Source organism: Amycolatopsis sp. NPDC114505, assembly GCF_055633615.1.
Genome location: NZ_JBVKDV010000002.1, coordinates 2,327,378 through 2,420,086, shown reverse-complemented (window position 1 = coordinate 2,420,086; position 92,709 = coordinate 2,327,378). Strand labels below are relative to the sequence as shown.

General features: G+C 72.6%; 99 protein-coding genes and 1 pseudogene (1 of these 100 running past the window's edge). 31 read left to right on the top strand and 69 right to left on the bottom strand.

Annotated elements, in window-relative coordinates; genetic code table 11:
- Positions 1-473: 473 nt before the first annotated feature.
- On the top strand, positions 474-1,193 hold the full coding sequence (locus ACZ7OU_RS29335) for a type 1 glutamine amidotransferase domain-containing protein (protein WP_470257616.1): 720 nt from the start codon (positions 474-476) through the stop codon (positions 1,191-1,193).
- A 77-nt stretch (positions 1,194-1,270) separates the two neighbouring features.
- On the opposite strand, the pseudogene ACZ7OU_RS29330 reads toward ACZ7OU_RS29335, so the two are convergent.
- Positions 1,271-1,396, bottom strand: a pseudogene (locus tag ACZ7OU_RS29330) (IS256 family transposase); the annotation flags it as partial.
- Positions 1,397-1,431: 35 nt separating this feature from the next.
- Between ACZ7OU_RS29330 and ACZ7OU_RS29325 the strand changes: the two are divergent.
- Together ACZ7OU_RS29325 and ACZ7OU_RS29320 are read left to right on the top strand one after the other, a co-directional pair.
- Complete coding sequence (locus ACZ7OU_RS29325) at positions 1,432-1,656, top strand: hypothetical protein (RefSeq protein WP_470257615.1); 225 nt, start codon at positions 1,432-1,434, stop codon at positions 1,654-1,656.
- A gap of 160 nt (positions 1,657-1,816) precedes the next feature.
- On the top strand, positions 1,817-2,746 hold the full coding sequence (locus ACZ7OU_RS29320; protein ID WP_470257614.1) for a DMT family transporter: 930 nt from the start codon (positions 1,817-1,819) through the stop codon (positions 2,744-2,746).
- Positions 2,747-2,769: 23 nt separating this feature from the next.
- Here ACZ7OU_RS29320 and ACZ7OU_RS29315 read toward each other — a convergent pair whose 3' ends face one another.
- Positions 2,770-3,393, bottom strand: a complete 624-nt coding sequence (locus tag ACZ7OU_RS29315; protein ID WP_470257613.1) for a TetR/AcrR family transcriptional regulator — start codon at positions 3,391-3,393, stop codon at positions 2,770-2,772.
- 65 nt (positions 3,394-3,458) lie between these two features.
- Here ACZ7OU_RS29315 and ACZ7OU_RS29310 point away from each other — a divergent pair, with 65 nt between their 5' ends.
- Complete coding sequence (locus tag ACZ7OU_RS29310) at positions 3,459-4,976, top strand: FAD-dependent monooxygenase (protein ID WP_470257612.1); 1,518 nt, start codon at positions 3,459-3,461, stop codon at positions 4,974-4,976.
- Positions 4,977-5,018: 42 nt separating this feature from the next.
- On the opposite strand, the gene ACZ7OU_RS29305 is transcribed toward ACZ7OU_RS29310, so the two are convergent.
- A complete protein-coding gene (locus tag ACZ7OU_RS29305) occupies positions 5,019-6,035 on the bottom strand; it encodes a hypothetical protein (RefSeq protein ID WP_470257611.1) in 1,017 nt (338 codons plus the stop codon).
- Between the two features lie 123 nt (positions 6,036-6,158).
- Between ACZ7OU_RS29305 and pip the strand changes: the two genes are divergently transcribed.
- Entirely contained in the window at positions 6,159-7,085 is a 927-nt protein-coding gene (gene pip, locus ACZ7OU_RS29300) for a prolyl aminopeptidase (RefSeq protein ID WP_470257610.1), read from the top strand.
- Here pip and dmpG read toward each other — a convergent pair.
- From dmpG to ACZ7OU_RS29285, 3 genes are read right to left on the bottom strand one after another with little or no spacing between them, the layout of a single operon-like run.
- Positions 7,082-8,107, bottom strand: a complete 1,026-nt coding sequence (gene dmpG / locus ACZ7OU_RS29295; RefSeq protein WP_470257609.1) for a 4-hydroxy-2-oxovalerate aldolase — start codon at positions 8,105-8,107, stop codon at positions 7,082-7,084. The genes pip and dmpG overlap by 4 nt on opposite strands.
- Positions 8,104-9,003 carry an acetaldehyde dehydrogenase (acetylating) gene (locus tag ACZ7OU_RS29290; protein WP_470236851.1) on the bottom strand — a complete coding sequence of 300 codons (900 nt, stop codon included), beginning with the start codon at positions 9,001-9,003 and terminating at the stop codon, positions 8,104-8,106. Before ACZ7OU_RS29290 ends, dmpG begins: the two co-directional genes overlap by 4 nt.
- The gene (locus ACZ7OU_RS29285) at positions 8,991-9,335 is read right to left on the bottom strand and encodes a hypothetical protein (RefSeq protein WP_470257608.1); all 345 of its coding nucleotides are present in this window, start codon (positions 9,333-9,335) and stop codon (positions 8,991-8,993) included. Before ACZ7OU_RS29285 ends, ACZ7OU_RS29290 begins: the two co-directional genes overlap by 13 nt.
- Before the next feature lie 217 nt (positions 9,336-9,552).
- On the opposite strand from ACZ7OU_RS29285, the gene ACZ7OU_RS29280 reads away from it, so the two are divergent.
- On the top strand, positions 9,553-9,768 hold the full coding sequence (locus ACZ7OU_RS29280; protein ID WP_470236853.1) for a hypothetical protein: 216 nt from the start codon (positions 9,553-9,555) through the stop codon (positions 9,766-9,768).
- Positions 9,769-9,770: 2 nt separating this feature from the next.
- On the opposite strand, the gene ACZ7OU_RS29275 is transcribed toward ACZ7OU_RS29280, so the two are convergent.
- The 3 genes from ACZ7OU_RS29275 to tuf form a co-directional block, all read right to left on the bottom strand.
- Positions 9,771-10,145 carry a hypothetical protein gene (locus ACZ7OU_RS29275; RefSeq protein ID WP_470257607.1) on the bottom strand — a complete coding sequence of 125 codons (375 nt, stop codon included), beginning with the start codon at positions 10,143-10,145 and terminating at the stop codon, positions 9,771-9,773.
- A 457-nt stretch (positions 10,146-10,602) separates the two neighbouring features.
- Positions 10,603-12,093, bottom strand: a complete 1,491-nt coding sequence (locus tag ACZ7OU_RS29270; protein WP_470257669.1) for a rhamnogalacturonidase — start codon at positions 12,091-12,093, stop codon at positions 10,603-10,605.
- A gap of 197 nt (positions 12,094-12,290) precedes the next feature.
- The gene (tuf, locus tag ACZ7OU_RS29265) at positions 12,291-13,478 is read right to left on the bottom strand and encodes an elongation factor Tu (RefSeq protein WP_470257606.1); all 1,188 of its coding nucleotides are present in this window, start codon (positions 13,476-13,478) and stop codon (positions 12,291-12,293) included.
- A gap of 321 nt (positions 13,479-13,799) precedes the next feature.
- Here tuf and ACZ7OU_RS29260 point away from each other — a divergent pair, with 321 nt between their 5' ends.
- Positions 13,800-14,492, top strand: a complete 693-nt coding sequence (locus ACZ7OU_RS29260; RefSeq protein WP_470257605.1) for a hypothetical protein — start codon at positions 13,800-13,802, stop codon at positions 14,490-14,492.
- A 218-nt stretch (positions 14,493-14,710) separates the two neighbouring features.
- Here ACZ7OU_RS29260 and ACZ7OU_RS29255 read toward each other — a convergent pair whose 3' ends face one another.
- The gene (locus ACZ7OU_RS29255; RefSeq protein ID WP_470257604.1) at positions 14,711-14,917 is read right to left on the bottom strand and encodes a hypothetical protein; all 207 of its coding nucleotides are present in this window, start codon (positions 14,915-14,917) and stop codon (positions 14,711-14,713) included.
- Between the two features lie 223 nt (positions 14,918-15,140).
- Between ACZ7OU_RS29255 and ACZ7OU_RS29250 the strand changes: the two genes are divergently transcribed.
- The gene (locus tag ACZ7OU_RS29250; RefSeq protein WP_470257603.1) at positions 15,141-16,130 is read left to right on the top strand and encodes a sigma-70 family RNA polymerase sigma factor; all 990 of its coding nucleotides are present in this window, start codon (positions 15,141-15,143) and stop codon (positions 16,128-16,130) included.
- On the opposite strand, the gene sigJ is transcribed toward ACZ7OU_RS29250, so the two are convergent.
- Positions 16,127-16,987 (bottom strand): RNA polymerase sigma factor SigJ, encoded by an 861-nt coding sequence (gene sigJ, locus ACZ7OU_RS29245; protein ID WP_470236859.1) that lies wholly within the window; start codon positions 16,985-16,987, stop codon positions 16,127-16,129. The genes ACZ7OU_RS29250 and sigJ overlap by 4 nt on opposite strands.
- A gap of 100 nt (positions 16,988-17,087) precedes the next feature.
- Here sigJ and ACZ7OU_RS29240 point away from each other — a divergent pair, with 100 nt between their 5' ends.
- Together ACZ7OU_RS29240 and ACZ7OU_RS29235 are read left to right on the top strand one after the other, a co-directional pair.
- Positions 17,088-17,717, top strand: coding sequence for an LUD domain-containing protein (locus ACZ7OU_RS29240; protein WP_470257602.1), 630 nt, complete (start codon positions 17,088-17,090; stop codon positions 17,715-17,717).
- 41 nt (positions 17,718-17,758) lie between these two features.
- On the top strand, positions 17,759-18,370 hold the full coding sequence (locus ACZ7OU_RS29235) for a hypothetical protein (protein WP_470236861.1): 612 nt from the start codon (positions 17,759-17,761) through the stop codon (positions 18,368-18,370).
- Here the strand turns inward: ACZ7OU_RS29235 and ACZ7OU_RS29230 are convergent.
- Positions 18,315-18,899, bottom strand: coding sequence for a helix-turn-helix domain-containing protein (locus tag ACZ7OU_RS29230; RefSeq protein WP_470236862.1), 585 nt, complete (start codon positions 18,897-18,899; stop codon positions 18,315-18,317). The genes ACZ7OU_RS29235 and ACZ7OU_RS29230 overlap by 56 nt on opposite strands.
- Positions 18,900-18,976: 77 nt before the next feature.
- On the opposite strand from ACZ7OU_RS29230, the gene ACZ7OU_RS29225 reads away from it, so the two are divergent.
- The 3 genes from ACZ7OU_RS29225 (at position 18,977) to ACZ7OU_RS29215 (ending at position 21,168) form a co-directional block, all read left to right on the top strand.
- Entirely contained in the window at positions 18,977-19,912 is a 936-nt protein-coding gene (locus ACZ7OU_RS29225) for an NAD(P)/FAD-dependent oxidoreductase (protein WP_470257601.1), read from the top strand.
- A 72-nt stretch (positions 19,913-19,984) separates the two neighbouring features.
- Positions 19,985-20,440 carry a group II truncated hemoglobin gene (locus tag ACZ7OU_RS29220; RefSeq protein WP_470257600.1) on the top strand — a complete coding sequence of 152 codons (456 nt, stop codon included), beginning with the start codon at positions 19,985-19,987 and terminating at the stop codon, positions 20,438-20,440.
- A gap of 161 nt (positions 20,441-20,601) precedes the next feature.
- Complete coding sequence (locus tag ACZ7OU_RS29215) at positions 20,602-21,168, top strand: TIGR03086 family metal-binding protein (RefSeq protein WP_470257599.1); 567 nt, start codon at positions 20,602-20,604, stop codon at positions 21,166-21,168.
- On the opposite strand, the gene ACZ7OU_RS29210 is transcribed toward ACZ7OU_RS29215, so the two are convergent.
- Together ACZ7OU_RS29210 and ACZ7OU_RS29205 are read right to left on the bottom strand one after the other, a co-directional pair.
- Positions 21,140-22,045 carry an NAD-dependent protein deacetylase gene (locus ACZ7OU_RS29210; RefSeq protein ID WP_470257598.1) on the bottom strand — a complete coding sequence of 302 codons (906 nt, stop codon included), beginning with the start codon at positions 22,043-22,045 and terminating at the stop codon, positions 21,140-21,142. The genes ACZ7OU_RS29215 and ACZ7OU_RS29210 overlap by 29 nt on opposite strands.
- A gap of 60 nt (positions 22,046-22,105) precedes the next feature.
- Complete coding sequence (locus tag ACZ7OU_RS29205; RefSeq protein WP_470257597.1) at positions 22,106-22,990, bottom strand: bifunctional helix-turn-helix transcriptional regulator/GNAT family N-acetyltransferase; 885 nt, start codon at positions 22,988-22,990, stop codon at positions 22,106-22,108.
- Positions 22,991-23,054: 64 nt separating this feature from the next.
- Here ACZ7OU_RS29205 and ACZ7OU_RS29200 point away from each other — a divergent pair, with 64 nt between their 5' ends.
- Positions 23,055-24,509 carry a serine/threonine-protein kinase gene (locus ACZ7OU_RS29200; protein ID WP_470257596.1) on the top strand — a complete coding sequence of 485 codons (1,455 nt, stop codon included), beginning with the start codon at positions 23,055-23,057 and terminating at the stop codon, positions 24,507-24,509.
- On the opposite strand, the gene ACZ7OU_RS29195 is transcribed toward ACZ7OU_RS29200, so the two are convergent.
- Positions 24,499-25,416, bottom strand: a complete 918-nt coding sequence (locus ACZ7OU_RS29195) for a DUF3800 domain-containing protein (RefSeq protein ID WP_470236869.1) — start codon at positions 25,414-25,416, stop codon at positions 24,499-24,501. The two genes, ACZ7OU_RS29200 and ACZ7OU_RS29195, sit on opposite strands and share 11 nt — an antisense overlap.
- 138 nt (positions 25,417-25,554) lie before the next feature.
- Between ACZ7OU_RS29195 and ACZ7OU_RS29190 the strand changes: the two genes are divergently transcribed.
- Positions 25,555-27,078 carry a hypothetical protein gene (locus ACZ7OU_RS29190; protein ID WP_470257595.1) on the top strand — a complete coding sequence of 508 codons (1,524 nt, stop codon included), beginning with the start codon at positions 25,555-25,557 and terminating at the stop codon, positions 27,076-27,078.
- Here ACZ7OU_RS29190 and ACZ7OU_RS29185 read toward each other — a convergent pair.
- Genes ACZ7OU_RS29185 through ACZ7OU_RS29175 form a run of 3 tightly spaced genes read right to left on the bottom strand, consistent with a single transcriptional unit; the run spans position 27,075 to position 28,751 of the window.
- Entirely contained in the window at positions 27,075-27,506 is a 432-nt protein-coding gene (locus ACZ7OU_RS29185) for a Rieske (2Fe-2S) protein (RefSeq protein WP_470257594.1), read from the bottom strand. The two genes, ACZ7OU_RS29190 and ACZ7OU_RS29185, sit on opposite strands and share 4 nt — an antisense overlap.
- A 13-nt stretch (positions 27,507-27,519) precedes the next feature.
- Positions 27,520-28,065, bottom strand: a complete 546-nt coding sequence (locus tag ACZ7OU_RS29180) for a DUF6529 family protein (RefSeq protein WP_470257593.1) — start codon at positions 28,063-28,065, stop codon at positions 27,520-27,522.
- Positions 28,065-28,751: a hypothetical protein gene (locus ACZ7OU_RS29175; protein WP_470257592.1), complete on the bottom strand. Its 687-nt coding sequence runs from the start codon at positions 28,749-28,751 to the stop codon at positions 28,065-28,067. Before ACZ7OU_RS29175 ends, ACZ7OU_RS29180 begins: the two co-directional genes overlap by 1 nt.
- A 134-nt stretch (positions 28,752-28,885) precedes the next feature.
- Between ACZ7OU_RS29175 and ACZ7OU_RS29170 the strand changes: the two genes are divergently transcribed.
- Positions 28,886-29,908 carry an alpha/beta hydrolase gene (locus ACZ7OU_RS29170; RefSeq protein WP_470257591.1) on the top strand — a complete coding sequence of 341 codons (1,023 nt, stop codon included), beginning with the start codon at positions 28,886-28,888 and terminating at the stop codon, positions 29,906-29,908.
- A 3-nt stretch (positions 29,909-29,911) separates the two neighbouring features.
- On the opposite strand, the gene ACZ7OU_RS29165 is transcribed toward ACZ7OU_RS29170, so the two are convergent.
- Entirely contained in the window at positions 29,912-30,034 is a 123-nt protein-coding gene (locus ACZ7OU_RS29165) for a hypothetical protein (protein WP_470257590.1), read from the bottom strand.
- Between the two features lie 156 nt (positions 30,035-30,190).
- On the opposite strand from ACZ7OU_RS29165, the gene ACZ7OU_RS29160 reads away from it, so the two are divergent.
- Complete coding sequence (locus ACZ7OU_RS29160) at positions 30,191-31,045, top strand: alpha/beta fold hydrolase (protein ID WP_470257589.1); 855 nt, start codon at positions 30,191-30,193, stop codon at positions 31,043-31,045.
- On the opposite strand, the gene ACZ7OU_RS29155 is transcribed toward ACZ7OU_RS29160, so the two are convergent.
- From ACZ7OU_RS29155 to ACZ7OU_RS29110, 10 genes are all read right to left on the bottom strand, one after another.
- Positions 31,003-31,344, bottom strand: a complete 342-nt coding sequence (locus tag ACZ7OU_RS29155) for a DoxX family protein (RefSeq protein WP_470236876.1) — start codon at positions 31,342-31,344, stop codon at positions 31,003-31,005. The genes ACZ7OU_RS29160 and ACZ7OU_RS29155 overlap by 43 nt on opposite strands.
- A 94-nt stretch (positions 31,345-31,438) precedes the next feature.
- Positions 31,439-31,903, bottom strand: a complete 465-nt coding sequence (locus ACZ7OU_RS29150; protein WP_470257588.1) for a GNAT family N-acetyltransferase — start codon at positions 31,901-31,903, stop codon at positions 31,439-31,441.
- On the bottom strand, positions 31,900-32,883 hold the full coding sequence (gene ligD / locus ACZ7OU_RS29145) for a non-homologous end-joining DNA ligase (RefSeq protein ID WP_470257587.1): 984 nt from the start codon (positions 32,881-32,883) through the stop codon (positions 31,900-31,902). Before ligD (ACZ7OU_RS29145) ends, ACZ7OU_RS29150 begins: the two co-directional genes overlap by 4 nt.
- Positions 32,884-32,915: 32 nt before the next feature.
- Entirely contained in the window at positions 32,916-33,335 is a 420-nt protein-coding gene (locus ACZ7OU_RS29140; RefSeq protein WP_470236879.1) for a DUF6292 family protein, read from the bottom strand.
- A 57-nt stretch (positions 33,336-33,392) separates the two neighbouring features.
- Positions 33,393-33,797, bottom strand: a complete 405-nt coding sequence (locus ACZ7OU_RS29135) for an STAS domain-containing protein (RefSeq protein ID WP_470257586.1) — start codon at positions 33,795-33,797, stop codon at positions 33,393-33,395.
- A 238-nt stretch (positions 33,798-34,035) separates the two neighbouring features.
- Positions 34,036-34,956 (bottom strand): non-homologous end-joining DNA ligase, encoded by a 921-nt coding sequence (gene ligD / locus ACZ7OU_RS29130; protein ID WP_470257585.1) that lies wholly within the window; start codon positions 34,954-34,956, stop codon positions 34,036-34,038.
- A gap of 43 nt (positions 34,957-34,999) precedes the next feature.
- Complete coding sequence (locus tag ACZ7OU_RS29125; protein ID WP_470257584.1) at positions 35,000-35,416, bottom strand: VOC family protein; 417 nt, start codon at positions 35,414-35,416, stop codon at positions 35,000-35,002.
- A 57-nt stretch (positions 35,417-35,473) separates the two neighbouring features.
- Complete coding sequence (locus ACZ7OU_RS29120; RefSeq protein ID WP_470257668.1) at positions 35,474-35,833, bottom strand: helix-turn-helix transcriptional regulator; 360 nt, start codon at positions 35,831-35,833, stop codon at positions 35,474-35,476.
- Between the two features lie 56 nt (positions 35,834-35,889).
- Positions 35,890-36,951, bottom strand: coding sequence for a hypothetical protein (locus ACZ7OU_RS29115; RefSeq protein ID WP_470257583.1), 1,062 nt, complete (start codon positions 36,949-36,951; stop codon positions 35,890-35,892).
- Between the two features lie 53 nt (positions 36,952-37,004).
- A complete protein-coding gene (locus tag ACZ7OU_RS29110; protein WP_470257582.1) occupies positions 37,005-37,622 on the bottom strand; it encodes a TetR/AcrR family transcriptional regulator in 618 nt (205 codons plus the stop codon).
- 122 nt (positions 37,623-37,744) lie between these two features.
- Between ACZ7OU_RS29110 and ACZ7OU_RS29105 the strand changes: the two genes are divergently transcribed.
- Positions 37,745-38,473: an SDR family NAD(P)-dependent oxidoreductase gene (locus tag ACZ7OU_RS29105; protein WP_470257580.1), complete on the top strand. Its 729-nt coding sequence runs from the start codon at positions 37,745-37,747 to the stop codon at positions 38,471-38,473.
- Here the strand turns inward: ACZ7OU_RS29105 and ACZ7OU_RS29100 are convergent.
- The 20 genes from ACZ7OU_RS29100 to ACZ7OU_RS29005 form a co-directional block, all read right to left on the bottom strand.
- The gene (locus tag ACZ7OU_RS29100; protein WP_470257579.1) at positions 38,470-39,480 is read right to left on the bottom strand and encodes an MBL fold metallo-hydrolase; all 1,011 of its coding nucleotides are present in this window, start codon (positions 39,478-39,480) and stop codon (positions 38,470-38,472) included. The two genes, ACZ7OU_RS29105 and ACZ7OU_RS29100, sit on opposite strands and share 4 nt — an antisense overlap.
- Positions 39,477-40,943: a class I adenylate-forming enzyme family protein gene (locus tag ACZ7OU_RS29095; RefSeq protein WP_470257578.1), complete on the bottom strand. Its 1,467-nt coding sequence runs from the start codon at positions 40,941-40,943 to the stop codon at positions 39,477-39,479. Before ACZ7OU_RS29095 ends, ACZ7OU_RS29100 begins: the two co-directional genes overlap by 4 nt.
- On the bottom strand, positions 40,940-41,260 hold the full coding sequence (locus ACZ7OU_RS29090) for an EthD family reductase (protein WP_470257577.1): 321 nt from the start codon (positions 41,258-41,260) through the stop codon (positions 40,940-40,942). The genes ACZ7OU_RS29095 and ACZ7OU_RS29090 overlap by 4 nt, the downstream gene beginning before the upstream one ends.
- The gene (locus ACZ7OU_RS29085) at positions 41,253-41,630 is read right to left on the bottom strand and encodes a nuclear transport factor 2 family protein (RefSeq protein ID WP_470236889.1); all 378 of its coding nucleotides are present in this window, start codon (positions 41,628-41,630) and stop codon (positions 41,253-41,255) included. The genes ACZ7OU_RS29090 and ACZ7OU_RS29085 overlap by 8 nt, the downstream gene beginning before the upstream one ends.
- The gene (locus ACZ7OU_RS29080; RefSeq protein WP_470257576.1) at positions 41,623-42,885 is read right to left on the bottom strand and encodes an FAD-binding protein; all 1,263 of its coding nucleotides are present in this window, start codon (positions 42,883-42,885) and stop codon (positions 41,623-41,625) included. The genes ACZ7OU_RS29085 and ACZ7OU_RS29080 overlap by 8 nt, the downstream gene beginning before the upstream one ends.
- Positions 42,882-43,238: a nuclear transport factor 2-like protein gene (locus ACZ7OU_RS29075; RefSeq protein ID WP_470236891.1), complete on the bottom strand. Its 357-nt coding sequence runs from the start codon at positions 43,236-43,238 to the stop codon at positions 42,882-42,884. Before ACZ7OU_RS29075 ends, ACZ7OU_RS29080 begins: the two co-directional genes overlap by 4 nt.
- A 21-nt stretch (positions 43,239-43,259) precedes the next feature.
- On the bottom strand, positions 43,260-44,447 hold the full coding sequence (locus tag ACZ7OU_RS29070; RefSeq protein WP_470236892.1) for an ABC transporter substrate-binding protein: 1,188 nt from the start codon (positions 44,445-44,447) through the stop codon (positions 43,260-43,262).
- Between the two features lie 136 nt (positions 44,448-44,583).
- On the bottom strand, positions 44,584-45,210 hold the full coding sequence (locus ACZ7OU_RS29065; RefSeq protein ID WP_470236893.1) for a TetR/AcrR family transcriptional regulator: 627 nt from the start codon (positions 45,208-45,210) through the stop codon (positions 44,584-44,586).
- Between the two features lie 447 nt (positions 45,211-45,657).
- On the bottom strand, positions 45,658-46,374 hold the full coding sequence (locus tag ACZ7OU_RS29060) for an SDR family NAD(P)-dependent oxidoreductase (protein ID WP_470257575.1): 717 nt from the start codon (positions 46,372-46,374) through the stop codon (positions 45,658-45,660).
- Positions 46,374-47,144 (bottom strand): SDR family oxidoreductase, encoded by a 771-nt coding sequence (locus ACZ7OU_RS29055; protein ID WP_470257574.1) that lies wholly within the window; start codon positions 47,142-47,144, stop codon positions 46,374-46,376. The genes ACZ7OU_RS29060 and ACZ7OU_RS29055 overlap by 1 nt, the downstream gene beginning before the upstream one ends.
- Positions 47,141-48,352, bottom strand: a complete 1,212-nt coding sequence (locus tag ACZ7OU_RS29050) for an acyl-CoA dehydrogenase family protein (RefSeq protein WP_470236896.1) — start codon at positions 48,350-48,352, stop codon at positions 47,141-47,143. Before ACZ7OU_RS29050 ends, ACZ7OU_RS29055 begins: the two co-directional genes overlap by 4 nt.
- A gap of 2 nt (positions 48,353-48,354) precedes the next feature.
- Complete coding sequence (locus ACZ7OU_RS29045) at positions 48,355-49,248, bottom strand: phosphotransferase family protein (protein WP_470257573.1); 894 nt, start codon at positions 49,246-49,248, stop codon at positions 48,355-48,357.
- Positions 49,245-50,429 carry an acyl-CoA dehydrogenase family protein gene (locus ACZ7OU_RS29040; protein ID WP_470257572.1) on the bottom strand — a complete coding sequence of 395 codons (1,185 nt, stop codon included), beginning with the start codon at positions 50,427-50,429 and terminating at the stop codon, positions 49,245-49,247. The genes ACZ7OU_RS29045 and ACZ7OU_RS29040 overlap by 4 nt, the downstream gene beginning before the upstream one ends.
- The gene (locus ACZ7OU_RS29035) at positions 50,426-51,559 is read right to left on the bottom strand and encodes a thiolase family protein (protein ID WP_470257571.1); all 1,134 of its coding nucleotides are present in this window, start codon (positions 51,557-51,559) and stop codon (positions 50,426-50,428) included. Before ACZ7OU_RS29035 ends, ACZ7OU_RS29040 begins: the two co-directional genes overlap by 4 nt.
- A complete protein-coding gene (locus ACZ7OU_RS29030; protein ID WP_470257570.1) occupies positions 51,556-51,822 on the bottom strand; it encodes a Zn-ribbon domain-containing OB-fold protein in 267 nt (88 codons plus the stop codon). The genes ACZ7OU_RS29035 and ACZ7OU_RS29030 overlap by 4 nt, the downstream gene beginning before the upstream one ends.
- A 3-nt stretch (positions 51,823-51,825) precedes the next feature.
- The gene (locus tag ACZ7OU_RS29025; protein WP_470236901.1) at positions 51,826-52,614 is read right to left on the bottom strand and encodes an enoyl-CoA hydratase/isomerase family protein; all 789 of its coding nucleotides are present in this window, start codon (positions 52,612-52,614) and stop codon (positions 51,826-51,828) included.
- Between the two features lie 77 nt (positions 52,615-52,691).
- Entirely contained in the window at positions 52,692-53,684 is a 993-nt protein-coding gene (locus ACZ7OU_RS29020) for an acyl-CoA dehydrogenase family protein (RefSeq protein ID WP_470257569.1), read from the bottom strand.
- Complete coding sequence (locus ACZ7OU_RS29015) at positions 53,684-56,191, bottom strand: branched-chain amino acid ABC transporter ATP-binding protein/permease (protein ID WP_470257568.1); 2,508 nt, start codon at positions 56,189-56,191, stop codon at positions 53,684-53,686. Before ACZ7OU_RS29015 ends, ACZ7OU_RS29020 begins: the two co-directional genes overlap by 1 nt.
- Positions 56,192-56,199: 8 nt before the next feature.
- Positions 56,200-57,069 carry a branched-chain amino acid ABC transporter permease gene (locus ACZ7OU_RS29010; protein WP_470236903.1) on the bottom strand — a complete coding sequence of 290 codons (870 nt, stop codon included), beginning with the start codon at positions 57,067-57,069 and terminating at the stop codon, positions 56,200-56,202.
- Between the two features lie 76 nt (positions 57,070-57,145).
- The gene (locus tag ACZ7OU_RS29005) at positions 57,146-57,898 is read right to left on the bottom strand and encodes an SDR family NAD(P)-dependent oxidoreductase (RefSeq protein ID WP_470257567.1); all 753 of its coding nucleotides are present in this window, start codon (positions 57,896-57,898) and stop codon (positions 57,146-57,148) included.
- Positions 57,899-57,958: 60 nt separating this feature from the next.
- Between ACZ7OU_RS29005 and ACZ7OU_RS29000 the strand changes: the two genes are divergently transcribed.
- On the top strand, positions 57,959-58,993 hold the full coding sequence (locus ACZ7OU_RS29000; protein ID WP_470257566.1) for an NAD(P)-dependent alcohol dehydrogenase: 1,035 nt from the start codon (positions 57,959-57,961) through the stop codon (positions 58,991-58,993).
- A 28-nt stretch (positions 58,994-59,021) separates the two neighbouring features.
- Here ACZ7OU_RS29000 and ACZ7OU_RS28995 read toward each other — a convergent pair whose 3' ends face one another.
- Positions 59,022-59,162 (bottom strand): hypothetical protein, encoded by a 141-nt coding sequence (locus ACZ7OU_RS28995; RefSeq protein ID WP_470257565.1) that lies wholly within the window; start codon positions 59,160-59,162, stop codon positions 59,022-59,024.
- A gap of 101 nt (positions 59,163-59,263) precedes the next feature.
- Positions 59,264-59,659 carry an anti-sigma factor antagonist gene (locus ACZ7OU_RS28990; protein ID WP_470236907.1) on the bottom strand — a complete coding sequence of 132 codons (396 nt, stop codon included), beginning with the start codon at positions 59,657-59,659 and terminating at the stop codon, positions 59,264-59,266.
- A gap of 234 nt (positions 59,660-59,893) precedes the next feature.
- Between ACZ7OU_RS28990 and ACZ7OU_RS28985 the strand changes: the two genes are divergently transcribed.
- Positions 59,894-60,781: a PfkB family carbohydrate kinase gene (locus ACZ7OU_RS28985; protein WP_470257564.1), complete on the top strand. Its 888-nt coding sequence runs from the start codon at positions 59,894-59,896 to the stop codon at positions 60,779-60,781.
- Between the two features lie 11 nt (positions 60,782-60,792).
- On the opposite strand, the gene ACZ7OU_RS28980 is transcribed toward ACZ7OU_RS28985, so the two are convergent.
- The 3 genes from ACZ7OU_RS28980 to ACZ7OU_RS28970 all read right to left on the bottom strand — a co-directional run bounded on the left by ACZ7OU_RS28980 (position 60,793) and on the right by ACZ7OU_RS28970 (position 63,043).
- Entirely contained in the window at positions 60,793-60,969 is a 177-nt protein-coding gene (locus tag ACZ7OU_RS28980; RefSeq protein WP_470257563.1) for a hypothetical protein, read from the bottom strand.
- Positions 60,969-61,157: a hypothetical protein gene (locus tag ACZ7OU_RS28975; RefSeq protein WP_470236910.1), complete on the bottom strand. Its 189-nt coding sequence runs from the start codon at positions 61,155-61,157 to the stop codon at positions 60,969-60,971. The genes ACZ7OU_RS28980 and ACZ7OU_RS28975 overlap by 1 nt, the downstream gene beginning before the upstream one ends.
- Before the next feature lie 311 nt (positions 61,158-61,468).
- Positions 61,469-63,043 (bottom strand): glycoside hydrolase family 13 protein, encoded by a 1,575-nt coding sequence (locus ACZ7OU_RS28970; RefSeq protein WP_470257562.1) that lies wholly within the window; start codon positions 63,041-63,043, stop codon positions 61,469-61,471.
- Positions 63,044-63,069: 26 nt separating this feature from the next.
- On the opposite strand from ACZ7OU_RS28970, the gene ACZ7OU_RS28965 reads away from it, so the two are divergent.
- Positions 63,070-63,879, top strand: a complete 810-nt coding sequence (locus ACZ7OU_RS28965; protein WP_470257561.1) for a class I SAM-dependent methyltransferase — start codon at positions 63,070-63,072, stop codon at positions 63,877-63,879.
- Between the two features lie 18 nt (positions 63,880-63,897).
- On the opposite strand, the gene ACZ7OU_RS28960 is transcribed toward ACZ7OU_RS28965, so the two are convergent.
- The 8 genes from ACZ7OU_RS28960 to ACZ7OU_RS28925 are packed head-to-tail and all read right to left on the bottom strand — an operon-like array spanning position 63,898 to position 72,151.
- Positions 63,898-64,287: a hypothetical protein gene (locus ACZ7OU_RS28960; protein ID WP_470257560.1), complete on the bottom strand. Its 390-nt coding sequence runs from the start codon at positions 64,285-64,287 to the stop codon at positions 63,898-63,900.
- 8 nt (positions 64,288-64,295) lie between these two features.
- Positions 64,296-67,517 (bottom strand): WXG100 family type VII secretion target, encoded by a 3,222-nt coding sequence (locus ACZ7OU_RS28955; protein ID WP_470257559.1) that lies wholly within the window; start codon positions 67,515-67,517, stop codon positions 64,296-64,298.
- A complete protein-coding gene (locus tag ACZ7OU_RS28950) occupies positions 67,517-67,834 on the bottom strand; it encodes a hypothetical protein (RefSeq protein WP_470236915.1) in 318 nt (105 codons plus the stop codon). Before ACZ7OU_RS28950 ends, ACZ7OU_RS28955 begins: the two co-directional genes overlap by 1 nt.
- A gap of 1 nt (position 67,835) precedes the next feature.
- Positions 67,836-68,105 (bottom strand): acyl carrier protein, encoded by a 270-nt coding sequence (locus ACZ7OU_RS28945; protein WP_470236916.1) that lies wholly within the window; start codon positions 68,103-68,105, stop codon positions 67,836-67,838.
- The gene (locus ACZ7OU_RS28940) at positions 68,086-69,732 is read right to left on the bottom strand and encodes a fatty acyl-AMP ligase (protein ID WP_470257558.1); all 1,647 of its coding nucleotides are present in this window, start codon (positions 69,730-69,732) and stop codon (positions 68,086-68,088) included. Before ACZ7OU_RS28940 ends, ACZ7OU_RS28945 begins: the two co-directional genes overlap by 20 nt.
- 10 nt (positions 69,733-69,742) lie before the next feature.
- Entirely contained in the window at positions 69,743-70,339 is a 597-nt protein-coding gene (locus tag ACZ7OU_RS28935; protein WP_470257557.1) for a cysteine hydrolase family protein, read from the bottom strand.
- The gene (locus ACZ7OU_RS28930) at positions 70,332-71,711 is read right to left on the bottom strand and encodes an MFS transporter (protein WP_470257556.1); all 1,380 of its coding nucleotides are present in this window, start codon (positions 71,709-71,711) and stop codon (positions 70,332-70,334) included. The genes ACZ7OU_RS28935 and ACZ7OU_RS28930 overlap by 8 nt, the downstream gene beginning before the upstream one ends.
- Positions 71,708-72,151, bottom strand: coding sequence for a MarR family winged helix-turn-helix transcriptional regulator (locus ACZ7OU_RS28925; RefSeq protein WP_470257555.1), 444 nt, complete (start codon positions 72,149-72,151; stop codon positions 71,708-71,710). Before ACZ7OU_RS28925 ends, ACZ7OU_RS28930 begins: the two co-directional genes overlap by 4 nt.
- A gap of 78 nt (positions 72,152-72,229) precedes the next feature.
- On the opposite strand from ACZ7OU_RS28925, the gene ACZ7OU_RS28920 reads away from it, so the two are divergent.
- Entirely contained in the window at positions 72,230-72,694 is a 465-nt protein-coding gene (locus ACZ7OU_RS28920; protein ID WP_470257554.1) for a DUF2087 domain-containing protein, read from the top strand.
- On the opposite strand, the gene ACZ7OU_RS28915 is transcribed toward ACZ7OU_RS28920, so the two are convergent.
- Together ACZ7OU_RS28915 and ACZ7OU_RS28910 are read right to left on the bottom strand one after the other, a co-directional pair.
- Entirely contained in the window at positions 72,658-73,626 is a 969-nt protein-coding gene (locus ACZ7OU_RS28915; RefSeq protein WP_470257553.1) for a sigma-70 family RNA polymerase sigma factor, read from the bottom strand. The two genes, ACZ7OU_RS28920 and ACZ7OU_RS28915, sit on opposite strands and share 37 nt — an antisense overlap.
- Positions 73,627-73,664: 38 nt before the next feature.
- Complete coding sequence (locus ACZ7OU_RS28910; protein ID WP_470236923.1) at positions 73,665-74,180, bottom strand: bifunctional nuclease family protein; 516 nt, start codon at positions 74,178-74,180, stop codon at positions 73,665-73,667.
- Between the two features lie 171 nt (positions 74,181-74,351).
- On the opposite strand from ACZ7OU_RS28910, the gene ACZ7OU_RS28905 reads away from it, so the two are divergent.
- Positions 74,352-74,822 (top strand): SRPBCC family protein, encoded by a 471-nt coding sequence (locus tag ACZ7OU_RS28905; RefSeq protein WP_470257552.1) that lies wholly within the window; start codon positions 74,352-74,354, stop codon positions 74,820-74,822.
- A 108-nt stretch (positions 74,823-74,930) separates the two neighbouring features.
- Positions 74,931-76,364: an MFS transporter gene (locus tag ACZ7OU_RS28900; RefSeq protein ID WP_470257551.1), complete on the top strand. Its 1,434-nt coding sequence runs from the start codon at positions 74,931-74,933 to the stop codon at positions 76,362-76,364.
- Here ACZ7OU_RS28900 and pdxR read toward each other — a convergent pair.
- Positions 76,292-77,701 carry a MocR-like pyridoxine biosynthesis transcription factor PdxR gene (gene pdxR / locus ACZ7OU_RS28895; RefSeq protein WP_470257550.1) on the bottom strand — a complete coding sequence of 470 codons (1,410 nt, stop codon included), beginning with the start codon at positions 77,699-77,701 and terminating at the stop codon, positions 76,292-76,294. The genes ACZ7OU_RS28900 and pdxR overlap by 73 nt on opposite strands.
- An 81-nt stretch (positions 77,702-77,782) precedes the next feature.
- Between pdxR and ACZ7OU_RS28890 the strand changes: the two genes are divergently transcribed.
- A complete protein-coding gene (locus ACZ7OU_RS28890; RefSeq protein WP_470257549.1) occupies positions 77,783-79,006 on the top strand; it encodes an MFS transporter in 1,224 nt (407 codons plus the stop codon).
- A 270-nt stretch (positions 79,007-79,276) separates the two neighbouring features.
- On the opposite strand, the gene ACZ7OU_RS28885 is transcribed toward ACZ7OU_RS28890, so the two are convergent.
- Positions 79,277-80,746, bottom strand: a complete 1,470-nt coding sequence (locus ACZ7OU_RS28885) for an AAA-type ATPase lid domain-containing protein (RefSeq protein WP_470236928.1) — start codon at positions 80,744-80,746, stop codon at positions 79,277-79,279.
- 162 nt (positions 80,747-80,908) lie between these two features.
- Between ACZ7OU_RS28885 and ACZ7OU_RS28880 the strand changes: the two genes are divergently transcribed.
- The 3 genes from ACZ7OU_RS28880 to ACZ7OU_RS28870 are packed head-to-tail and all read left to right on the top strand — an operon-like array spanning position 80,909 to position 83,635.
- On the top strand, positions 80,909-81,922 hold the full coding sequence (locus ACZ7OU_RS28880) for an amidohydrolase family protein (RefSeq protein ID WP_470257548.1): 1,014 nt from the start codon (positions 80,909-80,911) through the stop codon (positions 81,920-81,922).
- Between the two features lies 1 nt (position 81,923).
- Entirely contained in the window at positions 81,924-82,613 is a 690-nt protein-coding gene (locus ACZ7OU_RS28875) for an iron-sulfur cluster assembly protein (protein WP_470257547.1), read from the top strand.
- Complete coding sequence (locus ACZ7OU_RS28870) at positions 82,610-83,635, top strand: NAD(P)-dependent alcohol dehydrogenase (RefSeq protein ID WP_470257546.1); 1,026 nt, start codon at positions 82,610-82,612, stop codon at positions 83,633-83,635. Before ACZ7OU_RS28875 ends, ACZ7OU_RS28870 begins: the two co-directional genes overlap by 4 nt.
- 171 nt (positions 83,636-83,806) lie before the next feature.
- Here ACZ7OU_RS28870 and ACZ7OU_RS28865 read toward each other — a convergent pair whose 3' ends face one another.
- Positions 83,807-84,595, bottom strand: a complete 789-nt coding sequence (locus ACZ7OU_RS28865; RefSeq protein ID WP_470257545.1) for a hypothetical protein — start codon at positions 84,593-84,595, stop codon at positions 83,807-83,809.
- 176 nt (positions 84,596-84,771) lie between these two features.
- On the opposite strand from ACZ7OU_RS28865, the gene ACZ7OU_RS28860 reads away from it, so the two are divergent.
- On the top strand, positions 84,772-85,224 hold the full coding sequence (locus tag ACZ7OU_RS28860; protein WP_470257544.1) for a hypothetical protein: 453 nt from the start codon (positions 84,772-84,774) through the stop codon (positions 85,222-85,224).
- A 28-nt stretch (positions 85,225-85,252) separates the two neighbouring features.
- Here ACZ7OU_RS28860 and ACZ7OU_RS28855 read toward each other — a convergent pair whose 3' ends face one another.
- Positions 85,253-86,773: a CehA/McbA family metallohydrolase gene (locus ACZ7OU_RS28855; protein WP_470257543.1), complete on the bottom strand. Its 1,521-nt coding sequence runs from the start codon at positions 86,771-86,773 to the stop codon at positions 85,253-85,255.
- Positions 86,774-86,859: 86 nt separating this feature from the next.
- Positions 86,860-87,186, bottom strand: a complete 327-nt coding sequence (locus tag ACZ7OU_RS28850) for a hypothetical protein (protein WP_470257542.1) — start codon at positions 87,184-87,186, stop codon at positions 86,860-86,862.
- 114 nt (positions 87,187-87,300) lie between these two features.
- On the opposite strand from ACZ7OU_RS28850, the gene ACZ7OU_RS28845 reads away from it, so the two are divergent.
- Both ACZ7OU_RS28845 and ACZ7OU_RS28840 read left to right on the top strand, forming a co-directional pair.
- The gene (locus tag ACZ7OU_RS28845) at positions 87,301-87,540 is read left to right on the top strand and encodes a hypothetical protein (RefSeq protein WP_470257541.1); all 240 of its coding nucleotides are present in this window, start codon (positions 87,301-87,303) and stop codon (positions 87,538-87,540) included.
- Positions 87,541-87,814: 274 nt separating this feature from the next.
- Positions 87,815-92,709, top strand: partial view of an ATP-binding protein gene (locus ACZ7OU_RS28840; RefSeq protein WP_470257540.1) — the 5' portion only. 571 nt of this gene lie beyond the right edge of the window; 4,895 of the gene's 5,466 nt are visible here — the first part of the coding sequence; it begins with the start codon at positions 87,815-87,817; the stop codon falls past the right edge of the window.

Sequence of the window (92,709 nt, the reverse complement as noted above, 5' to 3'; positions counted from 1 at the left end):
GCCGACAACCACCCCATCACCGACTAAAACCCCACCCTCTTGGCGCCGCGGCCGGCCACCACCCGCCGCGGCGCCACACCACACCCACCAGCACCACCAACACCTGGGCGCTGAGCTGCCTACGGATCGGCCCATGGCGCCGGTGTGTCCGAAAGGGACATATGGCGTGATCGAGCCGGCGGGCGAGAAGAGTTGCCGAAATCGGCCGGTCCTGCCGTCGCTTGTCTGCTGTTGGGTCAGCGCCCCCGGCCGTCGTCGCGGTAGAAGACCAGGTCGGCTTCGGGTAGCGCGCTGCTTGCTCCCGGGCCTTCGGGATGCCGCGCAGTTCGATGCGCAGCGGTCCCAGCCGTCGCAGGCGGACCAGGTCCGTGACCGGCTCGGTCGTCGTGAGAACCAGCGGCGTGCTCACCGTACGGGTCCCGAAGGTGGACGCCGCCAAGCCCAACAAGATCAAGATCACCGGTGGCTGACCGATGACCCGAATCCTGGTGGTGCTCTCCGGCAGCGACCACTGGACGCTCAAGGACGGTACCCGGCACCCCACCGGTTACTGGGCCGAGGATTTCGTCGTGCCGCACAACGGGTTCCGCGCCCAGGGTGTCGAGGTGGTCGTCGCCACCCCGGGCGGGGTGGCGACGACGGTGGACCGGAGGAGCCTGGACCCGGAGATGGCGGGCGGCGAGAGGAAAGCCACCGCGTTCCGCGACTACCTCGACGCGATCGCCACCGAACTGGCCCAGCCCATGGTGCTGCAGCACGCGATCGGGCACGTCGCCGACTACGACGCCATCTACATCCCCGGCGGGCACGGGCCGATGGAGGATCTGGCCGGCTTCCAGCCGCTCGGCGAGCTCCTCGTCCAGTTCTTCGACACGGGCCGCGTCGTCACGGCGGTCTGCCACGGTCCGGCGGCACTGCTCTCGGCCAACCGGCGCGACGGCGACTGGCTGTTCGAGGGCAGGCGAATGACGGGGTACACCAACGAGGAGGAGCGCTTGGTCGGCCTCGCCGACCGCGCGCCGTGGCTGCTGGAGGACCGGCTGCGGGAGCGGGGCGCGGACTTCAAGACGGGCGCGCCGTGGGAGCCGCACGTCGTGGTGGACGCCAACCTGCTCACCGGCCAGAACCCGGCGTCGTCCCAGGCGGCCGCCGACTGGACGCTGCGTGAATTGCGCGTACACAACGCACTGTGAGACAGCGCCCAGTTCCGAACGGGTTTGCCAAACGAGTGGTGTTCCTCGGGTGAGGGGAACTGCTTGCGTCCGGCCGCCAGGCGGCCGTCGAAGGCGATCTCGAACGCGTTCAACGCGGGTTTCCAGCGCATGGTCCAGCGTTCGCGTCCGGTGCCGGTCGGGTCCAGGCTCATGATCGCCATGTAGACGCACTTGAGCGCGGCTCAGGTTCAGGTGATGGGGCTGGAGCCGTTGCACGATGTCGCTGGTCGGCGGGGATTGCCGACAGCAATCCGGCACGGCCTCGACAAGCACAGTCATCGGCAGAGCGATGCCGGACTTCTCCGCTCACCACGACAACCCGAACGCGGCCAACGTGGGTAACCACCCCAGCACCCATGGTGACAACACCGGCGACGGCAACCTGCTGACCAGCAACGGAATCCCGAACCTCGCCCTGCCTGTTCCGAGTGCCTCCGGGTAGGGAAAACTCCACCCTCACGGTGAGGTCGTCTCCAGGACCGGTTGGGGTGCCACCCACATCGTGTGCGGCGCGACAGCCGGACAGACTTGGCCCAGATGACCGACTTTCAACCCCGCCCCAGGGACGGTGGCCGGTTGCGGCGCGTATCGGAGGGTTCCGGATGAACATCATCGGGATCGCGTTTGCCATGGCAGGCGCCGTGTTCGCCGCGCTGGCCGCGCACATGCAGCACCGGGCGGTGCACACGACGATGCGGGACGCCGACGATGGGCCGACGCTCCGACTTCGTTCGTTCAGCCGGTTGCTGTGCCAGTCCGGCTGGCTGCTCGGCCTGCTCGTGATGATCGTCGGCGGGACCCTGCACGCGGTGGCGCTCGGCCTCGCGCCGGTCATCGTGGTGCAGCCGGTCGGTGTGCTCGCGGTCGGTGCGACCGCGCTGTTCGCTGCCAGGGCCGGCGGGCCGAAGCTCACCGGACGCGGCTGGCTGGCGGTTGGTGCGATCGCGGCAGGTGTGGCCGGTTTCGTGGCGATCGCGGCGAACAACACCACACCGACCGAGGTGAGCGGTTCCGCCGGCCTCCAAGCCGGCAAACTCGTCGCCGCCGGCGTGGTCGGCATGACCCTGCTCGCCATGACTACGAAGGGCCGGGCGCGCGGCCTCGCGTTCGCCACCGCCGCGGCCACGGCCTACGGGCTGGTCTCGGTGCTGACCAGGGCGGTGCTACAACAGGCTCAGCACGGCGGTCCGCTCTCCACCCTGATCGTTTCCGCGATCGCCATCCTGCTCGCCCTCCTCCTCGGCGCCTGGCTGGTGCAGCAGGCCTATGCCAGCGCACCACCACACACGGTCATGGCATGCATCACCGTGGTGGACCCGATCGTCGCCGTGGCGATCGGGGTCGGGCTGCTCGGCGAAGCGAGCTCGATCAGCGGATGGGTCGCTGTGTCCGGGCTGCTCTGTGCACTCCTCGCCATCGGCGGCGTGCTGGCACTAGCCCGGTTCACCGACCATCACGGCGAGAACGTCCAGCCGCTCTCGGTCCCCGATTCGACCAAGCGACCAGCGCCGGAACCCGTTCGCGCGGGGTGAACCCAGGGTGAGCCCGGCCGGGGTCAGCCCGGGAAGTCGCCCACCCCGTGTTCCACCAGGTCGAACGCCCGGTCGATCACCGCGACCTGCTCCCGCCGGACGACGTCGGCGTCGTCGCCGGCCACGATCCGGCCCATGGCGTACGAAAACACCGTCGTGACCGCCGTGGTCAGCAACCCCGCCACCATCCGGGACCGGAACGCGTCCCCCGTCTCCGAGACGAACACCTCCGCGAACGCGTCCGCGATCTCCCGCTCCTGCTCGTACCACCGGGCCGTCAGCGCCGGGCTCGACGTCAGCACCCACCAGAACCCGGGGCCTCCGGCGATGGCCCCGGACAGCGGATGGCCGGCCGCGAGAAGCGAGTGCTGGTACGCGCGCAGGGCAGCGCACGCCGACACCCCTTCCGGCCGGTCGCGGACCACCGAAGTCAGCTCCGCCAGGCGATCCGCGTGCCGGTCCAGGAAGAGATCCTCCTTGCGCGGGAAGTAGTTGAACACCGTCATCTTCGACACGCCCGCCGCCTCGGCGATCTCCGCCACCGTCACCTCCTCGAAGCCGCGCTGGATGAACAGGCCCGAGGCCACGTTCGAAATCAGCTGGCGCGTGGCCCGCTTCTTCCGCTCGCGCAGTCCGTGATCCGCCATGAGCCGAGAGTATAGACCGGACACAAAGTTTGACTCGGTAAAAGTTTCCCGGCATCATCGGTGACATGAACTGGGATGTGGTGATCTCCGGGGGCGGACCGGTCGGATTGATGCTGGCCTGCGAACTCCGGCTCAAGAACGTGGACGTGCTCGTCGTCGAGCGGCTCGCCGAGCCGGATCAGACGATCAAGGCCGGGTCGGTCAACCTGACGACCGGCGAGGCTTTCTACCGCCGTGGCCTGCTGCCCGCGGTGGAAGCGGTGGTGCAGCAGAACTTCGCCAAGATCCAGGAGTTCCTGAAATCGCGGGGCGGGGGCGGGCCGAAGCCGGCGATCCCCGTCGGGCACTTCGCCGGGATCATGGTCGCCTCCCACGGCGTCCACTTCGACGATCCCGCTTTCCGGGACGTCGGGCCGGCGGCGAACGTCGTCGTCATCCAGCAGCAGGCCGTCGAGGCGATCCTCGCCGAACGCGCCGCCGAGCTGGGGGTCGAGGTCCGGCGAGGCGTCGAGGTGACCGGGTTCGACGCCGAGGACGACGGCGTGACAGTGCGGCTCAGCGACCAGACCGAGGTACGCGGCAGCTGGCTCGTCGGGGCCGACGGCGGTCGCAGCTTCGTCCGGAAGCACGCCGGGTTCGAGTTCCCCGGCACGGATCCCGCCGTCACCGGACGGCAGGCCCTCACCGAGATCACCGGGACCGAAACCCTGCCCGGCGGCTGGCAGCACGGCAACGGCGGGCTCTACGTCCACGGCCCGATGCCCGGCCGGATCCTCACCGTCGAGTTCGACGGGCCGCCCGCCGACCGCGACACCCCGGTCACCGCGCAGGAGCTGGAAGACAGCTTCCGGCGCGTCTCCGGCGCCGACGTCCGGATCACCGCGGTCCACAGCGCGACGCGCTTCACCGACAACGCGCGGCAGGCGACCACCTACCGCCAGGGCCGCGTGCTCCTGGCGGGCGACGCCGCGCACGTCCACTCCCCCTTCGGCGGGCAGGGACTCAACCTCGGCATCGGCGACGCCGTCAACCTCGGCTGGAAGCTCGCCGCGACCATCCACGGCTGGGCGCCCGACGGCCTCCTCGACACCTACACGACCGAACGCCACCCGATCGGCGAGTGGGTCCTCGAGTGGACGCGGGCGCAGGTCGCGCTGATGCGCAGCGACGTCCGGACCAAGGCGCTGCGCCAGGTCGTCACCGATCTGCTGCTCACCGACGACGGCGCGACGTACCTGGCCAAGAAGCTCTCCGGCGTCCTGCACCGGTACCCGATCGAGGGCGAGCACGACCTCACCGGCCGCGGCGCGCCCGACTTCGCCTTCGCCGACGGCACCCGGCTCGGCGAGCACCTCCAGGACGGCCGGGCGCTCCTGCTCGACCTCGCCGACAACGCCGGACTACGTGAGACGGCGAGCGGCTGGGCCGGCCGCGTCACCACGCTGACCGCCAAGTGCGACAGCGAGCCGTCACTCACCGGCGTGCTGATCCGGCCGGACGGGCACATCGCCTGGGCCGGTGACGACGGCGCGACGACCGGACTGGACGCCGCGCTGCGCCGGTGGTTCGGGGAACCCGCCTGACAAAGAGGGGCGCGCCGGGTTTCCGGCGCGCCCCTCTTCGGGTCAGTAAGCGACCGCGAAGGCGTGGCTCATCGCGTCGTTGTGTGTCGAGGTCGAGCCGGCCGCGTCCGGCAGGCCGCTCGCCGCCATCTGCACGGCGCCCGTCGACCCGCTCAGCCAGTCCGTCTTCACGTAGAAGTTGAACTTCGGCACGCAGCCGTTGCCCGTCGCCGCGGCGAAGTGCGTGTTGAGCGGGACCACCATGTGGTGGACGTCGCGGCGGACGACCGCCGTCACGCTCGCGGAAGAGTCCGTCTTGCAGAGCGTGCCGTCGGCCTTCCACTGGTTGACGTACAGCGTCACCCGCGCGGTCATGCTGTTCACCGGGCAGTCGTAGTTCGCCGGTTCCGGGTAGCAGGCCATGAGCTCCTGGTCGCCGAACACGCTGAGCCCGGTCACCGGCGCCGTCTCGAAGATCTCGGTCCCCGGCTCGCGCACCGTCTTGTCCGTGGAGTTCAGCGCGATGACGCGCCCGGTCGGCGTGTCGCCGTCGTCGGCCTGCGGCGGCGTACCGGCCGTCGTGTTCGCGACGCTGGTGTCCGCGAACTTCAGCTCGCCGCTCGCCAGCCGCACGGTCGAGGTGCCCAGGCCGAGGTTCGCGCTGCGCAGGTACGTCGTGCAGGTGACCGTGCCGGCCGCGCCGGGGTGCACGAGGAACCGGGTCGTGACGCCGATGTCCCGCAACGACGCCGGAGCGTCGGCGCTCGCGATCAGGACGTTCTGGCCGAGCACCTCGTTCTTCGTCCAGCCGCTCGTGCTCGAGCAGCGGACCTCGTTGTCGATCAGCGTCGTGTTCGACGCGTTGTTCGCCCGCAGCGTCGAGTAGACGTACGCGGTCTGGGTCGCGGTCATGGACAGCTGGACCGAGCCGAGCGCCGCGACGTACTGGGTCTCGTGCGGCGAGGTCACCGTGCGCGGGGTGAACGTCACCGACGTCGCCGCCTGCGCCGCCCCAGCGGTGCCGAGCAGCCCCGCGAACGTGGCCGCGCAGGCCACGGCGGCGAAGATCCTGCGTTTCATCGAAATCCCCTCGGAAGTTGTGGGTGCGGTCCGGCATGATCACCGGCCTGGACCGAGTCTGGCGGGCTTCCGGCGCGGCCGGACCGGTCTGTTCCGGACATTGACCGAAGGTGGACACGCGCGATGCCCGAGATGTTCCCGTTGACCGAGCCCGACGCCCACGGCCTGCTCGACGTCGGCGACGGGCACCGGATCTTCTGGGAGACCAGCGGAAATCCGGCCGGCAAGCCCGCGGTCGTGCTGCACGGCGGGCCGGGTCAGGGCAGCGCGCCGGGCATGCGGCGGATGTTCGACCCCGCTCGCTACCGGGTGGTGCTGCTCGACCAGCGCGGCTGCGGCCGGAGCGTGCCGCACGCGACGACGTCGGTGCGCGACAACACCACCGACCACCTGGTGGCCGATCTGGAGAAGCTGCGTGAGCACCTCGGCATCGAGCGCTGGATGGTGACCGGCGGCTCGTGGGGCACGACCCTGGCGCTGGTGTACGCCGAACGTTTCCCCGAACGAGTGACGGAACTCGTGGTGAGCGCGATCAGCACCACGCGCCGTTCGGAGATCGACTGGCTCTACCGCGGGGTGGGCCGGTTCTTCCCGGAAGAGTGGGCGCGCTTCACCCTCGGCACCGACGACGACGTCGCCGCGTACGCGCGGCTGATGGCCGACCCCGACCCGGCGGTCCGCGACCGGGCGGCGGCCGCGTGGTGGCGGTGGGAGAACGTGGTGCTGTCGCTCGAGCCCGGCGCTCCCCCGGTCCGCGACGAGCCGGTGGACGACGCGACGCTCGCGTTCGTCACGCTCACTACGCACTACTACGCGAACGCCGGTTGGCTGCAGGAAGGCGCCGTGATCCGCGATGCGGGCCGGCTCGCCGGCATCCCGGGCGTGCTGATCCACGGGCGGCTCGACCTCAGCTGCCCGGTGACGACCGCGTACGAGCTGGCCGAGGCCTGGCCGGGCGCCGAACTGCTCGTCGACGACCATGCCGGGCACCGGTCCAGCGACGTCAAGCGCGACTGGAAGCTCGCGGCGCTGGACCGGTTCGCGGGTTAGCCTTCCGCCGCCAGCGTCACCGCGACGTCGATGATCATGTCCTCCTGGCCGCCGACCAGCGCGAGTTCGCCGCAGCGGCGCAGGATCGCCTGCGCCGGGACGCCGTAGCGCTCCGCCGCGCGCTCGGCGTGCAGCAGGAAGCTCGAGTACACCCCGGCCCAGCCCTGCACGATCGCGTTGCGGTCCATCTTCGGCCAGCGGTTCAGGTACGGGCGGACGACCTCCTCCGCGCCGTCGAGCAGGGCGCCGACGTCGAGGCCGGTGTCGATGCCCAGGCGGTCGAACACCGCAGCGAGAACCTCCGTCGGCGAGTTGCCGGCGCCCGCGCCGAGCGCGCAGAGCGACCCGTCGATGTAGCGCACCCCGGCTTCGTACGCCAGGACGGAGTTCGCGACGCCGAGGCTCAGGTTCTGGTGGCCGTGGTAGCCGACCCACGCCGTGTCGCCGACCTCGGCGACCAGCGCCTCGAACCGGTCACGGGCTTCGTGCATCAGCAGCGCGCCGGCCGAGTCCGTCACGTATGCCGCCTGGCAGCCCGCGTCGACCATGATTCGCGCCTGCTTCGCGAGGTCCTCCGGCGGTGTCCGGTGCGCCATCATGAGGAACCCGGCGGTTTCCATGCCGAGTTCGCGCGCCAGCCCGAAGTGCTGCGGCGAGACGTCCGCCTCGGTGCAGTGCGTCGCCACCCGCACCATCTCCGCGCCCGCGTCGAAGGCGCGCTGGAGGTCTTCCGCGGTGCCGATGCCCGGCACGAGCAGCACGGCGACCTTCGCCTGCTTCGCCTCCTCGCGGGCCGCGGCGATCAGCTTGAGCTCGTCGACGGCGGAGAAGCCGTAGGTGAACGACGAGCCGCCGAGGCCGTCACCGTGGGTCACTTCGATCACCTCGACGCCGGCGCGGTCGAGCGCGCGCACGGTGTCGCGCACCTGCTGCTCGGTGAAGCGGTGGGCCATCGCGTGGCTGCCGTCGCGCAGCGTCGTGTCGACGATCCGGACGTCGTGCTTCAGTTCAGGGCGGCTCATGCCGTCACCTCCTGCTTCGCGCGGGCCATGAGCTCGCCGACGCGGGCGGCCGCGGCGGTCATGATGTCGAGGTTCCCGGCGTACTCCGGCAGGTAGTCGCCGTTGCCGCGGACCTCCAGGAAGATCCCGACCCGCGCGTGGCCGTCCCACTCCTCGCGCGCGTCGTCGAACTGCGGATCGGCGCGCAGCGAGTACCCGGGGACGTACTTGCGGACCTCGTCGACCATCTCGTGGACCGACTCGGCGATCGCGTCGCGGTCGGCGTCGAGCCCGATCGCGCAGAAGACGGTGTCCCGCATGATCATCGGCGGCTCGACCGGGTTCAGGATGATGATCGCCTTGCCGCGCCCGGCGCCGCCGATCTCGGCGACCGCCTGCGACGTCGTGCGCGTGAACTCGTCGATGTTGGCGCGCGTGCCCGGGCCCGCGCCGCGCGAGGCGACCGACGCGACGATCTCCGCGTACGGCACCGGCGTCACGCGGGAAACCGCGTGCACCATGGGGATCGTGGCCTGACCGCCGCAGGTGATCATGGAGACGTTCGGCGCGTCGAGGTGCGCGCCGAGGTTCACCGGCGGGCACACCATCGGGCCGAGGTGCGCGGGGGTCAGGTCGATCGCCTGGATGCCGGCGGCCTCGTAGAGCGGAGCGTTGGCCGCGTGCGCCTTGGCCGACGTCGCCTCGAACACGAGGTCCGGCAGGGGATCCTGGCGCAACAGCCAGTCGACGCCCTCGGCGGACGCCGCGATCCCCTGCGCGCGGGCGCGTTCGAGCCCGTCGGACTCGACCACGCCGACCACGTAACCGACTTCGATGTTTTCGCTGTGTCGCAGCTTCGCCAGCAGATCGGTGCCGATGTTGCCGGGGCCGACGATCGCCGCCTTCACGGGAGCCATGTCTCCGACGGTCGCACCGCGGCTCGTTTCGCGGACAGTCTCGCGTTCCGGTCAGTGGAACGTCGGTCGCGCACGACCACGGCGGCGACTCCCCCGGCGGTCATGACGGCCGGCACCGAGGCGGCGTCCACCACGAACCACCACTGGGAGCGGACCGGTTCCGCGCCGTAGGCCACGCCCCAGCGGATGACGTCCCGGAGCAGCGGGGTGACGTAGGTGTAGGTGCCGAAGTGGGCGAGGAAGGTGACAGTCAGTCCACTTCGGACTCTTGAGTCGCCGATAGAGCCGCCCGGTGACCACGGCGACGACCGGCGCGGCGACGGCGGCGACAATGCCGGGGACGGTCGTGGTCCACCCGGCGGTGCCGTCGGAGACCCCGACGGTCAGCGCGGCGACGGCACCTTGGTGCTCATGAAGGTCAAGTAGACCGACGGCGGCGGGCGAGCGCCGGCAGGATCGCGACGGCTCGGGGTCACGTCGGATTCCCGCCGGTTTGATCGACTCGCGTTCGGGGCAGATCCGTGGAGAGATCCCGACGGAGGAGGTCCGATGACCGAGCGGCGTTGGCACGTCATCCCGAGCACGGCCCCGCTGTGCTGGCTGAACCTGGGGGTGGGGGCAGTCCTACTGCTGTCGAGCATCCTGACGCTGGCGAGAACGGACGCGCCGGCCCCGGTGCTGTCGGTGATCGCCGCGGTGGCGGCGGTGGCGTTGATCGTCCTGGCGACGGTGGGGCTGGCGCGCCCTGGACTCCGCGGCCGCTGAGGTCAGTGACGTTGGCAGCGCTGGTTCTCGATGTCCCAGGTTCCGCCGCTGTCCAGGCAGTCCGTGAACTCTCGTTGCCCGTCGACCCAGGCCTTGTGTCCGGCGCACACGTCGTACCTCGCTTCGTCGCCGTCCCGACACTGGTAGCCGAACTGGGGCGGCTTCCGGGTCGGCGTCTTGCGAACTGACGACTTCTTGGTGGCGGTCGGAGCGGGAGCGGGCGTTCTCACGCTGGAGGTCGGCGGCAGGGTGACGGTCACGACGGGCGTCGGCTCGATGGTGAGCACCGTTTCGGTGGTGATGGGCTGAGCCGGGGCACGCTCCGGCGACGGCGAAGCGCCACACGCCGCCGTCGCCGCGCCGGCAGCCAGCGCCACTCCGCACAACCACGTCTTCATCGGCACGCCTTCGACGACTCGGAGCCCGGACCGTCGTTCAGTCGGCGAGCACGCGGCGACGGTTACAGCGATCGCACCACTGTCGCCGGATCGCAACGTGGGAGCCAGCCGAAGTCAGCGCGGGCGTCGGCGGGGTGGTCGTGTGGCGGGTCGTCGGCTTCTTCGCCGTCGTCGTCGGTGGGTGGGCCCTCGTCCGCGTGGTTGCCCGGATCGTCGTGATCGCAGGGGATTCCATCGTGGACGGTCGTGGCTGCACCACCCGCCCGCTCCCCGATCCGCCGCCCGCGCACGCCGCCGCTACCACGCCCGCGCTCACGACCAGGCCGCACCACCACATCCTCACCGGCCGGACGCTGGCAGCGTGGCGCGCGCGAAACCGGCGGAACGACAAAACCGGCCGGGCCCCGCGGCGGCGGCGGGGCCCGGCCGGCCGGCTCTACAGCTCCTGGTGGTCCGCGTGCTCCACCCGGGCCGCCTCCAGCGGGCGGCCGTCGCTCACCCGGAAGTCGTCCACGCCGTCCAGGACGAAGGTCGGGGTTCCCGCCACCTTGTCCGCGCGGCAATGATGGACGTCGAGATCTGCTACGTCACGCACGACGAACGCCGGGCGCGTGTCGGATGCTCCGAATCGGACGTCCACATTGTCCAGACTGATCCCCCGTGCGTGGCGGATGAAGAACCCGTACGCCGGCAGCGTGCCGAACATCGACGGCTCCGGGTAAGCGGTTTCCAGCTCCGGTGGGTTCTGGACCGCGTCGCCCGGAGTCAGGCCGCCCGCCAGGTGGTGACGGACGTTGCTCACCTTCACGTCCTCGATCGGGTGGCCCGGGATGCCCGCGATGCACGACGGGTAGCGCGGATCCGCGTCGAACGTCGTCACGTCGCTGATGCTCACCCGGCGCAGGAACCCGACCGCACTGCCCGCCGGGCCGCGCATGCGCGCGCCCAGCCTCAGGAACAGGGGCATCTGGACCTTGCGCATCGTCAGGTTGCTGATCGTCACGTCCTCCAGCCACCCGCCGTCGACCGTCTCCAGGGCCAGGCCGCGGCAGTACTCGAAGACCACGTTGGAGATCGCGATGTTGCGGAACCCGCCGTTGGCCTCCGTGCCGAACTTGACCCGGCCGGTGCGCCCGTACGACGACGTCTTGTACGTGCCGTCGACCAGGGTGCCGAGGTCGTAACCGCTGACGAAACAGTTGTCGATCGTCACGTTTTCCGTGTCCCGCACCTGGTTCAGCGCGTACGAGCTCTTCAGCACGATCGCGTCGTCGTTCGGCGAGTTCACCGTCGTGTTCGCGATCCGGACGTTCTTGCAGCAGTCGATGTTGATGCCGTCGCGGTTGGTGTCGATCACCAGCCCGTCGATGCGGAAGTTGTCGACGCCGGTCGGCAGGATGCCGAAGTGCCCGCCGTTGACGATCGTGATGTCGCGGATCGCGACGTTGCGGCACAGCTTCAGCGCGATCGCCTTGTTGCCGTTGAGCGGCGCGGACTCGGCGCTGCCGCCGGCGACGAGACCCTTGCCGTCGATCTTGCCCGGCCCCTCGATGGTGACGTTCTCCAGGTTCTCGCCCCAGATCAAGCTGTTGTGCCAGTGGCTGTGCCCGAAGTCCTGGTACGGGTTGCCCGCGCCCGGCTCGGCCGGGTCGTAGCCCTTGCCGCCCGCCGGCGCGGCCGCGAGGATCGTCGCGTTCGCCGCCAGGTACAGCGCCACGTTGCTCTTGAGGTGGATCGAATAGCTCGCATACGTTCCCGCCGGGAAGTACACCGTCCCACCGCGGGCCGCGGCCGCGTCGATCGCGCGGTTGATCGCGGCGGTGTCGATCGCGCGCCCGTCGCCCTTCGCGCCGAACTTCGTGACGTCGAAGAACCGGCCCGGCGTACTGTCCTCCGCCGCGCCGGCCGGAGATCCGATGAATGGCAGTGCGGCGCCGGCCGCCGCTCCCCAGGTGACCGCACGACGACGGCTGAACGCTTCACCCACGAAAGCTCCCTTTCCTAGCAACGACGGAAACACCACGCGGTGTTTCCGACGGCGGATCGGGAATGCGCGAGTTCAGGCTAGGAGCAAATGATCGGATGAGTCAAGCGCGGCCCCCGCCGAAGCAGGGGCCGCGCCCTTCAGTCCAGCACCTCGGTGACGGTGCCCGCGGCCACCGTCAGCCGGCCTTCGCGCATCGCGAACCCGAGACCCGGGCTCATCGCGACCGGCTGGCCGAGCTCCACCGTCAGCGAAGCCGCCTCACCCGGCCGGACCGCCGTGACGCCCTCGGCGAGGGCGACCACCCCGACGACGTCGCTGGTGCGGAAGTGGAACTGCGGCCGGTAGTTCGCCGCGAACGGCGTCCGCCTGCCACCCTCGGCGGCCGACAGCACGTGGACGTCCGCGCGGAACCGCGTGTGCGGCCGGACGCTGCCCGGCAGGCAGACGACCTGCCCGCGCCGGACCTCGCCGCGCTTCACCCCGCGCAGCAGCACCGCGGCGTTGTCACCCGCCTCGGCGCGCTCCATCGGCTTGCCGAACGTCTCGAGCCCGGTGGCCACGCTCGCGACGGCCGGACCGAGCCCGATCACCTCGACCGCGTCACCGACGCCGAGGACGCCCTGCTCCACCGCGCCGGTCACGACGGTGCCGCGGCCGGTGATGGTCAGGACGTTCTCGATCGGCATGAGGAACGGCAGGTCGAGCCGCCGCGGCGGGATCGGCACGTGCTCGTCGACGGCCTCGAGGAGGTCGAGGATCCGCTGCGTCCACAGCGGGTCGCCGTCGAGCGCGCGCAGCCCCGACACGCGGACGACCGGCACGGCGTCGCCCTCGAACCCGTACCGGGTCAGCAGCTCGCGGACCTCGAGCTCGACCAGGTCGAGCAGGTCCTCGTCGTCGGCCAGGTCGGCCTTGTTGAGCGCGACCACGAGGTGCTCGACGCCGATCCGGCGCGCCAGCACGACGTGCTCGCGCGTCTGCGGCATCGCGCCGTCCTGCGCCGAGACCACGAGCACCGCGCCGTCCAGCTGGGCCGCTCCGGTGATCATGTTCTTGACGTAGTCGGCGTGGCCCGGCATGTCGACGTGCGCGTAGTGCCGGGTCGGCGTCTCGTACTCGACGTGCGCGATGTTGATCGTGATGCCGCGCTCGATCTCCTCCGGCGCGCGGTCGATGCGGTCGAAGGCGACGTACTGGTTGGCGCCGCCGCGCTCGGCCAGCACCTTGGTGATGGCGGCGGTGAGGGTGGTCTTGCCGTGGTCGACGTGGCCCATCGTGCCGATGTTGAGGTGCGGCTTGGTGCGCACGTACTGCTGCTTGGTCATGGGATTTCCCTGTGCTGAGAACGGAATGCGCGCGAAACCGGGTGAGCGCGTCGACCCTCCCCCGGCGGTTCCGCGCCTGTGCCAGGGGAATCGGGGAAGGGTCAGCTTCGAGCGCCGCTGGACCGGGCCGAAAGCGGCCGTGCCGAAAGGGCGCTCGGCAGGGACGAGCCTGCGAGCGTCGCGCTATCGGACACGGGGAACATGATCCGGAGGGTGTCACGAGAAAGGTCGTGGTGTCACCCGGTTTACGCGGGCGCCGTAACAGCGGCGTCGCCGGTGCCGACTCTGGGTGCTGCCACCGGGCCGATTTGGAGCGACGTCATGGACCATAGGGAACTCGCCGAGGCGACCGTCGTCGCCATCGCCGACCATTTCTGCGCGGCCCGCTCAGGAGTGCTGTTTTCGGAGCACGCATCGCGGACGGTGGGAGAGATCGTCGCGGTGGTCAGGTCGGCTTGCGGTATCGACACGCCCGTCATTGGGGACCTGCGGCGGAATCCGGGCAATAGCGACGTCCGCCACCACGCGGCGGCATTGCTGACGCGGACGCTCGACGACGATGAGCGCCTCGCCCCGGCGCTCGGCAAGGCACTCGGCAAGGCACTCGGCCGGAGCGAACCCGCCGAGGTTCCGGCCGCCGACGCCCCGGCCGCCAGCGTTCCGATGCGGGACACCGCTCCGATCGCCTGGACCCACCGCTACACGCCAGCTCCGGAGCGCGATACCGATCGCACGCTCATCCGGCTCGGTGCCGGGCTGCTGGTCATCGGCCTGGCCATCGGGGTGTTCTTCGTCGTCCAGATCCTGGCGGCACCGATCACAGCAGAATCGACATGCGAAGATTACCTGCGGATGTCGACTCAAGACCGGGCCGAAGCCGTCATCCAGGTCGGCTTGGACCTGCACGTCCGGGACGCGGGCAACCCCCTCATGCGGCTCTCGGTCGACTACGCCTGCGGGATCTCCCCCCAAACGACACTCGGCGCCGTTCTGAGCCGGCCGCGAGGCTACTGAATACGGCCAGCTCGCTGCCGCATCAGGAGCGCCGCCATGCGGTACTCGCACGGCTCGTCGGCGCGATTCGCGTACAAATACGTTGCGCCAGAGCTAAAGTAGGTCGAGTCATACGCCGCCCGAATGTACTCAGCCGAACTGCCGGCCAGCCACAGCGTGCCCGACTCCACCGCGGCGAACTCGTGTAAACCCGCCGCGTGCGCGGGAAATCACCGGCGTCACAGCGAGCAGGCAAAGTCGTCCCAATCCCACGAGGTTGACCCCACCATGACGGGCGTCAGTGCCGTGCGGTGCCAGCCGCCCGCCGTGGCGACGTGGTCGTGCCTCTCCGCGCGCCGGACGATCACCTCGTCCGCTCCCATGCCGGCCAGCAGGTACGACAACGACCACTCCAGACTGTCGGCGATGCGGGACAGCACCATCACCGTCGGAGTCTGCTGGACGAGCTGCTCGAGCGGTGCGCCGCCGTGGGTGCCCGGCAGACAATCGCCATCGTCGTCTCCGGCAGCCCCGCGTCGCAAAGGTGCGCCGCGCGGCCAGGTTCACCGACGCTGGGGGCTGCGGCACGTTGGGTTCAAGCACGGCCGGTGGTTCGACACTCTTCTGATTCAACCCGGACTCGGCTGAGGCGTCGGGCAGGATGCGGGCATGGACACCGAAGCCGACCTCCTCGAAGCGGCCCGGCGCGACGACCGCGGCGCGTTCGACCGGCTCGTGCGGCCCTACCAAAGCGAGCTGCGCGCCCACTGCTACCGGCTGCTCGGTGCCCTGCACGACGCGGAAGACGCGCTGCAGGAGGCGCTGCTCGGCGCGTGGCGCGGGCTGGCCGGGTTCGAGGGACGCAGCTCGGTGCGCGCGTGGCTCTACCGGATCGCCACGAACGCCTGCCTCCGGCTGATCAAGCAGCGGCCCCGACGCCTGATGCCGCGTGACCACCACCCGGCGGCGAACCCCGGCGACGCGCTCGACGGCCCGGTCGACGGCGAGGCGTTCGTCGAGCCCTACCCCGAGGACGACTGGGACCCGCAGCGCCGCTTCGAGCTGCGCGAGAGCGTCGAGCTCGCCTTCGTCGCCGCGTTGCAGTACCTGCCCGGCACCCAGCGGGCCGTGCTGATCCTGCGAGACGTGCTCGCGTTCTCGGCCGCGGAAGTCGCCGAAGCGCTCGACACGTCCGTCGCCTCGGTGAACAGCGCGCTGCAACGGGCCCGCAAGACCCTCGAGCAGCGGACGCCGTCGCGGAGCCAGCAGGCGACGTTGCGCAGCCTGGGCGAGGACGCGGAACGCGCGCTGGTGGCGGACTTCGTCGCGGCCTGGGAACGCGCCGACGTCCCGGCGCTGCTCGACCTGCTCGCCGAGGACGCCCGCTTCACGATGCCGCCGCTGCCCGCGTGGTTCGACGGCCGCGACGACGTCGCCCGCTTCCTGGCCGGCAGCGTGTTCGCCACGCCGTGGCGGCTGGTGTCGATCCGAGCCGGCGGCCAGCTCGCGTTCGCGTGCTACCAGCGTCACCCCGACGGCGTGTTCCGCATCGGCTGCGTGAACGTCCTGACGCTGCGCGGCGACCGGATCGTCGAGATCATCGGCTTCCTCGACCCGGCGATGTACGCGGGCTTCGACCTGCCGGCGGAGCTCCCCTAGTCCGTCCAGCGACGGAGCTTCTCGGGGTTGCGGACGACCCAGATGTGCTTGATCCGGTCGCCGGCGACGTCGAACGCGAACACCGTCACGATCACGCCGTCCTGCCGCGCGACCAGCCCGGGCCGGCCGTTGACCGTGCGTTCCACGAAGGCCATGGTGGCGGGCTTGCGGCCGGCCAGCTCGATCCAGGCGTGCGCGATCCGCTCGCCGCCCTCGATGGGGTGCGGGAAGGCGATGGCGAGGCCGCCGCCGTCGGCGGTCGCGGTGGCGCCGGGGTCGAGCAGGCCGATCAGGGCGTCGATGTCCTTGGCTTCCCACGCCCGTTTGAACTCCCGGACGATCCCCGCCTGCCGGGCCGGCGGCGTCGCGGGATCGTGCGACGCGCGGATCCGGCGCCGGGCCGAGGAGGCCAGCTGGCGGCACGCGGCCGGCGTGCGGCCGACGATCTCGGCGACTTCCGCGAAGGAGTGGCAGAAGACGTCGTGCAGGATGAACGCGACGCGCTCGGCCGGGGTCATCGACTCGAGCACGACCAGGAAGGCCATGCTGACCGACTCGTCCAGCGTGACGCGGTCGGCCGGGTCGTCTTCGCGGTTTTCGGGCACCGGCTCGGGAATCCACTCGCCGACGTAGGTTTCGCGGCGGACCCGCGCCGAGCCGAGCAGGGTGAGGCAGATGCGGCCGGTGACGGTCGTCAGCCAGGCGCCCGGCGACGCGATGGCGTCCTGCTGCGGCTTCGTCAGGGCGTACCAGCGGGTGTAGGCCTCCTGGACGGCGTCCTCGGCCTCGGCCAGGGAGCCCAGGAGCCGGTAGGCGAGGTTGATCAGCCGGCGGCGCTCGCTCGTGAACACGTCCACCCTCTTATGACGGCGCAGCCGTGCGGAATGTGAGGCCTGACGTTTCGGGTGGCTGCGCGGTCGTACCCGGGAAACCGATTCGACCACGCCAGGAGCGACCATGACCACCCAGTTGCCGACCACCCCTTTCGCGGACGCGGCGTCCGCCCGGAGTCTGGAGCGGGCGGCCGCCGCGCTGACCGCCCACGGGTTCGCCACGGAGATCCTCGACGACGCCGCGGCCGCGCGGGCCCGCGTCGCCTCGCTCATCTCCGAGGGGGCCAGCGTGTTCACCGGGGCGAGCGAGACGCTGCGCCTGTCGGGCATCGACGCGGACATCAACGCCGGGTCGCGCTACCAGGCGGTCAAGCCGCTGGCGATGGCGATCGACCGCGCGACGGGCGCGGACGAGATCCGCCGGCTGCTCGCGAGCCCGGACGTCGTGGTGGGCAGCGTCGCGGCGGTGACCGAAACCGGGTCATTGGTGGCGGCGTCGGGCAGCGGGAGCCAGCTGCCCGCGTACTCGGGTGGCGCCGGTCGGGCGATCTGGGTGGTGGGGGCGCAGAAGGTGGTGCCGGATCTGGAGACGGCGCTGCGTCGGGTCGAGGAGCATTGCCTGCCGTTGGAGAGCGTGCGGACGCAGGAGGTGCATGGGTGGCCCAGTGCGGTCAACCGCCTGCTGGTCATGAACGGCGAGCCCCGTCCGGGCCGGGCGACCGTGTTGCTGCTGCGCGAGGCGATCGGCTTCTAACGGGTGTGGCGCCGGAGGTCGCGCGGCGCGAAGATGAGCCGGTGGACGACCCCACCGCGGCCCTCCTCGCCGAGTACGCGGCGCTCCGAAGCGAAACGGAGCGCCGCTCGACGATCCAGTGGAACGTCTTCGCCCTGCAGGTCGCCTCGGCCGGCGCGATCATCAGCCTGGCGATCGCGTCGGCGACGAACTCCGCGCTGCTCCTCGTGGTCCCGCTCACGTCGTACATGCTCGGCGCCCGCTACATCCTGCACGACTTCCACCTCAAGCTGATCCACCGGTACGTCCGGGACTCCTTGAGCGAGCGGTTGTCCGGGAACCTCCAGTGGGAAGCCTGGCGGGACCGCGAGCTGGACCGGGTGACGGCCCCTCGGCGGTGGTTCACCTCGACCGGCTGGAACGCCGTGCACCCGACCCGGCTCGCCTTCGTGGGCGTCGCCGCGCTGGCGGTCGTCGGAGCGCTGGTCACCGGGATCTTCCTGTGGGTCACCCGATCGCCCGGCTGGCCCGTGATCACCGCGTTCGGCCTGGGCTGGCTGGTGGACGCGCTGGCCACCGTGCGCCTGAACCGGATCTTCGCCGGTGCCCGCGATGGCTCTAGCGGGACTTCGCCCTCAGGTGGAGCCGCTCCCCCTGTTTCCCGAACAGGCTGAGGATCTCCGCGGGCCGGCCGACCGCGCCGAACCAGTGGGGCAGCCTCGTGTCGAACTCCGCCGCCTCGCCCGGGCCCAGCGTCATGTCCCGGTCGGCCAGGATCAGCCTCAGCCGCCCCGACAGGACGTACAGCCACTCGTACCCCTCGTGGACCTGGGGGTCCGGCTCGCCCGTCTCCGGCTCGAGGATCATCTTGAACGCCTGGGGCGCGCCCGGCTGGCGGGTCAGGGGCAGGACCGTCATCGTCGCGCCGTTGGCGCGGGGGAAGCGGCGGGCCGTCAGGCGGACGCGGGGGTCGCCGACCTCGGGGGCGCCGACCAGCTCGTCCAGGGGCACCTGGTGGGCCTGGGCGATCGGCAGCAGCAGTTCGAGGCTCGGCTTGCGCTGGCCGGACTCCAGCCGCGACAGCGTGCTCTTCGAGATGCCCGTCGCCGTCGACAGGTCGGCCAGCGTGACCCGGCGCTGGGTGCGGACCCTCTTGAGCCGGGGGCCGACCTCGGCCAGTGCGTGGGTGATGGCGTCCGTCATCCCTCCAGGAAACGCGCTCGTCCCGGAAACGGCAACATTTGTTGTCGGAATCGCGAAGGCGGGCTCAAGGTGGCGGCATGACCGAAAACAACTATGACGTCCTGGTGGTGGGTGGCGGGGCCGCGGGCCTGAGCGCCGCCCTGATGCTCGGCCGCGCGCGGCGACGCGTCGTGGTCGTCGACGGCGGCTCGCCCCGCAACGCGCCCGCCGAGCACATGCACGGCTTCCTCTCCCGCGACGGCCTGCCGCCGTCCGAACTGCTCAAGATCGGCCGTGAGGAGCTCGCCGGCTACGGCGTCGAGATCCTCCAAGACCAGGTGAGCGCGCTCGAACCCGGCTTCACCGCACGGCTCGCGAGCAGCGGCCGGGAGCTGACCGCCCGGCGCGTCCTGGTCTCGACCGGCGTCCACGACGACCTGCCGCCCATCCCCGGCCTGCGCGAAAGCTGGGGCACCGACGCCGTGACCTGCCCGTACTGCCACGGCTACGAGGTCCGCGACCAGCCGCTCGGCGTCCTCGGCACCGAACCCGCGAGCGTCGAGCACGCGCTGCTGGTGCGCCAGTGGTCGCCCGACGTCGTGTACTTCGCGCACACCGCGCCACCGTCCGAAGAGGACCGTGAACGGCTCGGCGCGCGAGGCATCGAGGTCGTCGACGGGCTCGTCTCCGCCGTCCGGCGGGAAAACGGCCACCTCACCGGGCTCGAGCTCGGCGCGCAGTTCGTGCCGCGCGCGGCACTGTTCGTCCGGACGCACACCGTCCCGCACGACGAGCTCATCCGCCGGCTCGGCTACGAGGAGACGGACGCGATGGGCAAGACGAACGTGCCGGGTGTCTGGGCCGCCGGGAACGTCGTCGACGCGCGGGCGACCGTGATCATCGCCGCCGCCCAGGGCGCGGCCGCCGGCGGCGCGCTGAACCACGACCTCGTGACCGAGGACGTCCGGCGGGCGGTCGACGCGTTCGGCGGCTTCACCCCCGAAGCCGAACGCGCCGCCGCCCGGGCGCGCTGACGTCCGGGCACGCTGACGTCCGGACATGCTGACGTCCTGGCGTTCGGTGCCCGGCCGTGCCAGGCTCGGCCGGTGCGTCCGACCCTGTACGACTTCGCCGGCGGCGACCCCGCGTTCCGCGCGCTGGCCGCCGCCCACCACGAGCGCTGCCTGGCCGACCCCGAGCTGAACCACCCGTTCTCGCACCCGGGGCAGCACCCGCAGCACGTCGACCGGCTGGCCCGCTACTGGGCCGAGGTCCTGGGCGGCCCGCCGCGGTTCTCGCAGGAGTGCAGCGACCACTCCGCGATGCTGCGGATGCACGCCGGCAACGGCGACATGAGCGACCTCGGCCGCCGGTTCGTCGCCTGCTTCGTGGCGGCCGCGGACGACGCCGGCCTGCCCGCCGATCCGGAGTTCCGGGCCGCGCTGCGGTCCTACATGGAATGGGCGGTCGCCGAGGTGCTCACCTACCCGGGCCCGGCCGGCGACGTGCCCGCGGGGCTCGCGATGCCGCACTGGTCGTGGGACGGGTTGCAGCCGGTGTAACGCTCGGCGCGTCCGCCGCGTCTTGTGAACAACGACCGGCTGTGGAGGTCCGTCGCAGAGCCGGTCCGAGCGCGTTTCCCCCCAACCCGCCCGGACCGGCTCGCCCACTACGTCCGATTCCCGCGAGCGTCGCCGCCGGCGGCCGGGCCAGAGTGGACGCCATGTCCCTCGACCGCTTCCTGCTCGCGAGCAAGGGTTTCGAGCACCACCTCCGCGCGGTGCCGCCCGACGGCTGGACCGCCTCGACGCCGTGCGCCGCATGGGACGTCCGGGCGCTGGTGAACCACATGACCCGCGGCAACCTCAACTACGTCGGGCTCCTGCGCGGCGCCACCCGCGACGAGTTCCTGGCCGCCCGCGACGCCGACGCGCTCGGCGACGACCCGGTGACGGCGTTCACCGCGTCGGTCCGGGCCTGCGCGGCGGCCTTCGCGGAAGAAGGCGCGCTGGACCGGGTCGTCGACTACCCGCTGGGCGCGCTGACCGGACGGCGCGCGCTGGCCGTCCGCGCGACCGACAGCACCGTCCACACCTGGGACCTCGCGCGCGCCCTCGGCGCCGACGACACCCTCGACCCGGGACTCGTCGCGTGGATCGACGAGAGCCACGACCACATCTTCGCGGGGCTGGCGCTGAACTCGCGGGTCTTCGCCGACCCACCGCCGGGCGTCCCGGCGACGTCCAGGCAGGACCGGCTGCTCACGCGCTTCGGCCGCGATCCTCGCTGAGGTCGCAGCCCAGCCGCCCGGCCAGTTCGGTCAGCGCCTGCCCCAGCGGCCGGTCGACGCGCACCGAAGCGTAGCGGTCGCCGCGGGTCTCGCCGTGGTTGACGATCACGACCGGCTTGGCCGCGGCCGCCGCGTGGCGGACGAAGCGCAGGCCCGACATCACGGTCAGGGACGACCCCAGCACCAGCAGCGCGTCAGCCTCGTCGACCAGGCGGTAGCACTGCTCGACACGGGACCTCGGCACGTTCTCGCCGAAGAACACCACGTCCGGCTTGAGCTTGCCGTCGCACGACGCGCAGGGCACCGGGGTGAACCGGCGCACGACGGCCTCGGGCAGCTCGACGTCGCCGTCCGGGTTGATCCGGGTGGCGGCGCCGTCGAAGTCCGGGTTGGCGGCCCGCAGGCGCCGGTCCAGCTCGGCGCGCGGGCTGGTGCGGCGGCAGTCCAGGCAGATCACGCGGTCCAGGCTGCCGTGCAGCTCGACGGCGTCCGCGGTGCCGGCCGCCTGGTGCAGCCCGTCGACGTTCTGCGTGATGACGCCGCCGAAGAACCCGCCGTCTCGCAGGGCCGCGACCGCGCGGTGGCCGTCGTTCGGGTCGGCGCGGGCGATGGTGCGCCACCCGAGGTGGCTGCGCGCCCAGTACCGCTGCCGGCCCTCGGCGCTGGTGACGAACTCGTCGTAGGTCATCGGCGTGTGCCGGCGCAGGCTGCCGGTTTCGCCGCGGTAGTCGGGGATCCCGGACTCGGTGGACAGCCCGGCCCCGCTGAGCACGGCGACGCGCCCGCGCGCGACGACGCCGGCGAGCTCGTCGAGGCTCGCGGTCCGGGGCAGTGGCGCGTCCGGGGACGTCCAGGTCAGGGTGGGGCGGGTCCGCACCGGATCCAGGGTACGCACATGAGCCCGCACCGCCGTGCTGACGCTGCTCGCGCCGGATCCCTAGGCGAGCCGCTTCTCGAACCAGTGGTCGGCGTAGTGCTCGTCGTTGAACGGTGCGACCTCGCGGTATCCCGCCGCGCGGTACAGGCCGATCGCTTCGTCGAGCGCGCGGTTCGTCTCCAGCCGGAGCGCGGGGACGCCGAGGCCGGCCGCGTGGGTCTCCAGCTCGGTCAGCAGCCGGCGCCCCAGCCCGAGGCCGCGTGCCGACGGCGCCACCCACATCCGCTTGACCTCGGCGGGTGCGTCGCCGTGGAGCTTCAACGCTCCGCAGCCGATCGGCTCGCCGTGCAGGGTGGCCACCAGCAGGACGCCGGCCGGTGGGGTCATCTCGGCGTCGGCCGCGGAGGTGCTGAGGCCGGGGTCGAAGCCGTCGTCGAACCGGCCGGCCAGCTCCGCGAAGTAGGCGCGCAGGCAGAACCGCGCGTTCGCGTGCCCAGGCGGGCAGGGGGCGACGTCGACCGCCGACGCCGTCAGGAGCCGCTCGACCTCGGCCATCGCCGTGACGAGCCGGGTGCGCTGCCGGCCGGACAACGGGGCGAGGAGCGCGGTGGCCGCGTCGTCGGAGAGCCGGTCGAGCGCGGCGCGTTCGCCCTGACCGGCCTCGGTGAGCCGCGCGGTGCGGACGCGGCCGTCGGCAGTGCTCGGCTCGACGCGCACCAGGCCGTCGCGCTCCAGGCCGCGCAGCAGCCTGCTCAGGTAGCCGGAGTCGAGGTCGAGGCGTTCCCGCAGCTCACGGACGTCGCGCCCGGCGGCGCCGATCTCCCACAGCACCCGCGCCTCGCCCAGCGGCCGGGCGCGGGCGAGGAAGGCGTCGTCGAGCGCGCCGATCCGCTGGGTGACCGTCCGGTTGAACCGCCGGACGCCGTCGACGAGGTCGGAGTCCATTACCTGACTATAGTCAGAGATTCTGCGGTAGGGCAGAATTCCCCGCGTCTGCGGAGGGAAGCGCGTGAGCTGGCAGTTCGGGCCGTACCGCGTGGAGTCGCTCATCGCCCGCGGGGGCATGGGCGAGGTCCACCGCGCCTACGACACCCGCCACGACCGCGTCGTGGCCCTCAAGCTGCTGTCGACGGACTTCGCCGCCGACCACGACTTCCAGGAACGGTTCCGGCGCGAAGCCCACGCGGTGGCGCGGCTGCGCGAGCCGCACGTGATCCCGATTCACGCCTACGGCGAGATCGACGGGCGCCTCTACCTCGACATGCGCCTGGTCGACGGCGACGACCTCGGCACCCGGCTGACCGCGGGCGGGGCGCTCGCCCCGGCCGAGGCGGTCGACGTCGTCGGGCAGGTCGCCCAGGCACTGGCCGCCGCGCACGCCGAAGGCCTGGTGCACCGGGACGTCAAGCCGTCGAACGTGCTGGTCGGCGCGACCGGGTTCGCCTACCTCGTGGACTTCGGCATCGCCCGCGCGGCCGGGCCCAGCACCGAGCTGACCATCACCGGCGGCGCCGTCGGGACGCTCGACTACATGGCGCCGGAACGCTTCACGGACGCGCCGGCCGACCACCGCGTCGACGTCTATTCGCTGGCCTGCGTGCTGCACCAGTGCCTGACCGGCAGCAAGCCGTTCGCGGCGACGACGGCCGCGTCGCTGATCGGCGCGCACCTGCACCAGCCGCCACCGCTGCCGAGCGCGGTGCGGCCGGGGCTGCCCGCCGCGTTCGACGCCGTGATCGCGCGCGGCATGGCGAAGGACCCCGAGGCGCGCTTCGGCAGCGTCACGGAGCTGGCGGCCGCCGCCCGGGCCGCGCTCGGCGGCACGGTCCCGGTCACCGCCGCCGCTCCCCCGACCCGGCAGGCCACCCGCGTCGCGCCGGCCACGGCTCCGGCCCCGGCCGAAGTCCGGCGGCGGCCGTCGAAGGCGCCGTGGCTGGTCGCCGGCGTGGCCCTGCTCGCGCTCGTGGCCGTCGTCGGGTGGTTCGCCGTCCTCAAGCCTTCGTTCCAAGCCGGGACGACACCCGGCTCGACGCCGCCCGCGACGACGTCCGCCTCGTCCAGCGCGCCGCCGACGACCCCCGCGCCGGTCACGACCACGCAGGTGAGCGTCCGGACGACCGTCGCCACCACCGTCGCGAGCGGCGCCGACCTCGGCCTGGCGACCGCGATGAGCACGCCGGCGTGCGACGGCTCGTACGTCGTCGTCCTCGGCTCCGCGATCACCCCGGCCCGCTACCGCGCCGACGTCCAGCGGTACCTCGACGCCCACCCGGGCGCGCGGTACCTGCACACGCCGAGCACCGGCTGCGGCTCGCTGCGGCAGCAGGTCAACGGCGCCGACGTGTACGCCGTCTACGACGGGCCGTTCGCCGCCAAGGAGTCCGCGTGCGCGCGGCGCAGCGGCAGCGCGTACGTCAAGCGGCTCGACAACACGACGTCGCCCACGCAGGTCGTCAGCTGCTGAGCCCGTTCCAGACGGAGTCAGCGTCCACAAAGGACCTCAGCAGTCCGGTCAGCACGGTGTCGCCGCGTCCGTTCAGCGCGTCGGAGGCGATCCGGCGGGCGACGCCGGCGAGGAAGTCGGCGACCTGCACGCGGGCGTCGGACCGCGAGTCGACGAACCGGACGCCGGCCAGCCGGTGCCCGAGCGTGGCCTTGAGCTGCAGCACGCGCTCGGCGGTCAGCGCGAGCTGTTCGTCGTGGACCAGGGCGACCGGGGTGCCGCCGGCGCTGAAGTGCCGGACGGTGTGGATCACCGCGGGCACCAGCGGGTCCAGCACCGGGACCAGGCCGGGATCGCTCGCCAGCCGGGCGCGGTAGCCCGCCACGCGGTCGGCGCCGCCGCTCAGCCGGGCCATGATCTCGCCGGCTTCGCCGGGGACCGCCGCGAGTTCGCCGGCCAGCGCGAAGAACTCCGCCGGCGACGTCGTGACGCCGCGCCGGGGGTTGAGGCGCAGGACGCTGGTGAACGCGGCGAGGAAGTACGCCCAGCGGGCGGCGCCGAACGCGGCCGGGCCGGTGCGGTGGAGGGTGCGCGCCATGGCGTCGGTGCCGTGCTCGGCCAGCAGCGTGACCGCGGCCCGCACGGCGAAGAACGTCTTGTCGGTCAGGTGGACGTGCCCGCGGCCGTCGAGCGGGCCCGCGGGGTCGAGCAGCCACTCGAGCACCGGGCGGTGCTTGCCGCGCAGCAGGTGGTTCGCCTTGTACTCCTCGGCGGGCGAGCCGATGCGGGCGCGGATCTCTTCGACGCAGCCGCGCGCGGCCTCGGGGGTCAGCCCGACACCGGCGTGGGCGAAGACGTCGGTCTCGCCGCCGACGAGGTTTTCGCCCTCCGAGCCCGACTCGTCGCAGGCGATCTCGACCGGGCTCACCGGTCCGATGGTGCCAGAAGGGACGATCCGCGGCGACCGGTTACCCGGGTGGACGCCCGCCGTCACGGTTGGGCCACGACGGCTAACGACCACGAAGGATCCGGTGACTAGGGAGAGTAAGTGTCCTGGGAGGCTCCGATGGCCCCGAACGACCGGCCCGTCCGGCTCGCCCTGACGGCTGCCGTGCTCGTCCTGCTGCTGGGCGGTGCCGGAGTCCTGGTGCGGCAAGGGCTCACGACCGGTCCGGAGGGGACGGTCGCCGCCGCCGGGATCGAGGTCGACGCGCCCGCCGGGACGCGCGTTTCCGTGCGGCCCGCGCCGGAACCGGCGGTCACGGCGTCCTTCACCCGCCGGTTCGGCGGCGGGGCCGACCTCGGCTTCGACGGCGTCCGGGCGCCGCGGGTGCGGATCCCCGTGCCGAGCGCGCCGCCGGCCGGGTTCGCGCCGGTCGTCATCACCGCGACCCGGCTCGTCCCGGCGGCCTACGACGCCACGAAGCACAGCATCGTCGCGGAACTGACCCAGCCGGGCGCGTTCTGGGGCGGGCTGTTCGACTTCGCCGCGCTCGGCCGCGACGTCGTCCCGGCTCCGGCGCCGCGGCCGGCCTGCGCCGGGCGGGCGGCCAGCTCCGACGGCATGACCGTCGGACTCGGCGGGCCCGACCCGGCGACGCTCATCTCCGCCTGCGTCACCGCCGCCGACGGCCGCGCGGGCGTCACGCTGACGTCGAACGCGCGCGTCCCCTACCGGCTCGTCCCGCCGCCCGGGTGGCCCGAGCCCACCGCCCGGACCGTCGCGGCGGCGACGTCGTCCGTGCAGCTGTTCGGCCGGCCACGCCAGCGCGACCTGCTGTGGCCCGGCTCCGGCGTCACCTACGACGTCCCGTTCGGCCTGCTGCCGGGGACGTTCAAGGGCCAGGCCGACCCCGGCCCCGGTCTCGGCACGACGCTGGCGCTGGCCGCGCACCGCCTGGCCGCGCTGTTCGGAATGCCCGGCGCCCCCGAGCCGCCGCCGGGCGTGCTGACCTGCGCCGCGGACGCCGGCGCCGCGCACCAGACCGCGGACCGGCCGCTCGCCGAAGCGGCGGCGGCCGCGTGGGCCGCGCTCGCACCGTGCCACCCGGACGGCGGCGACGTCGTGCGCCGGTTCCTCGCCCCCGGGATCGGGCCGGTGACGAGCGGGCTGGCGCCGGCGAACCCCGCCTTCGACGTCGCGCTCACCACGAGCCGCGCGCAGCGGTTCACCCAGACCGTCGACTACCGGCCGCGGACCGGCGCCACGACGAGCCGCGCGACCGGCGCCTGCGACGCGGTGTCGGCGGTGTCCGGCCGCCACGACGCCTACCGCTGCACGAGCGGCACGACCACGTACGACCCGTGCTTCGCCACGACGGGGACGCGGGTGGTCTGCCCGACCTCGGCGACGAAGGCGGTGTTGCTGACCTACACCGGCGCCCTGCCGACGCCGCCTCAGCCCGGCGGAACGGCCGAGCCGTTCCTCCTCACCCTGGAGGGCGGCCGGCAATGCACGGCCGTCGCGGACGACTCGCCCTCGGGCGCCCGGTTCACCTGCGCCGACGGCACCGACCTCGCCGGCGAGCCGGACACGTCGGGTCCACTGTGGATCATCGACGGGCAGACCGTCGCGAAGGCCTACGCCTAGGCCAGCGTGATCTTTCCGTTCGCGACGGTGACCGACTTCTTCTCCAGCGCCTGGGACGCCGGGCCGTTCGCGACCGAGCCGTCGGCGATCTTGAACTTGCTGCCGTGGCACGGGCAGTTGATCGTCCCGTCCGCCACGGCGTCGACCGTGCAGCCCTGGTGCGTGCAGACCGCCGAAAATGCCGCGAACGTCCCCGCCGCCGGCTGGGTCACCACGACCTGCTTGTCCGCGAACACCTTGCCGCCGCCGACCGGGACGTCGCCGGTCGCGCCCAGCACTGTGCCGCCCGGGGCCGCGGGCTGCTGCGGTGCCGCCGACGGCGAGCCCGTCGTGCCGCCGTAGGTGCTGCATCCCGCCACCAGCCCGGCGCCCACCGCCGCGAGCGCCGTCCGGCGGGCGATCGCCGGTTCCAGTTCGTCGTTGCGCACGATCGTCCCCCGCCTAGAATTTCAAGCCCGATTGGGTGAAGAACCACAGCGACGCGCTCAACCACAGCCCGACGAGGCCGGTGAACACGAGGCCGCCGAGGAGCGGGAGCGACCAGCCGGGCGCGCCGTCTTTCCGCAGTAGCAGCATCTTCGCGACGAACGCGCCGTAGAAGAAGCAGCCCAGCAGCGAGTGCAGGAGCACGCGGGTGTCGAACGACTGGAACCCGAGCGCGTACAGGCAGTGCAGCGCCACCGGGATCGACACGAGGAACGCCAGCCGTCCCGACCAGCGGTGCACCGGCGCGACCCACGCCGGTACCGTCCGGCCGAGCTTGCCGTACATCGCCAGCGCCGAGAGCAGCTGGACGACGGCCAGCACGACGACGACCGTCGCGAGCCATGCCTTCACCGACATCGGGCTCGAGAACCCGGCGACGTTCACCGCGACGCCGGTCGGCGTGTGCAGGCTGCCGTAGACGCCGAGCACCACCGAGACGACGGCGCCGACCACGAGCGGCACGAGGAGCGCGGCCCCGGCGCGATTGCCCGCCGTGGTCATCAGAAGTCACCGTTCCCGGCCAGGCCGCTGATCGGCTCGGCGGTCACCGGCGCGCCGTCGACGGTCGCCGTGGCCCCGGTGCCGAAGTTGAGCGCGGGAGCCGACGCCGAGTCCTCGCCCGTGGTGAGGATGCCGACCTGGCTGCCGTCGGGCTGCACGATCCAGCCGACCTTGGCCTGCTGGCCCTTCACCTTCGGCGCCGCGCGGTAGAGCCCCGCGGGTTTCTTCGCCGGCGGTGCGCTGAACTGGTAGGTCTTGCCGGCCGCCGTCACGGACCCGGTGACCGAAGCGGCGTCGAAGCTGCCCGTGAGGCTGGCGTTCTTCGCCCCTTTGAGGTCCAGTTTCCCGCCGACCGTCACGCCCTGCAGCCAGGCTTCGACCTTCTTGCCGTCGCAGAGGTAGGCGATCGCGTGGCCGTCGCGCACCGACACCGCGACCGACGCGCCGCCGCCGGTGACGCGCCCCGCGTAGTCCGCCCGTGCGGGCGCGTCCGCCTTGGGCGCCTCGGCTTTCGGCGCCGCGGACGTCGGGGGTGGCGAGGATGGCGACGCACTCGCCACGCTCGCCGCGTTCGCGGCCCCGGCGACCGGCGCGACGCCGGTCCCCGTCGCCGCCGTGACGGCCCCGATCCCGCCGGCGAGCACCACGCCCGCGAGCAATGTGAACAACGGCCCCGGATGTCTCATGGTCTTCCCCGCATTCCCCTAACCCACCACCGTGCCCATAACACGATTGTCGGGCCGAAACGGCTCAACGCTACCCGGGGAAAAGAGGTATCGCTTAGCCCTTGCAACCGGTTGAACCGTGGTTGACTGGCGGCATGCTGCCCTGGGACGGCGACCTCGCCGGCCGGCTCGACCGGCACACCGTCGAATCCACGCTGCTGCGGGACAACCCGCTCGGCGACCCGCACGAGCGACCCCTGTGGGTGTACGTCCCACCGGGCTACGACGACGGCACCGAGCGGTACCCGGTCGTGTACGTGATCCAGGGCTACACCGGGCACCTGTCGATGTGGGCCAACCGGACGCCGTTCCGGCAGCCGTTCGTGGAGACGGCGGACGCGGTGTTCGCCGCCGGCGCGCCGGGCTGCGTCGTGGTGTACGTCGACGCGTGGACCGCGTACGGCGGCTCGCAGTTCGTCGACTCGCCGGGAACGGGCCGCTACCACTCGTACCTGTGCGACGAGATCGTGCCGTGGGTCGACGCGCGCTACCGGACGATCCCGGACCGCGAGTCCCGCGCGATCGCGGGCAAGTCGTCGGGCGGGTTCGGCGCGATGATCACACCGATGCTGCGCCCGGACCTGTTCGGCGCACTGGCGACCCACGCGGGCGACTCGCTGTACGAGCTGTGTTACGTCCCGGACTTCGGCAAGGCGGTCCGCGCCCTGCGCGGTTACGACCAGGACATCCAGGCGTGGTGGGCGGACTTCCGCGCCCGCCCGGCGTTCTCGAGCGCGGTCGACGCGACGCTGCTGCAGCTGCTCGGGGTGTCGGCGTGCTTCTCGGCGCGTCCGGACGGAACGCCGGAGCTGCCGTTCGACCCGGCGACGGGCGTGCTGCGCCCGGAGGTGTGGCAGCGCTGGCTGGACTGGGACCCGGTCCGGATGGTGCCTGCCCGCACCGACGCGGTCAGCTCGTGGCGAGCGGTCTGGATCGACGCGGGCACGAGCGACGAGTACTTCCTCGACGTCGGCGCGGAGGCGTTCCGAGCGGAGGTCCTCAAGGCGGGGCTGCCGGCGGACCGCATCCACTTCGAGCTGTTCGAGGCAGGCCACGCCGCGATCGACTACCGGTACCCGTTGTCGCTGGCCTGGCTGGCCGAGCGCCTGGCCCGCTGACGCTCAGCCGTCCGCGGCGAGCGCCTCGATGACCTGCGGGCGCTGGGCGAGCTGCCGGGAGTGGACCGGCACCTCGTCCGGCGCCGCCTTGCCCGCCTCGCGAGGTAGCGGGCGAACCGGTTGCAATTGGCCGGGTCGTAGTCGGCCGAACGCGGGTTGGCGTTGAACTCGCGGAAGAAGCCCGGCTTCTGCCCGCCCGCGTCGCGGTCGTGGTTCTCCGACGATCGGAGCCCGCCCTTTGTTACAGCGGCTAGGCTTCTTACAGCCGCTAGGCTCGGGCCCATGGTCACCGAGACGGATCTCGCCCTGCCGGACGGGCGCACCCTGCACGTGTACGACACCGGCGGCCCCGCGCGGCTCACCGTTTTCTGGCACCACGGCTCGCCCAACCTCGGGGCGCCGCCCGGGCCCCTGCTCCCGCTCGCCGAACAGCTCGGGGTCCGGTGGGTTTCCTACGACCGGCCCGGCTACGGCTCCTCCACGCCCCTGCCGGACCGGACCACCGCGAACGCCGCCGAGTGCGTCGCCGCCGTCGCCGACGCCCTCGGGCTCGACACCTTCGCCGTCATGGGGCACTCCGGTGGTGGCCCGCACGCGCTCGCCACCGCGGCGCTGCTGCCCGGCCGTGTCGTCGCCGTCGCCGGGCTCGCCGCGGTCGCGCCGTTCGGGGCCGATGGCTGGTTCGACGGCATGGCCGCCGCCACCGCCAACTCGCTGCGCGCCGCCGTGGAAGGCCGCGCTGCCAAGGAAAAGTACGAAGCCACCGCCGAGTTCGATCCCGACGTCTTCACCGAGGCCGACTTCGCCGCGCTCAACGGGTCGTGGTCCTGGCTCAACGACGTCGTCCGGCCCGCGCTCGGGGCCGTCGGCCTGATCGACGACGACCTCTCCGCCGTCAAGCCCTGGGGCTGCGACCTCGCCGCGATCACCGCGCCGGTCCGGCTGGTGCACGGCACCGACGACCGGATGATCCCCGCGACCCACAGCGAGTGGCTCGCGAAGCGGATCCCCGGCGCCGAGCTCCGGCTCACCCCCGGCGACGGCCACATCTCCGTGCTCGACCACGCGGCCGACGCCCTGACCTGGCTCGCCGGTCAGGACAACAAAGCCAGCGACGCGACCACCGGCGCCATGTAGAGCACCGGGAACGCGAGGTGCCCGTACGACCGGGCGCGCGCCACGGTCACGACGGCGCCGAGGAAGTACAGCACCAGCCCGATCGCCGCGGCGACGCCGATCGGCGGCACGAACAGGCCGACGACCAGGCCCAGCGCGCCGGCCGCCTTCGCGGCGCCCAGCCACGGCCACCACGCCTCGGGCACGCCGTAGGAGGTGATCGGCTCGACGACCCACTTCGCCCGGGTGAAGACCGAAACGGCCGAGAAGGCGACGAAGGCGGCGGCGAAGAGGGTGACGATCAGGTAGGCGGTGGACATCGGGACTCCTCCGGGGTTCGCGGGCCCCGGTGCTCCGGGTCCGTCACCCCCACGACTCCGCCCACCGGACCGATGTGACCGGCCGTGACCGCGATCACAGTCCGAGCCGCACCACGATCTCGCCGTCGTCGATCTCCCCGGTCGGGACGAACCCGAACTTCCGGTAGAACGCGCCCGGACCGTCGTCGTGCGGCTGGTGGCTCGTGAGCAGCTCGGTCGCGCCGGCCGCCCGCACCAGCGAGACGACCTCCTCCAGCACCGCGCGGCCGATCCCGCGGCCCTGGTACCGCCCGTCGACGAGCAGCCGCCACAGGTAGTACGGCCCGAGGATGCCCGGGCGCCCGGGCGGGACGTCCCAGCTGAGCATCACGAAGCCGACCGGCTCGTCGCCGAGGTAGACGGCCCGGTACCAGGGCTCGGCTTCCGGCGTCGTCGCGGCGTCCTCCAGGGACTTCGCCACCGACGCGACGAACCGCTCCTGACCCGTGTGCACGCGCAGGGCGCGCACCGCGTCACGGTTCTCGCCGGTGATCTCGACCAAGCGCACGGACGCAGTCATGACGGCTCCGGCACCCGTACCTCGCCGGGCGTCCGGTCCGGCCGCAGGCCGCGCCACGACGTGTGGCGCAGCCGCAGATCCGGCGTGACGCGGCGGTGGACGACCTCGCCGACCAGGTCCGGCTCGACCCAGTGCGCGCCGCGGGCGCGGTCGCGCGGAACCTCCGTCGCGAACGGCGACTCCGCCCGCGCCAGCCGAGCGAGGACAGCCGTCAGGTGGTCGAGCGCGCCGTCGGTGAACCCGGTGCCGACGTCGCCGATGTAAACCAGCGAGCCGTCGTCGTCGTACCCGCCGAGCAGCAGCGCGCCGAGCGTGCCCGCGCGGCGGCCGGCGCCGGTCCGCCAGCCGCCGACGACCACTTCGCGCGTCTGGGTCAGCGCGCGCTTCGTCCACAACGGCGACCGGGCACCGGCCAGGTACGGCGCGTCCAGCCGCTTCGCGACGACGCCCTCGATGCCGTGCTGGGCCGCGGTCGCCAGCAGCTGGTCCGGCGCGATGTCGGCCCGGGTGTACCAGGGCGGCACGACGAGCCGGCCGTCCGCGGGCCGGACCAGCTCGGCGAGCAGCTCGCGACGCTGCTCGTACGGCCGGTCCAGCAGCGACTCCGAGCCGATCCGCAGCAGGTCGAAGGCGAAGTAGACGACCGGGACCTCGGCCCGCAGCTTCGCCGTCGGCTCGTGCATGGCGCGGCGCTGCATCAGCTCGAACTCCGGGCGGCCGGCCGCGTTCAGCGCGACGACCTCGCCGTCGAGCACCGCCGCGTGCCCGCCGAGCGCGGGGGCGAAGACGTCCTGCAGCTCCGGGTAGCGGTGGGTGTGGTCGCTGCCGCTGCGGCTGGTGATCCGGGCCTCGCCGGTGCCCGCGACCCGGGCGCAGCCGCGGAAGCCGTCCCACTTCCACTCGTAGCCGTGGCGGTCGTCGTCCGGGAGGGACCCGTCGACGGCCAGCATCGGCGCCACCGCGTCCGGCACCATCCCCATCGCTCCAGTGTGGAGGATCGGCCCCGGCCGCGTCACCCCGCCGGCAGCAACGGCAGGAGCTCCTGGTGGCTCCCGGCGCGGCGCAGCACGGGCGAACCCGGCCGGTCCGGCTCCAGGTCGCCGGCCCGCAACGCGGCCAGGAACCGCACGATCGCGCGCGTCGGCGGCAGGATGTCGGCGCCGCCGAGGTAGGCCAGCACGATCATCTCCTCCCCGCACGCCGCCTCGACCGCGGCGGCCCAGCCGTGCACCTCGTCCCACAGCAGCGCCACGTCGCGGTCGGGGAACCGGCGCAGCCGCCAGTCCACCGCGACGTAGGCCGACACCGGGACGTCCACGTCCACGGTGCAGGACTCGAGGCCGAAGCCGAGCGCCTCGGCCACCTCGCCGAGGTACGCGCGCAGGCCGCGCTGGAACCAGAACTCGAGATCGGTGTCGATCAGGCCGGACACCCGTTTCCTTTCTTCCCGGAACCCGGCCGCGCACCCTGCGCGGCCGGTCGAAGCGGATCAGCCGAGCGCCGCCAGCGCGTCGGCCCGATCCCGGTAGCAGGAGAAGCCGGTGCCGCCGGTCCCCTGCAGCAGCCGCCACACCGCCGGTGTGCGCACCACCCACGCGACCGGGACGGCCGCGTCGTCGGCGCGCTTCTGCACCCGGTGCAAGGCGCGGAGCCCGACCCCGGAGCAGAACGTCACCTCACCGAGGTCGACGACGACCGGGCCGCCGGTCTTCAGCGCGGTTTCCGCGCATTCGACAAGAATGGCGACGGTCGCGAGATCAATGTCGCCCACCACCGCGACGAGCGTGCTCCGATGACCGGGGAACGTCGTCGTGACCGAGAACGGCTCGCACAACGCACCCGCCGAAGAACGGCCGAAGGCCCGCGAAAGCCGCGGCGGTTTCTGCATCCTCATGACCGGCTCCGACGGCTCAGGACGGTGGTTTACGCGTAGACCGTACCCAGTTCGTCCAGCTTGCCGCACAACGCAAGCACGCTCGACCGGCGGGTCATGCACCGACACGGCCGTCTGCACGTGCAACAGTCCACACGGGATGATCGAAAACGCCTGGTCGATCCCTTGTTCCGCAATTTCGGCGGTCGCCACCTCCGGAACCGCCGCGGTTTACCCGCGCAATTGCGAATTCCGAAATTCAGCCGAACGCGGGAATCGGGACGCGCGTCCGGCCCAGTCCGGCGAAGAGGTCACCGAGATCATCGACGCGCTCGAGAACTTCGCCGGCGGTGAACCGCAGGTGCGCGACGTGCCGGCAGGCGCGCACCTCGTCCCACGTGACCGGGGTCGACACGGTCGGCTCGTCGCGCCCGCGCAGCGAGTACGGCGCCACCGTCGTCTTGAACGGGTTGTTCTGGCTCCAGTCGATGAAGACCTTGCCCGGGCGCAGCGTCTTCGTCATCCGCGCGACGACGAGGTCCGGCGTCTCGGCGGCGAGCCGCTCGGCGAGGGCCTTCGCGTACTGCGACGTCTCGCCACCGTCGGTCGTCACGACGCCCGCGTAGAGCTGCATGCCCTTGGAGCCGCTGGTCTTCGCCACCGGGGTGAGCCCGTCCGCGGTGAGCACGTCGTGCAGCCGCTCGGCGACGCGGCAGCAGTCCACGATGGTCGCGCCGGGCCCGGGGTCGAGGTCGAACACGAGCCGGTCCGGCGTGCTCCGCTCGTCGTCGGCGTCGACGGTCCACTGGTGGACGTGCAGCTCGAGCGCGGCGAGGTTGGCCGCCCAGACCAGCTCGGGCAGGTCGTTGATCAGCGGGTAGGCGATGACCTCGGGGGCCTTGCCGCGCCCGCCGACGGTGAGCCGGGCGGTGCGGACCCAGTCGGGCGCGTGGCGCGAGACGTCCTTCTCGAAGAACGAGCCGCCGTCGACGCCGTCCGGGAACCGCACGAAGGTCATGGCCCGGTCGCGGATGTGCGGCAGCAGCAGCGGCGCGATGCGCGAGTAGTAGTCGAGCACTTCGCCCTTGGTGAAGCCGTGACGGGGGTAGAGCACTTTTTCGAGGTTCGAGAGCGTCAGCTGCCGCTCGCCGACCCGCACGGTGATCCGGCTCCCCGCCACGGCGTCACGCTATCACCCGTGGTGCTGGTACGGACGTATCACGTCACGCGCCGGACAGCCGCTGGGTGAACCGGATCGCGTTGCCGAACGGGTCGCGAAGGCCGCAGTCGATCCCGTACGGACGCTCGGTGGGCTCGTCGGTGAACTCGACGTCCTTCGCCAGGAGCGTCTCGTAGGTCTTGCGGCAGTCGTCGGTGGTGAAGAACAGCGTCCCGCCCATCGCCCCCTTGGTCAGCAGGTCCCGGACCTGGTCCGCCGTCGACTCGTCCATCCTCGGCGGGCCGGGCTTCTCGAGCAGGATCTCCCGGTCGGGGTGGCCGGCGACGTTGATCGTCAGCCAGCGCATGAACCCGAGGTCGGCGTCGGTGTTGACCTCGAGGCCGAGCTTGCCGACGTAGAAGTCGAGCGCCTCGTCCTGGTCGAGTACGAAGATCTGGGAAATGGTCAGTGCGGTGAACATGCGGCCGACGGTAGCGCCCGCACCCGCGGCGGCGCTTATCCGAAACGACCGCGCCGGTCAGTCCCTCGGCCGCAGCCAAGCCATGGCGAAACAGGTCGGGACGTCCGCGACCGGCCCGCGCCGCCGGTAGGCCGACGGTGACTCGCCGACGATGTCGCGGAACGTCCGGCTGAAGGTCCCGAGGCTCGTGAAGCCCACTTCGAGGCAGATCTCGGTGACGCTCCGGTCGCCCGAGCGCAGCAGGAACATGGCCCGCTCGACGCGCCGGCGCTGCAGGTAGCGGTGCGGTGTCTCGCCGAACGTGGCCCGGAAGGTCCGCCTGAAGTGCGTCGGCGAGACGTGCGCGACCTTCGCCACGGCGGACACGTCCAGCGGCTTGGCGTAGTCCCGGTCCATGGTGTCGCGGGCCCGCAGCATCCGGCGGTTGGACTCCTCCACGGCGCGACGCACCCGTCGATCACACCACACCGGACTCAGAGCAGGCGGAAGCCGCCGGCGCAGGGGTAGCCCGGCACGCCCGCCTTCGCCTGCTTGCCCGGCAGCGGGTGGCCCAGCAGCCACAGCTGCCCGGTCGTCGCCACGTTCGCGGCCAGCGAGACGTCGCCGACGAGCCGGAACCGCGTCTGGCGGCCGTCCGGCAGCAGCGCCCAGCCGGTCAGGCGGGCCACCCCGCGGGTGCGCGGCTCGAACGGCGCGTCGAGCGCGACCCGCAGCTCCACCCAGGTGTCCTCGGTGATCGGCCGGCGGACCCGCAGGACGCCGACGACCACGAGCAGGCCCATCAGCGCGAACACCGCGCTGCCGCCGGCGATGCCCCCGAACGCGGCCGGGCCCAGGAAACCGCCGGGGTCGAACCGCACGGTCGCCACGACGATGAAGCCGGCCGCGCCGAGCGCCAGGAACACCACCCCGGAGACGACCGTCCGCCGGACCCGGTACGCGCGGTGCGCGGCGAGCACCGGATCGAGCCGCGGCGGCGTCGGACGGCGTGAGACCGGCTCGGCCGGTGTCGCCCCCGGCGTCGGCGTGTCCTCGATCCGCCCGGCCCGCACCCACATCGCGCCCGGCGGGCGGACGAACACCCGCCGGCCGGCGCCGAGCACCCACAACCGGCGCTCGCCGGCCAGCTGCACCCGCGGCCCGTCGGCGAGCCGGGTCCGCAGCCACCGGCCGTCCGGCAGCCGCACGGACACCCGCGATCCCTTGACGAGCAAGCCGTCCGGGGCGATGTCCAGCCGGCGGTAAGGCTCCGGGAAGAGCCGCCGGAGCCGCACGTACAGGCTCAGGACGTAGCTCCACAACGCCAATGTGCCGCCGAAGACGGCGAAGTAGAAGTAGGGCAGCGCGCTCCCGTCCCGCACGCTCAGCGCGACCAGGACGCCGTAGGCGAGCATCACCCCGCTGAGCACCATCCGCAGGACGACCGCCGAGGTCAGCTTCCGGACATACCCGGCGAACAGCGGCTCGGCCCCCGACGGCAGGTTCGGCACGGGTTCGTGGACGCGGACTCGGTCCACGCCGGAAGCGATGTCCATGGTTCGTCGTCCCCAGTCGGTGCGTGTGCTCGGCTGCGGCAGCGTACCGGGCCTCAGCCGCAGCCGACGATCCGCAAGGCGAGGTCGCCGTAGTGGTAGGCGAGCCGGTCGACGGAGAACTCGCCGCCGTCGTGGAACCAGCTCGACACGCCCATACCCATGTCCAAGATCGAGTACGACGCGAGCCGCGCGGATCCCGGCGCGAAGACGCCGTCGGCCGTGCCGCGCTCGATCAGCTCGCGGAAGCCGCGCTCGTAGGTGCCGCGGCGGCGCAGGACGCGGTCGCGGTCCGGTTGCTCCAGGCTGCCGATCTCGCGGTTGCCGACGAAGGCTTCCAGCTGGTGCCGCGCGTGGTAGCGGACGTGCGCTTCGGCCGCCCGGCGCAGCTGGTCGCGGACGTCGGCGGCGCTGCCGACCGCTTCGGCGTGCCGGGCGATCAGGGCGTCCATCGTGCCCAGCATGATCTCCGCGAGCAGGACCTGCTTGCCGGACACGTGCTTGTACAGGCTCGGCCCGCGGATGCCGACCGCGGCGCCGATGTCGGCCATCGTGGTGGTCCGGTAGCCCTGGGTGGCGAACAGCCGCAAGGCCGCCAGCCGGATCGCGGCGGCCCGGTCGCCGGGCAGTGCCGCCGACGGGCCGGCCGGCTGATGAGGACGTTCCACCTTCATGACCGTCAGGCTAACGCAGATTAGCCACACTGTCTTGACAGTGCTTCGAAGGCGAGTTCTTATGGCTAATAGTCATTAGCCACGGAGGTCCTGGGCCTCGACCTGCTCACCTAGGAGGACTCTTGCGACTGTCCGGAAAGGTCGCGCTGGTCACCGGCGCGACCGGCGGTATCGGCGAAGCGATCGCGCGGCGGCTGGCGGCGGAAGGCGCTCGCGTCGTCGTCACCGACATCGACGCGCGGCGGTGCGAAGCGCTGGCCGCCGAGCTGCCCGACGCGATCGGCGTCGCGCTCGACGTCACGTCCGCGGCCGCCTGGGAGCGGGTCGTCGCCGGGCTGGCCGGGCTTTCGGTGCTGGTGAACAACGCGGGCATCGGCGAGCCGGGCACCGTGGAGACCGAGACCGAGGAGACCTGGGACAAGGTCATCGCGGTCAGCCAGCGCGGGGTGTGGCTCGGCATGAAGCACGCCGGGGCGGCGATCGAGCGCGCCGGCGGTGGTTCGATCGTGAACATCGCGTCGATCTTCGGCACGGTCGGCGGGTTCGGGACGCACTTCTCCTACCACGCGGCGAAAGGCGCGGTCCGGCTGATGACCAAGAACGCCGCCCTGCACTGGGGCACGCGCGGCGTCCGGGTCAACTCGGTGCACCCCGGTTTCATCGAGACCCCGCTGTCGCGCGAGCTGTGGCACGGAACGAAGCGCCACGCGGCGATGGTCGACGGAACCCCGCTGGGCCGCCTCGGCCGCACCGACGAGGTCGCGGGCGCGGTGGCGTTCCTGGCCTCCGAGGACGCGAGCTTCGTGACCGGCTCCGAGCTCTACGTCGACGGCGGCTGGACCGCGCGCTAGCGGGCGAGGCGGTACCGGGCCACACCGTCCACTTCGGACGCCGTGGCCCGGCCGCGGGCGACCAGGACGTCGAGGTGGGCGACCGTCTCGTTGACCGCCAGCATCCGGTTGAAGTCGTTCAGGTCGTCGAACGCGATCGACCGGCTGGTCCACGGCAGCAGCCGCGCCACCGCGTGGCCCTCGCGCGCGCCCGAGTCCAGCGCGTACTCCGTTTGCGCCAGGCGCTTGTCGTGGTGGTCCAGCAGTTCCTCGACGCGCGTGTGGGTGCTGGCCGCGACCGGGCCGTGGGCGGGGAACAGGCGGGTGTCCGGGAACGTCGTCATCAGCTCGAGCGAGTCCAGGTAGTCGCCGAGCGGCAGGCCGGGCTCGCCCAGCTCGAAGCCGATCGACGGCGTGATGTGGGGCAGGACGTGATCACCGGAGAACAGCGCCCCGCGGGCCCGGTCGAGGTACACCACGTGCCCGCGGGTGTGCCCGGGCGTGGCCACGACCTGCAGGCCGTCCGCCAGGAAACCGGGCTCCAGCCAGTGGTCCGGCGGCTCCCAGCCGGCCGGGTCGAACTCGCCGTAGCCCGACGCCATCCGGTCGGCCAGGTCGGCCGCCCCGCCGCGGCGCAGGACGTCCAGCGACGTCACCGGGACGTCGGTGCGCAGCCGCGCGAGCAGTTCCAGCCCCGGCCGCTCCCCCGCGCCGAGGTGCACCCGCGCGCCCACTCGGCGGCGCAGGTCGATCGCCTGCGTGTAGTGGTCGCGGTGGATGTGCGTGACGAACACGTCGGTGATCTCGCCGAGCCGCCGGCCCAGGTCCCGCAGCGCCTCTTCCAGCACGGCCAGGGACTCCGGGATCGCCCAGCCCGCGTCGATCAGCACCAGGCCGCCGTCCGTCTCGAGGACGTAGACGTTGATCGCGCGCAGGCCGTCGTTGGGCAGCGGCAGCGGGACGCGGTGCACGCCGGGCGCGACGGTCTCGGGCCCGGCGGTCGCCCACTTCCCGCGGTCGAGACTCACGTGGCGGCTCCGGTGTGCAGTCCGTCGGCGAGCTCGCGCGCGGTCACGCGGTCGAGCTTGCCGACCTTGGTCTGGGGCAGGTCGTCCACGACGTAGACGAACTCCGGCCACTTCGTCTTGGACAGCCCCGCGGCGCCGAGGTGGGCCGTGATCTCCGCGAGCTCCACCGCGCCGCCGTCACGCGGCACGGCGAGCAGGGCGACCCGCTCCCCCAGCACGTCGTCGCGGACGGGCACCACGCAGGACTGGGCGAGGCGCTCGTACCCGGCGACGGCCCGCTCGATCTCGACGATGTCGATGTTGCGGCCGCCGCGGATGACGACGTCCTTCTCCCGACCCATGATCGTGATCAGGCCGTCCACAGAGGACACCACGAGGTCACCGGTCGGGAAGAACCCGTCGGCGGTCAGCTCCGGCGGCGCGACCCGGCCGTCGCGCGCGTAGCCGAGGAACAGCGACGGCCCGCGGACCTGCGCCCGGCCCGTCTCGCCCGGCCCGAGCACGACGCCCTCGGGCGAGACGGCGCGGACCTCCGTGCCGGGGAACGGCCTGCCGTCGTGGCCCAACCGGATCTCCTCCGGTTCACCGGGCAGCGGGGACGTGTGGCCGAGACACTCGGACATGCCGAACACCCGCAGGATCTTCGTCCCCAGGGTCCGCTCGGCCCGGGCGAGCGCGGCGCGGTCCATCGGGCCGCCGCCGACGGTGAACGACCGGACGCCCCGCAACGCGCCGGGTTCCGCCGCGGCGGCCAGCTGCAGCACCATCGTCGGCACACACATCGTCCACCGGACCCCGGTCGCCGCGAGCCGCGCGACCACCGCGGCGGGCTCCCACTTCGCGGTCAGGACGAGCGGGCCGCCCAGCACCAGCGAGGCGTAGACGCCGAAGCAGAACGCGGCGGTCGACGAGAGCGGGACGATGGCCGCGACGGCCTCCCCCGGCCGCAGCCCGTTGATCTCGATCGTCCGTGCGCACGCGTAGCGCAGGGCGCTTTCGGACTGGACGACGCCTTTCGCCCGCCCGGTCGAGCCCGAGGTGAGGCCGACGAACACGCCGCCGCCCCACCGCGCCGGATCCCGCCGGTCCACTGTGGACGAAGCGACCCACCCGTCCAGCGCCGGCCGCGACGCCGGAACGTCCCACTCGGCCGCCGCGGACGGCTCGGCCACGACCACGTCCGGCCGGATGTCCTCGACCGCCGCGGCGAACTCGGCTCGCGTCGTGTGCCGGTTGACGACGGCGAGCACCCCGCCGGTCAGGCCGGTCGCCAGCGCGGCGACGAGCGTACGCCACGAGTTGTCCGCCTGGACCAGCGCGGTGCTCCCGTGCCCGAGAACGTCGGCGAAGGCCTCCGCGCGGGCGAGCAGCTCACGCGCGGAGTGCTCGCCCTCGTCGTCGACGACCGCGACGAAGTCGGCCTGCTCGGCGCGTTTCCTGAAGTCCTGGACCGCTTCCCTCATCCTGCGAACATCTCCCGCTCGGTGCCCATGACCGCGATCCGGCGGCCGCGCATGTCACCGACCTGGGCGACCGCCTCGGCCCACTCGGGGCTGGCGAGCGCTTTCCGGAGGTCGTCCTCGCTGTCGAAGCCGAGGATCGACACGCCGTCCCAGCCGTCCGACCGCGGCTCGAGCGGGGCCACGACTTCGGTGTGCCGCCAGGACCGGAGACCGGGCAGGCGGTACGTGAGCTCGGCGTGGTCGGTCCGCCACCAGGTGATGAACCGCTCGTGGGTCCAGTCCGGCGGCTTGGCGGCCAGCAGCACCAGGTTAAACATCGGCACCTCCCGCGAACCGGACGCCGGGCGAGCGGCCGATGAGCAAGCGCTCCAACCGCCCGGACGCCCCCACCTGGCCGGCGGCCACGAAGTTGGCGACGACCTCGCCGGCCCGGCGGACCTCGCCGAGGTAGAACTCGTCACGGCCGGTGCCGCCGGTGGCCAGCGGGTGGTGGGTGAGCGTGTTCTTCTCGCGCTGGGCGAGGTAGCCCTCCATCGCTTCGCGGCCGCCGGCGAAGTCGGTCGCGCCGGTGTCGGTCGAGAAGAGGATGGAGAAGGTGAAGCCGTCGTCGATCAGGTCCAGGATCCGCGCCGGGGTGTCGCTGTCCATGATCTCGAACCACTTCGTCAGGAATGGTGCCTCAGACACGTTCGACCTCCTTGACGGCGTGCGCGGCGGCGAGCCGTCCGGCCCGGCGGCCGGACACCACGGCCAGGCACAGACCACCGCCGTAACCTTCGTTATACACATCGGACAGGTCGGCGCCGACCGGGTAGAGGCCCTCGATCGGCTGACCTTCGCCGTCCACGGCGGTGCCGGTAGCGTCGGCTTCGATACCACCGAACGTGAACGTGATCGCGGGGACGACCTCGGCGAAGTACACCCGTCCGTCGCCCAGGCGGGCGCGGGCGTCGGCGTCGAGATCGGGCGGTCCTCCGGGCAGCGCCGCGAAGTCGTCCGCGACGCCGGCGCTGCCGCCGCGGTCGCGGGTGAACGCCCAGCGGTCGAGGTGCGGGCTGCCGGGGACGAACGGTGCCTCGGCGGCGCGCTGGACGGCTTCGGACCAGAGGAGCAGGCCGCGGCCGCCGTGGGCGGCCAGTGCCATGGCGTTGTTGTGGTCACCGCGGGTCTCGTCGGCGAACCGGCGCCCGGCCGGGTCGAGCAGGATCCCGGCTTCGCTGTGGTAGAGCGCGAACGCGATGTAGTCGACCGGGCTGAGCGGCTCGGCGCCGGTCGCGAACAGGTGCCCGTAGAACCCGGTGTTGGCGGTGTTGACCGACGCGCCGAGTGCGGTGGCGAGGGCCGCGCCGGTGCCACGCGACCAGGGGTTGCCGCGCAGGGGCGGGACGAACCCGCCGCCGACGAGCCCGGCCCGGACGGCCGGGTCGGCCTGCCGCCCACCGGTCGCGAAGACCACCGACCTGGTCGTGATCCGGCGCGGACCTTCCGCGGTCGTCACGTCGAGTGCGTAGCCGTCGCCGTCGCGGGTGACCTCGTCGGTGACGGCGTCGACGGCGATCCGGCCGCCGGCCGCGGTGAGGGCGCGGGCGAGGTGGGCGAGCACCAGCGGCAGGTCGAACTTGTGCCCGCGTCCGGCCAGTGCCCGCTCTTCGCCGGTCAGCGGCGGGGCGAAGCCCGACAGCCACGCGATGGCGTCGTGGTAGCCGTCGACGACCAGCCGGCCGTGCCGCTGGTGGCGGCCCGGGTCCTCGCGCCGCAGCGCGGCCTCGTCCTCGATGGCCCAGACGTAGCCGCCGGAGATCGCGGCCGAGCCGCCGATCATCGGCGCGCGTTCGAGGACCAGCGTGCGGGCGCCCGCCGTGGCGGCGGTGACCCCGGCGGACAGCCCGGCGAGCCCGGCACCGAGGACGACAGTGTCGAAGACGTCGAAGGTCTCGGTCATGCTTCCGGCCAGTCGATCAGGGCGAACGAGGTGCTGAAGAACGACTGGTACCGCGCGATCAGCCCGTGCGGGGACACGACGGCCGCGGAGTGGAACGCGCCGACGGCCGTCCCGGCTTCGGTGACGACGCCGTAGACCATCTCGGTGTCGCCGTCGGCGCAGTACCGCAGCACCTCGTGGACGCGGTCGACGGCGTTGCGCCCGCCGATGTAGGCCGCGAAGTCCGCTTTGGACTCCCCGCTCACCTCCCGCGCGGGCAGGGCGATCAGGAACCGCAGGTCGGGTTCCATCAGGTCGAGGGCTTTCCCGGGGTCCTGGCCGTCCATCGCGGACAGGTACTCTCGCAGCGCCACGGTCACTCTCCTTCGAGTGGTTCAGCGGGTGGGCGGGGTGTAGAAGTCCCCTTCGGACACCCACTTCCCGTTCTTGACGACCACTTTCTGCACGTCACGCGTGCCCATGTGCCGGTCCGGGCCGAAGTTCATCACGGGAGCGACGCCCGGGTCGATGTTCTTCGCCTGTTCGTAGGCCTTCGCGAGCGACTCGGACGTGACCGCGCCCGGGATGGTCTGCGCGATCTGGCTGAAGACCTTCGCGCCGGTCCAGCCCCAGAGCGCGATGAAGTCCGCGGGCTGGCCCGGCTCGTACTTGGCCATGGCGTCCCGGAACTCCTTGACGGCGGGATCGCTGTCGTTCGGGGACTTGACGAACTGCACGGCCCTGGCACCCTCGGCGGCGGCGCCGGCCAGGGTGAGCGTCGATTCCGCCGCGACCGGCGCGTAGCCGTACGCGGGCGCGGTGAGACCCTGCAGCTTGGCTTCCTTCATGAACGCGGCGGCCTCGGGCGAGGCGAGGATCAGGATGATCGCGTCGGGGGCCTTGGCCTTGACCTGGCTGACGACCGGGCTGTAGTCGGTCGACTGGAACTTCACCGGGAAGAGGTTCACGTTCATGGCCGGGTCGGACTTCTTCGCGACGCCCTGCGCGGCCTGGGCGACCTTGACGAACGCGGCGGGGTCGCTGTGCACGACGACGACGTTCTTCCGGCCGTCCTTCGCCACCCAGTCGCCGAGCGCGGCGGCCTGGTCTTCGTACAGCGTCTGCGTGCCGAAGAGGTTGGCGCGCGGCGGGGTGTACCAGGAGTCCAGCCCGCCCAGCTCGTTGAGGATGGGCACCTTGGACTGCTGCAGCACGAACGGGAACGCGGCTTCGGCCTGCGACGTGCCGTTGGCCGCGACGATGGCGGAGACCTTGTCCTGGCCGATGAGCTCGCGGGCGATCTGGACGGTCTGCTGCGGGTCGAACGCGTTGTCCTTGACGATCCAGTTCACCTTGCGGCCGTTGATCCCGCCGCGGTCGTTGATCATCTTGAAGTAGGCGTCCGCCCCGGCGCGCTGCGGGACGCCGGACGCGCTGACCGCGCCGGACAGCGGGTACCAGGCCCCGATCGTGATCTCTTTGTCGTTCGCTCCGGCCGAGTTCGCGCTCGCACAGGCACTGGCGGCGAGAATCAGGGTCGCGGCGACGCTGGCAACTTTGACGGGCGTCGAGCGGAGGCGCATGACTGCTCCTAGCAACCTGAGTTCAGTTCAGTTTGACTTTAGCTGCCGGTCCCAGGGTGGACAAGGGACGCGGAAAACTATCGGATCGGGCGGCAGCCCGGAAAACCGCTACCGCGGTCCTCTGTGGACCGCCGGGTTACTCGGTCACCATGCGCAGGCAGCAGCCCTCGATGAGCTCCCGCACCTCGGCCAGCGGCGTCGACCCGGTCGGGCGGTACCACCGCCAGACGCTGATGATCAGGCCCAGCAGGGCGAGCGCCAGGGTGTGGGCGTCGCGGACCGGGAACGCGCCCTGGGACATGCCCTGGGTGAGCAGCCGGGTCCAGTCGCGTTCGATGGACTGCACCAGCTCACGCGCCGCGCGGCGCTCGGTCTCCTCGCGCTTGGACGCGCGGGGGCCGGCCAGCAGGACCATGTTGTTCTGCAGGATCCGCATCTGGAGGATCTCGTTCTCGGACACGGCGAACGCCGCCCGCACCGCCGCCCGCAGCGCGGCCACCGGGTCCTGCTCCTCCTGCGTGGCCTCGACGAACTGGTCGCGCGAGCGCTGCAGCTCCAGCCGCATGATGGTGAGCAGACAGTGGGCCTTCGACTCGAAGTAGTGGTACAGCGCGGTCTGCCCGATCCCGACCCGCCCGGCGACGGCCGACCACTTGGTGGCCTCGTACCCGGTCTCGCCGAAGTACTCGATCGCGGCGGCGAGGATCGCGCCGCGCTTGGACCGCGGGCCCTCGTCCGGCTCCACCAGCCTCGCCCCCGTCATGGCGTGTCCTCTCGTCCGCGTCACCGTGCGAGCCCCGAGCGTAGTCCTCACTTGAATTCATGTCACAACCGCTCGCCGGGGACCATCGTGAGATCTGCGCGGCCGCCTCGCCCGCCGCTGCCGGCGCGATCCTCGTGACCAGGCCCGCGGCCAAGTCCTCCGACGCGCTCAGGCGGCGGTTCGTCACCAGCGGGTCGAGCGCCGGTCGCGGTCCAACGAGCCCGAGCCCGGCCCCCGCGGCAGCACCCCGGCCGGCGGCGACCACCGGAGCGTCGAGCCCGGCGCAGATCCGGAGTGCGTCGTGCGGGGAGTCCGCGATGAGCACCACAGCGGGCCGGACACCCGGCCCGCATCGCCGGGGCGCGGTCAGGAAGCCCTGCGCCGTCGCGGGGTCGATCGGGTTGGCCCGGCCGCGGGTCGGCAGGACGTCGGCGACGCCGTCCCCCCTCATCGGGCCGTCCAGCCGCCGTCGACCACCATGACCTGGCCCGTGTAGTACGACGACGCGTCCGAGGCGAGGAACAGCAGCGCGCCGTCGAGCTCGCCCGGGTTGCCGCCGCGGTTGAGCATCGTGTTGCGCTCCACCCAGCGTCGCGAACGCTCGTCGGCGAACAGGTCGCCGGTCATCTCGGACCGGAACCAGCCCGGCGCCAGCGCGTTGACGCGGACTCCGGCGCCGCCCCACTGGCCGGCCAGCTCCCGCGTCAGCCCGATCAGCCCGGCCTTCGACGCCGCGTAGCCCGCCCCGCCCAGCGGCGCGGCCGACACGAGCCCGAGGATCGAGGCGACATTCACAATGCTGCCGCCGTCGCCGCTTTCGGCCATCAGCCGGGACAGGTGGAACGGCGCGACCAGGTTCACCGCGAGCACGCCGGCGAAGTCGTCGGCGCTCTCCTTCTCCGCCCGCTGCTCCCCCGGCACGCCCGCGTTGTTGACCAGGACGTCGATGCGGCCGGCGGTCTCGGCCAGCCGGACCCGGTCGGCCGCGACCGAGACGTCGCAGGTGACGGGGTGGATGTCCGGGCCCAGCGCCGCCAGCCGGTCGGCCCGGCGCGCGGCGGCGTACACCGTCGCGCCCGCCGCGGCCAGCACCGTCGCGAACCGCGCGCCCAGCCCGGACGACGCCCCGGTCACGACCGCCGTCTTGCCCTCGAGGGAGAACATCACGCGTCCACGGCGATCGGGAGGGCGGTCGCGCCGCCGTCGAGGACCAGCGCCTGCCCGGTCATCCACGACGACGCCCCGCTCGCCAGAAACAGGGCCGCGTTGGCGACGTCCTCGGGGGTCCCGAGCCGGCGCAGCGGCAGCTTCGCGGTCAGGATCGGCTCCCGCGCCTCCCAGACCGCCCTGGCCAGCTCGGTCTTGATCACGCCGGGCGCGATGGCGTTGACGCGGACCTTCGGGCCGAGCTCGTAGGCGAGCTGCCGGGTCATCAGCAGCATCGCGGCCTTCGTCGCGTTGTAGTAGCCGATCTGCGGGTCGACGATGAGGCCGCCGACCGAGGCGATGTTGACGATCGTGCCGCCGTGCTCGGCCATCCAGGCGTGCCAGGCCGCCCGGCTCCACGCGATCATGCCGTACTGGTTGACGCGCACGGTCTTCTCCGCGCGCGGGAGGTCCAGCTCCAGGAGGTCGCCCAGGTACGGGTTGGTCGCCGCGTTGTTGACCAGGATGTCGACGCGTCCGAAGTGGACCATCGTGTCCGCGACGCACCGGTCCGCCTGCTCCGGCTCCCCCGCGTTGGCGACGACGTCGAGCACGTCGCCGGTCCCTTCCCCGCGAAGCAGCTCGGCGCGGGCGGCCCGGAGCCCGTCGGCCTTGCGCGCCGCGATCACGATGTCGGCACCCGCGGCCCGGAACGCCTTGGCGATCCCGAGCCCGATGCCGCGAGAGCCGCCGGTGATCACGGCGACCTGTCCGTCGAGAACCTTCATCGCGCCTCCTCGTACTTGGCCAGTTCCTGCCGCGCGACGGTGCGCAGGTGCACCTCGTCGGGGCCGTCGGCGATCTTCAGCGCGCGGGTGATCGAGAACAGCCGGGCCAGCACGGTGTCGTCGCTGACGCCGGCCGCGCCGTGCGCCTGCACCGCCCGGTCGACGACGCGGTGGGCGACGTCGAGGGCGGCGACCTTGATGGCCGCGACCTCCATCCGGGCGCCCGCGTTGCCGGCGGTGTCCATCAGCCACGCGGACTTGAGCACGAGCAGCCGCAGCTGGTCGATCTCGATGCGGCTGCGCGCGATCCACTCGCGCACCACGCCACGCTCGGCGAGCGGACCGCCGAACGCGACGCGGGCGAGCGTCCGTTCGCACATCAGCCGGAGTGCGCGTTCGGCGAACCCGACCGCGCGCATCGCGTAGTGCATGCGGCCCGGGCCGAGCCGCCCCTGTGCGAGGGCGAACCCCTCACCTTCCCCGCCGAGCAGGTTCGCGGCGGGCACGCGGACGTCTTCGAACAGGACCTCGCCGTGGCCGAGCCGGTCGGTGTAGCCGAACATCGGCAGGTCGCGCAGCACGGTGACGCCCGGCGCGTGGCGCGGGATCAGGACCATGCTCTGCTGCCGGTAGGCCGGGGCCGCCGGGTCGCTGACACCCATCAGGATGATGAGCTCGCAGTCGGGGTCGAGGATGCCGGAGGTGTACCACTTGCGGCCGGTGACGACGTAGTGGTCGCCGTCGCGGACGATCCGGGTGCGGATGTTGCGCGCGTCGGAACTCGCGACGTCCGGCTCGGTCATCGCGAAGCACGAGCGGATCCGCGCGTCGAGCAGCGCTTCCAGCCAGCGTTCCCGCTGCTCGGCGCTGCCGAACAGCGAGAGCAGCTCCATGTTGCCGGTGTCCGGGGCCGAGCAGTTGAAGACCTCGTTGCCGATGATCGAGCGGCCCATCAGCTCGGCCAGTGGCGCGTATTCGAGGTTGGTCAGCCCGGCGCCCCGGTCGCCGTGGGTGAGAAAGAGGTTCCACAGCCCTTCGGCGCGGGCCTTCTCCTTGAGTTCCACCATGATCGGCGGCAGGGCGTGCGGGTCGGCGGCCTCGGCGAGCTGACGGTCGTACACCGGCTCGGCGGGCAGGACGTGGGTGTCCATGAAGGACTCGACCCGCGCCCGCAGTTCTCCGGCCCGCGGGGAAAGCGCGAAATCCATGGTCAGCTCCTCACGATGTCGGCGGCGGACCGGATCATCGCGGCGATCGTGGGCGGCAGCCGCTCCTGGTCCGGGTCGTGGTGCTTGCCCTCGCGGTGCCGGCGCAGGTTGTGGCCCATGATCGCGGCCATCTTCATCCGGCCCAGCGCCCGGAACCACGCCATCGACGGCAGCGCGCCGCCGTAGACGGCCAGCAGTTCGGCCTCGGTCGGCAACCCGGGCACCGGCGTCCCGAGGGCGGGGAAGTTGCGGTGGTCGGCGAACAGCAGGAACCAGCCGAGGTCGGTCCGCGGGTCGCCGGTGCTCCAGATCTCCCAGTCCACGACGGCGGTGGCCCGGGACCCGGCGAACAGGACGTTGCCGAGCCGGAAGTCACCGTGCACGAGCACCGGCGGCAGGTCGGCCGGGACGTCGTCGGCCAAGAGCCGCAGCAGGTCTTCGGCGCCGGGCCGGAGCTCGGCCGGGACCGCGTGCATCGTGCGGGTCCAGCGCTCCAGCTCGCCGGCGGCCGACGCGGGCGGCTCGCCCGGGACCGGACCGGCGTCGTGGAGCAGACGCAGGAGCCGGGTCGCTTCAAGCATCCGGGTGCGGGCCAGCTCCGGGTCGAGGGTGTGCTCGTCCAGGACGGGTTCGATCGCCTCGCCGTCGGCGAACTCCATGGCGAACCACGTCTCGTCCGTCGCGATCACCCGCGGCACCGGCACCGCCGATCCGGCCAGCGCGCGCAGGACCCTCGCCTGCCGCAGGACGTCGTTGCGGCCCACCGGTTTCTGCCCCGGCGGGACGGCCTTGACGACGTAGGAGCCGTTGACGGTGTACGTGAGCCCGGAATGGCCGCCGGGCAGCACTTCCAGCTCGCCGCCGAGGCGGTCGCGGACCTGATCGGCGAGCGTCATCGCGACGGCTCCTTCGGCAGGCCGAGCACGCGCTCGGCGAGGATGGTCCGCTGGATCTCGTCGGAGCCGCCGGCGATGCTGTAGCCGGGGGCGCCAAGCAGGTGCTCGGTCCAGGCGAAGGTGCCCCACTCGCCGGTGTCCGCGACGACCCGCGGCCCCAGCAGCTGGACGACGAGGTCGCTGGTCCGCCGCATCGTTTCGGTCGCGTAGAGCTTCCCGACCGAGGCCTCCGCGCCGGGCTCGCGGCCGGCGGCCAGCGCCGCGGTGACGCGCAGGCCGATGAGCCGCTGGACGAGCGTGCGGACGAACAGGTCCGCCGTCCGCTGCCGCTCGACGTCGGTGAGGGCACTGTGCCGCGCCAGCTCGATCGCGCGGTCGGCGTTGTCCAGGCCGAGCGAGCCCGAGTCGAGGCGTTCGGCGGCCAGAACGCTGAGCGTGACCTTCCAGCCCTGGCCGACCGGACCGAGCCGGTCGGTGTCGGGCACGACGACGCCGTCGAGGTAGACCTCGTTGAAGCTGGCACCGCCGGTCATCTGCCGGATCGGCCGCACGGTGACGCCGGGAGCGTCCATCCGCACCAGGAACACCGTGATACCGGCGTGCTTCGCGACGTCGGGATCGGTGCGGCAGACGGCGACACCCCAGGTGGCGACGCGGGCGCCGGACGTCCACACCTTGTGGCCGTCGAGCACCCATCCGTCGCCGGTGCGCACGGCGCGGGTGCGGACGGCCGCGAGGTCGGAGCCTGCTTCGGTTTCCGAGAACAGCTGGCAGGCCAGCTCGTCGGTCCGCAGCATCGGCCGCAGCCAGCGCCGTTTCTGGTCGCCGGTGCCCCAGATCTCGATCGCGGGGGCCACGAGGTGCTGGGTCACCGGGAAGATCTCGCTCCGCCGCGGGACGTCGAACGCGGCTTCCTCGGTGCGGTAGAGCTGTTCGTAGTACGCCGGCAGCCCGCGGCCGCCGAACTCGGGCGCGCGGCCGAGAGCGCCCCAGCCCGCGTCGAACCGGGTGCGTTCCCACTCCTGACCACGCGCGGTCTGCGAGCGTTCCTCTTCTTCGGTCCAGTTCTCGAACACCGCCACCGAGTCGTCGCCCGTGCCCCAGCCGGCCGAAGTCCGGGGACCGGCCACAGTGGACAGCCAGGTCCTGGCCTCGGCGCGGAACTCCGCCGGGCCGGTCATCGGGCCAGCACCGTGCACGCGCTGACCCCGGGTGCGCCGTAGACGTGGGTGAACCCGATCCGCGGTGCGCCCGGCACCTGCCGTGCGCCCGCCCGGCCGCGCAGCTGCTGGACGACCTCGTAGACCTGCCGCAGCCCGGACGCGCCGATCGGCTCGCCGTTGGCGATGCAGCCGCCGTCGGTGTTGACCGGCAGCGTGCCGCCGATCTCGGTGGCCCCGGACGCGATCAGCTTCTCCTGCTCGCCGTCCGCGCAGAACCCGCACTCGGCCAGGTGCATGACCTCGGCGCCGCTCTCGGTGTCCTGCAGCTGGGCGACGTCCACATCGGACGGTCCGAGGCCGGCCCGCTCGAACGCCGCCGCGGCCGTGTCGCGGCTGACGCTGGTCAGCTCGCCCGCTTCGATCGACGGGCTGAAGACCTCGAACGAGCCGCGCCGGCGGGTCCGCACGACGGCGGATCGCAGCGTGACGGCGTCCCGGGTGGGGACCGAGGGAGAGCACAGGACCAGCGCCGCCGCGCCCTCCCCCGGAGAACAGAACATGAAGCGGGTCAACGGGTCGTTGACCAGGCCGGACGCGAGGATCTCGTCGGCACTGATCTCCTTGCGCCGCCACGCTTCCGGTGTCAGGCTGCCGTTGCGGTAGGCCTTTTCCGCGACCAGCGCCAGGGTCCGCTCGGTGATCCCGAAGTCGTGCATGTACCGCCGGATCTTCACGCCGAAGAACTGGGTGGTCACCATCAGCCCGTCGCGCCCGTAGGCGTCGTCGAGCCCCCAGTCCCCGGGCCGCGGGTCGAACGCTCCGCGCGGGTGCTTGTCGAACCCGACGGCGAGCACGACGTCCGCCATCCCGGACCGGATCGCGTTGACCGCCGAGACCAGCGCGCTCCCGCCGGTCGCGCAGCCGTTCTTGACGTTGACGAACGGCAGGCCGGTGCGGCCGAGGTCGGTGACCAGGGTGTCGGCCAGGCCGGCGGCGTCGCTGCCGCCGAAGGCCGCGCCGACCCGCGACCACGGGATCCCGGCGTCGGCGAGCGCCGCCGTCACCGCTTCGACGGCGTGGGCGCGCCCGGAGCGCTCCGAGCGGCCGAACGCCGTGCGGGCGGCCCCGCAGATCAGGACGTCGCTCACGAATCCTCCTCGACCGGCTCGGCACGCGGCACGCCGGTGGTCTCTTCGACGCGGAAACGCATGCCGATCCGGACCCCCGCCGGGTCGGGTACGTCGAGCACGGCGGCCACGCGCGGGCCGCCGTCCAGCTCGACGTACCCGAGCGCGAACGGCCGGAAGCCGGCGGCCGGCGGGACGTACGGGGGCGACTTCGGCGCGAACCGCTGCACGGTCCAGCTCCACAGCACGCCCTCGGCGGGCAGGGTCACCCCCGTCGGTTCCATCGGTCAGCGCCCCGTCCACTTGGGTTCGCGCTTCTCCAGGAACGCCGCGACACCCTCGGCCGCGTCGTCGGAGTTCAGCGTCACGCCCACCGCGAGGTGCTCCATGACCATCAGCGACTGCGTGTCCGCGTCGAGGCTGCGGTCGATGGTCATCTTGGTGATGCGCATCTGGAACGGGCTCTTGTCGGTGAGCTGGCCGATGAACTCGTCGACCGTCTCGTCGAGCCGCTCCGCGGGAGCGGACTTGTTGATCAGGTTGAAGTCGGCCGCCTCGACGCCGGAGAGCAGCTTGCCCGTGAGCATCAGCTCCTTGGTCTTGCGGATGCCGATCATCCGCGGCACCCGGTAGATCGGGCCCGCGCCGCCGAAGAGACCGCGGCGCATGTGGAAGTCGCCGATCTTGGCGTCGTCGGAGGCGATCGCGAAGTCGCACGAGATCATCAGCTCGAACCCGCCCGCGGTCACGTACCCCTCGAGCACCGCGACCGACGGCGTGTTCATCGAGTACAGGCGGTCGCAGATCTTCGCGGAGATGACGGCGACCTCCATGGCCGTCGAGCTGCCGATGTACTCGGCCTGCAGGCTGTCGAGGTCGAACCCGGAGCAGAACGTGCCCCCGCGGCCGCGCAGGACCAGCACCCGCAGGTCCGGGTCCTTGTCGACCTCGGTGATGATCTCGTCGAGCCGCTCCAGGATCGGCACGGTGACGCAGTTCTTCTTCCAGGGCCGGTTCAGCCACACCCGGGCCACGTGCCCGTCGCGCTCGAACTGGATCTCGTCTTCCACGGCCATCTCGTTCTCCTAACTGAACTGACTTCAGTTTGATTGAATAGGTCGGACGGGTCCGCTGTCAACCCGCTGACAGGTGGTCAGAGCCCCAAAGCGGCGGCGAGCCGGGCGTGGTGGTCCTGCGGCGTGCCGAACAGCACCTCGTCCGCCCGCGCGCGCCGGACGTACCGGTGGGCCGGGTGCTCCCAGGTGAAGCCGGTCCCGCCGTGCAGCTGGACGTACTCGGTGACCGCCAGCCGGTACGCGTCCGCGCACACCGCGGCGGCCGCGGCGGCGGCCACCGGCAGCTCGGCGGACTCCGTCGCGACGCAGGCGATCGCGTACGCCGCCGCCGAGCGCGCGGCCTCGTACTCGACGAGCAACGCGGCGAGCCGGTGCTTCACCGCCTGGAACGACCCGATCGGCCGGCCGAACTGCCGGCGCTGCCCGACGTAGGCCACGGTCGCCTCGAGCGCGTGCGCGATCCCGCCCACCTGCTCGGCGGCCAGTGCCGCCCGCCCGATGTCGAGCACCCGCGGCACGATGTCGGCGCTCCCGATCGGCGTCGCCGGGGTGTCGTGGAACCCGAGCCGTGCCTGGGGTCTGCTCTCGTCGAGCACCCGCAACGGCGTCCTGGTGCCCGGCGAGCAGGCGAACAGCCCGTCCCCCGCCCGCACGAGGACCAGATCCGCGTCCGCTCCCCCGAGGACGAAGTCCGCCGTTCCCGACAGCGTCCCGTCGCGCGCTTGGACGTCGCCGTCGAAGGCGACGGTGACGCTCAGAGAGCCGTCGGCGATGCCGGGCAGGTAGCGCTCGTCCCCGCTGAGCAGCAGCGTGTGCGCGGCGAGGACGACGGTCGGGAGCAACGCACCGGCGCACAACGCGCGTCCGGCCTCCTCCAGCACCACGGCCAGTTCGGCGAACGAATAGCCGACGCCGCCGTACTCCTCGGGGATCGCGAGCGCTTGGACGCCCAGCTCGCCGGCCATCCGCTTCCAGTCTCCTCCATGCGCGGCGAAGAACTCCCTCGCCACCGCACGGAGTTCGCGCTGCTCGGGGGTCTCGGTGAGCAGGGCCGGGTCGATCACCGGCATCACGCCTCCAACGTCGTCACGTCACGCACACCCAGCGCGACGGCGTGCTCGCCGCCGAAGTAGGCGGACTCGGCCCGGGTGGCGAACGCGGGGTCGGCCGCCGAACCGTGGGCGGCCACGACGCCTTCGTGCAGCACGACCACCTCGTGGCAGGTCGCCATCGCGCGGCTGAGCAGCTGCTCCAGCAGGACGACGGTCATCCCGCCGCCGGCGAGGTCGCCGAGCCGCGCGTACACCTCGTCGACCAGGGCCGGGGCGAGTCCCAGGGCCGGCTCGTCGACGATCAGGACGTCGGGGCCCGCCATCAGGGCGCGGGCGATGGCGAGCATCTGCTGCTCGCCGCCGCTGAGCCCGGCGGCCTGCACCGACAGCCGGTCGCGCAGCCGCGGCGGGAGCCACTCGGCGGTCTCGTCGAGCTTCGCGCGCAGCCGAGCGCCCTTCAGCCCCGCCGAGTACGCGGCCACCTCCAGGTTTTCGCGCAGCGAAAGGGTTTTGAACAGGGCCCGGCCTTCCGGCACGAGACTGGTGCCGACCGTGCGGACGCCTGTGCGGCTCACCTCCCGGGTGCCGGCGGAAGGCCGCAGCGAGCCGTGGAGGACGCGCCCGAGCGTGCTCTTGCCCGCGCCGTTCGCACCCACCACGCCGAGGACGGCTCCTTCGTGGACGTCCAGGTCGATGCCGCGCAGCGCGGCGACCCCGCCGTAGTGGTGTTCGACGCCGGCCAGCCGGAGCACCACCGGCGCGTCTTCGGCGCGGGTGGCCAGTGCCGGGCGGGCGGTGGTCGTGCCGAGGTAGGACGCCTGGACGGCGGGGTCGCGCAGCACCTCGCCGGGCAGTCCCTCACCGACGGGCTTGCCGAAGTCGAAGGCGACGACCCGGTCGGCGACGGCGAAGAGGTCGTCCAGCACGTGGTCGATGACCAGCACGGCGGCGCCGCCGTCGCGCAGGCGCTCGATCTGCCGGGCCGCCGTCGCGCGCTCGTCGGCGTCCAGGCCGCCGAACGGTTCGTCGAGGACGAGCAGCGCGGGTTCCTCGGCCATCGCCCGCGCGAAGTCGAGCCGCTTCTGCAGCCCGAACGGCAGCTCCGCCGGGTAGCGGTCCGCGACGTCGCCGAGCCCGACGCGGGCCAGGAGCTCGGCGGCGGTCCGGCGGTGCCGGGGCGTGATCCGCCGGTGCGTGCACAGGACGTTCTCCGCGACGGTCAGCTCGCCGAAGACCTCGGCGTGCTGGAAGGTGCGCCCGATCCCGAGCCGCCGCCGGGCGGTGGCCCGTGTGGACAGCAGCTCCTTGCCTTCGTACACAGCACTTCCGCCGACCCGGCCACCGCCGGCGAGTCCGGAAAGGACGTTCATCAGGGTGGTCTTGCCCGCGCCGTTCGGGCCGATGACCGCGAGCACCTCGCCGCGGCGGACCGACAGCGACGCGCCCTCCAGCGCCTTCAACCCGCCGAACTGCACCGACACATCCGACAGGGTCAGCAGCGGCGCTCCGCCGGGCGCCTGGTGCACGACGTCGGACTCGGTGGCCGGGACCTGCGCCGGGCGCGTCGCGGGTACCCGGACGAGCTTGCGCGCGAGCTTGCCCAGGAACGGCACCACCCCGCCCGGCAGGAAGATCAGCGCGGCGATCAGCACGAGTCCCTGCACCACCGGCTGGGGCAGGCCGACCGAGCTCGCCAGCGTCGGCGACCAGGCGAGGTAGCCGCCGCCGACGACCGCGCCGAGCACGCTGCCGACACCGCCGAGCACGCACGACGCGATGAGCGAGATCCCGAGGTTGAGCGAGAACGGGTCGGGGCTGACGAACCCGCTGAGCAGGCCGAGCAGCACCCCGGCGAAGCCGGTGAACGCGGCGCTCACCGCGAACGCGAGCGCCGACTGGGCCTCCGGCGCGATCCCGATCGACTGCGCGACCAGCGGGTGCGACTTGGCCGCCACCAGGCGCATCCGCAGCGCCGATCCCTTGGCGAGCACGGCGATCGCCAGGCAGACGCCGGCCGCGCCGATCGCCAGGGTCTGCACTTCCGTTCCCCCGCTCGGCAGCACACCGGCGACGGTGTCCACTTGCGACACCGGGACACCCTGGTCGCCGCCGGTGACGTCGGTCCAGCGGTTGATCACCTCGAGGGAGACCAGGCTGAACGCCAAGGTGAGCAAGGCGATGTAGAGCGTCGAGAAGCGGGCGCCGGCATAACCGAGGAAGCCGCCGAGCACCGCGCTGACCACCACCGTGCCGGCCACGATGGTCTCCAGCGACCAGCCGTGCCCGCTGCCGTAGGCGGCGAAGTAGGCGCCGACCGCGAAGAACGCCGGGTGCCCGACCGACCAGACGCCGGACCAGCCGGCGAGCAGCCCGACCGACAGCACGGCGATGGTGTAGACGGCGGCCAGCGCGATCGAATACGTCTGGAAGGGCGGGATGGCCCCGGAGTTCGTCACGGCGATCACCGCGACGGCGGCGAGCGGCCCCAGCAGGGCCCGCGCCGTCCTGGATCGGATGAAGGACATGGCGTACCTCAAACCCGTTGGAAGGTGCGCGTGCCGAAGAGGCCCTGCGGGCGGATCAGCAGCACGAGGACGGTGAACGAGAAGACGAAGGTGTCGCGGAAGCTGGCCGAGACGTAGCTCGCCCCGAGGTTCTCCAGCACCCCGACCACGAGTCCGCCGACGACCGCGCCGTACATGCTGTTGAGGCCGCCGAGGAAGATCCCGGCGAAGGCGCGGAACAGCGGGGCCGAAAGCACGGTCGGCGCCAGGCCGACCTTGGGGGCGTAGAGGCACGCGGCGAGTGCGCCCAGCCCGAGTCCCAGCGCCCACGCCAGCCGCGCGATCCGCTGCGCGTCGATCCCGACGACCTGCGCGGTGTCGGCCGATTCCGCGACCGCGCGCATCGCGGAGCCGGTGGTGGTCCGGCCGAACAGGAAGGCGACCAGTCCCATCGCGACGGCGGCGACGGCGATGGTCAGCAGGCTCTGCGCCGGGATCGCGACGCCGCCCGCGCGGACCGTGCCGTCGACGATGCTGGGGAACGCTTTCGGTTCGGTGCCCCAGATCGAGCTGATCACGCTCTCGGCGATGAGCGCGACGCCCATGGTGACCACCAGCGCGGCGAAGAGCTGTCCCTGGCCGAGCGGGCGGATCACGACTTCGCGGACCAGCAGCCCGGCGGCGACGGTCACCGCGATCGCGCCCAGCACGCCGACGATCACCGCGGTTCCGTTGTCGTGGAAGGTGATCGCGGCGTAGAGGCCGAGCGTCGCCAGGCTGGCGAGCGCGAAGTTCACCACGTCGGTGGCCCGGTAGACGATCACCAGGCCGAGGCCCATCAGGCCGTAGATCGCACCACTGGCGATCCCGCTGACCAGCACGAGCAGGAATTGATCCACGCCGACCCTCTCCCTTGAGAGCAAAGTGAACTCAGTTCAGGTGACGGTAGCTCGCCGGCTCCGCGCTGGCAAGAGGTCACGCGGTGAAGCGGCCACCGTTGGCGAGCACCACCGAACCGGCCAGGTTCGCCGCTTCCCCACCGGCCAGGAACAGCGCCACGTCCGCGATCTCCTCCGGCGTCGCGTAGGCCCCGGCACCGGACTCCTCGAACGCCCGGCGCAGCGCGTCCGGCGTCCGCGCGGCCATCCCCGTCTCGGTCGGCCCGGGCGCCACGACGTTGACCCGCACCCCGAACGGGACGACCTCCTTCGCGACCGCTTGGGCCAGCGCGTGCACCCCGGCCTTCGACGCGGAGTAGTGCGGATAGCCCACCGGGGCGTCGAACGCGGACGACGAGCCGACGACGACCACGGCACCGGCCCGGCGCGGCACCATCACGCGGACCGCGGCACGCAGGACGTGGAACGTGCCGTCGAGGTTCACGCTCAGCACGCGCCGCCAGGACCGGGTGTCGAGCCGCGACGTGACTTCGAGCGGCGTCCGCGCCTCCCAGGCGTCGGCGATCCACTGCTTGGCCTGCGGGTCGTCGACGCCGGCCGCGTGGACGACGACGTCGAGCCGGCCGTGGTCGCGCACGATCCCGCCGACCAGCCAGTCGACGCGGTCCGGGTCGGCGACGTCCACCTCCGCGGCCCGCGCACCGGCCAGTGGCGCGGCGACCTTCGCGACGGCGTCCGCGTCCAGGTCGGCGAGCACGATCGTCCGCGCGCCCCGCCCGGCCAGCTTCCGCGCCACCGCGGCGCCGATCCCCGACCCCGCGCCGGTCACGAGCGCCACCTTGTCTCGCCATGGTTCCTGAACTGAGTTCATTTCTGTATCGTCGGTCGCGTGAGCGAATCGCGCAAGACCCGGGCGCTGCGCCTGTCCGCCTGGCGGACCCCGCCGTCCCTCGTCGCCGTCGACGTCCCCGAGCCGGTGGGCACCGAGGTGCTGGTCCGCGTCGAGGCGGCCGGGATCTGCCACTCGGACCTGCACGTCCTCGACGACGTCTTCCCCTACCGCCTCCCCTTCACGCTCGGCCACGAGACCGCGGGCCGCGTCCACGCCCTCGGCGACGCGGTCACCGGCGTCGCGCTCGGCGACCGCGTCGCCGTCTACGGGCCGTGGGGGTGCGGCGAGTGCCGCAGTTGCGAGGCCGGGCGGGACAACTACTGCGACCACCGCGCGGACCTGGGCTTCTCCGGCGCCGGTCTCGGCCGCGACGGCGGGATGGCCGACCACGTCCTGGTCCCCCACGCCCGGCACCTCGTCCCGATCGGCGACCTCGACGCCACCCAGGCGGCGCCGCTGACGGACGCCGGCCTGACGCCGTACCACGCGATCGCCGGGCTGACGCTGGGCGCGGGCTCCGTCGTCGTGGTCATCGGCGTCGGCGGGCTCGGGCACGTCGCGATCCAGCTCCTGCGCGCGATCACCGAGGCCGAGGTGATCGCCGTCGACGTCCGCGAGGACGCACTGGCTCTCGCCGACCGGTGCGGCGCCCACCGGACGCTGCTCGTCCGAGCCGACACCGAGACGGTCCTGGGCCGCACGGCCGACGCCGTGCTCGACTTCGTCGGCAGTGCCGCGACGGTGCGCCTCGGGGCGGGAGTCCTGCGCCCCGGCGGGGATCTGGTGCTGGTCGGCAGCGCGGGCGGAACGCTCACGGTGAGCAAGCCGGGCCCCCTCCCCGCGGGCGGCTCGATCTCGCTGCCGTTCTGGGGCAGCCGGCCGGAGCTGCACGAGGTGATCGCCCTCGCGCGCTCCGGCGCGCTGCAGGTGGAGACCGAGGTGTTCCCGTTGTCCGAGGCGGCCGAAGCACTCGAGCGGCTGCGCGCGGGAAAGATCGTCGGCCGCGGGGTGCTGCTGCCCGGTCGTGAGTGAGAAACAGGGTTAGAACACTGTTTCTCACTCACGACCGCCGCGGCAGGCCACCCGCCAGGCGCGGGGCGAAGAAGCCGCCCACCGCGGTCCAGTGCCCGCCGGTCACCGTCACGCGCTGCACCTCGGTGTAGCCGAGGTGCAGCTGGTCGGTGAACGTGATCGGGGGCATGAGCCCCGTCTCGACCCCCGTCGCCGTCCGGTGCTCGCGGGACGGCGCCTCCCCCGCGACGACCGGCCGGGCTGATCGGTCATCCGCTGAGGCGGGCGCGCTCAGGAGGCCGCGTCGTGCACGCCCGCCGCCAGCAGCTCCCGCAACGCGTCCGACAGCGAAGCGAACATCGGGACCACCTCGGCCAGCCCCGTGATGCGGAACAGCCGCGCCAGGGTCCGGCTGTTCGCCACCACCCCGAACCGGCCGCCCTCCTCCCCGGCCAGCTCTGCGGCCGCCGCCAGGGCGCGGGCGCCGGCCAGGCCGAGGAACTCCACCTGGGACAGGTTCACCACCGTCGTCCCCGGTGGCGACGCCGCCAGCTCACGCTTCAGGATCGGCAGGGTCAGGGCGTCGATCTCCCCGGCGAAGGTGAGCACCAGCAGACCGGGGCGGTACTCCGTCCGGCGCGCCGTGAGCGGCGCGGACCGGGTGGGGACCGGCAGGGCAGGGGACACGGATTCGGCAGGCCTTCCGCGCCGGGTGGAGCCGGCGTCACAGCGGGGTGATCAAGGTCGGGGTCTTGATACCCAAACCACCGGAAGGGAAACGCTCTTTTTCCGCGCGGGACGCCGACCAGGGCCGTTGGGCCGGCCTCGGGGTGTCCGACCCGATCGTGCGGTTTGCCTCCCGCTCGCACCTGGGTAGTCGATCTTCGCCAAGCGAGGAGGCGTCATGGACCGGTGGGACCGATGATGTTCGGCGAAGTCGTGGTGGTCGGGCAGATCGCCCGTGACCTGGTGCTCGAGGCCCCGGACGCGCCGGCGCCGCTCGGCGGGAAGGGTGCCAACCAGGCCGTGGCGCTGAGCCAGCTCGGCGTGGCGGTGTCGCTGGTCGGCGTCGTCGGGCGGGACGCCGCCGGCGACGCGTTGCGCGCCCGTGCCCGGGCCGACCGGATCGGTACCACGCACGTGGTCCGGCGGCCGGGCACCGAGACGGCGGTCATCGTCGACGTCGTCGGCGACCGCTACCTCGAGCACGTCCCGGACGCGACGCTGGTGACCGAGTCCGACGTCCTCGCCGCGTCCGCGCCGATCTCGGCCGCCGCGTCCGTGATCGTCCAGCTGCAGCAGCCCGCGCCGGCGGCCTTGCTGGCGGCCCGGCTCGCGCACACCGCGGGCACGCGGGTCGTCCTGGACGGCGCGCCGGAAAGCCTGGTCCCGGAGCTGCTGGGCCTCGCCGACGTCCTGCACGCCGACGCCCGCGACGCGGAGCTGCTCACCGGCCGGCCGGTGGCCGACGTCGCCGGCGCGACCCGCGCCGCGGCGGACCTGCGGCGGCGCGGGCCGTCGCTGGTCGTGCTCGAGGTGGCCGGGCAGGGGAACCTGTTCGCCGGCCCGGGTCAGTCGTGGTTCGTGCCGCACGTCGAGACCGAGGTGGTCGACCCGACCGGGGCCGGGGACGCGCTGGTCGCGACCTTGACCGCGGCGCTGACCCGGCGGCGTCCGCTGGAGGCGGCGGCCTGCCTGGCGGTCGCGGCGGCCGCGGCGACGTCCGAGCACCCGGGCGGGCGGCCGCGCCTGTCGGGACCCGTCCTCGACCGGCTGCGGCCCCGAAGCCTCGAAACGGTCGACGCCTGAGAGCCGGCCGGTTACTCCGGCCGGTTCGCGAGCGTGAGCCACAGGACGCCGGCGGCGGCCAGCGCGATCCCCGCGGCCGTCCACCACGACCACCAGGTGAAGAACGCGACGACCAGCCCGACGGCGAGCAGCACGCCCCCGCCGGTGTCGGCGGTCCCGGCCCGCGAAGCTCCTCCGGCGAGAGCCATCAGCCTTTTCTCCCGTCGACGGCGGCGACGAGCAGCGTGGCGCAGTTGCGGACCGCGAGGCCGCGGTCCTGCGCCATCGCGATCAGGGCGGCCTGTGCGGCCGCACCCGTCATGCCCTGGGCCACCAGGATCTTCAACGCCATGGCCACGACATCGGTGGCGGGTGGACGCGGGGTGCGAACGGGCATCGGACGACCTCCGGCTCGGGAAGAGCGGCAACGAACGCGACCGGATACCCCGCCGCTCCCGGCTTCACACCGCTTCACTCAACCCGTTCGGGTGAAGTCCGTTCAACTCCTGACGAGCCACACCGCTGGGCCCTCGACTGCCCGCGACCCCCGCAGGCGCCGCCGCTCGCTTCCGCACAAGCCATACCGCCGCGCCCACTGGCCGCCCGCCACACTCCGATCCGCCGGACAACGCCACTCAATCCCGCACGAGCCACACCGCCGCGCCCCTCGACCGCCGCCACCACTCGCGACCCGCCGGACAGCGCCACTCAGTCCCGCACTAGCCACACCGCGGCGTCGACCGGCAGCCGCCCCGCCTCCAGCGCCACGCTCGACAGCAAAACCCGCGCGCCCTCGGGCAGCTCGTGCGGCGCGGCCGACAGGTTCACCACGCACCCGAACCCCGGCTCCCGCGCGAAGGACAGCACGCCGGGAGACGACGGCAGCCACGTCAGCGTTCCGTCCCCCAGCGCCGGGTGGGCCCGGCGGGCGGCGAGGGCCGCCCGGTACAGCCGGAGCATCGACCCGGGGTCGGCCGCCTGGGCCTCGGCCGTCGCCGTGCGCCACACAGGCGGCTGCGGCAGCCACGTGCTCGTCCCGTCGGGCGAGAACCCGAACGGCGGCGTCGTCCCCGACCACGGCAGTGGCACCCGGCAGCCGTCGCGACCGCGGCGGGTGTGCCCGGATCGCTCCCACGTCGGGTCGGCGAGCACCGCCTCGGGCAGGTCCTCGACCTCCGCCAGCCCCAGCTCCTCGCCCTGGTACAGGTACGCCCCGCCGGGCAGGGCGAGCATCAGCAGCAGCGCCGCCCTGGCCCGCCGCCGGCCCCGCTCGAGGTCGCCGCCGGGCGCGAACCGCGTCACGTGCCGGACGACGTCGTGGTTCGACAGCACCCACGTCGCGGGCGCGCCGACCGCCGTCAGCGCCGCCAGCGTCCGGTCGATCACCTCGCGCAGCGCGCCGGCGTCCCAGTCGCAGCGCAGGAAGTCGAAGTTGAAGGCCGTGTGCAGCTCGTCCGGGCGCACGTACCGCGCGAGGCGGTCCGGCCGGTCGACCCACGCCTCCGCGACGAACACCCGGTCCGGGCCGAAGTCCCCCGCGATCTCGCGCCACGACCGGTAGATCTCGTGGACGCCGTCGAGGTCCCAGTGCGGGTGCGCGGCGCGGTCCGGCGGTCGCGCGATCTCTTCGTCGTCGGCACCGAGGTCGGGGAACGCCGGGTCCTTGAGCAGCCCGTGGGCGACGTCGATGCGGACGCCGTCGACCCCGCGGGCGAACCAGAATCGCAGCAGGTCCTCGAAGTCGGCCCGGACGCCCGCGTCGTCCCAGTTGAGGTCGGGCTGCTCCGGGGCGAACAGGTGCAGGTACCACTCGCCGTCGGCCGCCCGCGTCCACGCCGGCCCACCGAAGACGCTGCGCCAGTCGGTCGGCGGCAGCTCGCCGTCGGTGCCACGTCCCGGCCGGAAGTGGTACCGCGCGCGTTCGGGCCCGCCGGCGAGCGCGGCGCGGAACCACGGGTGGCGGTCGGAGGTGTGGTTCGGCACGACGTCGATCAGCAGCCGCAGCCCCACCCGGTGGGCCTCGGCCACGAGGTCGAGCACGTCCGGGTCGGTGCCGAACAGCGGGTCGGGGGTCCGGTGGTCCTCGACGTCGTAGCCGCCGTCGACCATCGGCGAGCGGTACCACGGCGTCGTCCACACGGCGTCGACGCCGAGGTCGGCCAGGTGACCCAGGCGCGAGCGCAGGCCCGCGAGATCCCCGGTGCCGTCCCCGTCCGCGTCGGCGAAGCTGCGTACGTAGACCTCGTAGACGACGGCGTCGCGCCACCAGTTCGCGGAGTCCATGACACCCGAGTATCTACGCTGGCGCCATGACCGACGCGTGGGTGTGGGATCCGTCCCTCTATTCGGGCAGTGCCGGGTACTACGCGCGGGGGCGCGCCGCCTATCCCCCGGAGCTCGCCGCCGCGTTCGCGGCCGAGCTGGACCTGGACGGGTCGGGCCGCCTGCTCGACGTCGGCTGCGGGCCGGGGTCGCTGACCCTCCTGCTGGCCGGCTCGTTCGAGGAAGCGGTCGGGCTGGACGCCGACGCGGACATGCTCGGCGAAGCGGACCGGCTCGCCACGCTCGCCGGGATCGGGAACTGCCGCTGGGTGCACCGGCGCGCCGAAGAGCTGCCCGCCGGACTGGGCCGGTTCCGGCTGGTCACGTTCGCGCAGTCGTTCCACTGGTTCGACCGGGCGCGGGTCGCCGCCGCGGCGCACGGCATGCTGGCGCCCGGCGGCGCCTGCGCCCACGTGCACGCGACGACGCACGAAGGCGTCGAAAGCTCCGTGCCGCACGCCGAGATCACCGAGCTGGTGCGGACGTACCTCGGGTCGGTGCGGCGCGCCGGTCAGGGCACCCTGCCGAACGGCACGGCCGGCGGCGAAGCGGAGATCTACCGCGCGGCCGGGTTCGGTGAGCCGCGGCGGTTCGAGGTCCCGGGCCGGGTCGTCGAACGCACCGCCGACGACGTCGTCGCCGGCGTGTTCTCGTTGTCCAGCGCGGCACCCCACCTGTTCGGCGACCGCCGCGCGGAGTTCGAGGCCGAGCTCCGCCTGCTGCTGCGGCAGGCGAGCCCGGCCGGGACGTTCACCGAGCGGCTGCGCGAGATCGCCGTCGACCTCTGGCGTACCTGACGTCCACTGTGGACGGTGTCACCACGGGTTGTTGTCGTAGCCGTCGTCGTCGTCCGCCGCGCGGGCCCGGCGGCCCCGGCGAGGGGCTTCGTCACGGGCCGCGTGCCGCGCCCCGGCCGTCGGCGCGAACGGGGACGCCGAGCCGGGCTCGTCGCCGAAGGCGTCCGTGTCGAAGGCCGACGGCGGTTCCGTGGCGCCCCGGTCGGTGCTCCAGCCCGACTTCGTCTTGCGCTGCGCCATCTCGCGGACGTGCTGCACGTACCGCTCGGCCGCCTGGACCTGCTTGGTCATGTACTCCTGGGACCGGGCCTTGATCTCCTCGCCCTGCAGCTCGCGCAGGGCACGCCGGTCGGACTGCTCGCGGACGAGACCGTCCAGCTCGGCCTTCATCGCGTCGATCTCGCTCATGCGTCCTCCTACCAGGTCCGGGCGGACGGCGGGTCTTCGTCGTCGTTGAGGGAGCCGATGATCCGGCGGCCGGGCTCACCGAGGTTGTCGAAGACCGCGCCCTCGATCCGGTAGGCGGGCCGGCGTTCGGTGTCCCCGCCGCCGGCACCGCCGTGGGCGCCGCCCATGGCTCCCATGCCGCCCATGCCGGTCATCCCGGACTGGCCGGAGGGGCCCGCCGACGCGCCGGCCGGGGCGAACGCGGCCGCGGGCTGGGACTGCGTCGCACCGACACCGCTGTGGACGCCGCCGGACACCGGCGTGTCGCCGAGCCCGTGCGCGCCACCCGGGTCGAGACCGGCCGCCGAAAGGCCGGCGCCGCCGTGCGAGCCGCCACCGATGCCGGCCCCCGCGCCACCACCGCCGTGGCCGCCACCACCGGGACCGTCGTGCTTCAGGTCGTCGAGGGTGCCGCTGTGGTTCGGGAGGTCGTCGTCGAGCTTCTTGCCGGGCGTGTCGCCGAGGACGTCGGAGGCCTTGTCGTCCTCGCCGAGGGTGTAGGTCGTCGGGGTGCCGCTGCCGTCGTCGACGGTGACGACGGTCGGGCCGTCCGGGCCGTCGGGCCGCTCGGCGGTGATCTTGACGCCGCCGTCCTCGATGTGGATCTTCCCGTCGGGGCCGGGGCAGTACGTGTCGTCGGTCCCTTGTGGACCGTCGGCGTCCTTGGCGTCCTTGGACCAGTCGAGCTTGAAGTCCTTGGCGTCGTCGGTGCCGTCACCGACCTTGATGTCCATCTTCCCGTCGGCGTCGGGTTCGGTCATCTCGAAGGTCTTGTCGCCCTGCTTGACCTTCAGGGTGTCGGGGGTCTCGTCGCCGAGCTTGTCGGGCTTGCCGTCGCCGTCCTTGTCGTCGCCGAGCAGGCCGTCCGGTTTGCCGTCGCCGTCCTTGTCAACGCCGAGCGGGTTGTCGGGCTTGCCGTCGCCGTCCTTGTCCTCGCCCAGCGGGTTGTCCGGCTTGCCGTCGCCGTCCTTGTCGACGCCGAGCGGGTTGTCGGGCTTGCCGTCGCCGTCCGTGTCGGTGCCGGTGTCGCCGAGGCCCGCGCCGTCGCCGGAGTCGGTCTTGATGCCTTCGCCGCTGAACTCCTTCAGCGCGTCGGCTGCCTTCTGCTTCGCCTCTTCCGCCGCCTGCTCGGCCGCGGCCTTGCCGTCGTCGGCGCCGGAACCGCCCGACGAACCCGAGCCGGAACCACCCGAACCGGACCCCGAACCGCCGCCCGTGCCGGACCCGCCGCCGAGGCCTTCGTCGCCGCCGAGCCCGCTGCCACCGGCCCCTTCGCCGCCGCCGAGGCCGCTGCCGCCCGCACCGGCGCCGGAGTCGGTCTGGATCCCCGGGCCGCTGAACTCCTTCAGCGCGTCCGCGGCCTTCTTCTTGGCTTCTTCGGCGGCCGCCGCGGCCGCCGCCTGGCCGTTGTCCGAGGGCGGCTGCACCGAGGACGGCGAGGTGTCGTCAGAACCGGACCCGGAGCCGGAACCCGAGCCCGAGCCGGATCCCGAGCCACCCCCGGAGCCGAGGCCGGACCCACCCGCACCGGAGGACGTGTCCAGGTCGGGGATCGGCGGCATCGAGCCCCCGCCACCGCCGGCACCCGAGCCCGAACCGGAGCCGCTGCCCGAGCCGGACCCACCGCCACCGGAGACGTCGGGGATCGGCGGCATCGAACCACCGCCGCCGGCCCCGGAGCCACTGCCGGAACCACTGCCGGAACCACCGCCCGCGCCGCTGGGCACGTCGGTACCCGAGCCGCCGGCGCCCGAACCGCCGCCGAGGCCGCTGCCCCCGGAGCCGGACCCGCCTTCGGGAATCGGCGGCACCTCGCCACCGCCCCCACCGGCTCCCGAACCACCCGAGCCCGAACCGGACCCGCTGCCCGAACCCGACCCACTGCCCGAGCCGCCACCGGCACCACCCGAGCCGTTGCCGGAGCCGGAACCGTTGCCGGAGCCGGACCCGCTGCCCGAACCCGAGCCGGAACCGCCACCGGCGCCTCCAGAACCCGAGCCGCCGGAACCCGAGCCGCCCGCGCCCTCGAACTCGTTCTTGACCTTGCCCATGACCTTGTCGAGCGCGTCGTACGCCTGGTCGACGAGGTCCTTCGTGTCCTTGCAGGTCTTCTCGAAGCCCTTGTAGAGCCGGTCCCACATGTCCGGGTTGAACTGGTTCTGGATCCACTGCTTGGCCAGGTCCTGGCCGTGCTTCTTGATCTCGTCGCCGTCGCAGCAGCCCTGGTCGTTGAGGGTCTTGACCAGGTTGGTGCCGAAGTTGAGGTCCATCCAGCCCGCGATCTGGGCCAGGTCCTGCTCGTTGCCGTGCTCGCCGCTGGCGACCGCGATGACCTTCTGCGCCATCGTGTAGTCGGCCTTGCCCACCAGGTCGGTGTACATGCCGATGACGGCGTCGGCCTTGCCCTTGCAGAGCTGGAAGACCGTGGTCGCGGTGGTCTTCGTCGCTTCGCTGACGTCACCGAGCGTCTGCGACAGCTTCGACGCCTTCGGCTGGATCTTGTCGTTGTAGGTGTCGGACGCCGCGTCGGCGCCGGCGCCGCTCCACGTCTGGTAGAGGGTGCTCAGCTGGGACCCGGTGTCCTGCATCGTCCGGTCGACCGTCTCGGAGCCGGTCTTGAAGTGCGCGGCGTCCTGGACGAAGTTCGCGAAGCTGATCCCGCGCTGCTCGTCGAACGGGACGTGGATGTCCTTGTCGATGTCGATCGCGCGGGTGTTGCCGCGGCAGTCGGCCGGGATCTTGGCCAGCAGCGAGCCGAACGTCTCGAACAGCTTCAGCGCGGGCGCGGCGGCGTCGAAGATCTCGTCGGACGTCTTCGTGCCGGTGGCGTCACCACCGTTCTCGCCGGCGGCGGGCGGCTTCGTGTCGTTGAGCTTCGTCTTGCCGTCGTCGACGGCCTTCTTTTCCTGGTCTTCGTTGTAGGAGTTCTGGTCGCCGCTGGACTTGGCCTTGTCGTAGGCCTCGTCGACCGACTGCCCGGCGAAGAGCGGGTTGGCGTTGTACGCGCCGGCGTACTTCTCGGCTTCCTGCCGCTTCTGCTTGATGTCGTCCGGTTCCTGGTCGGCCAGGAACGGCGGCGGTGGCGGGTTCTCCCGCAGCCAGCTGCTGATCAGCGCGCTCTTCTGCCCGGCGGGGACGCTCGGGTCGTCGAGGATCGCCTTGACGTCGGACCACTTCTTCTTGTCGGCCATCAGAGCGAGCCCCCGGCGTTCGTGATCGCGCCGGACTGGTTGTCCTCGTTGGTGCCGTAGCTCTTCCCGGCGGTGCCGAGGTTGCCGCCGAACGTACCCAGCGTGGTGCTGTAGCCGGAGACCGCGGCCCACAGCGCCTGCGCGCCGGCGGTGTACTTCGCCGCGTGGGCGTTGTGCGCCTTGCCGAAGCCCTCCGCGGTGACCGCCGGGGTCTCCAGGTCCGGGTTGTCGTCCAGCAGGTGCTCCGCCAGGTCCCCGATGGTCTTGGACGCCGTCGACAACGCTTCCGTCGTCGCGGTGTACCCCCCGCCGCTCATGTCAGCGCCTCTCCTCAGATCCTTCAGTTCCCAGTGCTTCCGCGAGCACGTCCGCCACGGACCCCACGTCGGTGAACCGCTCGAGCTCGTCCAGGTCGATCGTCACCCCGTAATAGACCTCCAGCGCCGCCAGGAGCTTGATCCGGCCCTTCGAGTCGATGCCCAGCTCCTCCAGCGGTGCGTCGGGCTCGACGAGGGCCGGGTCGAGCCGGAAGGTGTCGCTGACGACCTTCGTGACCTCGGCGCGGTGATCACCCACGGACGTCACCATAACGTGCCTTGGCCGCCGACCGGGCGACCTTGCCACTGGATGTGCGCGGAAGTCCGCCGGAAGGGACCAGATGTACCGCACGGAGGGTGAGATCGTGCTCCCGTGACACCGCGCGCAGCACCGCGCGGGTCACCTCTTTGAGGTCCGCGTCAGCGTCGCGCGCCCACTCCGCGACCACCATCGCGCCCTCGCCGTCCTCGTCGGCGACGCCGAACGCGGCGACGCGGTCCCGGCGGACCGCGGGGTGGGCCTCCCCGGCCGCCGCCTCGATGTCCTGCGGGTGGAAGTTGCGGCCGTCGACGACGATGAGGTCCTTGAGCCGGCCGGTGACGTACAGGTCTCCGCGGTGCACCACGCCGAGGTCGCCGGTGCGCAGCCAGCCGCCGAGGCCGTCGAGGGTGGCGCCGAACGCGCCCGCGTCGCCCCGGCCCCAGTAGCCGGTCGCGACGTTGGCGCCGTGGATCCAGATCTCGCCGACGGCGCCCTCGGGCTGCTCGTGTCCCTCGTGGACGATCCGGACGAGCTGCCCGACCGGACGGCCCACCGACACGAGCTCCTGTCCTTCGACGGTTTCGACGACCTGGCCCTGGGCAAGGGCTTCCCGGTCGAACTTCGCGCCGCGCGGCCCTTCCGGCCCCGCGCTCGCGACGTACACAGTGGCCTCGGCGAGCCCGTACGACGGCCGGTACGCCTCGCGCTTGAAGCCGTGCGGGCCGAAGACCTCCAGAAAGCGCTCCACCGTGCGCGGGCGGACGGGTTCGGCGCCGTTGAGCGCGACCCGCACGTCCGAGAGGTCCAGGTCGTCGTCCCCGGGACCGGCGTCGGCCGCGAGGTCGTAGGCGAAGTTCGGGGCGGCGGTGAACACCGCGGGGTAGTCCGCCATCTGCCGCAGCCAGCGTCGCGGCCGGTGCACGAACTCGGCCGGCGCCATGAACACCGCCCGGCCGCCGGCGAAGACCGGCAGGCACAGCAGCTGGATCAGGCCCATGTCGTGGAAGAACGGGATCCAGCCCGCGCAGGTCGTGCCCTCGTCGACGGCGTAGGCCCGGCCGCCCTGCCAGCACGCCGCGACGATCGCCCGGTGCGGGATCACCGCGCCGGCCGGCTCCCGCGTCGAACCCGACGTGTACTGCAGGTAGGCCGGGCTTTCCGGCTCGACGGGCACCGGGTCCACGCCCGGCCCGGTCAGCTCGTCGGCCACCAGCAGGTCGCCGGGGGCCCCGAACTCGCGGACCCGCGCCGCCGCGGCCGACGACGTCAGCCAGACCCGCGCGCCGGAGTCGGCCAGGACCCCGCCGAGCCGCTCGGCCTGCGCGCGGTTGCCCGGCGGCATCAGCGGGACGGCGATCATGCCCGCCGCCAGGACACCGAAGAACGCGAGCGGGTAGGCGAGCTCCTGCCCGGCGAGGACGGCGACCCGCTCCCCCGGCTCCGCGACCCGGCGCAGCCCGCCCGCGACCACCCGGACGCGGGCGGCGAACTCCGCCCACGTCAGCGTGTGCTCGGCGTCGTGCGTGTGGTCCTGGTGGGTGAACAGCGGCCGGTCGTCGTCCGCGCGGGCGAACAGGCGGTCCACGATCGAGGCGCGCAGCACCTCGCCGGGCACGGTCTCGGGCGGACGGGGCACGCAGCGAAACCTACTGGACGGCCCAGCGGTCCCCGAGCCCGGCCACGTCGACGACGGCGGCGGTGCGGGGGAACAGCGTGCCGGTCAGGAAGTCGTGCGTCGCCTGGTCGCGGTCGGCGCAGGCGTCGCCCACGACGACGATCCGGTAGTCGCGGTCCATCGCTTCCCGCACGGTGCTCAGCACGACGCCGCTGGTGCTGATCCCGGCGAGGACGAGCGTCGTGATGCCGCGCTTCTCCAGCTGCTGCTCGAGATCGGTGGTCGTGAAGGCGCCGACGCGGATCTTGCGCACCTGGACGTCTTCGGGTCGCGGCGTGAGCCTCGGGTGGATCCGCGTCGCCGGCCCGTCCGCGCGCATCACCGCCCGGTGTTCCGGAGCGGCCGCGTACGGCGCGAACATGCTCGTCTCGGGGATGGCGTCGAACTCGGCGTCTTCGAACCCGACGCGCACCCAGCCGACGTGGCCGCCGCGCCCGCGGACGTCGTCGACCAGGCTCGTGACGCGGTCGAGGAGCGGGCCGGGCTCGGGCAGCTGCCCGACGATCCCGTTCTGGTAGTCCATCACGAGCAGCGCCGTGCGGTTCGGGTCGAGGGTGGGATCAGTCATCGGTTCCGGCTTTCTCGGGTCGGGACAACGAACGGTCGAACACGGTGACGAGCAGGAAGAGCACGCCGATGCCGAGGAGCAGCAGCGCGAGGTCGTGCAGGCCGCCGGTGTCGGCGGCGGGCCCGAAGAGGGCGCCCTGCAGCGCGGAGGAGACGATCGCGCCGAGGTAGCCGAACGTGCGCAGCAGCCCGGCCGACGCGGCGATGTCGGCGGGGTTCGCCTGGCGGTACACGGAGTTCTGCAGCGCGAGGCTGCTCAGCCCCTGCGGCACGCCGGCCACGAGCGCGACCACGACGAGCAGCCAGACGGCGGCCGAGGCGTCCAGTGCCAGCAGCAGCGCGCACCCGGCGAGCTGCCCGATCGCGGCGCCGAGCAGCTTGCCGCGCGGCTGCTCGCGGCGCCCGGTCAGCAGCGACACGACGATCGCGGTCGCGAACAGCGGCAGGGTGGCCAAGCCGGCTTCGCTCGCCGACAGGCCGCGGCCGTGCTCGAGCCATTGCGTGTAGCCGTAGAGGAAGCTGTACGCGATGACGTAGGCCAGCAGCGCGCGGCCGTAGGTGCGCAGCAGCGGCCCGTTGCGGCCGAGCAGCCGCAGGTCGATGAACGGGTGGGCGTGGGTCAGCTCGCGCGCCGCGAAGCCCGCGGCACCCGCGACGGCGATCGCGAGCAGGTACCAGTCCCCCGCGCCCGGGTGCATCAGGAAGAGCAGCAGGGAGACGAGCGTGCCGGCGAACAGCGCCATGCCCGGGAGGTCGAGGTCGAACGAGCCCTTCGACGCGGGCCGCGCCGTCTTGGCGAACCGGCGGGCGCCGAGGACGAAGGCGGCCAGCGCGATCGGGATGTTGAGGGCGAAGGTCGCGCGCCAGCCGCCGGCACCGATGAGCAGGCCGCCCAGCGCCGGGCCGACCACCGAGATCGTCTGGGTCGAGATCGCCAGCACCGTGAGCACGGAAGCGGGGCTGTCGTGGCCGGTCCGGTCGCTCTCGTCGCGGATGAGCCGCATCGCCGCCGGGTAGCCGGCGCACGTGCCGAAGCCCAGGACGACCCGCGCGACGATCAGCCACCCGAAATCCGGCGCGACGGTGCCGAGCACGCCCGCCAGCCCGACCAGCGCCGTCGCCGGGAGGAAAACGCGCCGCGGGCCGTACCGGTCGATCAGCCGCCCGGCCACCGGCTGCCCGACCGCGGTGGCCAGGTACAGCGCGGAGATCAGCCACGCGGTCGCCGACGCCGGCTGCCCGAACGCGACGCCGATCGGCACCAGCGCGACCGCGATGATCGTCGAGTTGACCGGGTTGAGCACCGCGCCCGAGATCAGCGGCGCGAGCAGCTTCCGGTCGAACCCGTCGCGCATCCGTTCCCGCGTCGTCATGGTTCGACGACGCGGCCGAGCAGGGCCAGCGCCTCGTTGACCACGGCGAGCTCGTCTTCGCTGAGCCGCCCGGCGAGGGCCTTGGCCAGCCACTCCTGCCGCGAGGCGCGGGCGCCCTGGCCGTACGCGCGGCCCTCGGGCGTGAAGAAGATCAGCTGGCGGCGGCCGTCCTCCGGGTCGTCCTCACGGCGGACCAGGCCCAGCTTCTCCAGCGCGGCCACCGTCACCGCCATCGACTGCGGGCGCACCCGCTCCGCGCCGGCCAGCACGCTCGCCGTCGCCGGCTCCATCTTCGCGAGCCGGGCGAGCGCCGAGGCCTGCGCGGAGGTCAGGTCACCGACCGCGGTCGCGTCCATCATCTGCCGCCGCAGCCGGCCGACGAGCACGCGCAGCGTCTGCGCGGCCGAGACCGCCGAAGCGGGAACCGTCTTCGCACCCATATCGACAGCCTAGACTTATCAGTTGACCCTGTCGAGTTTCCGGGGCGGGCGCACGGAGTCCGGGTACGCTCTGCCGCCATGGCCTCCCCGGAAGCACTGGTCTCCGCCCTCGCGGACCCCGCCCGCCTGCAGCTGTTCGCCCGCATCTGCGCCGGCCTCCCGGCCGACGACGCGAAACTCGTCAAACGGCTGGTCGACGCGGGGCTCGTCACCGTGGACGGGGACACCTACCGCGCCGTACCCGAGGTGTTCCGCGAGGCGCTCGCCAAGGCCCCGGCCGACCCCCTCGACGGGCTGTTCCGCCACGGCAGGCTCGTCACCATCCCGCATTCGGGCAAGCGGCGGCAGCTGCTGCTCGCCCACCTCGCCGAGCGGTTCGAGCCGGGCCGGCTCTACACCGAGCAGGACGTCCGCGAGAAGCTGTCGATGGTCCACGACGACCACGCGACGCTCCGCCGTTACCTCGTCGACGAAGGCCTGCTGCAGCGCAGCAACGACGGCGGCGCCTACGGCCGCCCGTCGGAGGCCCGCGCCGCCGGGTGAGTCGCCGGGAGGTCGAACAGCGCCAGGACGGCCGGGTCGGCGAAGACCACGTTGTGCGCCACCCGCGCCTGGTCGATCGTGAAGACCTGCAGGGTGTGCAGCCGGTAGACGCCGGCGTCGTCGCGGCAGTAGGCGACCAGGGCGGGCTGGCCGTTGGCGGCGGTGCGCGTCATGCGCCAGTCGGGGCCGCGCATCGCGAACAGCCGCTCGAGGAACCGGCCGTAGCCGTCGCGGCCGAGGTACCACAGCGGCACCGGCGGCATCTCCAGCACGACGTCGTCGGTCAGCAGCCCGACCAGGCCCGCGACGTCGGCGGACTCGAACGCCCGGACGTAGCGGTCGAGGACCGCCTCGACCGCCGAGTCGTCCGGCTCGGGGACCTCGTCCGCCGACAGGTCGCCGAGACCCGCGCGGGCGCGCTGGAGGGCGCTGTTGACCGCGGCGGGCGTCGTCTCGAGGAAGCCGGCCACCTCCGCCGCGCTGAACTCCAGGACGTCACGCAGGATCAGCACCGCGCGCTGCTTGGGCGGCAACGTCTGCATGGCGGCGAGCAGCGCCAGCCGCAGCGTGCCCCGGCGGGCCAGGCGCAGGCCGGGGTCATCGAGGCGCGCGTCCGGGAACGGGTGCAGCCACGGGATCTCGAACGACGGCGTCAGCGGCGCGCCCGGGTCCTCGCTCGGGCGGCCGAGACCGGACGGGAGCGGGCGGCGGGCCCGGCCCTCCAGCGCGGTGAGGCACGCGTTGGTCGCGATCCGGTACAGCCAGGTGCGCACCGACGCGCGGGCCGGGTCGTAGCCGTCCCACGCCTTCCACGCGCGGACCAGCGTGTCCTGCACCAGGTCTTCGGCCTCGTGCACCGAGCCGAGCAGGCGGTAGCAGTGCACCAGCAGCTCGCGCCGGTGCGGCTCGGTGGTCGTCGCGAAGTCCGGCATCGCTCTCCCGTCGGTCCGTCCGTCCGGGAGATGATTCCCTACAGGTCGTCGAAGTCCTCGGGCCGCAGGCCGTCGAGCTCGGCGCGGAAGCGCGCGACCTCGGCCTCGGTGTCGAGCAGGTCGGCGGCGGGGCCTTCGGCCTCCTGCTCGACCTCCAGCTGCACCGACGCGACGTCGAGCACCTCTTCGGCGACGCTGATCGGCGCGCCTTGCCGCAGGCCCAGCGCGACGGCGTCGCTCGGCCGGGCCGACACCCGGGTCCCGGACACGAGCACGAGGTCGGCGTAGAAGATGCCGTCCCGCACCTCGGTCAGCTCGACCGCGGCGACACCCTGGCCGAACGCCGCGAGCACGTCGCCGAGCAGCTCGATCGTGCCCGGCCGCGGCTGCGCGATCTGCTCGCGCGCCCGCACGAGCGCCTCGGCCTCGCCGTAGCCGATCATGATCGCCAGCCAGCGGCGGGCGCCGTCCGGCTCCCGGAGCAGCATCAAGGGTGCCTCCCCCGGAACCGGAACGGCCATCCCCACGACCTCGATCGGGATCACGCTGACCACCGCACCCTCCGTGTAGGTACTCCTCCGCGCGCGAAATACCCAGAAGACGTGATCGGCAACCCGGTCATCCGGGTGAGTTTTTTCGGTGCCCGTGTCGCGGCGGCTCTCCTCGGCTGCGGACAACGCGCCGGGCCCTTGCCGGGTGCGTCGCGGGACTGTCACCGTCGAGGCGTGGAGCCGACGATTTCGCGCAGCATCGACGTTCCGGCCGACCCGGCCACGGTGTGGTCGTGGGTGACCGACCTGCCCCGGATGGGCGAGCTGAGCCCGGAGAACGTCGGCGGCCGCTGGCTGGACACCCCGGGCCTCGGCGCCCGCTTTCGCGGTCGCAACGTGAACGGCGAGCTGCGCTGGTGGACGCGGGTGAAGGTGGTGCGGTTCGACGAGGAGCGCCGGTTCGCGTTCGACGTGCGGACGCCGCTCGGTTCGCGGGTGTCGCGGTGGGAGTACGTGCTGGCCCCGAGCCCGGCGGGGTGCCGGGTGACGGAGAACTGGTACCGCAGCGGGACCTGGGTGGTCCGCAAGTTCATGGGGCCGCGGGTGACCGGGCGAGCGGATCGGCCGGGGTACAACGTGCGGTCGATCGAACACACCCTGGCCGCGCTGAAGGCCCGCGCGGAAGGGCTGGCCGCGGCTGCTTGAGGCACCCACGCGGCCGGCTGCGCGTGACATAGGTCGCCCTGAACTGGTCAGTCTCTTGTTGAGACCCACCTCCTCCGGCTAGGTTGCTTTTTCAAACCTAGGAGGACCATGACCGACACCGCGCCGAAGCCCGGCCTCGTGCTGCTGGTCGTCTCGACCGCGGCCTTCCTCGCGAGCCTCGACACGTTCATCGTCACCATCGCGTTCCCCGGCATCCGGGCCGCCTTCCCCGGCGACGACCTCGCCACGCTGTCGTGGGTGCTCAACGGCTACACCGTCCTGTTCGCCGCCTGCCTCGCCCCGGCCGGGCGGCTGGCCGACCGCTACGGCCGCAAGCGCCTCTTCCTCCTCGGCGTCGCCGTCTTCACCCTCGCCTCGGCCGCGTGCGCCGCCGCGCCGTCCATTCCCGTCCTCGTCGCCTTCCGCGCCGTGCAGGCGGTCGGCGCCGCGCTCGTCATGCCGACGTCGCTCGCCCTGCTGCTGACCGCCTTCCCCGCCCACCGGCGGCCGATGGCGGTCGGCGTCTGGGCTTCCGTGGGCGCCGCGGCCGCCGCGCTCGGGCCGCCCGTCGGCGGGCTGCTCGTCGAAGCGTCGTGGCGCTGGGTGTTCCTGGTGAACCTGCCGATCTGCGCGCTGACACTCCTGGCCGGCCCGCGGGTGCTGCGCGAGTCGCGGGACACCACCACCGGCGTCCCGGACCTGCTCGGCGCGGCCGGGCTCCTGCTCGGCGTCGGGGCGCTGGCCTACGCGCTGGTCGAAGCGCCCGACCACGGCTGGACCTCGGGGCCGGTGCTGCTCGCGTTCGCCGTCGCCGCCGTCGCGCTGGCCTGGGTGCCGCTGCGCTCGGCGCGCCACGCCGTGCCGGTGCTCGACCTGCCGGCGCTGCGCGTCCCGACGCTGTGGCTGGCGTGCGTCACGACCGGCGTGTTCGCGGCCGGGTTCGCCGCGATGCTGTTCGGCAACGTGCTGTTCCTGACGTCGATCTGGCACGACTCGATCCTGCTGGCCGGGCTGTCCCTGGCCCCGGGGCCGCTGATGGTGGTGCCGGTGTCGATCCTCGGCGGCCGGTTCGTGCACCGCTTCGGCCCGGGCCCGGTGGTCGCCCTCGGCGGCGTCTCGTTCGGCGCCGGCGTGCTGGTCTGGTTGCTGCGCATGGGTTCGACGCCCGACTACGCGACGTCGATGCTGCCCGGCCAGCTCCTGACCGGCATCGGCGTCGGCCTGATCCTGCCGAGCCTGTCGGGCGTGGTGGGCACGGTCCTGCCGCCGCCGCGGTGGGGCGCGGGCTCGTCGATGGTCAACACGACGCGCCAGATCGGGACGGTCCTGGGGACGGCGGTCCTGGTCGCGATCTTCGCGGGAACGCCGGACCTGACGGACTTCCGCCACGGCTGGCTCCTGGTCCTGGCCACGGCGGTGGCGACGTCGGCGGGCGGGCTGCTGATCACCGCCCGCCGCCGCACGGACCACTACGTCGAGCCCCAGGCCGTGTCCAGCGCCGCGAGTCCGTCGTCGATCCTGTCCACCGGGATCGAGCCGTAGCCGAGGACCAGTCCCGGCGCCGGAAACCCGCCGCACAGATCGGAAAGCGTCTGTACCGCCACGCCTGAGGCCGCGGCCCGCGCGGCGATCGGCTCCAGGTCGACGTCGGCGAGGGCGCACAGGTGCAGCCCGGCCGCCGACGGGACCACCCGCAGCCGGCCGGCGAACACCCGGTCCACAGTGGACACCAGACGCTCGTGCCGCTCCGCGTACACCTTCGTAGCGCGGCGGATGTGGCGGGCGAACAGCCCCTCGTCGACGAACCGGGCGAGCGCCGCATGGGCCGGGACGTCGCCGTGCCAGTCCGACAGCTGGCGCGCGTGGCGCAAAGCGTCCTGCAACGACGGCGGCGCGACCAGGAAACCCAGGCGCAGCATGGGAAGCAGCGTCTTCGAGAAGGACCCGACGTACGCCACCCGCCCGCCGCGGTCCAGGCTCTGCAACGGTTCCAGGGGCCGGTCGGAGAACCGGAACTCGCTGTCGTAGTCGTCCTCGACGACGACCGCGTCCGCGCGCCCGGCCCACGCCAGCAGCGCCGTGCGGCGGGCCAGCGACATCGGCGTCCCGAGCGGGAACTGGTGCGACGGCGTGACGTACACCAGCTTCGTCCGCGGCGGTATCGCGGCGACGTCGAGGCCTTCGCCGTCCACCGGCACGCCGACGACGTCGGCGCCGTGGGAGGCGAAGAGCAGCTTCGCCTGCCGGTAGCCGGGCTCTTCGACGGCCACCCGGTCGCCCGGTGAGATCAGCACGCGGCAGAGCAGGTCGAGGGCCTGCTGCGCACCTTGCGTGACGAGCACGTCGTCCGCGTCGGCGCGCACCGAACGCGACACGCCGACGTGCCGGGCGATCGCCGCGCGCAGGCCCGGATGCCCGCCGGGGTCGACGTAGTGCACGAACCCGGCCGCGGCCCGCAGTTCCCGCCCGAGCAGCCGCCGCCAGGTCTCCAGCGGGAACAACGCGGCGTCCGGGATGCCGACGCGGAAGTCGTACTCCGGCGCCTCCCCCACCGCGGCGGCCGGCGACGGCAGTGACCGCCAGATCGCCTTCGGCCGCGGCCCGGATGCCGAAGGAGCCTTGCGCGGCTTCGGCGCCGGCAGCGAACCGCTGACGTAGGTCCCGGCGCCGACGCGGCCGGTGAGGAACCCGTCGGCGGTCAGCCGGTCGTAAGCGACCGCGACGGTGTTGCGCGAGACAGCCAAGCGTCGCGCCAGTTCCCGCGTCGGCGGCAGCCGCTCCCCCGCCCGCAGCCTGCCGTCCAGCACGGCGTCACGCAGCTGGCGGTAGATCCGGACCGACAGGTCGCCGCGCCCGGCCAGGCTGACGTGGAAGTCCATCCGGCGATCCTACATTGGCCCAGTCCGATTCGAGAGAATTGGATCTGGGATCGGGCCAAGTGCCGATCTAGCGTTACTCCCATGACGCTGACTGTGGACCGCCCGGCACCCGCCCGCTCCGGAAGACTGCTGGCCGCCGCCCAGCTGGCCGGCTCGCTCGGCGACGGCGCGTTCCTGACCTGCTCGGTGCTGTTCTTCACCCGGATCGTCGGCCTGAGCCCGGCCCAGGTCGGGCTGGGTCTCACGCTCGGCTGGGCGGTGGGTTCGGTCGCGGGCGTGCCGCTCGGCCACCTCGCCGACCGCCATGGCGCGCGCGGCTCGGCCGTGCTGCTGGCACTGGCGACGAGCGCGTCCATCCTGACGTTCCTGCTGGTCCGCACGCCGCTGCTGTTCGTCCTGGCCGCTTGTCTCTACGGCAGCTGCCAGACCGGCCTGGCCGCCGTCCGCCAGGCACTGCTGGCCGCACTGGCCGACCCGGAACGCCGGACGCGCGTCCGCGCGCAGCTGCAGTCGGCGGGCAACGCGGGCCTGGCCATCGGCGCCGGCCTGGGCGGGCTCGCCCTCTCGGCCGACACGGCGCCGGCGTACCTGACGGTCTTCGTGCTCGACGCCGTGACGTTCGTGGTCACCGCGGGGATCCTGCTCGGGCTCCCGGCGGTGACGACGTCGGCCCCGCGAGCGGGGGCACCGAAGCTGGCGGTGCTGCGCGACCGGCCGTACGCGCTGGTGACGCTGCTCAACGCCGTGCTGTTGCTGCGCATGCCGCTGCTGAGCGTCGCGATCCCGCTGTGGATCGTCGAGCGGACGGCGGCGCCGGGCTGGACGGTGTCCGCACTGTTCGTGCTGAACACGGTCGTGGTGGTGCTGTTCCAGGTCCGCGTGGCCGCCCGGCTGGCGAGCATCGGCACGGCGGCGCGGATGGTACGCCGGTCCGGGGTGCTGCTGCTGGCGTCGTGCGTGGCGTTCGCGCTGGCGGCGTCCGGGACGTCGCCGTGGGTCGCGTTCGCGGTGCTGGTGGTGGGCGCGGTGGTGCAGGTGTTCGGCGAGATGCTGCAGTCGGCGGGCTCCTGGGAGATCGGCTTCGCACTGGCCCCGGCCGACCAGCAGGGGCAGTACCAGGGCTTCTTCGGAACGGGCGTATCGGTGGCGCGCGCGATCGGCCCGGTCCTGCTGAGCACGGTGGTGATCGGCTGGGGCCTGCCGGGGTGGCTCCTGCTGGGGGTGGTGTTCTTGGCGGCCGGGTACGCGATGGGCCCGGCGGTCCGCTGGGCGCAGGCCACGCGGCTTACTGCGGGAGTGCGCTGACCGGCCTTGGTGGCACCACCGCTGGTCGCTGGACTGCCGAGCCCACGCGGCCGGCCCGCCGATCGGCGCTGACCGCTCGGCCGCCCTGGCTCCGGCCGATAGCCCGCCCGGCGCCCAACTGCCCGGCGCCGCTTGCCGCTTGGCGCTTGGCTGCCCCGCCGATTGGCCGCTTGGCCGCTTGTCCGCTTGGCCGGGCAGCCCCGGCTCCGGCCGACAACCCACCCCAGCGCCGCAATTGCCCGCCCCGCCCGCGAGCCACCCCAGCCCGAGCTAAGACTTCAACTGCCGCGCGTTAAGCCCGTACTGCGCCATCTTCCGGTACAGCGTCGCCCGGCCCATCCCGAGCTTCCCGGCCGCGTGCACCACCGTCGCCCCCGGCTCCGACAGGCAGCGCACGATCTCGTCGCGTTCCATCGCCTGCAGGCGGCTCAACCGGTGACCCGCCGCGCTGAACACCTCCGCCGGCAGATGCGCCGTATCGATCACGTCGGACCGCGAAGCCGCTTCGCGCACAACCCGCCGTAGCTGCTTCGCGTTCTCCGGCCAGTCGAACGCCGTCAACGCCCGTGACGCCGCCGACGTAAATGTGACGTCGCGTCCGCGGTCCCGCCGGGCGAAGTGGTGGGCCAGCGGGAGGACGTCGTCCGGGCGAAAACGGAGCGCCGGGACCTCGACCACCCGTTCCACCAGCGGCCGCAGCGCCGACGGCACCGACTCCGCGTCCGGCGCGGTGAGCACGAACGGCGGCGGCCCGTCGCCCCGGACCTCCGTGAACCGCCGGGCCAGTTCCTCCGCCGCCCACGCGGGCAGCGCCTCGACGCCCGACACGATCACGCACGTGCCGTCCTTGGCCAGCTCGGGCGTCCACAGCGTCAGCCACGTGTCGACGTCGTCCGGCGCCGGCGGCCGCGCGTTCAAAACCCGCTCGCGGGGCCGCAGCTCCCGCCGGGCCAGCGCCGCCAGCGCCGTCTTGCCCGCGCCCGGCTCGCCGACGACCGCGACGACGCGACCGGCCGTGAACGCCGCCTTCGCCGCGTCGACCGCGGTGGTCCAGGCGGGCGAGAGGCGCCGCACGTCACCCGGGTCGACGCGGTCGGCGTAGACGCGGAAGACCTCGCCCCGCGGCGTCGGCCGGGCGATCCGCCCGGACGCGCGGGCCAGCATCAGCGCCGCGGTGTTCCCCGCGGCGGCCTGCGCCAGCGCCAGCAGCAGCTCCGACGACTGCTCCGACCACGTCGTGAGGTTGACGCTGCCGGCGAGCGCCCCGGTCAGCGGGTCGAGCACCGGCACCGCCGCGCAGGTGTATCCGCGCAGGTCGGTGCAGTAGTGCTCGCTCGCCCGGACCAGCGACGGCGCCCGGTCGGCGAGCGCCAGGCCGAGCCCGTTGGTGCCCGCGTTGCTCTCCGCGAAGTAGAACCCCGGCGCCAGGTGGACGCGGTCCAGCGAGCGGTTGATCGTGGCGTCCGTGCACAGCCGGCTCAGCACGAGGCCTTCGCTGTCGGTGATCATCAGGCTGATCGGCTCGTTGGCCAGCGTCGCCTGCAGGCCACGCAGCACCTCGGTGCCGCATTCGTAGAGCAGCGACCCGGTGTCGACGGCGCCGGAGAACACCGGCATGACCTCGTCCTCGGGCACGCCGTAGCGCTCGCTGCGCTGCCACGACGCCCGCAGCCGGGGCGCGATCGCGGCCGCCCCGCGCGCGTCGAACGAGCGCGTGACGTGCACCTGCGGGTTCTCCACCTGGCCTCCCGGGACGCGGCTCTGCGTCGGACTCCTCCACCGTACGTCCACCGATCGGGCGGCGGCAGTGCGCGCTGTCTCATATCGAGACACCCGATGGGTCCCTGACCAGCGCCGACGTCCTTACCGTCCCAGCAACACACGAAGACGTGGAGGAACCGGATGTACAGCAAGGACGGCGAGACGTACTTCATCGTGGACGCCCACGTGGCGCTCTGGGACGCGCGCCCGGAGAACCAACGCAACGTCCACGGCAAGCAGTTCATCGACTGCTTCTACGACTACCACCGCAACCTCAGCCCCGAGTCCGAGGTCTGGCCCTACGAGGACTACCTCTACCAGGGCGGCGAGCGGCTGATGAAGGACCTCTTCGACGACGGTCACGTCGACCACGCCATCTTCCAGCCGGCGCACCTCGGCGCGTTCTACGAAAACGGCTTCGGGCAGACGGAAGAAGCCTTCGCGCTGAAGCAGCGGCATCCGGACAAGCTGACCTACAACCACTTCTTCGACCCGCGGTTCGAGCAGGCCGGCATCGACCAGCTGCGGCGCGACGCCGAGCGCTTCGATCTGAAGGGCGTCAAGCTCTACACGGCCGAGTGGCAGGGCGACTCGCGCGGCTACAAGCTCGACGACAAGTGGACGTACAAGTACTTCGAGGCCTGCCAGGAACTGGGCATCAAGAACATCCACGTCCACAAGGGACCGACGATCCGGCCGCTGGACCGTGACGCCTTCGACGTCGCCGACGTCGACCACGCGGCCACCGACTTCACCGACCTCAACTTCGTCGTCGAGCACTGCGGACTGCCACGGCTGGAGGACTTCTGCTGGATCGCGACGCAGGAGCCGAACGTCCACGCCGGGCTCGCCGTCGCGATGCCGTTCATCCACACCCGGCCGAAGTACTTCGCGCAGATCATCGGCGAGCTGCTGTACTGGCTCGACGAAGACCGGATCCAGTTCTCCAGCGACTACGCGATCTGGACGCCGCGGTGGCTCGTCGAGCGGTTCGTCGACTTCCAGATCCCCGAGGACCTGCCGGAGTACGCGCCGCTGACCGTCGACCAGAAGAAGAAGATCCTCGGCCTCAACACGGCGGCGATGTACGACATCCCCGTGCCGGCCGAACTGCAGCTCGCTCCGATCGAGCCGCAGGCCGTGTCGGTGGCCTGACGTGGACGCCTTCACCGCGCTGGACGCGGTTCTCGACCCGGAGCTCGACGAGCCCATCACCGACCTCGGCTTCGTCAAGTCGCTCACCGTGGACGGCACCCGCGTGACCGTCCACTTGCGACTGCCGACGTCGTTCTGCGCGCCGAACTTCGCCTACCTCATGGCGTCGGACGCGAAGGACGTGCTGACGGCGCTGCCGTGGACGTCGGAAGTCGTGGTGGAGCTCGACGACCACCACGACTCCGACCTCATCAACCGCGGGCTCGCCGCGGACGCCGGCTACCTCGGCACGTTCGGCCACGAGGCCGACCAAGACCTCGAGGAGCTGCGGCTGACGTTCCGCCGCAAGGCGCACCAGGCGGCGATGGAACGCGCGCTGACGATGCTGCTGCGTGCCGACGAGCACGTCGACCTGCACGGCGTCACCCTCGCGGACCTGCCGGACGTTCCCGCCGCCGCGGCACTGCTGCGGCGTCGCGAAGCGCTCGGGTTGCCGACCGACCCGTCGGCACCGGTGCTGGTCGACCACGACGGAACGCCGTTCCCACGGGAGGAGATCCCGGTGCGGCTGCGGTTCGCGCGGTCGGTCCGGATCTCGATCGAAGGCAACTCCCACTTCTGCCGCGGGCTGCTGCGCACCCGCTACCCCGAATCCACTCCGTCAATGTCCACTGTGGAGGCAACAGCATGAAGGCGGTCCAGGTCGTCGGGTACGACCAGCCCCTGCGGATGACCGACGTCCCGGCGCCGGAGGTGACCGGGCCGTACGACGTCGTCGTGCGGATCGGCGGCGCCGGCGTCTGCCGCACCGACCTGCACATCCTGGAAGGGCAGTGGCAGGAGAAGTCCGGCGTCACGCTGCCCTACACGATCGGGCACGAGAACGCGGGCTGGGTGCACGCGGTCGGCGGCGCGGTCACGAACGTCGCCGAGGGCGACAAGGTGATCGTGCACCCGCTGATCACGTGCGGGCTCTGCCGGGCCTGCCGCTTCGGCGACGACGTCCACTGCACGCAGTCGCAGTTCCCGGGCATCGACACCGCGGGCGGGTACGCGGAGTACCTCAAGACGTCGGCGCGCAGCGTGGTGAAGATCGACGACGCGCTGGAGCCGGCGGACGTCGCGGCACTGGCGGACGCCGGGCTGACGGCCTACCACGCGGCGGCGAAGGCGTCGCGGCGCCTGCGTCCGGGCGACAAGTGCGTCGTCATCGGCGCGGGCGGGCTCGGGCACATCGGGATCCAGGTGCTGAAGGCGATCTCGGCGGCCGAGCTGATCGTCGTCGACCGCAACCCGGACGCGGTGAAGCTGGCGGTGTCGATCGGCGCGGACCACGGCGTGGTCGGCGACGGCTCCCAGGTCGCGCAGGTGCTCGACCTGACGGGCGGAAACGGCGCCGAGACGGTGATCGACTTCGTCGGCGAAGGCGGCGCGACGCGCGACGGGATCGCGATGCTGCGGCGGGCGGGCGACTACCACGTCGTCGGGTACGGCGAGAACATCGACGTCCCGACGATCGACATCATCTCCACGGAGATCAACCTGATCGGCAACCTGGTGGGGTCGTACAACGACCTGTGCGAGCTGATGGTGCTGGCGGCGCAGGGCCGCGTGAAGCTGCACACGGCCCGGTACTCGCTGGACGAGTTCCAGACGGCGCTCGACGACCTCGACGCGGGCCGCATCCGCGGCCGCGCGATCCTGGTCCCCTGACCCAGTCGCGTGCGCAAAGAGGCATCACGCGTGATCAGCGGGGCATCACGCGTGTCTGGGCGGGCATCACGCGAGATGCCTCTCCGGACACGCGTGATGCCCCTCCAGACACGCTTGATGCCTCTCCAGACACGCGTGATGCCCCTCCAGACACGCGTGATGCCTCTGGGCTCACTCGCTGGGCTGGGCCGCCGGGGCCTGGTGCAGGGAGAGATCTTGACCGGCGGCGGAGTCCTGGGTCCAGGCCCCGGACTCCGCCGTCCACGTCTGGCCGGCGAAGCTCACCTTGTCCACCCCGAGCGCCTCTGCGCGGCCGACCAGCCAGCTCGCGTACGTCCAGCCCTGCGCCGGCGGGTGGGCTCCGCTCAGCTTGGCCGTGCCCAGCTCGCCGGTCGCCGCAGACGCCAGGTCGCCCGGGGCGGCCAGGGTCAGGTTCCGGCAGGTCAGCGCCGCCGGGAACTGGCCGTTGAACGCCGCCGCCAGCGCGCGGGACTGCGGCTCCCACTGCGCGTACGCGTCCGGGACGCCGGAGCGCTGGATCTCCTGGGCCGCCTCGGTGATCGGCATCGTCTCCCAGCCCGGCAGCTTCTCGAGCTTCTCGTAGAACGCCGTCGCCGCGTAGACGGGGTCGCGCAGCTGCGCCACCGTGCCCCAGCCCTGGCTGGGACGCTGCTGGAACAGCCCGACCGAGTCGCGGTCACCGCCCGCGAGGTTCTGCAGCTTCGACTCCTGCAACGCCGTGGCCAGCGCGACCGTCGCCGCGTGCGGCGGCAGCCCCAGCTTCGCCCCGACGCCCGCGATCCGCGCGGCGTTGTCCGTCTGCTCGGGCGTGAACGTGTACCCGTTCTGCCCGGCCACCGCCACGGTGCAGCCCGGCGTCTTCACCGGGGCGCGCGTCAGCACCACCGCCACGATGACCCCCGCGGTCAGTACGACGACCGCCCCCAAGAAGAGAGCCACCTTCAGGCCACACCCGCGCACCCTGTCCCCACTCTCACCCGTTCGCACCAGTCTGCCAAAAGCAGGACGCGGCGCGCCGGGCGGAGGTTCGACGAGGCGCAGATCAGGTTGCCAGTCGTACGCGATTCAGGTACGGTTTCCGATCTGTACTGAGATACCGCACGATGGAGGTAGGGATGGATGTCGAACTGCTTCGCGTCGAGTTACTGGCCGCCCAAAAGGAGATTCGAATGCTTGACCAACGCCTGACCAGAACCCTTGCCAGCTTGGAGGGAGGCTTCGAAGTGGTCCAGGTTCCCGGGGAAGGCACCTGGACTCCCGACATGGTGGCCGAGCTCTGGGCAGCGGTGAACCACCTTCCCGGCGTGGTGGCACTCTTCGAACTCACCAGCAGTCGACCGAACGAAGTGTTCACCTACAACGAACTGCTCGCCTACTCCGAGCTCGAAGCACAGCAGCAGTCGAACGAACACGCCAGGATGAGCCGAGTCTCGAAGCAACTGTTCGGCAGGAAAACATGGCCGATCCAAAACTGGCAGGGCTCCGACAAGGCCGACGGCACCCGAGGGCAGATGCAGTATCGAATGGGCGGAAGTGTTGCTGCTTGGTGGGCCCACGTCATCGGCTGAGCCACTACGCGGTGCGCCGGGTGGAGGTTCAGGCGCCGAGGAAGATCGGGTTCGACATCGCCACCATCGCGTTCGGCTGGGTGGTGTTCGGCCCTCCGGACGGGCGGCGGACCTCGACGCGCACCCACCGCGAGTACCGCGGGTACGTCGTCCACGTCGCTGTCGCCGCCCCCGAGTCGCCGATGGTCTCCGTGTGTTCCGGGCCCAGCTGGTCGAGGAACGTCACCGTCGTCCCCGGCACGCCGCCGACCGCCGCGCGCACCGTGACCGGCGTTCCGGTGCCCGCGGGCAGCCGCTCGCCGATGCCCGCCGTGCGGCCGCCGCCCGACACCGTGAAGTCCAGCTGGACCGCCGACGACTCGGCCAGCCACGACCGTCCCGCCTTCAACCCCGCCAGGAGTTCCTTGCGGCGCAGGCGATCGGCGAGCACGACGGTGTGCGGCAGCGCGACGCGCTGGTCCGGGTTGTGCGCGTCGGAGTCGCCGATCGCCGGGATGAACCGGCCGCCGCGCAGCAGGCCGTCCCAGTGGATCACGCTCGCCTCGTCGTCCTGGGTCCACGGCCCGTTCCAGACCTCGACGAGGTCGGCGATCTCGTACGCGAACTCGTAGGTGCAGCCGAAGCAGTTGGCGAACGGGTGCGCCGCGGTGACCAGGCCGCCCGCGCGGTGCACCTGGTCGGTGAAGCGGCGGAAGTCCTGCGGGTCGGCCGCGCGGTAGCGCCAGTCGATCCACGTGCCGGCGGGCAGGCCGATCGCGGGCCAGTGGCCGGACCGCGTCGTCACCTCTTCGCCGTTGAGGATGAGCAGGTCGTCGGCGGCGTACTGACCCCACACCAGCTGCGAGCTGGACGTGTTGTGGTCGGTCGAGATCATGAAGTCGAGGCCGGCCGCGCGGGCGTCGGCGACGAGCTGCTCCGGCGTGCGGCGGCCGTCGGAGTGGACGGTGTGCAGGTGGCCGTCGCCGCGGTACCAGGCGCGGCCCCGCTCGCGGGCGGGCGCGGACTCCGGCGCCGGCTTCGGCACGAACGGCGCGGCGTCCGGCCCGAAGGTGAGCGTGATGTCCACTTTGTAGTTCAGGCCCTGCGGCGCGACGGTGTACGGCCCGAGGATGACGTGCCACCGGCCCGGTTCGATCGGGCCGGCCAGGTACCCGGGCGTCGCCTCCGACGCGCTGATCGAGAACCGGTCGCGGAAGCCGCCGGACCAGCCGCGGAAGCCGCGGGCGTTGCCCAGCTCGTGGCCTTCCGGACCGAACATGCCGATGTCACAGGCGTTCCCGCGCGTCCCGGCGGGCACCGGGGGCTTGTCGTAGGAGTAGACGACGTCGATCTGCCGCACCCCGCGCGGGACGTCGACCGGCAGGTAGTACCAGTCCGGGACGTCCGGCTTCAGCGTGCCGGTGACGGTCCGGGTCTGGCTGCCGGTGCCGCCCGGCTGGTCGGCGAACGCGACACCGGGCAGCATCCCCAAGGCAGACCCAGCCGCTCCGGCCGCCACCACCCCGCTCGCGCGCAGCAGCGCGCGCCGGCTCAAGTCCCCAGAACTCATGCGTACCTCCGCATCGAAAGACGCCCCGACGCTAGGCCTCGAACGAGAACGCCCGCTGAAACCGGCGGTGAACTTACGGCGTCGGGTCAGGACCTGGCGCGCCGCGCGAGGATCTTGGCGAGCGTGACGACGGTGAAAGCGGCGGTGAGCGCGAGCCGGGTGCGGTCGACGGCGGGCACCCAGGTCACCGTGCCCTCGCGGACGACGAAGGCGCCCGCGGGCCGGGCGAACACCCCGAACCCGGCACCTTCGCGCACGGGCAGCGCGTCCGCGTCGCCCTCGCCGCCGCCCCCGCCACCGAAGACGACCGCGGCCGGGATGACGACGACCCCGTCCCGGTCGACCGCGTCCCCGTAGACGAGCTTCGCGGTGAACAGGTCCCGCGCGGTCGAAGCCAGCTGCCCGAGTTTCATCCGGCCATCATGGCGACTTTTCCGTCCGTTCGGGTGTGAACACGGTGTATCCGGGGCATTAACGAATGCCACCTGTGTCGCACAGGGGTGAGTTCGCTGCGAGGGGAGACCGCGATGACCTTCGACTTCGTCAGCCGCTGGCTCGGCAGGCATCGCGACCGGCCCGGGATCAGCCTGGACCTCGCCTGCGGCGGCAGGGTGACCTTGCGCGAGATCGACGGACGACCGGTGCTGGCGATCACGACGGCCCCGGGCCCGGACGGCCGGTGCAGCGTCGCCGCCGTGCCGCTGTCGGAGGCGGAGCAGCGGGAGCTGGGCCAGGTGCTGCACCCGGACGTCCTGCTCGCCTCCTAGCCGACCCCTTATCTCGGCGCCACCGGATGTTTCCCTACTGGTTTCCGCCGTAGGCTACGCACCGTGCTTTGTGGCAGTCCTCGCGAGAAAAGCGCCCGTGGCAGTGTGGCCCGGGTCGCTTTTTGTGGGGTTCCCACAAAGCAGCCGCCTCGGCATGCGCCATGGCGGACATTGGTCTACCCGGCGGTAATCCAGCAGGGTGTAGACAGGTGCAGGCGACGCCCCAGTACAGGTGCGTCGCCTTCTGTGCGTGGGTACTTGGGAGGCTCAGCCGGTGTTCAATCGTGTCGCCATCGTCAACCGCGGAGAGGCCGCGATGCGGCTCATCCACGCCGTCCGGGATCTGTCGGCGGAAACCGGTACGAAGATCGAGACGGTCGCCCTCTACACCGATGCGGACCGCACGGCCACCTTCGTCCGTGAGGCCGACCTGGCCTACGACCTCGGTCCCGCGTCGGCCCGCCCGTACCTCGACCTGGCCAAGCTCGAGCAGGCCCTCGTCGAGACGAAGGCCGACGCCGCGTGGGTCGGCTGGGGTTTCGTCGCCGAGGACCCGGCCTTCGCCGAGCTGTGCGAGAAGATCGGCATCACCTTCGTCGGCCCGAGCGCCGACGCGATGCGCAAGCTGGGCGACAAGATCGGCGCGAAGCTGATCGCCGAAGAGGTCGGCGTCCCGGTCGCGCCGTGGAGCCGCGGCGAGGTCGCGACGCTCGAAGACGCGCTGAAGGCGGGCGACCGGATCGGCTACCCGCTGATGCTCAAGGCCACCGCGGGCGGCGGCGGGCGCGGCATCCGCATGGTCGCCTCCGGCGAAGACCTCGCCGACGCCTACGAGCGCACGAGCCAGGAAGCCCTGCGCGCGTTCGGTTCCGGCGTCGTGTTCCTCGAGCGCCTGGTCACCGGCGCGCGCCACGTCGAGGTCCAGGTGATTTCCGACGGCGCGACGGCGTGGGCGCTCGGCGTCCGCGACTGCTCGGTGCAGCGGCGCAACCAGAAGATCATCGAAGAGTCCGCGTCGCCGGTCCTGGACGCGGCGCAGACCGCCGAGCTGAAGACGTCGGCCGAGCGGCTCGCGGTCGCCGTCGGCTACCGCGGCGCGTGCACCGTCGAGTTCCTCTACCACCCCGGCGAGAAGCTGTTCGCCTTCCTCGAGGTCAACACCCGCCTGCAGGTCGAGCACCCGATCACCGAGATCACCACCGGCACCGACCTGGTCAAGCTGCAGCTGCACGTCGCCGGCGGCGGCAAGCTCGAAGGCGACCAGCCGGCCGAGCTCGGCCACGCCGTCGAAGCCCGGCTCAACGCCGAGGACCCCGACCGCGACTTCGCCCCCTCGCCCGGCCGCATCGCGCGGCTGGCGCTGCCCGCCGGCCCCGGCATCCGCGTCGACACCGGCGTCAGCGAGGGCGACACCATCCCCGCCGACTTCGACTCGATGATCGCCAAGATCATCGCCTACGGCCGCGACCGCGACGAGGCGCTCGGCCGCCTGCGCCGCGCGATGGCCGAGACCACCGTGATCATCGAGGGCGGCGCCACCAACAAGAGCTTCGTGCTCGACCTGCTCGACCAGCCCGAGGTCATCGACGCGAGTGCCGACACCGGCTGGATCGACCGCGTCCGCGCCGAGGGCCGCCTGGTCACCCACCGGCACTCCGCCGTCGCGCTCGCCGCGGCCGCCATCGAGGCCTACGAGGACGAGGAAGAGGTTTCCGTCCAGCGCCTGCTGGCCACCGCGCACGGCGGCCGCCCGCAGGTCCAGCACGAGACCGGCCGTCCGCTCGACCTCAAGCTCCGCGGCGTCGGCTACCGCGTCAGCGTCGCGCGCATCGGCCAGAAGCGGTTCCGCGTCGGCGTTTCGGCCGGGACGTCGGAGGTGCACCACGCCGACGTCGAGATCGACCGCTTCGACGCCCACAGCGGCCGGATCCGGGTCAACGGGCAGGGCTTCCGCCTGGTCGCGGCCACGCACGGCCCGATCCACCTCGTCGAGGTCGACGGCGTCACCCACCGCGTCAGCCGCGACGAAGGCGGCGTCGTCCGCTCCCCCGCGCCCGCGCTGGTGGTCGCGACGCCGCTGTCGGTCGGCGACGAGGTCGAGGCGAACGCGCCGATCCTCGTGCTGGAGAGCATGAAGATGGAGACGGTGCTGCGCGCGCCGTTCCGCGCCCGCGTGCGCGAATGCCCGGTGTCGGTCGGCAGCCAGGTCGAGACCGGCGCGCCGCTGATGCGCCTGGAGCCGCTGGCCGACGGCGCCGAGGACGAGGTCGCCGAGGAGACCGAGACCGTCGAGATCGAGCTGCCCGCCGAGGCGGCGGACGTCTCCGCGGCCGACCGCGTCGAGCGCGGTCTGCAGGACCTGCGCAGCCTGCTGCTCGGCTTCGACGTCGACCCGTCGGAGCGCAAGCGCGTCCTGTCGGCCTACGTCGCCGCGCGGGCCGAGCTGGGCAACCGTCCGATCGAAGGCGAGCTGGAGCTGCTGACGGTCTTCGCCGACCTGTCCGACCTGAGCCGCAACACCCCGGGCGGCGAGGACACCGTGCCCAACGGCGCGGTGCACAGCCCGCGGGAGTTCTTCCACAGCTACCTGCAGAGCCTCGACGTCGAGCGCGCGGGCGTCACCGAAGGCTTCCAGGCCAAGCTGACCAAGGTGCTCGGCCACTACGGCGTCACCGACCTGGAGCGCACCCCCGAGCTGGAGTCCGCGGTCTTCCGGATCTTCCTGGCGCAGCAACGGACTTCGGCCGACGTCGCCGTCGTCTCCGAGCTGCTCCGGCAGTGGCTGGCCGGGGCGCAGCCGTCGGAGTCGCTGAGCCAGCGCGCCGGGCTGGCCCTGGAGCACCTGGTCGAAGCCACTCAGGTGCGCTTCCCCACGGTGTCCGACCTGGCCCGCGGTGTGGTGTTCCGCTGGTTCGCCCAGCCGCTGCTGCGCCGCAACCGCGCCGAGGTGTACGCCGCCGTCCGCACCGAGCTGCGCTACCTCGACCAGCACCCGGACGCCGCGGACCGCGCCGAGCGGATCCAGGCCATGATCACCGGCTCGCAGCCGCTCGTCCGGCTGATCGGGCAGCGGATCGGGCGGCCCGGCCGCGACCACGCGCCGCTGCTGGAAGTGCTGACCCGCCGCTACTACGGCAACCGCAGGCTGACCGGGGTCGCCGTGCGCGACGTCGCCGGCTGCCGGCTGCTGACCGCCGAGCTCGACACGCCCGACGGCGTGCTGCCGCTGGTCACCACCGCCGTCGACATCGCCGCCCTGCCCGACGCCGTCCGCGCGATCGGCGAGGTGGCCACCGAAGGCGTCGTCGCCGACGTGTACCTGCGCTGGGAGGACCAGCCGGACGTCGACGCGACCGCGGAGCGGCTCGGCGCGCTGCTGGCCGAGCACCCGCTGCCGGCGAGCGTGCGGCACGTCGTGCTGACCGTGGCGGGCACCGGCGGCGCGGTGATGCACCACCACTTCACCTTCCGGCGCGACGGCGCGGCCTTCACCGAGGACCGGCTGATCCGCGGCCTGCACCCGCAGATCGCGAACCGGCTGCAGCTGCAGCGGCTGCACGAGTTCGACCTCACCCGGCTGCCGTCGGCGGACGAGGAGATCTACCTCTTCAAGGCCGTGGCGAAGAGCAACCCGGCCGACGAGCGGCTGATCGCGATGGGCCAGGTCCGCGACCTGACGCCGCTGCGCGAGGCCGACGGCCGGCTGGTCGCCCTGCCCGCGCTCGAGGACGCGGTCACCGCCTGCCTCGACGCGATCCGCAACATCCAGGCGCAGCGGCCGCAGAACAAGCGGTTCGACACCAACCGGATCATGATGTACGTCTGGCCGCCGACGGAGCTGACCACCGACGAGCTGAACACGCTGGTCCAGCGCATCCTGCCGACGTCGGTGGGGGCCGGGCTGGAGGAGGTCCAGTTCCTGGCCCGCCGCCGCACCGACGCGGGCAAGCTGACCGAGCTGGCCGTCCGGATCGCCTTCGAACCGGGTCGCGGCGCGCGGCTGCACGTCGGGCCGGCGTCGACCGAGCCGGTGCAGCCGCTCGACGACTACCGCCTGAAGGTGCTGCGCGCGGCCCGGCGCGGCACGGTCTACCCGTACGAGCTGACCGGGCTGCTCGCCGGCCAGGACGGCACGTTCGTCGAGCACGACCTCGAGGCGGGCGCGCTGGTGCCGGTCGACCGGCCGAAGGGCAAGAACAGCGCGGCGATCGTCGCGGGCGTCGTGACGACCCCGACCGAGCGGCACGCCGAGGGCGTCACGCGCGTCGTGCTGATCGGCGACCCGACGAAGTCGCTCGGCGCGCTGTCGGAGCCGGAGTGCTCGCGCGTCATCGCGGCGCTCGACCTGGCCGAGCGCATGCGGGTGCCGCTGGAGTGGTTCGCGCTGTCCTCCGGTGCGCGGATCTCGATGTCCTCGGGCACCGAGAACATGGACTGGGTCGCCGCGGCGCTCAAGCGGATCGTCACGTTCACCCAGGACGGCGGCGAGATCAACATCGTGGTCAACGGGATCAACGTCGGCGCCCAGCCGTACTGGAACGCCGAAGCCACGATGCTCATGCACACCAAGGGCGTCCTGATCATGACGCCGGACTCGGCGATGGTGCTCACCGGCAAGCAGGCGCTCGACTTCTCCGGCGGTGTGTCGGCGGAGGACAACTTCGGCATCGGCGGCTACGACCGCGTCATGGGCCCGAACGGCCAGGCGCAGTACTGGGCGCCGAACCTGCCCGCGGCCCGCGAAGTGCTGATGTCGCACTACGACCACACCTACGTCGTCCCGGGCGAAACCGGCCCGCGGAAGGTCGGCACGAACGACCCGGTCGACCGCGACGTCTCGCCGTTCCCGCACGCGATCGTCGACAGCGACTTCCGGACCGTCGGGGAGATCTTCTCCGCCGAGCACAACCCGGACCGCAAGAAGCCGTTCGACATCCGCACGGTGATGCGCGCGCTGTCGGACCAGGACCACCCGGTGCTGGAGCGCTGGGCGGGCATGGCCGACGCCGACACGGCCGCGGTGCAGGACGTGCACATCGGCGGCCGCCCGGTCTGCCTGGTCGGCATCGAGTCGCGGTCGGTCCCCCGCCGCGGCTTCCCTCCCACCGACGGCCCGGACACCTACACCGCGGGCACGCTGTTCCCGCGGTCGTCGAAGAAGACGGCGCG

Coding starts and splice junctions, on each gene's coding strand:
- ACZ7OU_RS29335 (WP_470257616.1), top strand. CDS start 474: ATGACCCGAATCCTGGTGGTGCTCTCCGGCAGCGACCACTGGACGCTC.
- ACZ7OU_RS29325 (WP_470257615.1), top strand. CDS start 1,432: ATGTCGCTGGTCGGCGGGGATTGCCGACAGCAATCCGGCACGGCCTCG.
- ACZ7OU_RS29320 (WP_470257614.1), top strand. CDS start 1,817: ATGAACATCATCGGGATCGCGTTTGCCATGGCAGGCGCCGTGTTCGCC.
- ACZ7OU_RS29315 (WP_470257613.1), bottom strand. CDS start 3,393: ATGGCGGATCACGGACTGCGCGAGCGGAAGAAGCGGGCCACGCGCCAG.
- ACZ7OU_RS29310 (WP_470257612.1), top strand. CDS start 3,459: ATGAACTGGGATGTGGTGATCTCCGGGGGCGGACCGGTCGGATTGATG.
- ACZ7OU_RS29305 (WP_470257611.1), bottom strand. CDS start 6,035: ATGAAACGCAGGATCTTCGCCGCCGTGGCCTGCGCGGCCACGTTCGCG.
- pip (WP_470257610.1), top strand. CDS start 6,159: ATGCCCGAGATGTTCCCGTTGACCGAGCCCGACGCCCACGGCCTGCTC.
- dmpG (WP_470257609.1), bottom strand. CDS start 8,107: ATGAGCCGCCCTGAACTGAAGCACGACGTCCGGATCGTCGACACGACG.
- ACZ7OU_RS29290 (WP_470236851.1), bottom strand. CDS start 9,003: ATGGCTCCCGTGAAGGCGGCGATCGTCGGCCCCGGCAACATCGGCACC.
- ACZ7OU_RS29280 (WP_470236853.1), top strand. CDS start 9,553: ATGACCGAGCGGCGTTGGCACGTCATCCCGAGCACGGCCCCGCTGTGC.
- tuf (WP_470257606.1), bottom strand. CDS start 13,478: ATGACCAAGCAGCAGTACGTGCGCACCAAGCCGCACCTCAACATCGGC.
- ACZ7OU_RS29260 (WP_470257605.1), top strand. CDS start 13,800: ATGGACCATAGGGAACTCGCCGAGGCGACCGTCGTCGCCATCGCCGAC.
- ACZ7OU_RS29250 (WP_470257603.1), top strand. CDS start 15,141: ATGGACACCGAAGCCGACCTCCTCGAAGCGGCCCGGCGCGACGACCGC.
- ACZ7OU_RS29240 (WP_470257602.1), top strand. CDS start 17,088: ATGACCACCCAGTTGCCGACCACCCCTTTCGCGGACGCGGCGTCCGCC.
- ACZ7OU_RS29230 (WP_470236862.1), bottom strand. CDS start 18,899: ATGACGGACGCCATCACCCACGCACTGGCCGAGGTCGGCCCCCGGCTC.
- ACZ7OU_RS29225 (WP_470257601.1), top strand. CDS start 18,977: ATGACCGAAAACAACTATGACGTCCTGGTGGTGGGTGGCGGGGCCGCG.
- ACZ7OU_RS29215 (WP_470257599.1), top strand. CDS start 20,602: ATGTCCCTCGACCGCTTCCTGCTCGCGAGCAAGGGTTTCGAGCACCAC.
- ACZ7OU_RS29205 (WP_470257597.1), bottom strand. CDS start 22,990: ATGGACTCCGACCTCGTCGACGGCGTCCGGCGGTTCAACCGGACGGTC.
- ACZ7OU_RS29190 (WP_470257595.1), top strand. CDS start 25,555: ATGGCCCCGAACGACCGGCCCGTCCGGCTCGCCCTGACGGCTGCCGTG.
- ACZ7OU_RS29180 (WP_470257593.1), bottom strand. CDS start 28,065: ATGACCACGGCGGGCAATCGCGCCGGGGCCGCGCTCCTCGTGCCGCTC.
- ACZ7OU_RS29175 (WP_470257592.1), bottom strand. CDS start 28,751: ATGAGACATCCGGGGCCGTTGTTCACATTGCTCGCGGGCGTGGTGCTC.
- ACZ7OU_RS29170 (WP_470257591.1), top strand. CDS start 28,886: ATGCTGCCCTGGGACGGCGACCTCGCCGGCCGGCTCGACCGGCACACC.
- ACZ7OU_RS29160 (WP_470257589.1), top strand. CDS start 30,191: ATGGTCACCGAGACGGATCTCGCCCTGCCGGACGGGCGCACCCTGCAC.
- ACZ7OU_RS29155 (WP_470236876.1), bottom strand. CDS start 31,344: ATGTCCACCGCCTACCTGATCGTCACCCTCTTCGCCGCCGCCTTCGTC.
- ACZ7OU_RS29150 (WP_470257588.1), bottom strand. CDS start 31,903: ATGACTGCGTCCGTGCGCTTGGTCGAGATCACCGGCGAGAACCGTGAC.
- ligD (WP_470257587.1), bottom strand. CDS start 32,883: ATGGGGATGGTGCCGGACGCGGTGGCGCCGATGCTGGCCGTCGACGGG.
- ACZ7OU_RS29135 (WP_470257586.1), bottom strand. CDS start 33,797: ATGAGGATGCAGAAACCGCCGCGGCTTTCGCGGGCCTTCGGCCGTTCT.
- ACZ7OU_RS29125 (WP_470257584.1), bottom strand. CDS start 35,416: ATGTTCACCGCACTGACCATTTCCCAGATCTTCGTACTCGACCAGGAC.
- ACZ7OU_RS29120 (WP_470257668.1), bottom strand. CDS start 35,833: ATGCTGCGGGCCCGCGACACCATGGACCGGGACTACGCCAAGCCGCTG.
- ACZ7OU_RS29115 (WP_470257583.1), bottom strand. CDS start 36,951: ATGGACATCGCTTCCGGCGTGGACCGAGTCCGCGTCCACGAACCCGTG.
- ACZ7OU_RS29110 (WP_470257582.1), bottom strand. CDS start 37,622: ATGAAGGTGGAACGTCCTCATCAGCCGGCCGGCCCGTCGGCGGCACTG.
- ACZ7OU_RS29095 (WP_470257578.1), bottom strand. CDS start 40,943: ATGAGGGAAGCGGTCCAGGACTTCAGGAAACGCGCCGAGCAGGCCGAC.
- ACZ7OU_RS29090 (WP_470257577.1), bottom strand. CDS start 41,260: ATGTTTAACCTGGTGCTGCTGGCCGCCAAGCCGCCGGACTGGACCCAC.
- ACZ7OU_RS29080 (WP_470257576.1), bottom strand. CDS start 42,885: ATGACCGAGACCTTCGACGTCTTCGACACTGTCGTCCTCGGTGCCGGG.
- ACZ7OU_RS29070 (WP_470236892.1), bottom strand. CDS start 44,447: ATGCGCCTCCGCTCGACGCCCGTCAAAGTTGCCAGCGTCGCCGCGACC.
- ACZ7OU_RS29065 (WP_470236893.1), bottom strand. CDS start 45,210: ATGACGGGGGCGAGGCTGGTGGAGCCGGACGAGGGCCCGCGGTCCAAG.
- ACZ7OU_RS29060 (WP_470257575.1), bottom strand. CDS start 46,374: ATGTTCTCCCTCGAGGGCAAGACGGCGGTCGTGACCGGGGCGTCGTCC.
- ACZ7OU_RS29055 (WP_470257574.1), bottom strand. CDS start 47,144: ATGAAGGTTCTCGACGGACAGGTCGCCGTGATCACCGGCGGCTCTCGC.
- ACZ7OU_RS29050 (WP_470236896.1), bottom strand. CDS start 48,352: ATGGATTTCGCGCTTTCCCCGCGGGCCGGAGAACTGCGGGCGCGGGTC.
- ACZ7OU_RS29045 (WP_470257573.1), bottom strand. CDS start 49,248: ATGACGCTCGCCGATCAGGTCCGCGACCGCCTCGGCGGCGAGCTGGAA.
- ACZ7OU_RS29040 (WP_470257572.1), bottom strand. CDS start 50,429: ATGACCGGCCCGGCGGAGTTCCGCGCCGAGGCCAGGACCTGGCTGTCC.
- ACZ7OU_RS29030 (WP_470257570.1), bottom strand. CDS start 51,822: ATGGAACCGACGGGGGTGACCCTGCCCGCCGAGGGCGTGCTGTGGAGC.
- ACZ7OU_RS29025 (WP_470236901.1), bottom strand. CDS start 52,614: ATGGCCGTGGAAGACGAGATCCAGTTCGAGCGCGACGGGCACGTGGCC.
- ACZ7OU_RS29020 (WP_470257569.1), bottom strand. CDS start 53,684: ATGCCGGTGATCGACCCGGCCCTGCTCACCGAGACCCCCGAGCAGCGC.
- ACZ7OU_RS29015 (WP_470257568.1), bottom strand. CDS start 56,191: ATGTCCTTCATCCGATCCAGGACGGCGCGGGCCCTGCTGGGGCCGCTC.
- ACZ7OU_RS28995 (WP_470257565.1), bottom strand. CDS start 59,162: ATGCCCCCGATCACGTTCACCGACCAGCTGCACCTCGGCTACACCGAG.
- ACZ7OU_RS28985 (WP_470257564.1), top strand. CDS start 59,894: ATGATGTTCGGCGAAGTCGTGGTGGTCGGGCAGATCGCCCGTGACCTG.
- ACZ7OU_RS28980 (WP_470257563.1), bottom strand. CDS start 60,969: ATGGCTCTCGCCGGAGGAGCTTCGCGGGCCGGGACCGCCGACACCGGC.
- ACZ7OU_RS28975 (WP_470236910.1), bottom strand. CDS start 61,157: ATGCCCGTTCGCACCCCGCGTCCACCCGCCACCGATGTCGTGGCCATG.
- ACZ7OU_RS28970 (WP_470257562.1), bottom strand. CDS start 63,043: ATGGACTCCGCGAACTGGTGGCGCGACGCCGTCGTCTACGAGGTCTAC.
- ACZ7OU_RS28965 (WP_470257561.1), top strand. CDS start 63,070: ATGACCGACGCGTGGGTGTGGGATCCGTCCCTCTATTCGGGCAGTGCC.
- ACZ7OU_RS28960 (WP_470257560.1), bottom strand. CDS start 64,287: ATGAGCGAGATCGACGCGATGAAGGCCGAGCTGGACGGTCTCGTCCGC.
- ACZ7OU_RS28955 (WP_470257559.1), bottom strand. CDS start 67,517: ATGGCCGACAAGAAGAAGTGGTCCGACGTCAAGGCGATCCTCGACGAC.
- ACZ7OU_RS28950 (WP_470236915.1), bottom strand. CDS start 67,834: ATGAGCGGCGGGGGGTACACCGCGACGACGGAAGCGTTGTCGACGGCG.
- ACZ7OU_RS28945 (WP_470236916.1), bottom strand. CDS start 68,105: ATGGTGACGTCCGTGGGTGATCACCGCGCCGAGGTCACGAAGGTCGTC.
- ACZ7OU_RS28935 (WP_470257557.1), bottom strand. CDS start 70,339: ATGACTGATCCCACCCTCGACCCGAACCGCACGGCGCTGCTCGTGATG.
- ACZ7OU_RS28930 (WP_470257556.1), bottom strand. CDS start 71,711: ATGACGACGCGGGAACGGATGCGCGACGGGTTCGACCGGAAGCTGCTC.
- ACZ7OU_RS28925 (WP_470257555.1), bottom strand. CDS start 72,151: ATGGGTGCGAAGACGGTTCCCGCTTCGGCGGTCTCGGCCGCGCAGACG.
- ACZ7OU_RS28920 (WP_470257554.1), top strand. CDS start 72,230: ATGGCCTCCCCGGAAGCACTGGTCTCCGCCCTCGCGGACCCCGCCCGC.
- ACZ7OU_RS28915 (WP_470257553.1), bottom strand. CDS start 73,626: ATGCCGGACTTCGCGACGACCACCGAGCCGCACCGGCGCGAGCTGCTG.
- ACZ7OU_RS28900 (WP_470257551.1), top strand. CDS start 74,931: ATGACCGACACCGCGCCGAAGCCCGGCCTCGTGCTGCTGGTCGTCTCG.
- pdxR (WP_470257550.1), bottom strand. CDS start 77,701: ATGGACTTCCACGTCAGCCTGGCCGGGCGCGGCGACCTGTCGGTCCGG.
- ACZ7OU_RS28890 (WP_470257549.1), top strand. CDS start 77,783: ATGACGCTGACTGTGGACCGCCCGGCACCCGCCCGCTCCGGAAGACTG.
- ACZ7OU_RS28880 (WP_470257548.1), top strand. CDS start 80,909: ATGTACAGCAAGGACGGCGAGACGTACTTCATCGTGGACGCCCACGTG.
- ACZ7OU_RS28870 (WP_470257546.1), top strand. CDS start 82,610: ATGAAGGCGGTCCAGGTCGTCGGGTACGACCAGCCCCTGCGGATGACC.
- ACZ7OU_RS28860 (WP_470257544.1), top strand. CDS start 84,772: ATGGATGTCGAACTGCTTCGCGTCGAGTTACTGGCCGCCCAAAAGGAG.
- ACZ7OU_RS28855 (WP_470257543.1), bottom strand. CDS start 86,773: ATGAGTTCTGGGGACTTGAGCCGGCGCGCGCTGCTGCGCGCGAGCGGG.
- ACZ7OU_RS28850 (WP_470257542.1), bottom strand. CDS start 87,186: ATGAAACTCGGGCAGCTGGCTTCGACCGCGCGGGACCTGTTCACCGCG.
- ACZ7OU_RS28845 (WP_470257541.1), top strand. CDS start 87,301: ATGACCTTCGACTTCGTCAGCCGCTGGCTCGGCAGGCATCGCGACCGG.